The organism is Flavihumibacter sp. ZG627 (assembly GCF_000814325.1).
Classification (GTDB): Bacteria; Bacteroidota; Bacteroidia; order Chitinophagales; family Chitinophagaceae; genus Flavihumibacter.
Window position 1 is genome coordinate 576,715 of record NZ_JPHF01000001.1, and the last position, 115,343, is coordinate 692,057.

101 protein-coding genes and 1 tRNA gene (2 of these 102 only partly in view) are annotated in these 115,343 nt (G+C 42.2%); 54 read left to right on the top strand and 48 right to left on the bottom strand.

Going from position 1 to position 115,343, the window contains the following annotated elements:
• Together HY58_RS02520 and treF are read left to right on the top strand one after the other, a co-directional pair.
• On the top strand, window positions 1–704 hold the final stretch of the coding sequence (locus HY58_RS02520) for a glycoside hydrolase family 65 protein (RefSeq protein WP_156123544.1). It extends 1,342 nt beyond the left edge of the window; the window shows 704 of its 2,046 coding nt (coding positions 1,343–2,046); the start codon falls outside the window, past its left edge; the stop codon is at window positions 702–704.
• Window positions 705–714: 10 nt separating this feature from the next.
• Window positions 715–2,298 carry an alpha,alpha-trehalase TreF gene (treF, locus tag HY58_RS02525; protein ID WP_039127133.1) on the top strand — a complete coding sequence of 528 codons (1,584 nt, stop codon included), beginning with the start codon at window positions 715–717 and terminating at the stop codon, window positions 2,296–2,298.
• 3 nt (window positions 2,299–2,301) lie between these two features.
• Here the strand turns inward: treF and HY58_RS02530 are convergent, their stop codons facing one another.
• Genes HY58_RS02530 through HY58_RS02545 form a run of 4 tightly spaced genes read right to left on the bottom strand, consistent with a single transcriptional unit; the run spans window position 2,302 to window position 7,816 of the window.
• Entirely contained in the window at window positions 2,302–4,383 is a 2,082-nt protein-coding gene (locus tag HY58_RS02530; RefSeq protein WP_039127136.1) for a glycoside hydrolase family 97 protein, read from the bottom strand.
• 15 nt (window positions 4,384–4,398) lie between these two features.
• A complete protein-coding gene (locus tag HY58_RS02535) occupies window positions 4,399–5,277 on the bottom strand; it encodes a carbohydrate kinase family protein (protein ID WP_039127139.1) in 879 nt (292 codons plus the stop codon).
• A gap of 20 nt (window positions 5,278–5,297) precedes the next feature.
• Window positions 5,298–6,476 (bottom strand): glycoside hydrolase 100 family protein, encoded by a 1,179-nt coding sequence (locus HY58_RS02540; protein WP_072037562.1) that lies wholly within the window; start codon window positions 6,474–6,476, stop codon window positions 5,298–5,300.
• An 8-nt stretch (window positions 6,477–6,484) separates the two neighbouring features.
• Complete coding sequence (locus tag HY58_RS02545) at window positions 6,485–7,816, bottom strand: MFS transporter (RefSeq protein WP_039127143.1); 1,332 nt, start codon at window positions 7,814–7,816, stop codon at window positions 6,485–6,487.
• An 80-nt stretch (window positions 7,817–7,896) separates the two neighbouring features.
• Here HY58_RS02545 and HY58_RS02550 point away from each other — a divergent pair, with 80 nt between their 5' ends.
• Window positions 7,897–8,643: a peptidoglycan DD-metalloendopeptidase family protein gene (locus HY58_RS02550; RefSeq protein WP_253271486.1), complete on the top strand. Its 747-nt coding sequence runs from the start codon at window positions 7,897–7,899 to the stop codon at window positions 8,641–8,643.
• A gap of 134 nt (window positions 8,644–8,777) precedes the next feature.
• A complete protein-coding gene (locus tag HY58_RS02555) occupies window positions 8,778–10,010 on the top strand; it encodes an OmpA family protein (RefSeq protein ID WP_039127147.1) in 1,233 nt (410 codons plus the stop codon).
• 75 nt (window positions 10,011–10,085) lie between these two features.
• Here the strand turns inward: HY58_RS02555 and HY58_RS02560 are convergent, their stop codons facing one another.
• Together HY58_RS02560 and HY58_RS02565 are read right to left on the bottom strand one after the other, a co-directional pair.
• Window positions 10,086–10,979 (bottom strand): NmrA family NAD(P)-binding protein, encoded by an 894-nt coding sequence (locus HY58_RS02560; protein WP_039127152.1) that lies wholly within the window; start codon window positions 10,977–10,979, stop codon window positions 10,086–10,088.
• 42 nt (window positions 10,980–11,021) lie between these two features.
• Window positions 11,022–11,447, bottom strand: coding sequence for a MarR family winged helix-turn-helix transcriptional regulator (locus HY58_RS02565; protein ID WP_039127156.1), 426 nt, complete (start codon window positions 11,445–11,447; stop codon window positions 11,022–11,024).
• Between the two features lie 65 nt (window positions 11,448–11,512).
• On the opposite strand from HY58_RS02565, the gene ruvB reads away from it, so the two are divergent.
• Complete coding sequence (gene ruvB, locus HY58_RS02570) at window positions 11,513–12,550, top strand: Holliday junction branch migration DNA helicase RuvB (RefSeq protein WP_052323786.1); 1,038 nt, start codon at window positions 11,513–11,515, stop codon at window positions 12,548–12,550.
• Window positions 12,551–12,607: 57 nt separating this feature from the next.
• On the opposite strand, the gene HY58_RS02575 is transcribed toward ruvB, so the two are convergent.
• Window positions 12,608–13,315 carry a response regulator transcription factor gene (locus tag HY58_RS02575; RefSeq protein WP_039127160.1) on the bottom strand — a complete coding sequence of 236 codons (708 nt, stop codon included), beginning with the start codon at window positions 13,313–13,315 and terminating at the stop codon, window positions 12,608–12,610.
• Window positions 13,316–13,497: 182 nt separating this feature from the next.
• On the opposite strand from HY58_RS02575, the gene HY58_RS02580 reads away from it, so the two are divergent.
• Window positions 13,498–15,078 (top strand): helicase HerA-like domain-containing protein, encoded by a 1,581-nt coding sequence (locus HY58_RS02580; protein WP_039127164.1) that lies wholly within the window; start codon window positions 13,498–13,500, stop codon window positions 15,076–15,078.
• Between the two features lie 37 nt (window positions 15,079–15,115).
• On the opposite strand, the gene HY58_RS02585 is transcribed toward HY58_RS02580, so the two are convergent.
• Both HY58_RS02585 and HY58_RS02590 read right to left on the bottom strand, forming a co-directional pair.
• Entirely contained in the window at window positions 15,116–17,011 is a 1,896-nt protein-coding gene (locus HY58_RS02585; RefSeq protein ID WP_039127167.1) for an ATP-dependent DNA helicase RecQ, read from the bottom strand.
• Between the two features lie 14 nt (window positions 17,012–17,025).
• On the bottom strand, window positions 17,026–19,158 hold the full coding sequence (locus HY58_RS02590) for a cation-translocating P-type ATPase (RefSeq protein ID WP_253271487.1): 2,133 nt from the start codon (window positions 19,156–19,158) through the stop codon (window positions 17,026–17,028).
• A 115-nt stretch (window positions 19,159–19,273) separates the two neighbouring features.
• Between HY58_RS02590 and tsaE the strand changes: the two genes are divergently transcribed.
• Entirely contained in the window at window positions 19,274–19,678 is a 405-nt protein-coding gene (gene tsaE, locus HY58_RS02595) for a tRNA (adenosine(37)-N6)-threonylcarbamoyltransferase complex ATPase subunit type 1 TsaE (RefSeq protein ID WP_039127170.1), read from the top strand.
• A 30-nt stretch (window positions 19,679–19,708) separates the two neighbouring features.
• On the top strand, window positions 19,709–20,923 hold the full coding sequence (locus HY58_RS02600) for an alanine dehydrogenase (RefSeq protein ID WP_039127173.1): 1,215 nt from the start codon (window positions 19,709–19,711) through the stop codon (window positions 20,921–20,923).
• Between the two features lie 20 nt (window positions 20,924–20,943).
• Here HY58_RS02600 and HY58_RS02605 read toward each other — a convergent pair whose 3' ends face one another.
• The 5 genes from HY58_RS02605 to HY58_RS02625 form a co-directional block, all read right to left on the bottom strand.
• Window positions 20,944–21,564 (bottom strand): ABC transporter ATP-binding protein, encoded by a 621-nt coding sequence (locus HY58_RS02605; protein WP_039127176.1) that lies wholly within the window; start codon window positions 21,562–21,564, stop codon window positions 20,944–20,946.
• Window positions 21,545–22,351, bottom strand: a complete 807-nt coding sequence (gene lpxA, locus HY58_RS02610; RefSeq protein WP_039127179.1) for an acyl-ACP--UDP-N-acetylglucosamine O-acyltransferase — start codon at window positions 22,349–22,351, stop codon at window positions 21,545–21,547. The genes HY58_RS02605 and lpxA overlap by 20 nt, the downstream gene beginning before the upstream one ends.
• Before the next feature lie 79 nt (window positions 22,352–22,430).
• Window positions 22,431–23,837 (bottom strand): bifunctional UDP-3-O-[3-hydroxymyristoyl] N-acetylglucosamine deacetylase/3-hydroxyacyl-ACP dehydratase, encoded by a 1,407-nt coding sequence (locus HY58_RS02615; RefSeq protein WP_039127182.1) that lies wholly within the window; start codon window positions 23,835–23,837, stop codon window positions 22,431–22,433.
• A gap of 42 nt (window positions 23,838–23,879) precedes the next feature.
• Window positions 23,880–24,932 (bottom strand): UDP-3-O-(3-hydroxymyristoyl)glucosamine N-acyltransferase, encoded by a 1,053-nt coding sequence (lpxD, locus tag HY58_RS02620; protein WP_039127185.1) that lies wholly within the window; start codon window positions 24,930–24,932, stop codon window positions 23,880–23,882.
• 11 nt (window positions 24,933–24,943) lie between these two features.
• Window positions 24,944–26,194, bottom strand: coding sequence for an HD domain-containing protein (locus HY58_RS02625; protein WP_052323787.1), 1,251 nt, complete (start codon window positions 26,192–26,194; stop codon window positions 24,944–24,946).
• Window positions 26,195–26,275: 81 nt separating this feature from the next.
• Here HY58_RS02625 and HY58_RS02630 point away from each other — a divergent pair, with 81 nt between their 5' ends.
• The 5 genes from HY58_RS02630 (at window position 26,276) to HY58_RS02650 (ending at window position 31,256) form a co-directional block, all read left to right on the top strand.
• Window positions 26,276–27,832 (top strand): bifunctional response regulator/alkaline phosphatase family protein, encoded by a 1,557-nt coding sequence (locus tag HY58_RS02630; protein WP_039127188.1) that lies wholly within the window; start codon window positions 26,276–26,278, stop codon window positions 27,830–27,832.
• 38 nt (window positions 27,833–27,870) lie between these two features.
• Entirely contained in the window at window positions 27,871–28,194 is a 324-nt protein-coding gene (locus HY58_RS02635; RefSeq protein ID WP_039127191.1) for a hypothetical protein, read from the top strand.
• 15 nt (window positions 28,195–28,209) lie between these two features.
• Window positions 28,210–28,980 (top strand): MBL fold metallo-hydrolase, encoded by a 771-nt coding sequence (locus tag HY58_RS02640; RefSeq protein ID WP_253271488.1) that lies wholly within the window; start codon window positions 28,210–28,212, stop codon window positions 28,978–28,980.
• A 73-nt stretch (window positions 28,981–29,053) separates the two neighbouring features.
• A complete protein-coding gene (locus HY58_RS02645; RefSeq protein ID WP_052323789.1) occupies window positions 29,054–30,034 on the top strand; it encodes a helix-hairpin-helix domain-containing protein in 981 nt (326 codons plus the stop codon).
• Between the two features lie 82 nt (window positions 30,035–30,116).
• Window positions 30,117–31,256 carry an acyl-CoA dehydrogenase family protein gene (locus tag HY58_RS02650; protein ID WP_039127194.1) on the top strand — a complete coding sequence of 380 codons (1,140 nt, stop codon included), beginning with the start codon at window positions 30,117–30,119 and terminating at the stop codon, window positions 31,254–31,256.
• A gap of 99 nt (window positions 31,257–31,355) precedes the next feature.
• Here HY58_RS02650 and HY58_RS02655 read toward each other — a convergent pair whose 3' ends face one another.
• From HY58_RS02655 to HY58_RS02695, 9 genes are all read right to left on the bottom strand, one after another.
• Entirely contained in the window at window positions 31,356–31,556 is a 201-nt protein-coding gene (locus tag HY58_RS02655) for a helix-turn-helix transcriptional regulator (protein ID WP_039127197.1), read from the bottom strand.
• Window positions 31,546–32,022 (bottom strand): hypothetical protein, encoded by a 477-nt coding sequence (locus tag HY58_RS02660; RefSeq protein WP_039127200.1) that lies wholly within the window; start codon window positions 32,020–32,022, stop codon window positions 31,546–31,548. The genes HY58_RS02655 and HY58_RS02660 overlap by 11 nt, the downstream gene beginning before the upstream one ends.
• Before the next feature lie 133 nt (window positions 32,023–32,155).
• Window positions 32,156–32,335, bottom strand: a complete 180-nt coding sequence (locus HY58_RS02665; protein ID WP_039127204.1) for a hypothetical protein — start codon at window positions 32,333–32,335, stop codon at window positions 32,156–32,158.
• Window positions 32,336–32,358: 23 nt separating this feature from the next.
• Window positions 32,359–33,594: an ATP-dependent Clp protease ATP-binding subunit ClpX gene (gene clpX, locus HY58_RS02670; protein ID WP_039127206.1), complete on the bottom strand. Its 1,236-nt coding sequence runs from the start codon at window positions 33,592–33,594 to the stop codon at window positions 32,359–32,361.
• Window positions 33,595–33,726: 132 nt separating this feature from the next.
• Window positions 33,727–34,350: a ClpP family protease gene (locus tag HY58_RS02675; protein WP_216593758.1), complete on the bottom strand. Its 624-nt coding sequence runs from the start codon at window positions 34,348–34,350 to the stop codon at window positions 33,727–33,729.
• Between the two features lie 77 nt (window positions 34,351–34,427).
• Entirely contained in the window at window positions 34,428–35,114 is a 687-nt protein-coding gene (locus HY58_RS02680) for a ClpP family protease (RefSeq protein WP_039127208.1), read from the bottom strand.
• A gap of 223 nt (window positions 35,115–35,337) precedes the next feature.
• Window positions 35,338–36,723 carry a trigger factor gene (gene tig, locus HY58_RS02685; protein WP_039127211.1) on the bottom strand — a complete coding sequence of 462 codons (1,386 nt, stop codon included), beginning with the start codon at window positions 36,721–36,723 and terminating at the stop codon, window positions 35,338–35,340.
• Window positions 36,724–36,871: 148 nt separating this feature from the next.
• Window positions 36,872–37,699 (bottom strand): universal stress protein, encoded by an 828-nt coding sequence (locus HY58_RS02690; RefSeq protein ID WP_172644587.1) that lies wholly within the window; start codon window positions 37,697–37,699, stop codon window positions 36,872–36,874.
• A gap of 170 nt (window positions 37,700–37,869) precedes the next feature.
• Window positions 37,870–37,951: transfer RNA gene (locus HY58_RS02695), tRNA-Leu, on the bottom strand.
• Window positions 37,952–38,067: 116 nt separating this feature from the next.
• Between HY58_RS02695 and HY58_RS02700 the strand changes: the two genes are divergently transcribed.
• The 7 genes from HY58_RS02700 (at window position 38,068) to HY58_RS02725 (ending at window position 48,144) form a co-directional block, all read left to right on the top strand.
• The gene (locus tag HY58_RS02700; protein WP_039127217.1) at window positions 38,068–40,332 is read left to right on the top strand and encodes a bifunctional (p)ppGpp synthetase/guanosine-3',5'-bis(diphosphate) 3'-pyrophosphohydrolase; all 2,265 of its coding nucleotides are present in this window, start codon (window positions 38,068–38,070) and stop codon (window positions 40,330–40,332) included.
• An 82-nt stretch (window positions 40,333–40,414) separates the two neighbouring features.
• Complete coding sequence (locus HY58_RS02705; protein WP_039127220.1) at window positions 40,415–43,357, top strand: SusC/RagA family TonB-linked outer membrane protein; 2,943 nt, start codon at window positions 40,415–40,417, stop codon at window positions 43,355–43,357.
• 10 nt (window positions 43,358–43,367) lie between these two features.
• On the top strand, window positions 43,368–44,678 hold the full coding sequence (locus HY58_RS02710) for a RagB/SusD family nutrient uptake outer membrane protein (protein WP_039127961.1): 1,311 nt from the start codon (window positions 43,368–43,370) through the stop codon (window positions 44,676–44,678).
• Window positions 44,679–44,774: 96 nt separating this feature from the next.
• A complete protein-coding gene (locus HY58_RS19400) occupies window positions 44,775–44,918 on the top strand; it encodes a hypothetical protein (RefSeq protein WP_156123545.1) in 144 nt (47 codons plus the stop codon).
• A gap of 145 nt (window positions 44,919–45,063) precedes the next feature.
• Entirely contained in the window at window positions 45,064–46,326 is a 1,263-nt protein-coding gene (locus HY58_RS02715; RefSeq protein ID WP_039127964.1) for an adenylosuccinate synthase, read from the top strand.
• Between the two features lie 85 nt (window positions 46,327–46,411).
• Window positions 46,412–46,843, top strand: coding sequence for a hypothetical protein (locus HY58_RS02720; protein ID WP_039127224.1), 432 nt, complete (start codon window positions 46,412–46,414; stop codon window positions 46,841–46,843).
• Between the two features lie 8 nt (window positions 46,844–46,851).
• Entirely contained in the window at window positions 46,852–48,144 is a 1,293-nt protein-coding gene (locus HY58_RS02725; protein WP_253271489.1) for an anthranilate synthase component I family protein, read from the top strand.
• Window positions 48,145–48,177: 33 nt separating this feature from the next.
• Here HY58_RS02725 and HY58_RS18680 read toward each other — a convergent pair whose 3' ends face one another.
• From HY58_RS18680 to pheT, 8 genes are all read right to left on the bottom strand, one after another.
• On the bottom strand, window positions 48,178–49,278 hold the full coding sequence (locus tag HY58_RS18680; RefSeq protein WP_052323790.1) for a lytic transglycosylase domain-containing protein: 1,101 nt from the start codon (window positions 49,276–49,278) through the stop codon (window positions 48,178–48,180).
• Window positions 49,279–49,348: 70 nt separating this feature from the next.
• A complete protein-coding gene (gene gatA / locus HY58_RS02735) occupies window positions 49,349–50,818 on the bottom strand; it encodes an Asp-tRNA(Asn)/Glu-tRNA(Gln) amidotransferase subunit GatA (RefSeq protein WP_082022042.1) in 1,470 nt (489 codons plus the stop codon).
• A 75-nt stretch (window positions 50,819–50,893) separates the two neighbouring features.
• Complete coding sequence (locus HY58_RS02740; protein ID WP_039127227.1) at window positions 50,894–51,118, bottom strand: twin-arginine translocase TatA/TatE family subunit; 225 nt, start codon at window positions 51,116–51,118, stop codon at window positions 50,894–50,896.
• Window positions 51,119–51,671: 553 nt separating this feature from the next.
• Window positions 51,672–52,034 (bottom strand): 50S ribosomal protein L19, encoded by a 363-nt coding sequence (rplS, locus tag HY58_RS02745; RefSeq protein WP_039127229.1) that lies wholly within the window; start codon window positions 52,032–52,034, stop codon window positions 51,672–51,674.
• 84 nt (window positions 52,035–52,118) lie between these two features.
• Window positions 52,119–53,684 carry a ribonuclease Y gene (gene rny, locus HY58_RS02750; protein ID WP_039127232.1) on the bottom strand — a complete coding sequence of 522 codons (1,566 nt, stop codon included), beginning with the start codon at window positions 53,682–53,684 and terminating at the stop codon, window positions 52,119–52,121.
• Between the two features lie 135 nt (window positions 53,685–53,819).
• On the bottom strand, window positions 53,820–54,110 hold the full coding sequence (locus HY58_RS02755) for a cell division protein ZapA (protein ID WP_039127236.1): 291 nt from the start codon (window positions 54,108–54,110) through the stop codon (window positions 53,820–53,822).
• 2 nt (window positions 54,111–54,112) lie between these two features.
• Window positions 54,113–54,403 carry a hypothetical protein gene (locus tag HY58_RS02760; protein ID WP_039127240.1) on the bottom strand — a complete coding sequence of 97 codons (291 nt, stop codon included), beginning with the start codon at window positions 54,401–54,403 and terminating at the stop codon, window positions 54,113–54,115.
• A 29-nt stretch (window positions 54,404–54,432) separates the two neighbouring features.
• The gene (pheT, locus tag HY58_RS02765; RefSeq protein ID WP_039127243.1) at window positions 54,433–56,856 is read right to left on the bottom strand and encodes a phenylalanine--tRNA ligase subunit beta; all 2,424 of its coding nucleotides are present in this window, start codon (window positions 56,854–56,856) and stop codon (window positions 54,433–54,435) included.
• Window positions 56,857–56,973: 117 nt separating this feature from the next.
• On the opposite strand from pheT, the gene HY58_RS02770 reads away from it, so the two are divergent.
• The 3 genes from HY58_RS02770 (at window position 56,974) to HY58_RS02780 (ending at window position 60,209) form a co-directional block, all read left to right on the top strand.
• Window positions 56,974–57,393, top strand: a complete 420-nt coding sequence (locus HY58_RS02770; RefSeq protein WP_039127247.1) for a hypothetical protein — start codon at window positions 56,974–56,976, stop codon at window positions 57,391–57,393.
• 555 nt (window positions 57,394–57,948) lie between these two features.
• Window positions 57,949–59,505, top strand: coding sequence for a replicative DNA helicase (gene dnaB, locus HY58_RS02775; protein ID WP_039127251.1), 1,557 nt, complete (start codon window positions 57,949–57,951; stop codon window positions 59,503–59,505).
• A 2-nt stretch (window positions 59,506–59,507) separates the two neighbouring features.
• The gene (locus tag HY58_RS02780) at window positions 59,508–60,209 is read left to right on the top strand and encodes a 16S rRNA (uracil(1498)-N(3))-methyltransferase (protein WP_039127254.1); all 702 of its coding nucleotides are present in this window, start codon (window positions 59,508–59,510) and stop codon (window positions 60,207–60,209) included.
• A gap of 9 nt (window positions 60,210–60,218) precedes the next feature.
• On the opposite strand, the gene HY58_RS02785 is transcribed toward HY58_RS02780, so the two are convergent.
• Complete coding sequence (locus tag HY58_RS02785; RefSeq protein ID WP_052323793.1) at window positions 60,219–61,040, bottom strand: TerC family protein; 822 nt, start codon at window positions 61,038–61,040, stop codon at window positions 60,219–60,221.
• A gap of 47 nt (window positions 61,041–61,087) precedes the next feature.
• Complete coding sequence (locus HY58_RS02790; protein ID WP_039127257.1) at window positions 61,088–62,128, bottom strand: quinone-dependent dihydroorotate dehydrogenase; 1,041 nt, start codon at window positions 62,126–62,128, stop codon at window positions 61,088–61,090.
• A gap of 152 nt (window positions 62,129–62,280) precedes the next feature.
• Between HY58_RS02790 and HY58_RS02795 the strand changes: the two genes are divergently transcribed.
• From HY58_RS02795 to HY58_RS02810, 4 genes are all read left to right on the top strand, one after another.
• Window positions 62,281–63,456, top strand: a complete 1,176-nt coding sequence (locus tag HY58_RS02795; protein WP_039127260.1) for an acetyl-CoA C-acyltransferase — start codon at window positions 62,281–62,283, stop codon at window positions 63,454–63,456.
• Between the two features lie 84 nt (window positions 63,457–63,540).
• The gene (locus HY58_RS02800) at window positions 63,541–64,185 is read left to right on the top strand and encodes a response regulator transcription factor (RefSeq protein WP_039127262.1); all 645 of its coding nucleotides are present in this window, start codon (window positions 63,541–63,543) and stop codon (window positions 64,183–64,185) included.
• Window positions 64,182–66,017: a tetratricopeptide repeat protein gene (locus tag HY58_RS02805; RefSeq protein WP_039127265.1), complete on the top strand. Its 1,836-nt coding sequence runs from the start codon at window positions 64,182–64,184 to the stop codon at window positions 66,015–66,017. Before HY58_RS02800 ends, HY58_RS02805 begins: the two co-directional genes overlap by 4 nt.
• 65 nt (window positions 66,018–66,082) lie before the next feature.
• Window positions 66,083–68,452, top strand: coding sequence for a TonB-dependent receptor (locus HY58_RS02810; RefSeq protein WP_052323794.1), 2,370 nt, complete (start codon window positions 66,083–66,085; stop codon window positions 68,450–68,452).
• Here HY58_RS02810 and HY58_RS02815 read toward each other — a convergent pair.
• From HY58_RS02815 to HY58_RS02830, 4 genes are all read right to left on the bottom strand, one after another.
• Window positions 68,447–70,213 carry an ABC transporter ATP-binding protein gene (locus HY58_RS02815; RefSeq protein WP_039127268.1) on the bottom strand — a complete coding sequence of 589 codons (1,767 nt, stop codon included), beginning with the start codon at window positions 70,211–70,213 and terminating at the stop codon, window positions 68,447–68,449. The two genes, HY58_RS02810 and HY58_RS02815, sit on opposite strands and share 6 nt — an antisense overlap.
• A gap of 92 nt (window positions 70,214–70,305) precedes the next feature.
• Entirely contained in the window at window positions 70,306–71,847 is a 1,542-nt protein-coding gene (locus tag HY58_RS02820) for a YifB family Mg chelatase-like AAA ATPase (protein WP_039127270.1), read from the bottom strand.
• A gap of 43 nt (window positions 71,848–71,890) precedes the next feature.
• Window positions 71,891–73,210, bottom strand: coding sequence for a DNA mismatch repair protein MutS (locus tag HY58_RS02825; RefSeq protein ID WP_039127273.1), 1,320 nt, complete (start codon window positions 73,208–73,210; stop codon window positions 71,891–71,893).
• Between the two features lie 18 nt (window positions 73,211–73,228).
• Window positions 73,229–74,569: a dihydroorotase gene (locus HY58_RS02830; RefSeq protein ID WP_039127275.1), complete on the bottom strand. Its 1,341-nt coding sequence runs from the start codon at window positions 74,567–74,569 to the stop codon at window positions 73,229–73,231.
• 35 nt (window positions 74,570–74,604) lie between these two features.
• Here HY58_RS02830 and HY58_RS02835 point away from each other — a divergent pair, with 35 nt between their 5' ends.
• The 8 genes from HY58_RS02835 (at window position 74,605) to HY58_RS02870 (ending at window position 82,537) form a co-directional block, all read left to right on the top strand.
• Entirely contained in the window at window positions 74,605–76,269 is a 1,665-nt protein-coding gene (locus HY58_RS02835; protein WP_052323795.1) for a hypothetical protein, read from the top strand.
• On the top strand, window positions 76,259–77,143 hold the full coding sequence (locus HY58_RS02840; RefSeq protein ID WP_052323796.1) for a UbiA family prenyltransferase: 885 nt from the start codon (window positions 76,259–76,261) through the stop codon (window positions 77,141–77,143). Before HY58_RS02835 ends, HY58_RS02840 begins: the two co-directional genes overlap by 11 nt.
• Entirely contained in the window at window positions 77,136–78,224 is a 1,089-nt protein-coding gene (locus tag HY58_RS02845) for a type III polyketide synthase (protein ID WP_039127278.1), read from the top strand. The genes HY58_RS02840 and HY58_RS02845 overlap by 8 nt, the downstream gene beginning before the upstream one ends.
• Window positions 78,221–78,919, top strand: coding sequence for a methyltransferase domain-containing protein (locus HY58_RS02850; RefSeq protein ID WP_039127281.1), 699 nt, complete (start codon window positions 78,221–78,223; stop codon window positions 78,917–78,919). Before HY58_RS02845 ends, HY58_RS02850 begins: the two co-directional genes overlap by 4 nt.
• Window positions 78,906–80,051 (top strand): NAD(P)/FAD-dependent oxidoreductase, encoded by a 1,146-nt coding sequence (locus HY58_RS02855; protein ID WP_039127987.1) that lies wholly within the window; start codon window positions 78,906–78,908, stop codon window positions 80,049–80,051. Before HY58_RS02850 ends, HY58_RS02855 begins: the two co-directional genes overlap by 14 nt.
• A 3-nt stretch (window positions 80,052–80,054) precedes the next feature.
• Window positions 80,055–81,512 carry a hypothetical protein gene (locus HY58_RS02860; protein WP_039127283.1) on the top strand — a complete coding sequence of 486 codons (1,458 nt, stop codon included), beginning with the start codon at window positions 80,055–80,057 and terminating at the stop codon, window positions 81,510–81,512.
• An 84-nt stretch (window positions 81,513–81,596) separates the two neighbouring features.
• On the top strand, window positions 81,597–81,965 hold the full coding sequence (locus HY58_RS02865; protein ID WP_039127288.1) for a CoA-binding protein: 369 nt from the start codon (window positions 81,597–81,599) through the stop codon (window positions 81,963–81,965).
• A 98-nt stretch (window positions 81,966–82,063) separates the two neighbouring features.
• Window positions 82,064–82,537 carry a ribonuclease H-like YkuK family protein gene (locus HY58_RS02870; RefSeq protein WP_039127291.1) on the top strand — a complete coding sequence of 158 codons (474 nt, stop codon included), beginning with the start codon at window positions 82,064–82,066 and terminating at the stop codon, window positions 82,535–82,537.
• 13 nt (window positions 82,538–82,550) lie between these two features.
• Here HY58_RS02870 and yihA read toward each other — a convergent pair whose 3' ends face one another.
• Window positions 82,551–83,186 carry a ribosome biogenesis GTP-binding protein YihA/YsxC gene (gene yihA / locus HY58_RS02875; RefSeq protein ID WP_039127295.1) on the bottom strand — a complete coding sequence of 212 codons (636 nt, stop codon included), beginning with the start codon at window positions 83,184–83,186 and terminating at the stop codon, window positions 82,551–82,553.
• Between the two features lie 86 nt (window positions 83,187–83,272).
• On the opposite strand from yihA, the gene HY58_RS02880 reads away from it, so the two are divergent.
• The gene (locus HY58_RS02880) at window positions 83,273–84,934 is read left to right on the top strand and encodes a pyruvate dehydrogenase complex dihydrolipoamide acetyltransferase (protein ID WP_039127298.1); all 1,662 of its coding nucleotides are present in this window, start codon (window positions 83,273–83,275) and stop codon (window positions 84,932–84,934) included.
• Window positions 84,935–84,956: 22 nt separating this feature from the next.
• Here HY58_RS02880 and HY58_RS02885 read toward each other — a convergent pair whose 3' ends face one another.
• Window positions 84,957–86,432: a glycosyltransferase gene (locus HY58_RS02885; protein WP_172644588.1), complete on the bottom strand. Its 1,476-nt coding sequence runs from the start codon at window positions 86,430–86,432 to the stop codon at window positions 84,957–84,959.
• Between the two features lie 193 nt (window positions 86,433–86,625).
• On the opposite strand from HY58_RS02885, the gene HY58_RS02890 reads away from it, so the two are divergent.
• Window positions 86,626–87,681: a hypothetical protein gene (locus HY58_RS02890; RefSeq protein ID WP_156123546.1), complete on the top strand. Its 1,056-nt coding sequence runs from the start codon at window positions 86,626–86,628 to the stop codon at window positions 87,679–87,681.
• Here the strand turns inward: HY58_RS02890 and HY58_RS02895 are convergent.
• The 6 genes from HY58_RS02895 to HY58_RS02920 form a co-directional block, all read right to left on the bottom strand.
• Window positions 87,678–88,448 carry a rhomboid family intramembrane serine protease gene (locus tag HY58_RS02895; protein WP_039127305.1) on the bottom strand — a complete coding sequence of 257 codons (771 nt, stop codon included), beginning with the start codon at window positions 88,446–88,448 and terminating at the stop codon, window positions 87,678–87,680. The genes HY58_RS02890 and HY58_RS02895 overlap by 4 nt on opposite strands.
• 152 nt (window positions 88,449–88,600) lie before the next feature.
• Entirely contained in the window at window positions 88,601–89,356 is a 756-nt protein-coding gene (locus HY58_RS02900) for an outer membrane beta-barrel protein (RefSeq protein WP_039127308.1), read from the bottom strand.
• Entirely contained in the window at window positions 89,317–90,075 is a 759-nt protein-coding gene (gene ubiE, locus HY58_RS02905; RefSeq protein ID WP_039127310.1) for a bifunctional demethylmenaquinone methyltransferase/2-methoxy-6-polyprenyl-1,4-benzoquinol methylase UbiE, read from the bottom strand. Before ubiE ends, HY58_RS02900 begins: the two co-directional genes overlap by 40 nt.
• 27 nt (window positions 90,076–90,102) lie before the next feature.
• Window positions 90,103–91,953 carry a DNA polymerase III subunit gamma/tau gene (locus HY58_RS02910; RefSeq protein ID WP_039127312.1) on the bottom strand — a complete coding sequence of 617 codons (1,851 nt, stop codon included), beginning with the start codon at window positions 91,951–91,953 and terminating at the stop codon, window positions 90,103–90,105.
• A gap of 72 nt (window positions 91,954–92,025) precedes the next feature.
• A complete protein-coding gene (locus HY58_RS02915; protein ID WP_253271490.1) occupies window positions 92,026–93,198 on the bottom strand; it encodes a hypothetical protein in 1,173 nt (390 codons plus the stop codon).
• A 26-nt stretch (window positions 93,199–93,224) separates the two neighbouring features.
• On the bottom strand, window positions 93,225–94,322 hold the full coding sequence (locus HY58_RS02920; RefSeq protein WP_039127314.1) for an AI-2E family transporter: 1,098 nt from the start codon (window positions 94,320–94,322) through the stop codon (window positions 93,225–93,227).
• Between the two features lie 70 nt (window positions 94,323–94,392).
• Between HY58_RS02920 and HY58_RS02925 the strand changes: the two genes are divergently transcribed.
• From HY58_RS02925 to HY58_RS02935, 3 genes are read left to right on the top strand one after another with little or no spacing between them, the layout of a single operon-like run.
• Entirely contained in the window at window positions 94,393–94,644 is a 252-nt protein-coding gene (locus tag HY58_RS02925) for a YtxH domain-containing protein (RefSeq protein ID WP_039127315.1), read from the top strand.
• Between the two features lie 9 nt (window positions 94,645–94,653).
• On the top strand, window positions 94,654–95,037 hold the full coding sequence (locus HY58_RS02930) for a phage holin family protein (protein WP_039127317.1): 384 nt from the start codon (window positions 94,654–94,656) through the stop codon (window positions 95,035–95,037).
• Window positions 95,006–95,410, top strand: coding sequence for a hypothetical protein (locus HY58_RS02935; protein ID WP_039127319.1), 405 nt, complete (start codon window positions 95,006–95,008; stop codon window positions 95,408–95,410). The genes HY58_RS02930 and HY58_RS02935 overlap by 32 nt, the downstream gene beginning before the upstream one ends.
• Here the strand turns inward: HY58_RS02935 and HY58_RS02940 are convergent.
• Window positions 95,407–97,002: a murein L,D-transpeptidase gene (locus HY58_RS02940; protein WP_039127322.1), complete on the bottom strand. Its 1,596-nt coding sequence runs from the start codon at window positions 97,000–97,002 to the stop codon at window positions 95,407–95,409. The genes HY58_RS02935 and HY58_RS02940 overlap by 4 nt on opposite strands.
• 147 nt (window positions 97,003–97,149) lie before the next feature.
• On the opposite strand from HY58_RS02940, the gene atpD reads away from it, so the two are divergent.
• On the top strand, window positions 97,150–98,649 hold the full coding sequence (gene atpD / locus HY58_RS02945) for a F0F1 ATP synthase subunit beta (protein WP_039127325.1): 1,500 nt from the start codon (window positions 97,150–97,152) through the stop codon (window positions 98,647–98,649).
• A gap of 43 nt (window positions 98,650–98,692) precedes the next feature.
• Window positions 98,693–98,950: an ATP synthase F1 subunit epsilon gene (atpC, locus tag HY58_RS02950; protein WP_039127329.1), complete on the top strand. Its 258-nt coding sequence runs from the start codon at window positions 98,693–98,695 to the stop codon at window positions 98,948–98,950.
• Window positions 98,951–99,273: 323 nt separating this feature from the next.
• Here the strand turns inward: atpC and HY58_RS02955 are convergent, their stop codons facing one another.
• Entirely contained in the window at window positions 99,274–99,831 is a 558-nt protein-coding gene (locus tag HY58_RS02955) for a YqgE/AlgH family protein (RefSeq protein WP_039127332.1), read from the bottom strand.
• 169 nt (window positions 99,832–100,000) lie between these two features.
• Here HY58_RS02955 and HY58_RS02960 point away from each other — a divergent pair, with 169 nt between their 5' ends.
• Window positions 100,001–101,338 (top strand): sensor histidine kinase KdpD, encoded by a 1,338-nt coding sequence (locus HY58_RS02960; RefSeq protein WP_039127335.1) that lies wholly within the window; start codon window positions 100,001–100,003, stop codon window positions 101,336–101,338.
• Here the strand turns inward: HY58_RS02960 and HY58_RS02965 are convergent, their stop codons facing one another.
• Window positions 101,339–102,580 (bottom strand): S-adenosylmethionine:tRNA ribosyltransferase-isomerase, encoded by a 1,242-nt coding sequence (locus HY58_RS02965; RefSeq protein WP_039127339.1) that lies wholly within the window; start codon window positions 102,578–102,580, stop codon window positions 101,339–101,341.
• Window positions 102,581–102,871: 291 nt separating this feature from the next.
• Here HY58_RS02965 and mraZ point away from each other — a divergent pair, with 291 nt between their 5' ends.
• From mraZ to HY58_RS18685, 11 genes are all read left to right on the top strand, one after another.
• A complete protein-coding gene (mraZ, locus tag HY58_RS02970; RefSeq protein WP_039127342.1) occupies window positions 102,872–103,333 on the top strand; it encodes a division/cell wall cluster transcriptional repressor MraZ in 462 nt (153 codons plus the stop codon).
• Entirely contained in the window at window positions 103,333–104,301 is a 969-nt protein-coding gene (gene rsmH, locus HY58_RS02975) for a 16S rRNA (cytosine(1402)-N(4))-methyltransferase RsmH (protein WP_082022029.1), read from the top strand. The genes mraZ and rsmH overlap by 1 nt, the downstream gene beginning before the upstream one ends.
• Window positions 104,302–104,390: 89 nt before the next feature.
• Window positions 104,391–104,714: an FtsL-like putative cell division protein gene (locus HY58_RS02980; protein ID WP_039127345.1), complete on the top strand. Its 324-nt coding sequence runs from the start codon at window positions 104,391–104,393 to the stop codon at window positions 104,712–104,714.
• Window positions 104,715–104,737: 23 nt separating this feature from the next.
• Window positions 104,738–106,846 (top strand): penicillin-binding protein, encoded by a 2,109-nt coding sequence (locus HY58_RS02985; RefSeq protein WP_039127349.1) that lies wholly within the window; start codon window positions 104,738–104,740, stop codon window positions 106,844–106,846.
• Window positions 106,846–108,312 (top strand): UDP-N-acetylmuramoyl-L-alanyl-D-glutamate--2,6-diaminopimelate ligase, encoded by a 1,467-nt coding sequence (locus HY58_RS02990; RefSeq protein WP_039127351.1) that lies wholly within the window; start codon window positions 106,846–106,848, stop codon window positions 108,310–108,312. The genes HY58_RS02985 and HY58_RS02990 overlap by 1 nt, the downstream gene beginning before the upstream one ends.
• Before the next feature lie 158 nt (window positions 108,313–108,470).
• Window positions 108,471–109,745: a phospho-N-acetylmuramoyl-pentapeptide-transferase gene (gene mraY, locus HY58_RS02995; RefSeq protein ID WP_039128000.1), complete on the top strand. Its 1,275-nt coding sequence runs from the start codon at window positions 108,471–108,473 to the stop codon at window positions 109,743–109,745.
• A 103-nt stretch (window positions 109,746–109,848) separates the two neighbouring features.
• Window positions 109,849–111,189 (top strand): UDP-N-acetylmuramoyl-L-alanine--D-glutamate ligase, encoded by a 1,341-nt coding sequence (gene murD / locus HY58_RS03000; protein WP_039127353.1) that lies wholly within the window; start codon window positions 109,849–109,851, stop codon window positions 111,187–111,189.
• 37 nt (window positions 111,190–111,226) lie between these two features.
• Complete coding sequence (locus tag HY58_RS03005; RefSeq protein ID WP_039127357.1) at window positions 111,227–112,450, top strand: FtsW/RodA/SpoVE family cell cycle protein; 1,224 nt, start codon at window positions 111,227–111,229, stop codon at window positions 112,448–112,450.
• A complete protein-coding gene (gene murG / locus HY58_RS03010) occupies window positions 112,450–113,541 on the top strand; it encodes an undecaprenyldiphospho-muramoylpentapeptide beta-N-acetylglucosaminyltransferase (RefSeq protein WP_039127360.1) in 1,092 nt (363 codons plus the stop codon). The genes HY58_RS03005 and murG overlap by 1 nt, the downstream gene beginning before the upstream one ends.
• Before the next feature lie 15 nt (window positions 113,542–113,556).
• On the top strand, window positions 113,557–114,927 hold the full coding sequence (gene murC / locus HY58_RS03015) for a UDP-N-acetylmuramate--L-alanine ligase (RefSeq protein ID WP_039127363.1): 1,371 nt from the start codon (window positions 113,557–113,559) through the stop codon (window positions 114,925–114,927).
• 1 nt (window position 114,928) lies between these two features.
• On the top strand, window positions 114,929–115,343 hold the 5' end (the start) of the coding sequence (locus HY58_RS18685; RefSeq protein ID WP_052323799.1) for a cell division protein FtsQ/DivIB. 566 nt of this gene lie beyond the right edge of the window; only the first 415 of its 981 coding nucleotides appear in the window; its start codon is at window positions 114,929–114,931; the stop codon falls past the right edge of the window.

Below are 115,343 nucleotides of genomic sequence, written 5' to 3' on the forward strand. Positions count from 1 at the left end.
CCGCCGATTTTTGGGCAAGCAGAGTAGAACGAAACGGAACCGGAAAATATGATATCCGAAACGTTGTTGCTGCTGATGAGTGGGCCGAAAATGTTGACAATAATGCCTTCACTAATGCTGCCGCAAAGGCCAACCTTAACTTCGCTACCGAGGCTGCCATCATCCTGGGTATAACCCCTGATGCCGATTGGAAACATGTTGCCGCAAATATTCCAATCCTGAAATTTGAAGATGGGGTAACACAGGAACACGCTACATATAAAGGTGAGGGTATTAAGCAGGCAGATGTAAATTTGCTTTCCTATCCATTGAAAGAAATTACCAATCCACAGGCAATACGAAAAGACCTTGAATACTATGAAAAGCGTGTTCCCAATGAAGGAACTCCGGCTATGACACAGGCTGTATTCACAACTCTCTATGCACGGTTGGGAGATGGCGAAAAGGCCTATCAATGGTTCCAGGATGCGTATGTTCCCAACCTGAATCCACCATTTCGGGTGATTGCAGAAACCAAGGGTGGAACCAACCCTTATTTTGCTACAGGAGCCGGAGGTATCGTACAAAGTGTTCTTATGGGATTTGGGGGGTTGGAGATAACTTCCAAAGGGCTGGTTCAAATTAAATCTGCACTCCCTAAACATTGGAAGCAGCTAACCCTAAAAGGAGTGGGAACGCAGATGAAAACCTATACTGTCAAATAAACCATCTTCTATGGTACGGAAATTTCTATTGAGTTTTGTGATCATGGCTAATCTTGAATCATTGGGCCAGGATACAATTCCACCTACTCCCGATAGAGTTTATGGGGAACTGTTTAATGATGTGCAGGAAGCGCGAATTTTTCCCGATGGCAAAACTTTCGTTGATTGTGTGCCGCGTCGCGATCCCGCTGAGATTGTCAAAGATTATCTTGCAGCAAAACGTAATCCCGCCATAAAATTTGCCCTGGATTTATTTGTAAAAGAAAATTTTGATCTGCCTGTAAATCCTGCAGGAAATTATAAAAGCGACCCAAATGAAGATATCAGTACCCATATCAAAAGTCTCTGGAAAGTTTTGAGAAGGGAGCCCGACCAACCCGTGAAAGGTTCATCACTTCTACCATTACCCCATGCCTATATCGTACCCGGCGGTCGCTTTAGGGAGATCTATTACTGGGATTCATATTTTACCATGCTCGGTCTTAAAGAGAGTGGCGAAAATGAAATGATAGAAAGTATGGTAAAAAACTTCGCCTGGCTTATTGATACCTACGGACATATTCCAAATGGTAATCGCTCTTATTATCTGAGCAGATCACAACCACCCTTCTTCTCCATGATGGTTGAACTACTCGCATCTGTAAAGGGAGACCAGGTAATGGTAACTTATCTTCCCCAGCTAGAAAAAGAATATCAATACTGGATGGAAGGGGCTGATAAACTAGAACCCGGCAATGCATCAGGAACTGTCGTTAAATTGAAGGACGGCACCATAATGAACAGGTATTGGGATGAAAAATCTATCCCCCGCCAGGAAAGTTACAGGGAAGATCTTGAAACAGCCATCTCGTCAAAACGGAATAAACCGAATGTATACCGTCATTTACGTGCAGGGGCTGCAAGTGGATGGGATTACAGCAGCAGGTGGTTTGCCGATAATAAAAATATAAGCACCATTGAAACAACAGATATTATTCCGGTTGATCTGAACAGTCTGCTTTACAAAACTGAACAGGTCATAGCAAGGGCTATGCTTATTTCAAAGAATGAGAAGGGGGTTGCAATGTTTGAATCCAATGCAGAGAAGAGAAGACAGGCAATTGATCAGTATTGCTGGAACAATGAAATGAAATTTTACACTGATTACAATTTCAGGAAGCAAAAGATGACCAATACTATTACTCCTGCAGGACTTTACCCATTCTGTTTTTTCCCGCAACGCCAGGGCTACCTTAGTGTAGTGGCAAGACAAGCTGCAGAGGTGGTTCAAAAAAAGCTGTTGCAACCGGGTGGATTGCAATGCAGCGAATTCAATACGGGCCAGCAATGGGATGCTCCTAATGGATGGGCTCCCCTGCAATGGATGGCTGTAACTGGTTTGGCCCGCAGTGGACAAATTGGCCTTGCAAAAGAGATCGCGAACAGATGGCTTCAGCTTAATGAAAAAGTGTATAAGGAAACCGGAAAGTTAATGGAGAAATACAATGTTGCAGATCTATCTAAGCCCGCTGGAGGAGGCGAATATAAAGCACAGGACGGCTTTGGTTGGACCAACGGAGTTTATCTTGCTATGAAGGAATGGCTTAAAGAATAATTATTACAGGCGACGTATATGTATGGCTGCACCACCTCCTTTAGCCAGTTTAACAGGCAATACTGATTTGCTGGTTATTTTCTTTTTTTCAATCCGGTATGATGTTGGGTTTGTTTCCCAATGGGCGTCTTCACCATCGCGGTAGATCGTTGCTTCATACCTGATACCGGGCTCCAGGAATTTAAAATTAAATGAAACTGACCGGTTGTTTTCATCCGTAACTGCTGCAGCAAACCATTCCTCTTTATTCCTTGCTTTTCTCGCCATCACTATATAATCACCCGGTTCAGCAGATAATATTTTAGTTTCATCCCAGTCTACAGCAACATCCCGGATAAATTGGAATGCATCAGGATATAATGCATAATTCTCTGGGAGGTCGCCAGCCATCTGGAGAGGGCTGTATATAATTACAAAATTGGCCAATTGTTTGGCGAGTGTGGTTCGAACCCTTGTGGTTCGGGAAGAATCATATTGATTAAGCCTGAACCTGAAAAAACCTGGCGTGTAATCCATTGGTCCACCCATCATCCTAGTAAATGGCAGAATAGTTTCATGCTCCGGATGTAGCCCCAGCGTTGGTGCATTATTGAATTCATTTCCCCTTGCAGCCTCATTTGACAGCCAGTTTGGATAAGTGCGGTGAAGGCCAGTTGGACGTACAGATTCATGGGCTTCGATCATTATTTTATAACGGGCTGCCTTTTCAGCAACCCTTTGAAAATGATTCACCATCCACTGTCCATCATGGTATTCACCTCTTGGGATGATTCTTCCAACATACCCTGTTTTAACGGTATTGATACCATGGGCGAGCATATACCTGAACGCTGTATCCATATGACGCTCATAATTGGTTACAGAACCAGATGTTTCGTGGTGCATTATCAATTTAACTCCCTTTGCTGCCGCATATTCACTTAAACTTTTAATGTCATAATCGGGGTATGGAGTTATAAAATCAAAGACATTCTCCTTCCAATTTCCAAACCAATCTTCCCAACCTTCGTTCCAGCCTTCCACCAGCACACCATCAAATCCGTTTTTCGATGCGAAGTCGATATAGGTTTTTACATTTTCTGTATTGGCTCCATGCTTTCCATCTGCCTTTTGCCAGTTGGCTTTCCCAATATGCATCTCCCACCACATACCCATAAATTTCTGAGGTTTTATCCAGGACGGGTCTTTAATTACAGAGGGTTCATTGCAGTTGATGATCATTCTGGATGAAAGCATCTCTGTGGCTTTGCCGGTGATGATTATAGTGCGCCATGGGGTACGGAAAGGGGTCTTGAGATAGGCTTTATTACCAACAGCATCAGGCACCAGGTGTGTAATAAGTGAATGATCTGTTTTGTTTAGTAGAAGCTGCATTACCGGATAATTGATCAGAGCTGCTTCATGAATGTTTATATATACACCTGCATCAGTTTTTAAGAGGAGTGGGGTTTGTACGGCATTGCTGTCATATACAGTTTTAAGTGCAATATCTTGTTCCTTTGCTGAGGCGGTATAAGCATTAATATCTTCCAGCCTGGTTTTATTATACTGGTATTCATTGCTGTCATAGTCACCGGGTATCCAGAATGCGGTATGATTACCATTCATTTTGAATGTAGTGTTTTCATCCCCCACTATAAAGTGAGCAAACGCCTGCTGCTCGGGAAATTCATATCTAAAAGCCACCCCATCATTATACACCCTGAAATAAAGATTAACCAGTATGCCTGATCCAAGGCGATCACGCATAGAATATTTTATTGCTTTATAACTATTGCGAACAACTTTTTCCTCTCCCCAAACAGTTTCCCAGCTATCTTCTGTTGAAGATGTATCTATACTCAACCTGTCAAATTTTTGAAGTGAAACAGCGGGTTTATTAAGCCTGAATCCTATATGTGAAGGGGCGATTATTTCTTCTCCCATATAATTGATAGTATAATGGAAGTTGCCTTCGCCATCGTTTTGAAGTACAAGTTGTATACTGGCATTTTTCGAATGGATCACAATCTTCTCCAACGAATAAACTGGAAAGGCTAGCACGAAGGTGCTAAAAAATGCTACCAGGTATTTTATTATTCTCATTTTGCAGATTGATCATTATAACTGGCCCTGAAGTCGTTTCGCGGCTGTTGAAATTGCATTATTGATACATTCATTAATGGAGGCATTCTTCAAATAGGCATGGATGAATCCTGCCCAGAAAGAATCTCCCGCTCCTGTACTATCCCTGACCTCAACAGGAGGGGCAGAAGCATGCTGCCAATCCATATTTTGGTTCCTGAACCAAACACCATCCGCGCCGCAAGTGAGGCAGGTAACGCTTGTGTTGAACTGACTCAACCATTCCATCGCAGATTTGGCATCCAGGTCTCGGCCCGTAAAACGGGAAGCGTCATCGAGGCTGAATTTTAGAAGTGGAAGCAGTTCTGTAAGTTGCTGAAAAACGGTGTTGGCATTGTTATGCTTACCCCATATCTTTTCAGCATAGTTCCAGTCTATACTGGTCATCTTACCCATTCCTTTGGCCTTATGCATGGCCCTGAGAATATTTTCGCGTGCTGGCAATTTGCTAAGTGCAAATGCCGTGCTGTGAATTATGCTGCAATCATTTATAAGTTGATCATCAACCATGCCAATATGCATATCAGCATCACGGTAGGCACTGAAATCTGGTGTGCCTTTGCTCTTTCCTACTACAATAAGCGTAGTTGCACGCTCTTTCATCACCTGTATATATTTGGTGTCAATGCCCTTTGACTGCATGTCATCCAATATGATCGTTGAGAACCCATCTTCGCCAATAGCTGCAACCAGTTTAGCAGGTGTTCCTAGCCGTTGGAGAAATCGGCAGAAGTTTGCCGGACTACCACCTGGCTTAATTTCCAACTGTCGGGCAGCAGAGAGATCATCAACAAATTCAGTTGAAACTGCATCTATCAATGCTTCACCGATGGCCAATACAAAGCTGCTTTGCATATCGATTTATTTCTTGGTTTTCAGGAAGACTGCATGATCAATCTTTTGCCTGCCAGGTAATTAGTTGCCAAAATATATCCACCAGCACTCCACGTACATTGGGGTACACCAATTGGTTGGCCTGTTTGCCCATGTATGCATTCATTAAATTCATTATTGTGAAGACTATTGGCGAGCGCTATTTTTTCTGTCACGCTTTTAGCAAGATCCTCCTCCTCCATAATACACAAGGCGGCAGCCAGCCATCCATTCCACACAGCCCATAAGCCACCATTATGGAATTCACCCGGCAGATTCCGAAAGCTATAGGCATAATTGTTTTCCAATTCCTTCATATCGGGATCGCCCTCTGTTATGGTTGGATAAAAGGAGGGAAGCATATTACCGTGCTTTGAATAGAAACCTTTCAACAGGCTTATTAATGTATTATCCTGTTCCTTGTTACCAATGCCTAATAATAAAATCAGCAGATTAGCCTGCAGGTCAAACTGTGCATAAATTCTTGAAGGGTTAAAGCCCAGGAACCAGAAATCCATTGGCGCATGCTCTAACTGATGCTCCAGGTTAGGAGCGTAAAGCGAAGTAGAATGCTGATTATTCCAGAAGTTGTTTTGTACTACTTCTGTTATCTGATCTGCTTTTAGTTGCCAGGAAGGCATATTGAAAACTTTTGCAGCCGATCTTAATGCCCATATTCGTAACAATTGGTTAAAAAGCACATAACCATGCTGGATATATTCATCGGCCCAGTCGCCGCTTTGCGGAACATACATTAAGTGTTTCCCGTTGTACTCCCAGGCATCCATGACCGAAAAACATTTTTCAACCTCCCTCCTGAATCGAATGGCGAGGTTGAAATCATTCTTCAGGAGGCAATATTGGCAGAGACCGATTACAGCCCAACTGGGATTATCAGCCCTGCCTACCGTTCCTCCATAACTCACTCCGCCCGAAGGGGTAACATTAGATGGCATGAATCCATGCGGATGCTGATGTAGAAATATCGTTTCAATTGTTGCCTTCGCCGTTTCTATCAAACCGGCATCTTCGCTGAGCAATGCAGCAAGGCTGTTGATAGTACCATCACGGGTCCAGATCCGGCGATAATTATCGTGTTCCTGAACGCTTGCTACAAATCCGAATGGCGTTGATGCCATCCGGAGAAGGTCTAACGATAAGTTATATGCGCTGTTGTTCATATTTATCTTTAATGTGCGCCTCCTGCGGGAATGATCTTTTCCCCCGCTACATTTTTTGGCTTGATTCGAATTGTGGCCAATGCGGCAAGCAGTAGCAAAGTACCTGCAAAACTTATTGCCTTACCCGGATCGCTGCCCAGGAAGGTTTTATACACCCAGCCAAAAGATAACGTTTGAAGGATCATAGGAATTACAATCATCATATTGATAATGCCCATGTAAACACCATATCGTTCTTTTGGTATACTGCTAACTACCATAATATAGGGTACTCCCATCATACTGGCCCAGGCGATGCCGAAACCCACCATAGGTGCGTATAACAGGTCCTTATCGGTAATATGAGGGAATACAAGTAATGCTATCCCTGCCATCAGCAAACATAGAATATGAACGAGTTTAGCACTGAATCGGTTAGCCAGCCATACAAGTCCAAATGCAGAAATAAATGTGATGATATTATAGAACCCGTTTACTTTTCCGGCTAGTACCACAGCCTCTTCATATAATTCACCCGTTGCGCTGGTATTGAAAACTGATTTGGCAATACTTAAGGAAACGAATTGCCAATAGCAGAACATCGCATACCATTGGAACAGATATATGAGTGCAAGTTGCCACATTACCGGAGGCATATCACGAATAGCATGGATGATCTCTTTCATTGGTTCAAGCACACCCGATTTTCTGGCCTTTAATTCCTGCAGTTCTTCTGCGGTGGGTGGAATCTCGGGTGTTTTTATAACTGACCATAGCACGGAAAGGATGGATGCTATTCCACCCACAAAAAAAGAGCCATACACCCAGTAAGGTATGCCGGCTGCTGATTTGCCATCAATCAATTCACGGAAAAAGCCCAGCGATAAATTTGCCAGGGTAATACCGAGTCCTGTAAAGAAGCTTTGGGTCAGAAACCCCATGGGTTGCTGTTTGGTATCAAGTTTATCGGCAATGAAAGCCCGGTATGGTTCCATGGCAGTATTGTTGGCTGCGTCCAGCACCCAGAGTAATCCCGCCGCCATCCAGAGAGCCCTGCTGAAGGGGAACGCAAAAAGACAAAGACTGCAAAAGATGGCGCCAATCAGGAAATATGGCTTTCGCCTTCCCCACCGTGGATGCCAGGTGCGGTCGCTCAAAGCACCGATGATAGGTTGAATCAGCAATCCGGTCATGGGCCCGGCAAGATTGAGAATAGGAAGCTCTTCGGGTCGGGCATCAAGAAATGTGTATAGGGGATTAATGGCAGTCTGTTGCAGCCCGAAACTGTATTGGATTCCGAAGAATCCCACATTCATATTGATTATCTGCCAGAAGGATAGACGGGGTTTTGGAATGGTCATAAGCAATCGTTGCGTTGGTAATTAAATTTAAGTATTCCATCGAGGCTTTAGATTATTATGGGCATCTTAGTTCTATTTAAATGTCCACAGCAAACCGTTGCGTTATCTTTGCCGATATGGTAACAGCACTTTCTGCATTGTTGAAACGCCATCAGCATGAGTATCATCAGATAATAACCTTTGATCCAAAAAGGCAAGCAATAGCGCCTGTTGATCTTCGAAGTGGTGGAGATCTGCCTGAGGATATAACAGATGATACAGAAACGTTCTGCCGTTTTATGGAAGATCTCCGCAATAAGCGGGAAGCTGCATTCCTGATAGGCGGTTATAATGAGTTGCGGCATATGTACAGCCGGAGCAAGCTATTTACGGAAGGAGATGAACCTCGTCAACTTCACCTGGGAACAGATATCTGGGGAGCGGAGGGAACACCTGTTCATGCCTTCCTTGGGGGTATGGTACATAGTATCGGATACAACGAGGGATTGGGTAATTATGGAGCCACGGTAGTTTTACTCCACCAGCTGGAGGCTCTTCCGTTTTATACACTATATGGGCATGTTTCCCTTTCTGATATTCAGCAATTAACAGCAGGACAATACATCAACCGGGGCCAGGTAGTTGCGCATTTCGGCAACCCTGCTGAAAACGGTGAATGGCCTCCACACCTGCATTTTCAGATCATTGAGGATATCGGTATGCATGTAGGCGATTACCCCGGCGTATGCCGATATTCAGAGCGGGAGGCATGGTTGTTGAACTGTCCAGATCCAGATCTTGTTTTACAACTGAACAGGTTACTGGTATTCGGTCAGGCAAAACCGTAATGAAATATTCTTTTTTCTCTATACATACAATTGAAAATTTCGATAATTTGTGTAGCATCCTGTCAAAGACCTGGCCTGGTTAACCCCTGATCGTTTATGCATTTATTCATTAATCAATCATTAAACTGGAAGCCATGGCATTTAACATTCTTGAGGCGGTTAAGGGATTTCTAACGCCCCACACAGTTGGCAAAGCAGCCTCTTATCTTGGTGAATCAGATTCTTCTATTGAAAGAGCCCTATCGGGTCTTATTCCCACAACACTTTTAGGAATCACCAGTAAGGCAGAAATAGATGGTGGTGACTCCATTATGGACCTTGCCAAGCGTGCTCTTAACACGGGAATCCTTAATAACCTCGGCGATACATTCAGTAGTGCCGGCGGAGGTATACCAGAATCATCACCTGGACTACTTTCGGCTGTACTTGGTGATAAAGTTGGCGGAATCGCCAATGCGATCGCTCAATTTGCGGGTATCAAGGGATCTTCCGCTGCTTCCCTTCTCGGTTCGATCGTTCCGCTGGTTTTGGGGGTGCTGGGAAAACATGCCGGTGATAATGGAATATCCGGTTCAGGATTGTTATCGCTGCTCAGCAGTCAGAAAAGCAGTTTTCAAAATGCCTTGCCCGGGGGATTAAATTTGTCAGGTTTATTTGGGGGACGTGAAACCGAAAGGCATGCTGCGCCTCATGCCCCAACGCATACCCATACGGAAACTGTTCATGCTGAAAAAAAATCAGGCTCATGGCTTATGCCTTTGTTACTAGGCCTCGCAGCCGTTGCACTTTTACTTTATCTTATGAAAGGTTGTAATGGAGCTGATAAAGAGGAGGTCAGAACTGAAACACCTGTTGCTGTGCCCGATACCACAGCCACTATAGTAACGCCTGTTACACCAGCCCGCGAAAGTTTAAAAGTTAAACTTGCAGATAATACGGAGATAGACGCATACCGGGGAGGAATAGAAGATAAATTAGTTAACTGCCTGAACGATGCAGCCTGCACAGCGGGAAAAGACCGGTGGTTTGATTTTGACAATATAAATTTTGAAGTGGGAAGCGCAAGGCTCACAGCTGAAAGCCAGGCACAGGTAAATAATATTGTTGCCATTCTGAAAGCTTACCCCAAAGCAAAGATCAAGATCGGGGGATATACTGATAAAACTGGAGACGATGCTGCCAATAAGAAGCTGAGCCAGGAGAGGGCAGATGCCGTACTTGCTGCAATAAAGGCAGGCGGTGCTAACGCTGCTCAGTTGGAAGGGGCAGAAGGATACGGTGAAGAACTCGCAAAAATCGCAGAAGATGCCACTGATGAAGAAAGAAGGGCAGATAGAAGAATTTCTGTACAACTCAGAGAAAAATAGATGAAAAACCTTGAAACAAAAACTAAGCCGTCTCCGGAAGAGACGGCTTTTTTGTGAACCAGGTTATATTTCAAATCATAAGGCTTCATAAGCTTCTTTGAACTGTCGGGCAAAATCTTCCAGTTTAACCTTTCCGGCATTAGCAGGCCGGTTTAGCTTGAAATCCTCCTGTAGCTTTCCTGAACGGATTGCCGCACCCATTTCAGTATAATTACTTGCAATTTCCCGGGGAAGTCCTGCTGCTAATAACCCATCTAACATTTGATCATCAGTAAACGCAATCCATGGAAGATTTTTATTTCCAATTGCATCCCCTATAACTGCTGCTATTTCAGCTGTTGTTCTTTCATCACTGTAGATGTAACGGTGCGAATGGCCTTTGAAATCAAGGTCAAGGAGTGCTCTCGCAGCTTCTGCTGCAATATCAGCTGTGTCAGAAATTGCAAGACCAAATGTTTCATGGCCAAAATTACTTCCTATGATCTGCATGCCTTTCACCATTGGAATGGAAGAAAGGAAATTGTAATAGAAGTAAGAAGGCCGAAGGTGAAGGATATTTACTCCCTCCAACGAATTTAATGCTTCCTCTACCCTGAATAATCCGGAAACGGGTCCGCATCCATCGCGATTATGTGCCCCAATGCTGCTGAGATTTACAACATTGCTTACCCCGGCTTCACGGATTGCTGCCGCATATTTACTGCCCACTTCGGCAAAATAGGACTTCCAATCTTCCGGTTCCATGGTGGGTGGAACCATCGTATAAACGGCATCAGCTCCCCTGAATGTTTGTACCAGGAAATCCTTATCATTTACTGACCCGATTGCTGCTTTTACACCTTTGCTAACAAGGGTGGACAGGTTTTCAGCATTGCGTCCGATTACAGTTACTTGATGACCATCTGCAAGTAATTGAAGAGCCAGGGGGTTCGATATGTGGCCGGCGCCACCCAGAATAACATATTTCATGGTTTTATGTTTGTATATACAAATGAATAGATAAAAAATATATTATAATTTGTCGGTAATACGGTTAATATTCTGTATCAGTCTTGTGCTTTCTTCCTTTCCAAGTACTGATCCAAAACGTTCATTAAAATCAGCAAGGCACTGTTTCATCTGGGGTAATAATTCCTTTGCCCTGGGGGTTGGATATACATTGGTGAGTTTTCCTTCGGTAGTTCGGATAACCAGTTTTTTCTCTTCAAGTTTTTCAATAAGGCGCGTGATGGTACTGGGACTTAGTTGTAACTCATCTGCCAAGGCTCCTGGTTGCATTCCCGGATCTTCCAGAACCATCAGTAGTAAATATGCATGACTTGGAGAAAGACCGATTTTCTTCCAGCTTTCAATCGCGAGTTTCTCCATTTTTCTTGCAAGGGCACCACTCGAAAAATACATGCATTTGCTAAACCTGCTTTCTGTCGTCTTCATCATTACAAAAATACAATATTTTCATTTGTATATGCAAATAAAATTATTGTATTAATATTGATTTGAACATGAGCAATCCAAATCTCCATCAAGATCCCATGCAACTCAACCCTGTTGAAAAGGAGTTTGAGAATAGTTTAAGGCCAAAAGAAATTGCTGATTTTGCCGGGCAATCCCAAATCATTGATAACCTTAAAATATTCATTAAAGCAGCGAAGATAAGGGGGGAAGCATTGGATCATATTTTGTTCCATGGGCCTCCCGGACTAGGAAAAACCACCCTTTCTCGTATAGTTGCCAATGAGATGGGAGCGCATATCAGGGAAACTTCCGGCCCCGTGATTGAAAAGCCTGCTGATTTGGCCGGACTCCTGACCAACCTGCAACCCAACGATGTATTGTTCATTGATGAGATTCATAGGTTAAGCACTGTTGTGGAAGAATACCTCTATGCAGCTATGGAAGATTATCGGATTGATATCATGATCGACAGCGGCCCAAATGCACGCAGCATCCAGATAAACCTGAATCCCTTTACCCTCATCGGAGCCACTACACGTAGCGGGTTACTTACCGCCCCACTATTATCGAGGTTTGCAATCAAATCAAGGTTAGAATATTATACTGCTTCAACACTGGAAGGGATCATTCTCCGCTCTGCCAGTTTATTGAATGCACCTATCACAGTTGATGCAGCTAAAGAAATTGCGGGTAGATCAAGGGGAACTCCCCGAATTGCAAACGGATTGTTGCGCAGGGTTCGGGATTTTGCCATGGTATTGAATGACAGCCAGATAGATATCGGCATTACAAGGCATGCGCTGAAAGCATTGAATGTTGATGAACACGGACTGGATGAGATGGATAACCGGATCCTTTCAACCATCATAGAGAAATTCAAGGGTGGCCCCGTGGGTATTACCACCATTGCAACTGCTGTTGGTGAGGAGGCAGGAACTCTTGAGGAAGTATATGAACCCTTTCTGATTCAGGAAGGTTTTCTGCAAAGAACACCGAGAGGACGCGAAGCTACTTTCAAGGCTTACGAACATCTTGGCAAGCAGGGAAGTAGGGGCGGGGATGGACCGAACTTATTTAATGTTTGAGGAATAAAAAAACACCAGGCACGCTGGTGTTTTTTATTGAAAATCTTCAGAATACTTTTACTCAACGTCCTGTGGAACCACAAGCCGGAAACCATTTCCATGTATATTCACAATCTCAATATTTGTATCCTCCTTCAGGTATTTGCGAAGTTTAGCGATGTAAACGTCCATACTACGGCCATTAAAATAAGTGTCACTACCCCAGATCTTTTTTAAGGCCTGCTCGCGGGGAAGAAGATCATTCATATGTTCCGCAAGCATTTTTAATAATTCATTCTCTTTCGGTGAAAGCGTCTGCATCTGGCCACCATGGCTGAGTTCACGAAGCTTTGGATTGAAATGAAAGCTGCCAAGGTCGAACTCCCTGTTCTCCTGTTCCTTATTCAACTCCTCATTGCGCTTAAGTATGGCCTTGATCTTCATCAACAGCACTTCACTGTCAAATGGTTTGGTGATATAGTCGTCCGCACCCAACTTATAGCCCTGGATAATGTCTTCTTTCATTGTTTTGGCACTCAAAAAGAATAATGGAATATCAGGATCAATATCGCGAATTTCTTCTGCCAGTGTAAAACCATCCATATTTGGCATCATGACATCCAGCAGGCAAAGGTCAAACTTTTCACGCTGAAATGCGGCCAGTCCTAACCTGCCATCTCTTTCAAGCACAATATCAAAATCATTCAGCTCAAGGTAATTTTTCAAGACCAGTCCAAGGTTCTGATCATCTTCGCACAATAGTATTTTCGCTTTCTTTTCTTCCATAGCAATTATTTTATGGGTGATAAAATAAAATTAAATCATTTCTACCGCTAAACCTATGCGGGATAATCTTTTGTTAAATGGCTTTAATTCGAATTTCACCCGATTTACAATAATACGACCATTATTGTGCTCCGGGGTTTACTGCCATTATTTTATTATTTTGGTAATTAAATTCAACAATCATGGCTGACATTGCAGTTTTTACTGAATCAATAAAAAAGGGATATTCATTCAAAGGTGAGGCCGCGAAAATTGGTATAGGGATGTTAAATGGACTTCCCGTTTCAGATGCAGAGGTATTGCTGCCCCTGAAGACGATGAACCGTCACGGCCTTATAGCAGGCGCTACAGGCACTGGTAAAACAAAAACACTGCAGGTTTTGGCCGAAGTATTAAGCGATAACAGCGTACCTGTGTTACTGATGGATATAAAAGGAGACCTCAGCGGTATTGCTGCCCCCGGAGCTGAAAATGATAAGATCAGGGAACGCTACAAGCACCTGGGCATGATTTACCAGCCAGTTGCTTATCCCGTTGAATTATTGTCATTGAGTGGTGAACCCGGCGTACGCTTAAGGGCTACCGTTAGTGAGTTTGGCCCGGTCCTTTTAAGTAAGATTCTTGGGCTTAATGATACCCAGGCAGGTTTCGTAGCGATGATTTTCAAATGGTGTGATGACAATCAATTGCCCCTACTTGATCTTAAAGATTTCATCAAAGTGCTTCAATATATCAGCAACGAAGGAAAGGCAGAGCTGGAAAAGGATTATGGAAAGATATCTTCAACAAGCACAGGTACCATATTGCGGAAAGTAGTTGAATTACAACAACAGGGTGCTGATACATTTTTTGGCGAGAAAAGTTTTGAAGTAGATGATCTCATGCGGATTTCTGATGATGGGAGGGGAGTGGTCTCTGTGCTTAGGGTGACAGACCTGCAGGACAGGCCTAAATTATTCTCCACCTTCATGCTGCAACTTCTGGCAGAATTGTATGGTTCATGCCCCGAAGAAGGTGATCTGGACAAACCAAAGCTTGTAATCTTTATAGACGAAGCCCACCTCATTTTTGAGGAGGCCAGCGATGCCCTGCTGCAGCAGATAGAAACGATCATTAAACTCATCCGATCCAAAGGCATAGGGATTTTTTTCTGTACGCAGAATCCAATGGATGTACCTAAAGATGTTCTTGGCCAACTAGGCCTGAAGATCCAGCACGCTCTTCGTGCCTTTACCGCGGCAGATCGCAAGGTTATTAAACAGGCTGCCGAGAATTATCCGGAAACAGAATTCTACAAGACAGATGAATTGCTCACTCAACTCGGAATTGGAGAAGCACTTGTTACCATGTTAAATGAAAAAGGCATTCCGACACCCCTGGTGCATGTTCTTCTTATTTCACCCAGGAGCCGCATGGATATTCTTTCTGAAGAGAAAATTGGTAATCTTGTAAACAGCAGCAAGCTGGCAAAGAAGTATAACCAGTCAACAGATAGTGAGAGTGCTTATGAAATGCTTACAGCAAAGCTTGAAGAAGCAGCTGGTGTTGCTGAAAAAGAGGCAGCTGAAAAAGAAGCTGCAAGAACAGAAAAAGCTAAGACCTCTGGCCGTCGTACCAAAGAAGATAAATCAGTTCTTGAAGAAATGCTCGATAGCTCCGCTGCCCGTCAGGTAGGGCGTACCGCTGCAAGTGTTATAACCAGAACTTTACTCGGCGCACTTGGGCTTGGAGGTAAAACCACCAGGAAACGGAGCCTCTGGTGAGCTTGATCAACACCGGAACAACAATAATTGAAGATACTCAGGTCTTTCTGATCATGCCGCTGGTTTCAACTCTTATCAGGGCTTCACTTTCAAGAATTCGGATACAGTCCCATATATTCTTTTCATCGCATGCATAGGGAAGACTCTTCTTTAAGCTTTCATAGGTATGCTCATTTGTACTTAACAGACTAAGCATATCCTTACACACTCTTGCTGCTGGAATAGTGAGCTTTTTCTTAGCAATACAGTTATCACAAATACCACATTCTTTCATTGTTTCATCACCAAAATAATTTCCTATATAAAGGCTTCTGCAGCCATCACCACTGATATATTTTTTGAGGGATGAAATTCTTTCTGTGGCCAGTGCTTTTCTTTTATCTAGTGCCTGCTTGTTGATGACTACATACTCTGCCTTCATCCTTTCTGCCAGTAATAACAATTGCGGCTGATCTTTCTGCGGGTAATAATGTATAAGGCCGTATTGATGTAACTCCACAAGCTGGTTGCATATAACGATCTTGTCCACGCGCAAAATTTTAGCGAGGTACGATTCACTGATAATCGCCGGATAGGAAAATATCCCTTCATAATTTCGAAGCAATGCCTTGATCAACATTTCCTTGTCAGGATGTTGGTTTTCGTATGCTTCGAGCCATTGTCGGTCACAGATGAACTGTACCCGCGGAGGTGTATAAACAGATTCGTTCAGCGCACAATAGCCTTCAGCCTGGAGGGTTTGCAGGGCATTTATGGTAGTGCTACGGTCAAATTGGAAATTGTGGCAAAACATGGTGAGGTCAAAATCAAATGTGTTTCCCTCTCCGGTGCCCGTTGGAAGCTGAAGAAAATTCGCAACAGCCTGGTAAACTTTACGAATAGTTTCCGGCGAGGGATATTTTTTCTCCAGCTGCATTTCCAACTCTTCCAGTTCACGGAGATTATATAGTAGAACAGCATAAGCCTTTTCGCGGTCTCTGCCAGCCCTGCCTGCCTCCTGGTAATAATTCTCCAGGCAATCAGGTACATCATAATGTATCACTGTTCTGACATCTGGTTTGTCGATGCCCATGCCAAACGCATTCGTGCTTACCATCACCCTCACCTGGTTGGTAGTCCATAATCGCTGACGTTCTGAACGTTCCTCCTGGTCTAATCCCGCATGATAATAGGTGGCTGTAATTCCCTTTTCCTGTAAATGCCTGCATACATCAACAGTTCTTTTACGGCTCTTGCAATAAACAATAGCGCAGCCAGGAACATTTTCAATGATATTTGCGAGTCGCTTCAATTTATTATCTTCTTCAAAGCAGCTATAAGAAAGCGCTTCGCGGGCAAAGGAACCTTTAATGATTACCGGATCCCGCAGCTGTAATTGGGTTGCGATATCCTCCTGCACTAAAGGTGTCGCGGAAGCTGTTAAAGCCAGCACGGGAACCTTTGGCAGATACTCCCGCATGGCTGCGATCTGCAGATAACTGGGGCGGAAGTCATAACCCCATTGAGATACGCAATGAGCTTCATCAATTGCCAGCAGTGATATGGGAAGTGAGGGAAGGAATTCGCGAAACAATTTTGTCTGCAGCCTTTCCGGGGAAACATACAGGAGTTTTAGCCTACTGTTATTGGCCATATCCATGGTCTTCATCACCTCTTTATATGACATCCCGGTATGGATGGCAAGGGAGGTTATGCCTTTATTTTGCAACTGTCCCACCTGGTCTTTCATCAATGCTATGAGAGGACTTACAACCAGGCATATTCCTGGCATTTCTAAGGCGGGCACCTGGTAGCAAACCGACTTGCCACTACCTGTTGGAAGAAGGGCTAATGTATCATACCCATTGAGTACCGACCTGATAATGTCTTCCTGTAAAGGCCTGAAATTTTCATAACCCCAGTAGTTTTTTAATATGGTATGGATACTGTCCAAATCCTTTCGTCTGCCTAATATACACGCTTCACAAATAATCGCACGGAATTGATAGCCAATACAACATCACTGAGTCCCATTACCAATGCCCCGAAAGTAGGGGTCAGGTAACCAAAGGCAGCAATAGGAATGGCAATTATATTATAGGCAAAAGCCCATGCAAGATTTTGTTTAATGGTAATTAGTGTATGCTTGCCTAATCCAAGTGCAAGCGGAAGATTTTTCAATCCGTGATTCATCAACACCACATCAGCGGTTTGCATTGCAACCTGTGATGCATCGCTTAATGATACTCCTATTGTTGCCTTTGCAAGGGCGGGTGCGTCATTGATTCCATCACCAATCATGGCTGTTGGGGTTTCTTCATTCAGATTTTCAATGATCTGTAATTTTTCTTCTGGTGTTCGCTCCGCTATCACGGTATCTATGCCTAACGTCTTACCCAGTTCTTCAGATTTTCTTTGCCTGTCTCCACTTAGCAAAATTGTTTTTACATTCTTTGAGTGCAGATAATTGATTACAGTACGTGCTTCTTCTCTTATCTCGTCTTTTACATCGATCCATCCGATAAGCTGGTTATTCCGAATGATATAAACATTATGATGATCTTCATCAGTGTGTTCATTTGCAAGCGCATACGAGGATGCCCAGTATTCATCGCCGTCCTTACTGAATGCATGCATACCTCTGCCTTTTACTTCCTCAATTTTTGCCCAGCGTATCTCAGTGGAACTCTTGAAGGCTTTTGTTACACATTGTGCAATGGGATGGTTTGAATACCGTTCGAGTGAATATGCTATCCGCTTAAATTCTGCTTCATCAATATCCATCGCCTGGAATCCTCCCAATTCAAAATTGCCAGTTGTGAGCGTACCTGTTTTATCAAAAACCACCTGTCTTATTTCCCGGAATGCCTCTAATGATTTAGCATTCCGGAATAATATTCCATTCTTCGCAGCGCGACCTAGTCCCACAGCAATAGCCGCAGGTGTTGCCAATCCCATAGCGCATGGACAGGCCACAACAAGAACTGCAATACTTCGCATGAGCGCAGAAGTGAAATCCTCGAGATAAATATAATTACCCACAAATGTAAATAGTGAAATAACCAGCACAACCGGTACAAAAATGGCACTGATGCGATCCGCAAGTTTCTGAACAGGAGGCTTGTCTCCCTGTGCTTTCTTCACAAGGTTTATTATATTGGCCAGTACAGATTGATCTGCAGCCGAGATCACCTGCGCTTTTACAGTTCCATCGATAATAAGGCTGCCCCCTATCAGCTTGTCCTTCGCTTTTTTTTCAACCGGTAGACTTTCTCCGGTAACGATGGCCTCACTTACACTAGCCTGTCCCCAAAGGATCTTTGCATCCGCCGGTACCTGTTCACCATTTTTAACCAATATCAGGTCGCCGCTCTTTAGTTGTGTATTCTCTATCGGAAAAATAATTTCCTGGTGCCTGTCATCAAACGCAATCATATTAGCCATCACCTTCTGGCTTTTTGCAAGTTTATTTAATTCGCGCTGGGTACTTTGTATGGATACATCTTCCATGTAGTTGCCAAGAAAAACAAGGGTGATGATGCTTGCTGAGGTCTCATAGAAAAGGTATTGATCTCCCTGGCCCATAAGTGTTCCGATAAGGCTGTATACAAATGCAGCTGTGGCACCAATTGCGATCAGAACATTCATATTTGGACTTCCGCTCGCCAGGCTCTTTATAGCACTCCGTCCGAAGAAAGACATCCCGACTATATATACCGGTAAACAAAGTGCAAATTGAACCCAGGGCTTCATCAGCCCGTGAATATGGAGCCCAGGTATCATATGCAGCATAAGTACGATGGTGAACGGCAGGCAGATCAAAAGATACCGCAGGTATTTATTCATTGGTGGCCTTGAAGTAGCGGAACTGGTGGCAAGCTTTTCATCCACAACTTTATAGCCCAGTGATTCAATGCCCCGGGTAAGCGATTTGGCAACACCTTCATCTAGTTCAACAATCTCAAAATGCACATCACCATCAATCGGGTTTACTTTTACATTCTTCATGCCCTCTTTCTCCAGGTACTTAGAAACACTTAATGCACAGTTTGCACATGACATCCCCTCTACCTTCCAATTAACCGATTCCATCTCTTTCATCTTAAATTCTTTATGATTGCACCTGCAAATTTACGGAAGAGAACATGGCAACCTTGTACATCACCGTAATAAAAAAGATACCCTGTTGCAGCTTCTCAATAATTAACTTTGTTTAATGCATTTGAAGTTTTCGTTAGGCGAATTGCCCGGTATTGTTTTGAAGCTTATTTCGGAAGCCGGTTCTAAAAGAACAATAGCCCTCCGGGGATCAATGGGAGCAGGAAAAACTACTCTTGTTCACGCATTCTGTGATGTCCTAGGTGTAAAAGATGCAGTGGGTAGCCCCACCTTTTCAATCATCAATGAATATGGCACCACGGCTGGTCCGGTATACCATATCGATTGCTACCGTCTTCGTGATGAGCAGGAGGCTATTGATGCAGGTGTTGAAGACTGCCTTTATAGCGGAAACTGGTGCTTTGTTGAATGGCCAGAAAAAATACCCCACCTTTTGCCACAGGAGACAATGAAGATATTCCTGGAACGGCAGGAAGACGGTAGTCGGTTGCTAACGTTTTAATTTGTAATTTCCCATCCCTTTAACCATTACATGGCGCAGCAGAAACCTTTTATCAGCCCATCTTTCAGTTATGAAACGCTGGAAGAAACACTTGATGTTAAGCCCCGAGGGGCTCAACTGCATATTGGTATTCCAAAGGAAATCGCTTTCCAGGAAAACCGTGTTGCCCTTACCCCGGATGCAGTGGGGGTGCTTGTCAGCAATGGTCACCAGGTAGTAATTGAGCACAATGCAGGCGATGCTGCGCATTATCGCGACAAGGATTATAGTGAAGCAGGGGCCAGGATCGTTTATGATAAGGCAGAAGTTTACAAGGCTCCGATTTTGGTAAAAAGTGCTCCTGTAATTGAAGAGGATATTTGTCATCTTCAGCCCAATCATATCATTATAAGCCCTATGCATATAGGCTTGCTGAAAGCAGAGTTGTTGGAGAAGATGATGGAGAAACGTATAACCGCACTCTCTTTTGAAAATCTTAAAGATGAGAACGGTACATTCCCGATTGTTCGGAGTATGAGTGAGATTGCAGGAAGTGCTGTTATGCTGATTGCGGGACAGTACTTGGGATCTGCCAATCACGGTAAGGGTGTTTTATTGGGAGGCATAACCGGTATTCCACCTACCAAAGTTATAATTCTTGGTGCCGGAATTGTGGGAGAGTATGCTGCCCGGGCCGCTATGGCGCTTGGCGCATCAGTAAAGGTGTTCGACAATAGTGTCTATCGCCTCAAGCAATTACAGGATAATATAGGTCACAGGCTCTGGACCTCTGTGCTGGAACCTAAAATACTGGCTAAACAACTAAAGACATGCGAAGTAGCTGTTGGAACGCTGCGTAGCAATAGTGGAAGAGCTCCGGTGGTGGTAACGGAAGAAATGGTCAGCAATATGCGACCGGGCAGTGTGATCATTGACGTTAGCATTGATAGTGGTGGATGTTTTGAAACTTCTGAGATTACAAGCCACGAACAGCCCATCTTCATGAAGTATGGAGTAATTCATTATTGTGTTCCGAATATCCCTTCGGGTTTTGCCAGAACGGCCTCCCATGCCATCAGTAATGTTCTTATGCCGCTTTTACTTGAAGCCTCGGAAGAAGGGGGGATAGAAAACCTCATTTGGCATAAAGTTCATCTCAGAAGCGGAATATATCTGTTCAAAGGGGCACTTACTCATTTCCATTTGAGCCAGCGTTTTAATTTAAAGTATACTGATTTGAATTTATTGATTGCCAGCAGAAGATGAAGAGGGGTATCTTTTAGTACTTACTTTTTATAATCGCTGATCTTTATTTCTTCCCCGCAAAAGCCATATTCCTGTGGGTCATTGCTGCTAACTATTACCAGCCTGTTCTTACAATATTCTGAGATCAATCGCTGATAAAGGGCAATGCCATTTGCATCTAGATTGGTGCAGGGCTCATCAAGAAGCAAAACCGGTGTTTGTGAAAAGATTGCCTGGGCGAGTTTGATGCGTTGCTTCATGCCCGAGGAATAATACCTTATTTGTTTATGCGCCGCTGTTTCAAGTCCTACAATTTCCAACACAGAGGAAATGGAATGTGTGGGAAGGAGTGGTTTGAAGCCATGATGGAAATACAATAGTTCGGTTGCGGTCATTTCTTCAATAAGTTCGAGATAAGGGGCCGCAATTGAGAGGTGTAGATAGGCGTGCTCGGCATCTATGTCTTTGGATGATGAGCGATAGGTAACTGTTCCCGCTGAGGGAGCAACAGCACCGGCGATAACCTGTAATAATGTTGATTTTCCTGAGCCATTTGGTCCGGTGATAGCGTAAGACCTGCCGGATTCAAAACGATGGCTGAGTCCCCGGAAGATCCATTCACGGTTGAAGCGTTTACCTGCCTCAGATAGAGATATCGTCATCACTGCTGCCTTTGGTGAAGCGCTTGATGATGCCACGGCCACTCTCCCGAACAAAGGTCACGATCTCATCCCGCTCATCTGTGGCGCTGAACTCTTCTTCGATATATTCCAGGGCCTGGGAGGTATTCATACCCTTATTATAAAGTATCCGGTAGATATCAAGAATATGATTGATGCGGTCAATATTGAAACCACGACGCTTAAGGCCCACTGAATTTACTCCCGCATAAGATAGGGGAGTGCGGGCGGCTTTTATATATGGTGGAACATCTTTACTTACAAGTGATCCCCCGCTAACAAATGCATGTTGGCCAATGGAAACAAACTGGTGCACTGCGCTTACACCTCCAATAATTGCCCAATCGCCAACAGTTACGTGACCTGCCATCTGCACATTATTACTCATGATAACATTATTCCCAACCATACAATCATGAGCCAGGTGGCTATAGGCCATAATAAGGCAATTCTTGCCTACGGATGTCTTTCCCCTGTCTTTGGTTCCCCGGTTGATGGTAACAAATTCGCGGATGGTGGTTCCATCACCGATCTCGATATTGGAATATTCACCTTCGAACTTAAGATCCTGGGGAGTGGCAGCTAATACCGCACCAGGAAAGATGCGGCAATTTTTGCCAATACGTGCCCCTTCCATGATCGTAACGTTGCTCCCAATCCAGGTGCCTTCCCCAATTTCAACATCCTGGTGGATCACGGTAAAGGGATCTACCTTGACGTTGGTGGCGAGGCGTGCATTCGGATGTATATAAGTATGAGGATGAATCATATTAAAAAAAACGTCAGATTTTTAATCTGACGTGCAAAAATAGGGTAAATAAGGTATTTATCGCTTTTGGCTCCTTCCACTAATCCCTTTTGACGACTTGTGCTACCATATCGGCTTCAGCACAAAGCTTGTTACCAACATATACCGTTCCGCGCATTTCACAGATACCCCTGCGAATAGGAGCAGTTAGTTCCATTTTCAGCAGCATGGTATCACCAGGCACGATTTTCTGCTTGAATTTACAGTTGTCGATCTTTAGGAAATATGTATCGTATTGACCACCCGGCATAGAATTTATAGCCAGAATCCCTCCGGTTTGGGCAAGTGCCTCACAGAGCAGAACGCCCGGCATCACGGGGTTATTAGGAAAATGACCCTGGAAAAAAGGCTCATTAAACGTTACGTTTTTTACTCCCACTATAACCTTGTCTGTTAACTCGATGATCTTATCAACCAGCAGGAAAGGATAACGATGGGGGAGAGTCTGTTCTATTTGCTGTGCAGTGAAGATAGGGGGCTGGGTGCAGTCATAAACCGGAACATCTTTCAGATGACGGTTCTTCTTTATGTATTGTTTGATTTTACGGGCAAACTCTACATTGGTGCTGTGCCCGGGACGATTTGCAATGATGCGTGCCTTTACAGGATAACCGATCAAAGCAAGATCACCCACTACATCAAGCAGTTTATGGCGTGCCGGTTCATTGGGAAAGCGAAGTGTCAGGTTATTCAGGTAGCCTTCATGTTTAACCTCCATTTTATCGCGACCAAATGATTTCGCAAGCCTTTGCATTTCCTGTTCGGTGACTGGTTTGTCAACCACCACAATTGCATTGTTTATGTCGCCTCCTTTAATAAGGTTGTTATCCAGCAACATTTCCAGTTCATGAAGAAATACAAAAGTGCGGCAGGGACTAATTTCCTTTACAAACTCACGCATATTCTTGAGGCCAGCATGCTGGGTACCCAATACAGGTGAATTAAAATCGATGAGCGTGGTGATCTGGTAGTCCATGGAAGGCATGGCCACCATTTCCACCCTTTTCTGCTCGTCGTAAAAATAAATATTCTCATCAATGCTGTACCATGCTTTGGCGGCGGGTTGTTCCTGCACACCAACTTCCTGCAAGAGTTCCACGAAAGGCTGGCTGCTACCATCCATAATGGGGGTTTCAGGACCGTTAATTTCGATCAGGCAGTTATCAACGCCCATGCCTACCAATGCTGCCAGTACATGCTCTACGGTACTGACTTTTGTTCCATTGTCTTCGATTGTAGTTCCTCTTGAAGTGTCTGTAACTAAGTCACAATCAGCTTTTATAATTGGTTGTCCCGGAAGATCAATACGTTGGAATTGTAGCCCGAAGCCCGGTGCTGCGGGACGAAAAGTCATATCCACTTTTACACCGGTATGGAGGCCGGTTCCTGATATACTGATTTCTGCGCCTACCGTATGTTGTTTATCGGGATTGAAATTTGCTTGCATGCTGTGATGTGGTTCTTGTATAATTTATTGTTTCCAACTCTTCTATATTGCTGTTCTTTCAGCTAAAATCTGCTTTATCATTTGTTCCAGTTCTTTGAGTCTTTTCTCCATTTCGGGAAGATTCCGGCTTAGTGCCTGGCTACGGAGGGCACTTGTATAGTCATATGCAGGGGAACCGGTTACTGAGGTATTAGGTTCCTTGATAGACTTACTTACTCCACTTTGTCCATTGATTTTGGAACCATCTGCTATTGATATATGTCCAACTATGCCTGCCTGCCCGCCTATCATGACGTTCTTGCCGATTTTTGTACTTCCGCTAACTCCCACCTGCGCGGCAATTACGGTATTGTTTCCCACTTCAACATTATGTGCAATCTGTAAAAGATTATCCAGCTTCGCCCCTGATCGAATGATGGTACTACCGATCGTTGCCCGGTCGATGGTAGCATTGGCGCCGATCTCTACACGGTCTTCAATTACAACATTACCTATCTGTGGTACTTTTTTGAAGCTGCCATCTGGCTGGGGAGCAAAACCAAAACCGTCGCTACCAATTACTGTTCCGGCATGAATCGTAACCTGGTGGCCTATTTTACAATCGAAATATATTTTTACACCTGGATGAATAATACTGCGATCCCCAATGCTTACATTATTTCCAATATATGTGTTGGGATAGATTTTCGCCTGGTTGCCAATAGTCACATTCTCCCCGATATAGGTAAAGGCACCAATGAAAACACCTTCGCCAATTGAAGCGGAGGGGGAAACATAGCAGGGTTCCTGCCTGCCTACCAACTGCATGGTCTTCATCTCCTGGTACTTGGAGAGAAGGGTGGCGAAAGCAGAATAGGCATCTGATACCCTAATAAGTGTGGTAGTTACCGGTTGGCGTAATTGAAGACTTTCATTCACGATAATGATGGAAGCCGATGTGCTATATAAATAGTCTTCGTATTTTGGATTGGCCAAAAACGAAAGTTGCCCTTCAGCTGCCTCTTCAATTTTACCGAATGACCCAACCTGGGTGTCGGCATTTCCTTCAACTCTTCCATTGATCAGGACAGCGATCTGCGCGGCACTGAATTGCATATAATATTAATTTAATGCGGCATGCTATCAAATAAACCGGATGCCGTTTCCGGATTAAGGAAACAAAAGTAATATTTTTTAACAGGGCGGGATAAATTGTGCTGAATGAGCGCATTATCTACCTGTGAAATATCCCTGACATTACCTTTTTTAAAAAGAATATTTATCCTTTCTTCAGAAGGGTCATAGGTTGTATTGCTGGCTTCCCCGCTAAATACAAGGTAAGAAGCGTCCTCTACAGAAATACCGGCATATGCAGCAATGGCATTGCGTTTCTCATGAATTATCGAGTCTGAAACAGGATCGGCCTGTAAGCGGACCTTTAGCAATCTGCGGTCCACGATCATCCGGCATAGAGCAGCCAAAACTTTGTCGGGATGGTTAGTCCAGCTTTTAATAGCCCCCATAACATCGAAATCATCCAATTGGCAAAAGCGGTCAAGTTGTTCACATAGGTCGGGGGTCGACTTCTTTTGAAGGAAAAAATCCAGGACATCCGAAGGAGCTGTTACAGCGGTGCCGTTATTGATGAGGTAACGCGCACGACGGATAATATTTACCAGCATTTTCTCTGCGCAAAGTACCGTCTTATGCAAGTAAACCTGCCAGTACATCAGCCGGCGTGATACCAGGAATTTCTCAATTGTATAAATAGCTTTTTCCTCCACCACCAACTCACCTTCATGTACTGCCAGCATCTTGAGGATGCGGTCATATCCAATCACACCCTCTGAAACACCGGTGAAAAAACTGTCGCGGGTAAGGTAGTCCATCCGGTCCACATCGAGCTGACCCGATATTAGCTGTTGAAGAAATGGTTTATGGTAATTACCCCTGAAGATGCAAATGGCAAGTGAAAGGGCTCCATCCATTTCAATATTCAAAGCTTCCATGATAAGGACTGAAAGCTGCTCATGGTGAATTCCTTCTATAAGCGTTTGTTCGAGTGCGTGAGAGTAGGGACCATGACCCACATCATGAAGAAGAATAGCGATCCTGGCAGCAGTTTCTTCTTCAGCAGTTATCTCTACGCCTTTGCTGCGAAGTTCGGCCAGTGCATTTCCCATCAAATGATAAGCCCCAAGTGAGTGATGAAGGCGGGTGTGCACTGCCCCCGGGTATACGAGCTGGGCGAAAGCCATCTGCTGGATGCGCCTTAACCGCTGGTAATACCTGTGGCTGATGACCCTGAAAACAAGCGGATCATTGATGGTTATGAAACCATACACGGGGTCATTCACAATTTTCCTGCCTGTCTGCATCACCTTCCATGTTTTGTTAAATTCGTTAAATAGTAGCCGGCAAAAGTACGAAGCCGCAATAGATAAATTACATTTGGATTCATGCCATTAGCAACTATACTCTGGGTAGACGACGAAATGGAAAGCCTTCAAAGCCAGAAGCTTTTCCTGGAAACAAAAGGTTATGTAGTGCATACCCTTACCAATGGCTTCGATGCCATTGACTTTGTAAAAGCCAATCCGGTTGACCTTGTCCTCATGGATGAAACCATGCCCGGGATGACCGGACTGGAAACACTGGCGCAGATAAAAGAGATCAGCCAGCAGATACCAGTAGTGCTCATCACCAAGAATGAAACGGAGAACCTGATGGATGATGCCATTGGTTCGCAAATAAGTGATTACCTGATCAAACCTGTGAATCCCAACCAGGTATTACTTAGCCTGAAAAAAATTCTTGATAATAAAAGACTGGTTGCAGAGAAGACCACATTCGCCTACCAGCAACAGTTCAGGAACCTTTTTATGGCACTCAATTCCAATCCTGATTATAATGACTGGATGGATATCTATAAAAAACTGGTCTATTGGGAACTTGAAATGGAGAAAAGCGATTCACCTGAAATGCAGGAAGTTCTGCAAAGTCAGAAGCAGGAAGCCAATACAGAGTTCTGCAAATTCGTATCAAAAAACTATCTGAGCTGGGTAAATCCCAAATCCAGTGAGTCACCCATTATGTCCAATACAGTTTTTCGGTTTAAAGTATTGCCGCATATAGAACCTGGCATACCTACATTCTTTGTGTTGATAGATAATCTACGGTTCGACCAATGGAAGGCCATCCAGCCTATTTTTTCCGAATACTTCCGCATTCTGGAAGAGGATTGTTTTTACAGTATACTACCAACTGCCACCCAGTATGCGCGTAATGCAATATTTGCGGGATTGATGCCCGTTGAAATAGAAAAGCAATTTCCCCAGTTATGGAGGAATGATGAAGATGAAGGTGGGAAAAATTTGCAGGAGGAGAGTTTTTTTCATGCTCAGCTCAAACGTCTGAAAAGAGAGGATATTAAGTTCTCCTACATAAAGGTTGTGAATCACCAGGCAGGAAACGAACTGGTTAACAACATGCATAATCTCCTGAGTAATGACCTCAATATTATTGTTTACAATTTTGTTGACATGTTGAGCCATGCGCGCACGGAAATGGAAGTTTTGAAAGAGCTGGCCAGTGATGAAATCAGTTATAGAAGCATTACTGCCAGCTGGTTTGAGCATTCACCACTTTTCCAGGCACTAAAGAAAATTGCAGACAAAAAGTTCAATCTCATACTGGCCACAGACCATGGATCGGTGCGGGTGAATACACCACATAAAGTTTTGGGCGACAAGCAAACTACCACTAACCTGAGGTACAAGCATGGACGTAACCTCAATTATGAGGCCCGGGATGTGATGGCAATTAGGGATCCCCGTGAGGCGGGCCTACCTGTACCCACGGTGAATTCCTCGTATATTTTTGCAAAAGAAGATGGGTATCTCTGTTACCCAAACAATTATAATCATTACGTTAATTATTATCGCAATACGTTTCAGCATGGAGGAATCAGCCTGGAAGAAATGATCGTGCCTGTTATTAAGATGTCGAGTAAGTAATATGTGACAGTCCATTATCTTTGATCATCATTTTGACCATGAAATATACGCAGGCAACCATCAATAAACTTGAGCAAATACTTGATGAAGCATCATATATAGTGCGCTATGAAAGGGGAACCTTTCAAAGTGGATATTGTATCCTGGAGCAAAAAAAAGTGGTGGTGTTGAACAAGTTTCTTCAGCTAGAAGGGAAGATCAATACAATGTTAGATATTATACCACAACTCCGCATATCAAAGGAAGAATTGAGTGCCGAAGTGAGAAAAACATATGAAGAAGTATTGGAACGAGCCCGTGTAGCTGCAGAAGAGTCAGGTAACAAACCTACTGACAATAGTGAAAATCCCGCAGAACAATAATCAAATCAAACATTTTTGTCGCCACTTAAAATAACATTCCTCGGTTCCGGCACCAGCAGCGGGGTGCCTATGATCGCATGTGAATGTGAGGTGTGTACATCTCAGGATAAGCGCGACAACCGACTTCGTTCCAGCATACTTGTTCAATCGGCTACCACTACAATTGTGGTAGATTCAACACCCGATTTCCGTTACCAGATGTTGCGGGCAAAGGTTAAACATCTTGATGCCATCATATTTACACACCCTCATAAGGATCATATAGCGGGGCTTGACGATGTTCGAGCCTATAATTTTTTTTCGCATAAACCCATGAATATTTATGCAAACGAAATGACGCAAATGGCTATCATTCGAGAGTTTCCTTATGCATTTGCGGAAAGTAAATATCCAGGTGTTCCTGACATACAGATACATGCCATCGACCTTGAGCCTTTCAGCGTTGGAGATATTGATATAATCCCCATCCTGGTGTGGCATATGCAAATGCCCGTACTTGGATTCAGATTTGGAAATTTTACTTATATCACTGATGCTAATCGAATTGATTTGGCAGAACAGGAGAAAATAAAAGGAAGTAAATATATAGTTCTGAATGCTCTCCGGCATGAAAAACATATTTCCCACTTCACCCTCGGAGAAGCTGTATCGATGGTGAAATCGCTTAATGTGCCCATTGCTTATTTTACACATATCAGTCACCAATTAGGCCTGCATGCAGTAATTAACCAGGAACTTCCAGCCGGAATGCAACTTGCGTATGACGGATTAATGGTAGAGTGCTGATAATCTTTTTATCAAAAGGAAATACCGTTAAATGACGGTTGACAGGCCTCTTGAAATCCTCTAGATTGTGCTGATGAAGAAGCCTGAAATAAAGGAATTAATTATTGCATACTTAACTTTTTCTGCAAGGGAAAGAATTGGGGTATTAGTTTTGGTTTCACTGATACTAATACTTTTTATAGCTCCGGATTTTCTTCCCAAGCCAAAAACTCCGATAAGTATTGATGATAGTTCTGTGGTGGCATTAATTGACAGATGGAGGGTTGATAGTACAAGTAGTTTTGAGTACTCGTCCAGATCACCACGAAAAAAGCTTTCTGACCTTTCAACCGGCGTGCCTATCGGTGACCGGGAGAATCATACAGGAAAATTATTCCTTTTTGATCCCAATACTGCAAGTCATGCTGATTGGGTTGCCTTAGGTGTTCGCGACAAAACAGCTTCCACTATCATCCGGTACCGTGAAAAGGGAGGTCGATTTCGAAAACCTGAAGATATATCCCGGATTTTTGGTCTGTCACCTTCTCTTGCCATGCGGCTTCAACCGTTTGTTAGGATAAAACCATTGCCTGTTGATCAATCCAATGAATCTGCTGCAATAAAGACAGGCAAGGTTTGGAACAATAATAATTTTCCGGTTCCACCTTCTGCGACTCTTAAGGTTGATATTAATTCAGCGGATAGCTTGCAATGGTTAGCCCTGCCTGGTATCGGGCCGAAGTTGACGAGCCGGATATTAAACTTCCGGCAGCGTTTAGGCGGGTTCAATTCTGTACATCAGATTGCAGAAGTATATGGACTTGCAGATTCAGTTTTCCAGATCATAAAACCTTTGCTTGTAGCAGGGGAAGGACAAATAAAACAAATTTCAATCAACTTGGCGGGTAAAGCTGAACTGGCAGAACATCCCTATATACGTCAGCAATTAGCAAGTACCATTGTTCAATACCGGGAAGCTCATGGCCCTTTCACGCAGCTTGAAGATCTCATGCGGATACACCTTATTTCGGAGAAAGTGTTTGAGAAGATAAGACCATACCTGAAAATTCCCTAACTAACACTTGTTAGTGAACTAAAAAAGACCTTATATTGCATTTGCAAAGAGGATCCTTTGCGGGAAATCAGTAGAACAGAGTATGAATTTTGAACAATCGGAGCTGACAGAGCAAGTAGCACAAACGGCCAGGGAATTTGCAAAGCAACACATTTTACCACATGTTATGGAATGGGATGAAAGCCAGCATTTTCCGGTTGATGTTTTTAAAGCCATGGGCAAACTGGGACTTATGGGTGTACTTGTACCCGAAGCCTATGGTGGAACTGGTTTGAGCTATTTTGAATATGTCGCTATTATCCAGGAGATTGCAAAGGTATGTGGGTCAGTTGGCCTAAGCCTTGCCGCTCATAATTCATTATGTACAGGTCATATTCTTGCTTTTGGAAATGAAGAGCAGAAGAAAAAATATCTACCTAAACTGGCCTCGGCAGAATGGATAGGAGCCTGGGGATTAACAGAAGCAAATACTGGCAGTGATGCTGGCAATATGAAGACTACCGCCGTTCGTGACGGCGAAGATTGGCTGCTTAACGGCACCAAGAATTGGATCACACATGGGAAAAGCGGTGATATAGCAGTGGTAATTGCGCGTACGGGTGAACCTCGTACTAAAGACAATGCCACTGCGTTCATCGTTGAAAAGGGCACACCGGGTTTCAGTGGTGGGAAAAAGGAAAATAAGCTGGGCATGCGTGCAAGTGAAACAGCTGAGATGGTATTTGATAATTGCAGGATTCCTGACGCCAACCGCCTTGGAGAAATCGGGGCCGGGTTCAAGCAGTCAATGAAAGTACTTGATGGTGGTCGTATCTCTATAGCGGCCCTTTCATTAGGCATTGCAAAAGGTGCTTTGGATGCGGCGCTCAAATATTCCAAAGAAAGGCACCAGTTTGATCAGCCAATCTCTAATTTCCAGGGAATTTCATTTAAACTTGCCGATATGGCAACAGAGATCATGGCAGCCGAACTATTGACTAATCAGGCTGCTGATATGAAGGACAAGGGAATGAAAATGACCAGGGAAGCTGCAATGGCTAAATATTATGCCAGTGAAGTTGCTGTTCGTGCGGCCAATGAGGCAGTACAGATCTTTGGGGGATATGGTTATACAAAAGATTTTCCTGTGGAAAAATTTTATCGCGACGCTAAATTATGTACCATCGGAGAAGGAACTTCTGAGATTCAGAAAATCGTAATTGCCCGGGAAGTACTTCACTAATTGTCTCTTTCGTTTGCTTGCTATAAATGAAGCCGCATCATTCCTGGTGCGGCATTTTTTTTATGATAGATAACGATCAAATAAGTAAGGGAGTCCTGCCTATTCGTTTTCCTCTAAAAAGAATATGCTCTCTACAGGCTTTTTAAACACCCTTGCAATTTTTAATGCAAGCACTGTTGACGGCACATACTTGTTGGCTTCCATCGCGTTAATGGTTTGGCGGCTCACAGATACTTTTATAGCCAGTTCCTCCTGTGTTAACCCGAGCATAGCTCTTTCTACCTTGATATTATTTTTCATCGGCCAGGGCTTTAGATGTTCTGTAAATAAGATAGTTGAATCGTATTATGAAAAGTATCAGAATCGTAAACATGTTATATATCATCACATTCATGAAAGGCATTCCATAAACGAAAATAAAAGCTAGTATCAATAAGATATAATTGACAAGAACAGCCCACATCCAACTCGATAATCTGAGTTTCGCAATAAATTCATCTTCCTGTTTTTCACTCGAAAATGCTACAAGCATACCACCTACAATAAAAACAGTACCTATGATGGTATTGCTTATATCAGTTGTTATAAAGGCGAATACCTGGTCTTTGGTAAACAATTCTTTGTTCCAAATGGCAAAGACGCGGGCCGTAATCCATTTGGCGTCAAATCCAAGGGAAGCCAGAATAATACCGCATATGGTCGCTGGGATCAAGACGAACCAACCAAGAATCTTATATTGGTTGGGAAGGAGTTTAGGGGTAAGCATTTGAGTTATATTTGAATAAAAGTAAAAAATATTTTACAATATGTAAAGTATAATATACATTTTGTAATAAATATTTTACATTCATAACCAAAAGAAACCCCGCTATGCGGGGTTTATATATTTTTTATGCATATCAATCCAGGAAGTCGTCGGCTTCCTTATCGCGGGTATTATATTTGTCGAAAAGGCGGTCGATAGCTCCTCCAAAAATGGGAAACTTCTCTTTCGCGAAATTCTTTATTATCTCAACTACCTTATAAGCCTGGTCTTCAGTGATTCCCTCTGCTTTTAATTGTTCTATTAGCTCCTTCATAACTTTCTGTTTGAAATTATTGGCTATGCTACTTTCAACAGGCTCATCTTACTTTTATCAAATTTCTTTTCTGCATATTCCAAAGTAAGATGGAATTTTGTTTCCTTACTTGAAGGGAGCTCAAACATTGCATCCGTAAGAATACTTTCGCAGATAGATCTTAATCCCCTTGCACCGAGCTTATACTCCATTGCTTTTGATACCATGAAATCAAGCACATCATTATCGATTTTTAACTCAATACCTTCTATCTCAAATAGTTTTTTGTATTGTTTGATCAATGCATTCTTTGGTTCTGTGAGTATCGAACGTAGCGTTTCGGTATCAAGCGGATTTAAATATGTCACAACAGGAAGTCGGCCGAGTAATTCTGGTATCAGACCAAAATGTTTCAGATCCTGTGCGTTTACATATTGCAACAAATTCTTTTTTGCTGCCTCCTGTTGTTCCTTATTTACATTAAACCCAATAGCATTGGTGTTCACTCTACGTGCTATAAGTTTATCAACTCCATCAAAAGCACCGCCACAGATAAAAAGAATATTCTGGGTGTTGATCTTTATAAGCTTTTGTTCCGGATGTTTCCGTCCCCCCTGTGGTGGAACAAGAACATCAGTACCTTCCAGGAGTTTTAAAAGACCTTGCTGTACACCTTCTCCGCTTACATCACGGGTGATAGAAGGATTGTCACCCTTACGAGCTATTTTATCGAGCTCGTCAATATAGACGATCCCTCTTTCCGCAGCAGTAACATCATAATTACATACCTGAAGAAGACGTGTGAGTATACTTTCTACATCTTCACCAACGTAACCTGCTTCTGTAAAAACGGTCGCATCCACAATTGCAAAAGGAACATTCAGCAGTTTTGCAATGGTTTTTGCTAAAAGGGTTTTACCCGTGCCGGTTTCACCTACCATTACAATATTGCTCTTCTCGATCTCAATATCTCCTTCAACCGCGGGCTTTTGTTGTAAACGCTTATAGTGATTATAAACTGCCACTGCAAGAACCTTCTTCGCATCATCCTGTCCTATTACATATTCATCGAGAAAACGTTTGAGTTCAATAGGCTTTTTTACAGTGAGTTTAAACCCTGTACCTGTAGTTTCATTACGGGTCAATAATTCCTGTTCGATGATCTCACGAGCGTGATCAACACAGTTCTCGCAAATATGTCCATCCTGCCCGGCAATAAGGATTTTCACCTCATCACGGCTTCGGCCGCAGAAAGAACAATGTAAAGTATTTTTTGCCATACGCGCTGTTGCTAGAGTGCAAAGTTATCTATTCCATTAGATTGTAAAAGATTAAAAAACCGTTCCGACTGAAGGAACGGTTTTTTACTATATAGTTTTACGGGTTTTACCGTATAATTTCTGTTAAAACAACTAGACTTTCTCCATAATACCATCAATAATACCATATTCAATTGCTTCTTTGGCATCCATCCAGTAGTCTCGATCGAAATCCTTCATAATCTGTGCCATTGTTTTACCGCAGTTTTCAGCGAGGATCTTTGCGCCTAGTTCTTTTACTCTTCTTGTTTGTTTGGCCTGGATTTCCAAATCAGCACTTACTCCCTGCATATAACCACCAAGGCTGGGTTGATGTATCATGACCTCTCCGTGTGGGTAAATGAACCTTCTGCCTTTTACGCCGCCACTCAGTAATATAGATCCCATGGATGCTGCCAGTCCCATACAAATTGTACTAACCGGGCTTTTTAGCATTTTCATAGTGTCATATATGACCATCCCACTTGTTACTACGCCTCCCGGACTATTGATATAAAACTTTATTTCATTGTTATTATCTGCATCTAGTAACAGCATTTTTGTAACAACTTCACGGGCCGATTTGTCATCAACAGGGCCCCACAGATATACAGCACGCTGGTCAAAGAAATATTTCTCCAGACGCTTATTTAGCATCATGAGTTCATCTCGCTTATCATCCCTTTGTTTTTCTTCTTCTTCTTCCATTCGGAAGTGATTGTATTGGGCGTTATACATGATCAGGTTTGAAATTTGATTTTTAAGTTTTGATGTTCATGCATTTTATGCACTTCTCAATTCCTGGACTGAATTAATTAGTCGCGGTGTTCTTTCCTGGGATTCACCAACAGCACTTCATCAACAAGTCCATATTCTTTAGCTTCGGTGGAAGTTAGCCAGTAATCACGATCGCAATCTTTCTCCACTTGCTTCAGTGGTTTTCCAGTATGATGGGCTATGATTTCATATAATTCCTTTTTCAGCTTTCGGATCTCATTAACCGTAATTTCTATATCCGATGCCTGACCGCCAATAGCGCCGCTTGGCTGGTGCATCATGATTCTGCTATGTTTTAATGCTGTCCGTTTGCCTTTGGTTCCCGCACACATCAGCACAGCGCCCATTGAAGCCGCCATACCAGTGCAGATAGTTGCCACATCAGGTGTAATGTATTGGAGTGTATCATACATTCCGAGGCCGGCATATACACTTCCCCCCGGGCAATTTATATACATCTGTATATCTCTCGTGCGGTCAGTACTTTCAAGAAACAACAATTGTGCTGTAACGATATTTGCCACTTCATCATTAATTGGGTATCCCAGAAAAATGATCCGATCCATCATGAGCCTGCTATATACATCCATAACAGCAATATTCATTGGACGTTCCTCGATGATATTGGGAGTAAGATTAGTGACCTGGTGTTTCTGGTAATCGTGCAGTGTGAGGCTCGATATACCCCGATGCTTGACAGCGTATTTTTCAAATTCTGAACTCATAATTCCGGGTTATTTTGATAAAAATAAGGTACAACTGCGGTGCAAATACCTTTCCAATTGAAAATCATGACAAAAATGCCAGGAAAATATGACAAAAGAGGACTTGGTGGCAATGTAGGCAGTCGAAAGCCTGATAAATTCAAAACCATATTAAAATAGAGTGTCAGTAATGACACTCTATTAATATTTAGAATAATATATAAGAGGGGCTCCCTCCTTCATGTTAGTGATGATGCTGGTGTTGAGCCTGCAACTTCTGGAAATCTTCCAGTAAGATTGGCTTCTCATCTTTCTGCACAAGACTTTCTGCTACTGCAAAAAGTTTGTCAGTTTGAATGCGGTGGAAGCTGTCATCAATGAATTTACGATCCTTCATCATACGTTCAACATAATCATTGACCCATGGTTGTTCAATATCTAATTGTCCCATATTCATATTCCCCATGTAGCTGAAGAGTTGCGCCTTGGCAAACTCCCTGATATCTTCGGGCTTTACCTCGATATTATTTTCCTTTACCAATTGATCAACAATGAGGGTCCATTTAAGTGAACTGGAGAAGGATGGATATTCTTTTTCGGCCTCTTCTTCAGTCTTTGGTTTATCTCCGCCATTTTGCATCCAGCGTTTCAAGAAAGATTCCGGGAAACTTATCTGAGTTTGATCGATCAGGTGATGGTAGATGGCATCAAAAAGCTGGTTTCTGCTTTGAGCATCAAACTGAAGCTGGATATCTTCTTTTAAAGCTGAGCGAAAAGCAGCTTCGTCAGTAATATCTTTCCCAGGGAAAACGGTTTTGAATAAATTTTCGTCCAGCGGTGCTTTTTCAACCAGTCCTACTTTTGTGATCAGCAGGTTGAAATATTTATCAGCAGCGGCTGGGTCATCTTTTGAAAGTCCCAAATCTCCCAGAATCCACTCTCTTTCTTTAGCATCAAAAGCTTGGCTTAACTGTCCATTTACCTGATCATCTTTCTTTTTCCCAATCAGGCTGGAGCGGAAGCTTTCTGAGAAATATTTAACAAGGACCGAGTTCTCTTTAGTTGCTCCACCTTCCAAAACATTACCCTCTGAATCGGTTTCAGTAAAAGTAATATTCAATACATTATCATCACCGGTTACAGTTTCTGGTTCGGTCATATTGCCATTGCGCAACTGCAGGCGCTCGAGTTCCTCATTGACCATTTCATCAGTAATAATGATCTTGTGGAAAGGCAGTTTTGCAGATGCCAGATCGGCAACTTTGAAATCAGGCTTAAGACCAACTTCAAAAGCAAAGGCATATTCATTCGGATTGTTGAAATCCAGCTGACGGCTGTCATTTTCAGGCAGTGGTAAGGGCTGGGCGAAAATCTCTAGCTTCTCATTCACCATGTAATCGCTAAGCTGTTTTTCAACTGAGCGCAAAACCTCGTCTGTGAAAACGGACTGTCCATGCATCTTCCGGATCATACTGGTTGGAACCATGCCCTTGCGGAAGCCGGGTATATTTGCTTGTTTGCTATAATTCTTCAATGCTTTTTCGAAGGATGGCAGATAATCTTCTTTTGCCACTTTCACGGTGATCTTGTCATTCAAGAGACCAATATTTTCCCTCGTAACGGTTGCCATGCTTTGCAATTTTAATTTGATACAATACGGCCAACGGTTATGCCGCTGCCTTTATTTTTGGGGGGCAAAGGTACGGATTTGTTTGAAGGTACGGCATGGAAATTGGCAATCTCGAAGGGAAATTTGGCGGGCACTAAGGTCGATATTATCAATCCTTGTCTTGTAAAACCAATAGTGGGATATCAGAACGATAGGCCATTTCACGTGTATGACTTCCGCTTACAAGGCGCTCCCACCAGCTATGTTTATGGGCAACCATTACCAGCAGCTGGCTCGGGTATTGTTCAAGAAATGACTCCAATCCCGCTTCCACACTGCTGTGTTCAACCGTATGATATTGATGTTGAAGATGTTCCAGTATAGGTTCAAGCCGAACTTTTCCACTGATCTGTTCAGGCGACATGATCTCAGCCGGGCGCTGGATATTTACCATATTCAATTTTGCACCAGGATGTTTTTTGACAAGTTCGGCCAGCATATTCAGGCATCGGAGATTCATGGTATAGCTGAAATCCGTAGCATACACAACTGATGTCCATTCTGAATAGCTTGCTCCTTCCGGCACTACCAGAACTGGTATATGTGATTTCCTGATAACCGCCGCAGTTGTACTTCCTATAAGTTTATCAATGGCCTTGTTTTCTCCACGCATACCGATAACAACTAATTCTGCACCTATTTCCTTTGACTGGTAAACCACTTCGTCTGCGGGTAACCCAATATTAACCATCACTCTGGGCGTTAAACCGGTTTTTTCCTGGATGCTGCCGGCAAGTTCGCTTGCCATCCGCTCATTATCTTTCTGAAGTTCTTCAACAGAAACCATCACATAAGGAACTTCGCTCACAGGTGTGGGAAGCAGGTAAGCATGAAGAAGTGTTAATTCAGCTCCCAGTGTCTTTGCCAATTGTGCCGCATAAAGGGCCGCATCTTTTGCAGGGGCAGAAAAATCTGAAGCAACCAGGATTGATTTCATATTAGCATTTTTATATGGCATGAAATTACATCATCCCGCCGGTTGTCAAAATGATAAATGTCAGTATATCAACTGATGCATTCCCGAATTAGATGCGGATGCGATAAAAAAAACGGAAGCCAGTTCTGATCAGGGATGTCCTTCTCTTTGCTGTCTTCCGTTTCTAAGTGTGCGGGCGATAGGAATCGAACCTACATGCCTTGCGGCGCCAGATCCTAAGTCTGGTGCGTCTGCCAGTTTCGCCACGCCCGCCTTAATTCCCCAATCAAAACCTTTGGGGTTTGCAAATGTAGGGGTTTTGATGAAAAAACTAAAAACACCTTCTTTTCTGTAAATTCGTATACTGTCTTAGACGATAACAGAAAAGAATGGAAACAGTAGCCGCGATCCCGAAATACAACCTTACCGATGACCAGGAAAAGAAACTTATCCTGCGGGAATACCGTGCCCTGCTGAGGTGCCTGAAACCCAAACTGAAGACCAGGGATAAAGAATTGGTTCGCACAGCTTTCGCAATGTCGGCCGATGCGCATAAGACCATGCGCCGGAAAAGCGGGGAGCCTTATATCCTTCACCCACTGGCAGTAGCGAGAATTTGCGTGGAGGAGATCGGTTTGGGTGTCCGTTCTACAATTTGCGCTCTTTTACATGATACAGTTGAAGATACTGACATAACCCTCGATGATATAGAAAGAACATTTGGCCAGGAGATTGCTCGTATTGTGGATGGACTTACCAAAATTGCCAATGTAATTGATGTTAATGCCTCCCAGCAGGCGGAGAATTTCAAGAAGATACTTCTAACCCTCACAGATGATCCTCGTGTTATCCTGATCAAACTCTCTGACCGCCTTCATAATATGCGGACCCTGGAGAGTATGAAAAGGGAGAAGCAACTCAAGATATCCTCGGAAACAGTTTATGTTTATGCTCCCCTGGCACACCGGATGGGGCTCTACAATATCAAGACCGAGATGGAAGACCTGGCCATGAAATACATGGAGCCGGACACCTATAAGGAAATTGCCAAAAAACTTGCAGAAACCAGGAGGGAGCGTACCCGCTATATAAATGAATTCATACGGCCTCTGAGAGAGAAAATGGAAAAATCAGGATTTGATTTTGAGATCCATGGCAGACCCAAAAGTATTCATTCTATCTGGAATAAGATGAAGAAAAAGGGTGTGAGCTTCGATGAGGTTTATGATCTCTTTGCCATTCGTGTGATCCTGAATTCGCCTCCGGAACGCGAAAAGGAGGAATGCTGGAAAGTATATTCCATGGTAACAGATGAATATACTCCCTCTCCTGAACGTCTTCGTGATTGGCTTTCCAATCCAAAAAGTAATGGATATGAAGCACTTCATACAACAGTGATGGGACCCCAGGGAAAATGGGTGGAAGTTCAGATCCGGACCAAGCGGATGAATGAGATCGCAGAAAAAGGACTTGCAGCACATTGGAAATATAAAGAAGGACAGGCCGATGAAAGCCGCTTTGAAAAATGGTTTCACCAGATAAGAGAAGTTTTGCAGTCTCCCGATAATGATTCTGTTGATTTTCTGCAGGATTTCAAAACTAGTTTCCTCGCAGAAGAGATTTATGTGTATACCCCAAAAGGGGATGTAAAAATGTTACCGGTAGGTTCTACTGCACTGGATTTTGCCTTTTCAATCCACTCGGCGGTTGGAGCTAAATGTATAGGCGCCAAAGTGAACCATAAACTGGTGCCTTTAAGTCATAAGCTTCGTAGCGGAGACCAGATAGAGATCATCACTTCCAATAAACAAAAACCTTCCGAAGACTGGTTGAATTTTGTTGTTACGGCTAAGGCCCGCACCAAAATAAAAGATGCTCTCAAGGAGGAGAAACGTAAAATTGCTGAGGATGGAAAATATTATGTGCAACGCAAGGTAGAAGGCATGGGAGCTGGTTATAACAGCCACAATATTGATATACTGGTAGACTTCTATAAACAACCATCCACACTAGATTTCTTTTACCAGGTAGCAACTAAAACAATAGATCTTAAGGAGCTGAAAGATTTCCATGTTCTGGGCGATAAACTGGAAGCACCCAAACCACAGCGCCCGGTAATGGAGTTGAAACCGGAGTACACGGGTGCATCGGAGTATGGTAAAAAGGATGCTGAACTGATAATATTTGGTGAGAGTAGTGATAAGATAATGTATCATCTTGCCAATTGCTGTAAGCCTATTCCCGGTGATGATGTATTTGGCTTTGTTACAACCGGTAAAGGCCTGACAATCCATCGCACCAATTGCCCTAATGCTTCCAAACTGCTGGCCAATTATGGCCACAGGGTGGTAAAGACAAAATGGGCGAAGAACAAAGAGATTTCTTTCCTCACAGGCCTTAATATTATTGGATTGGATGATGTAGGTGTGGTTAATAAGATCACTAACCTGATTTCAGGTGAGATGAAGATTAATATAAGTGCATTGTCTATTGAAGCAAAGGAAGGCATCTTCAGGGGCGCCATTAAAGTTTTTGTTCATGACAAGGAAGAACTGGATGAGCTGGTTAAAAGCCTAAAGGCGCTTACCGGAATTCATACAGTTGACCGATTTGATGCAGAACTCCCGCTCAACTCATCAGGTTCAAGCCATTAGTTTAAATAATAAAATAATTTGAAGCATCAAACTCACTGGTTTCGGTGCCTTTACATATATTTATTATTCAAAATTGCTTGCTATGAGAAAATTGCTTGGTCATTTTTTGCCAATGCTTTTGGCATTGGTTTGCCCTGTTTTGCTTTGGGCCCAGGTAACCGTCAGCGGTACTGTTACCGATGGCAAAAATAGCCCGGTAGTGGGTGCCTCAGTTAAATTAAGGAATGTTCCAGGTGGTACGGCTACCGATGCCAGTGGCCGCTTTAGTTTTACCATTCCTTCATCATCAGGTGTATTGGAAATTTCATCTGTAGGGTTTAGAACGCAAACATTAACCCTTAATGAATCAAATCTCACCAATATTTCTATTCAGCTTACCGAAGACGTCGGTAAACTGGATGAGGTAGTTGTTACAGGTCTGGCCACCAGTGTAAAACGGAGAAACCTTGCGAATGCCATAGCAACAGTCAGTAGCAAAGAGCTCTCTGGTACTGCTCCGGCACAAACCCTTGATGCTGCCCTGAATGGTAAGATCCCAGGGGCTTATATCAACTCCAACACCGGGGCTCCCGGGGGAGGAATTTCTGTGAAGCTAAGGGGGGTCACTTCCATTTTTGGTAATACCCAGCCGCTTTATGTGGTGGATGGCGTTTTCGTAGATAATAGTTCTACACCGGGGGGATTGAATGTTGTGACCGAAGCTTCCGGTGCAGGAAATACCTCCAACCAGGATAACCCATCAAATCGTATTGCGGATCTCAGGCCTGAAGACATTGAGAATATTGAGATTCTAAAAGGAGCATCTGCCGCAGCCATATATGGATCAAAGGCTGCTGCGGGTGTTGTGCTGATTTCTACTAAAAGAGGAAAACAAGGTAAGACCAAGTTCAATGTATCGCAGGACATTGGCTTAGTAAAAGCAAGAAGGCTTCTTGGCGCCCGAACACTTACTGAGGAACGTGTTGAGGATATGGGCTGGAACCTGGAAGAATACCAGGCCGCAGTTGCAGCTGGAAAAATATATGATTATGAAAAAGAGATCTATGGTGAAACCGGCCTTACCCGTAATACGGCATTAAGCATGACCGGAGGTAGCGATAAGACCAGTTTCTACTTTTCAGCTGCACAAAAAGATGAAGAAGGAATTATCAAAAGAACGGGCTATCGCAATAATAGTATCCGTCTCAACCTCGATCATCGTATAACAGAAAATATAAAAGTGGGAATTAGTTCCAATTATGTTAACTCTTCCTCTGACCGTGGACTTACCCAGAACGATAATGCCGGGGTTACTTTTGGAGTTGCATTATCTTCAACACCTGGCTTTACTTATCTGTTCCCGGATGCAAATGGTAACTATCCGAGAAATCCCTATGGAGCATCCAATCCAATAGAAACACGTGACCTCATTACCAATAATGAAAAGGTCAGTCGTTTTGTAACAGGCGTTAATCTTGACGCATTATTGCATAAATCAGATAAATCCAACACAAGGATGATTGCCAGGGGTGGTGTTGATTATTATAGTCTCAAAACAAATGCCCTTTTCCCTTCATCCATGCAATTCCAACAAGTTCCTAAAGGAACTTCAATACAGGGTTTTGCGAATAACCTGAATACAAACTATATTTTGTCGCTGGTGAATAGTTTTATGCCCAATGATAACCTGGGTTTCACCACTTCAGTGGGTATAACACAGGAGAAAAGGGAATTTGATAACCTCCTGAACATTGCCAGGCAGGTGATTTCCGGGCAGTCTAATGTTGATCAGGCTGGTTCACTTTCAGCCACGCAATTCCGCACCAAAAATAAAGATGACGGTTTCTTCATTCAGGAAGAAGTGAGCCTGTTTGATGCTATTACCCTGAATGCCGGTGTGAGGATGGATAAATCCACCAATAATGGTGACCCTGATAAATATTACGCTTATCCGAAAGCAAGCTTATCGTGGAATATTACCCGACTTGGACTGACTAACAGCAGTTTTTTTGATAACCTTAAGATCAGGGCAGCATATGGTGAAGCAGGAAACTTCCCGGCTTTTGGTTCCAAATTCTCTTCACTTCTGGTAAGCAATATAGATGGCCTGCCTGGCTCGCTTGTTAGCACACAAAGGGGTAATTCACTTATTGAACCCGAGCGGCAAACTGAATTTGAAGCTGGCCTTGATTTCACCATATTGGACAACAGGCTTAGCGTGGAATTCAGTGTTTATAATAAAATTGTAAAAGATTTCCTGTTGCAAAGAACTATCCAGCCTTCTTCTGGTTTCAGCACGGAATGGGTAAATGCAGGTGATCTCCGCAACCGTGGTCTTGAACTAGGACTCAATGCTTTGGTGGTAAATAAAGCAAACCTTAGGTGGAATTCCACAGTCAATTTCTGGAAGAATCGCTCTAAGGTTACCCGCCTCGATATCCCCACGACAGTTTTGGGTGCCTTCGGAAATACCCTGGGAACATTCAGAATTGAAGAAGGTGCATCTGCAACCCAAATCGTGGGCATTGATAATGGTCCCGCCCGAAAGTTAGGTGACCAGGAGCCTGATTTTCAGATGAACTTCTGGAATGAGCTGACGATGTTCAAAAACCTGAGCCTACGTTTCCTGCTCCACTGGAAACAGGGGGGTGATAATATAAATCTTACTGAACTACTAACTGATTTGGGCGGAACAAGTCCGGATTATGATGATGATGTAACAGGAGGAGATGATGGCAAACCCAATGGTGTACCTGATGCGCTTGACCGAATTGGTGCCTTGGGAAGTACTGCAAGAGTTTTTGTTCAGGATGCATCCTACCTGCGATTAAGGGAAATTGCACTCTATTATAATATACCTGTTCCAGCTAGTTTTATAAAAGGAATGCGCGTTGGTGTTTCCGCCAACAATTTCTGGACCCGCACAAGGTATAAGAGTTATGATCCTGAAACATCCAATTTTGGTTCCGGATTCTCAACTGGTGTTGAGGTAATGCCATTCCCGGCATCAAAACGTGCAACTCTTCACTTATCCATTGATTTCTAAAAAAATGACCATGAAAAAGAACCTAATAATATTATGTTTCATCCTGGTTGCAAGCTGGGTACTGCCAGGATGTAAAAAGGAAATCGGTAACCTGAATAATCCGACAATTGAAGATTTCCTTGAAAATGCCAGCAAACCGGAATTAAATAACCTTGTAACAGGTATCGAGGCAGGAATGCGAAACAATACCGTCATGTACCTTGATGTTGTTGGACTGATCGGCAGGGAGATGTATCGGTTCACTGCTGCGGATCCAAGATATCTGTCGGATCTGCTCGGGGCAGGTGATGCGCAACTCGATAATAACACCTTTTACCTGACAAACCCTTGGGGTTCAAGGTACAGAGTAGTGAAAAATTGTAACATACTCATCGAAGCAGCTACCAATTCTTCTTTACTTACTGAGGAGGAACGCAGAGGTTACTTAGGGTTTGCAAAGACCATTAAGGCCTACCAGTTATTGCTGAATCTTAACCTGACCTATACTAATGGCATTCGGGTGGATGTTGCGGATCCGGATAATCTGGGACCAATTCTTGGATATGATGAGTCGCTTGCCGCCATTGCCGCTCTTCTTGATGAAGGCAAGGCTGATATTGAGGCAGGCGTGGAAGCATATGAGCTAACATCCGGATATAATATCAATGATTTCCCTGTAAGCATGCTTGAACTGAATCGCGCATTTGCTGCCCGGGTAGCTGCTTATGCTGAAGAATGGGGAACTGTACTTTCTGCACTTGAGGATTCCTTTTTGGATCTGAATGGTGATTTCTATGGGGGTGCCTATCATGTATATTCCACTTCATCGGGTGATGTACTTAACCCGGCTTTTGTGAGACAGAATGAGGGTGGAGAACTAAGACTTGCGCATCCTGCCTACGATAACGATTTGCAGCCAGGTGATGACAGGATAGGAAAGGCAACTGAACGAATAAACCCCGCCAGTTCCAGTGACCTAACTGGTGACCGCGATGTTTGGGTGTATACCAGTTCTACAGCACCCATTCCAATGATAAGAAATGAAGAGCTTATACTTTTATACGCAGAGGCAAAAGTACAATCTGGTGCTGCTGGCTTTGAAGATGCGGTAGAAGCCATTAACATCATAAGGCAGGGTCATAATCTTCCTGTTTATGCAGGAGCGCTTAACCAGGCAGCTCTAATCAACGAGATCCTTTACCACCGCCGCTATTCCCTTTTCTTTGAGGGCCATAGGTGGGTTGATATGAGAAGGTATGACAGGCTCTCAGAGTTGCCAATTGATCGTACCGGTGATGATGTATGGACAGCCTTTCCATTACCATTAACCGAAGTGGATTAAAATTTAAAAAACTCGCATATCAGAAAAGGGACTTCCGGAGGAGTCCCTTTTTTTTATTCTTATCAAGTGAATAGATTGTAGCGCAAACTGATGTACATGGAAGGCCATCGTTGGTTTGATATGAGAAGGTATGAGAAACTGGCAAAATTGCCCCTTGATAAAGCAAGCCATTCAGTATATACACAATTTGCCATACCAAAAGCAGAATCCGACTGGGATAGTGTATATCCATGTGAATAAAATTTAAGATTGGAGTTTAGGTTTAATAGGGGTGTCTCCAATGAGGCGCCCCTTTTTATAGCCCATGCATTATTGAGTTTTTTATTTGCTTACGTTACGCCTATTTTTGCAGCCTGATTATCAGCAAGCATTCAAAAATCAATACATGGTAGACGCAATTTTAGGCCTCCAGTGGGGCGACGAGGGAAAGGGTAAGATAGTAGATTATTTTGCCCCCCAATATGATATCATTGCACGTTTCCAGGGAGGGCCCAATGCGGGGCATACACTCTATGTAGAAGGCAAAAAAGTTGTACTGCACCAGATTCCATCAGGCGTCTTTCATCCACATACCGTTAACCTGATAGGCAATGGAGTTGTTCTTGACCCCGTTACGCTAAAACGCGAATGTGAAACGGTTGCCGGCTTTGGAGTAGATGTTCGCAAGAACATGTTTATTTCTCATCGCACACATTTAATCCTTCCTACGCATCGTGCCCTTGATAAAGCATCGGAATTGCAGAAGGGAAATGATAAGATCGGTTCCACCCTCAAAGGTATTGGTCCCGCTTACATGGATAAAACTGGTCGTAACGGATTAAGAGTAGGAGACCTTCTTGATAAAAACTTTACCACTTCTTATATCCGTCTTCGTCTCAAGCACCAGCGGATGCTTGACAGCATGGGTTTCCAGGAAGATATCACGCCTTGGGAAGAAGAATTTTTTGATGCGATTGAATTCCTCCGTAGCCTCAATGTTGTAAATGGAGAATATTTCATCAATGAAAGTATCGTTGCCGGTAAGAAAGTTCTTGCAGAAGGCGCACAGGGAAGTATGCTGGATATTGATTTTGGTACTTTTCCTTTTGTAACTTCTTCCAATACAACTACTTCAGGCGTATGTAACGGGCTAGGTGTGGCACCACAGAAAATAAGGGATGTTATGGGCGTTACAAAAGCCTATTGTACCCGTGTTGGCAGTGGCCCATTCCCCACAGAATTGCATGATGCGGTGGGTGAAGAATTAAGGAAACTGGGCAATGAATTCGGAGCTACAACCGGTCGCCCACGCCGCTGTGGCTGGATCGATCTGATTGCACTGAAATATGCCTGCATGATCAATGGTGTCACGAAGGTGATCATGACAAAAGCTGATGTGCTCGATAAATTTGAAACACTGGAAGTATGTACTGCATATAAGGTTGACGGAAAGGAATCCGAATGTGTACCTTTCCAGATGACAAGGCATCAGATAGAACCAGTTTTGCGTTCCTTCCAGGGTTGGAGTACTGATACTACTGAAGTAAAAAAACATGCTGACTTACCTGTAAAAATGAAGGAATACGTAGATTACATAAACAAGTTTATTGGTGTGGATGTATCACATATTTCTAACGGACCTGGTCGCGACCAGATTGTAATTGTATAAGGGCCAACTGTTTTAAAAATATTTTTTAAAAATTTGGTCATTTAAAAAGAACCTTGAAATTTTACACCGTAATCCATTATGAGTTATGGCTGCTAAACCTGATAATAAAAAGACTACCCGCACGCCTGCTGAAAAAGCAGACGAGCCAGTGAAGAAAGCATCTTCGAAATCTAAAAAGAAAGAAGAGGATGAGGATGATGACCTTGAAGATGATGAGGAAACTCCGAAAGCATCTGCCAGGAAATCAGCTAAAGCTTCAAAATCTAAAACCGATGAGGATGAGGAAGATGAAGATGAGGCCATCGAAGAAGATGATGATTGGGAGAAGGTAGAAGAAGAAGATACCTGGGATCCGGATTTTGAAGAATTCGATCTTCCCAAATCAAAAACCAAGAAAGGTCCTGCTCCCGGCAAGAAAGGGGGTAAGGATGAAGAGGATCTTGGTATCGATGATGAATTCAAAGAACTGGACCTGTTTAATGATTCCGGCTTTGATGATGACGATGATGATTTTTAATTATTATTATGAGTAATGCTGCCGGGCGGTCGTTTAAGTCTTATGCCCTGACCGTAACTCCAGCTTTAAAATTGCAGATGTTGAATTGGGTCAGCCAGTTCAACATTTGTTGTTTTATGGATAGCCATCAGTACGGCGGCATACAGAGCAGTTTTGAATGTTTAGTAGCTGGTGGTGCCTGGAAATGGATCAAACTTTCTGCCGGCAATGCTTTTGGCATGTTACAAGCCTTCAGCAAGCAGCAAAGTGACTGGCTTTTTGGTCATTTCGGATTTGATCTTAAACAGGAAACCTGCAACTCTCCTTCATTATTATACGACCCTCTTGGTTTCCCGGATTGCTATTTTTTTGTTCCCGAACATCTGCTTCTTGTTTCCGGGAACGAGGTAAAGATCAGCAGTTATTCATTAGATGAAGACGGCCTGTTTCGTGATATCCTTAATACAAAAATAAAAACGGGTAACCATTCTAAAATCATTCTTTCTCCTGCCATGAGTCGTGAAGATTATATCAGCAGGGTAGAAATCTTAAAAGCACATATACATAGGGGTGATTGTTATGAGATCAATTTTTGCCAGGAGTTTTTTGCGGAAAATGTAATGGTTGATCCCGTATTACTTTTCAGAAAATTGGCAGAAGTTTCACCTAATCCCTTTTCAGCTTATTATAAGATTGATAGTCTTCATTTGCTTTGTGCCAGTCCGGAAAGATACCTGCGTGTAAAAGATGGAAGGGTGATTTCCCAACCCATCAAAGGAACTGCAGTGCGAGATCACCTGAATGAAAAACATGACATGGATCTGGCAGAAGAACTTAGCGCCAATCCCAAAGAACGATCTGAAAATGTAATGGTTGTTGATCTTGTTCGTAATGATCTCTCCCGGGTTTGTGATGCGGGCTCCGTACAGGTTGATGAACTATTCGGCGTTTACAGTTTTCCGCAGGTTCACCAGATGATATCTACTATCAGCGGAAAACTTGCATCGGGTAAGAATTGGATTGATGCTGTTGAAGCCAGTTTTCCGATGGGTTCCATGACCGGCGCTCCCAAGAGTAAAGTTCTTGAACTTATTGAGCGATATGAGTTGGTGCGTCGGGGACTATTTTCAGGTGCCCTTGGTTATTGCAGTCCTGCGGGCGATGCTGATTTTAATGTTGTTATAAGGAGTATTCTCTATAATGATCAAAATCAATACCTCTCCTGTCTTTTTGGTTCCGGCATCACCTGGTACGCAGACCCTGAAAAGGAATATGAAGAATGCCTGCTAAAAGCAATGGCAATAAAAAAAGTGCTGGAATGATACCAGCACTTTTAAGCTTAAAATTCAGGATAACTATTTAAGAATACCAGTTTGCTTTCTGTTAGTGGCCGATCCATCATTCATTACAGCTGCGCTGCTCAGTAGAACCTGTACTGATTCCTGAAGAATATTATACTTGCTTGCATTGAACATCTCCATCTTTTCAACCGGAAGTTTCATTTCATAGCTGTTGGTAGTGCTTGACATTACCTTATCAAAGTCGGGATTGAAACGGTTGAAATCACCCAGGTCCATAACGATGTGTTTAGCGATAACGGCAGATTGATACTTGCCGGAAACCTGTTGGTTCTTAGACCCATCTTCTTCTTCTTTTGTTATTTTCCGATGGAACGCATAAAGGTGAGGGCCATAATGCGCCTTGGTTTCTGCTTTCGTAAGAGTGGTTAACCCTCCCTGCCCTTCAAAAATATAGTGCGTACCGATAAATTTTTTAACGTGGTTACGCGTTTCAGCGGGAAGGTAATACTGAAGATCCCAGAAATTTCGGCTGCCGCTTCTAGCGATAGCTTTCTGAACATTACCCGGACCGGCATTATATGCTGCAATTACCAGGAGCCAGTCGCCATAAATTTTGTACAGGTCTTTCAGGTAGAGAGCGGCAGCATTTGTGCTCTTTAAATAATTTTTTCTTTCATCTACCTTGCCATTTACTTTCAGACCCATTGTAATAGCTGTTGGTTTCATAAACTGCCAGGGGCCTACCGCCCCCATATGGGATACAGCTCCTGATTTCAATTTAGATTCGATAACAGCCAGGTACTTTAATTCGCGCGGGAGACCATGCTTACGAAAAACCCCATCCATCATATTAAAATAAGGACGAGCCCATGATTTGAGATCCTGTAATGACTTGGTGTTTTTTTCAATGTAATCTTCCACAAAATTTACTGCCCTGGGATTTAGCCTGGGAGCATTGGAAGTATTTGTTCCATCTTCTTCAAAAAGATCAGAGATCTTTTGGGTAGGAGTTGCTGCCTTCAAAGTATTGTCAGCAGCGTTTTCAACGGTGGTATCAGCTATTGCCGGACCACTGGTAGGATTCGTTGTTTCCTGGGCAACGGAGAAGCCAAGTGACACCACAAGGATGGCACCTAACATGAGAAATTTTTTCATGTTCCAGATTTTCGTTCACAATTAATGAAAGCTTCTCAAAGGAGACTTTGGCCGGTTTTCAACGGAAGGATTAATTCTTGTAATGCACCAGTAACTCTGAAACCTTAAGTAAAGATAATTCTTCAAATCGGTTTGTCATAGCCTGGAGGCCGTATGGCATACCATTACTGTGCCAAAAAATGGGGAGAGAAATGGCCGGAATGCCCGTTAAATTGGCAAAAACTGTGTAAATATCTCCAAGATACATTTCGATAGGATCGTCAGTTTTTTCGCCGAAACGGAAAGCTGTAGTGGGAGCAGTTGGACTAAGAATTACGTCGAAGTCCTTGAAAATCAATTGTGTTTGTTTGTATAGCTCCCGCCTTACCTGTTGGGCCTTGGTGAAGTAAGCATCATAATATCCGGCACTCAGAACGAAGCTTCCCAGCATGATTCTTCGCTTTACTTCGGAGCCGAAACCGGCAGACCTATTATGTGCATAAAATTCTGATAAATCGGCTACTTTAACATCTTCACGCCGACCATATCGAACACCATCAAAGCGGGAGAGGTTGGAAGATGCTTCTGCGGTTGTTAGAATATAGTAAGTTGGAACGATATAATCAAGGTAGCTAAAATCGACTGCTGTAACCGTATGGCCCTCCCTTCGGAGCCGTTCAAAGTAATTTAGCAGGCTGGTTTTGATCTCGGGATCAAGGGATGGATGCTCAACAGCCTCTTTGAAGTATGCGAACTTTAGCGGTTCCAGGGATTTGCCACCATTATTTGAAATGTCAGCATCAAATCCTGACAAATTGGAGAAATAGGATGGGACCGGTCTGTCAGCAACGGTGCTATCGAATTCGTCAGCCCCTGCGATAGTTTCCAGTACGAGGCCAATATCAGGCAGATTGTTGGCTAAAATGCCTATCTGATCAAAAGAAGATGCATAAGCAATCAGACCGTATCGTGAAATACGACCATATGTTGGTTTGAGTCCAAAGATCCCACAGAAGTCGGCTGGCTGCCTTACTGAGCCTCCTGTATCTGTACCAAGGGTAACCATACAGAGCTTTGCCTGAACGGCTACAGCAGACCCCCCTGAAGAGCCCCCCGGAACACGATTGTTGTCCAGCGCATTTAAAACAGGACCATAACAGGAGTTTTCATTTGAGGATCCCATGGCGAATTCATCACAATTAAGTGTTCCAATTATGATTGCACCGGCATCCAAAAGTTTCTGCACGGCACTGGCCGTATAGGGAGCTATAAAGTTTTCCAGCATCCGGGAGGAGGCACTGGTGCGAAAACCCTTGTAGCATAGAACATCCTTAATACCAATCACTACTCCATGGAGGGGTAACAAATGGCCCGTGGCTGCGATTTCTTTATCAAGCCGGCTTGCTTCCTCCCTGGCAGATAGTTCAAACACTTCAACGAAGGCATTCAGGTGTCTGTTTCGGGTGATTTGCTGCAAATAAAACTCCACTACCGCAGAGCAGGTAGTGGAGCCATTTTTCAATTCTTTATGATATGCTGCTATTGATTCGTATTCAAACAAGACCATTGCGTTTCTAATGTTCAACTAAAGGGTAGATCCGGATTAATACCTTAGGACAACAGGCATCGAATTGAATTAAGGTTGAGAGGAAGGAGTTTTTTCTTTTTCCTTGATCCCTTCTTCAATCTCTTGCTTCACATTGTTTTTTGCGTCCTGGAATTCACGGATACCACGACCCAGACCGCGCATCAGTTCAGGAATTTTCCTGCCACCGAACAAAAGTAATACAACCAGACCGATCAGGATCAGCTCGCTTCCGCCCGGCATTGAGATCAGTAAAAATGGATTAGCTTGTACCATGCCAAATGATTTAAGTTGTTTGTAAAGATACGATATTAATAAGGCAATAGTTTCAATAACAATTCATAAATGTGCAAACGATTTCGTTGATTTAAAATAATGCGGGCTGTCTGAAAATTAATCTCTGGTCACATTGTTCAGGATGCCCCGCAATCAATAAATCTGCGCTACGGTCCTGAGTCCATTTCTCTTCCATTATTAACCAAAATACCCCAATAGTGTTACCACTGTGCTATTCCCTGGATTTACCAGGATTGGTTGAAACATGCCTAAAAAAATTATTATGGTTGGGTTATCCCTGGGTTATGGTAGGGTTATCCCAGGGTATTTGTAGGCTTAAAACCCTAGGATAACCCTAGGATAACCCTAGGATAGAGGATTGGATATAGTAGGTTAATACAGCTGAAAAATACCCAAACGACATATCAATTCCGGGAAAAACGGGAAAGTGTATTTCTATCCTGGTGTATGAAAAAGAGTTGGAAACACAGAAAAAAGAAAGAGGCCGCCTCAATAATTTGAGACGGCCTCTTAGGTATAACCCGAAGGTTAATTATTTCGCAATAACTGCTCTTTTCTTTTCTTTAATACGTGCACTCTTACCGCTACGCTCACGAAGGAAGTAAAGTTTGGCGCGTCGAACCTTTCCTGCTTTATTAAGCACAATGGTGTCAATATTTGGTGAGAAGAGTGGGAAGGTTCTTTCCACACCTACACCGTCAGAGATCTTACGGACAGTAAAAGTTTGGGTTGTGCCCTGGCCCTGGCGCTTGATCACATCGCCCTTAAAGCTCTGGATACGCTCTTTGTTTCCTTCAACGATCTTATAGTTAACGGTAACGTTGTCACCGGCTTTGAACTTCGGGAATTCTCTTTTCGGTGTTAACTGCTCGTGAACAAATGCTACTGCGTTCATGATTCTTAATTTTATCGGACGGCAAAGGTAGGAGGAAACATCGAATATCCAAAAGAATTTTCTGTCTTCTCTTACTGATTTATATTACCTGGCAACGTTCACAGCCCTTTTCTCCCGGATTACCGTAACCCTGATCTGGCCTGGGAAAGTCATTTCCGTCTGGATCTTCTGTGCTATTTCAAAGCTAAGCCTGTCGCTATCACTGTCGGTTACCTTATCGGCCTCTACAATTACACGCAACTCGCGACCAGCCTGGATGGCATATGCTTTTTCCACCCCGGGATATGCCATCGCCATATTTTCAAGATCTTTAATGCGCTGCAGGTACTGCTGCATGATTTCCCTGCGGGCACCCGGACGAGCACCGCTTATGGCATCACAGGCCTGGATGATCGGGCTGATAACATACTGCATTTCCATTTCGTCGTGGTGGGCTCCGATGGCATTCACAACAGCCGGGTTTTCACCATATTTTTCGGCCAGCTTTGCACCAAGTAAAGCATGGCTCAATTCTGATTCTTCATCAGGCACCTTGCCAATATCGTGTAATAATCCTGCCCGTTTAGCCAGTTTGGGATTCATTCCCAATTCTGAAGCCATGATGCCACATAAATTGGCAACCTCCCGGCTGTGCATGAGCAGGTTCTGACCATAGGAAGAGCGGAATCGCATCTTTCCCACGATCCTCACAAGCTCTTTATGCAAACCATGGATACCGAGTTCAATTACTGTACGCTCACCGATCTCCATCACCTGGTCTTCGATCTGGCGACGTGTTTTTTCAACTACCTCCTCAATACGGGCGGGATGGATCCTACCATCAGTAACCAGCCGCTGCAAGCTCAATCGGGCGATTTCACGGCGAAGTGGGTCAAAAGATGAAAGGATAATTGCTTCGGGAGTATCATCAACAACAAGGTCAACGCCTGTTGCAGCTTCAATTGCACGGATATTGCGTCCTTCACGGCCAATGATCTGACCCTTGATTTCATCACTTTCGAGATTGAATACTGTTATAGAGTTTTCAATGGCCTGTTCTGCAGCAGTACGCTGGATGGTCTGGATAATGATTTTCCTGGCCTCTTTATTGGCTTTTTGCTTGGCATCATCAATTATTTCCTGTTGTACACCCAGGGCCTGGGTATGGGCTTCCTGCTTCAGGCTCTCCACTAATTGGGTCTTCGCTTCTTCGGCCGTTAATCCCGCGATTTTTTCCAGCCTCCGGATATGCTCCTCCTGGTGTTTTTCCAGCTCAGTTCGTTTGAAATTTACCAACTCAATCTGACGATTCAGGTTTTCTTTGATGGCTTCGTTCTCCTTGATTTGTTTGTCGAGGTTGGTTTCTTTCTGATTTATTGACTGCTCTTTTTGCTTGATCCTGTTTTCTGTGTCCCCCAGTTTGCGGTTGCGATCCAGAACCTCCCTGTCATGATCAGCTTTTAACTGTACGAATTTTTCTTTGGCCTCTAATAATTTTTCCTTTTTTAGTGTTTCCGCATGCGACTGGGCGTCTTTCAGGATTTTCTGAGCCTGTTGCTCCGCTTCATTAATCTTCTGTTCTGTGTTCGCTTTAAAAATGAATTTGCCTGCCACTATGCCCACAATCAGGGCAACAAGGGCAGCGATCAATATCATTATGGTGTCGTTCATTTAGTTGTTTTTTAATGCTTTTGACAATCGTATATATATTCTGCACATACCTCATAAGTGATTGAGTAAGATGCTAATTCGCGAAAATACGAATTCATTGGAGAAAAGCGAATGGCATTTCGCAGTACCATCGGGTCAGGTACCAGTACGGTCAATCATCCCTTCGAGGTGGGTGAGTTTGTCAATGATGGATTGTTTCTCCAGCGTGCTTTTAGTGAGCTGGCTTTGTTCGGTGGCATACCATACCAGCACCATGGCAATATAGTCCTGCATGTCTTTCGCCGAGAATTGGGTTTTGAACTCAATAACCTTATCGTTAATGATCTTAATGGTATTACGTACCGCTTCTTCGTCCTGGGCCCTGATTTTGATGCGATAGGTCCTGTCACCAATTACAATATTTAGCGGTATAAGCTGGTCAGACATGGTTATTCATTAAGCAGGGCGATACATTTATCGATCTCCCTGAGGTATTGATTGATTCTTTTCTCCAGCGCCTGCTTATCAACTTCGTTGGAACCTGCACCGCGGGTAGCCTTTAACAGGTCAAGTTGCTGTTGCAATTCCTCCAGGCGATGTTGCTGTAAACGGTCTTTCTCAACAAAGCTCTGGTGTTGTTGAAGGAGCCTTTCATTTTCGCGTTGAATTTGCAGGAACTGTTTCTGCAAAACTCCCAGTTTATCCTGGATTCTGGCGATATGGTCAAGCAATTCCTGCATATATTAAAGGTAAGGAAATGAACCAAGGCTCATTTCCGGATCTCAGCGCCAATCTCTTTTTCAATTGCTCCTATGATCTTTTGCATCATGGAGTCGATCTCCTTATCCGTCATGGTCTTTTCTTCGTCCAGAAAAGTAAACCGAACAGCCAATGATTTTTTCCCGGCTCCAAGTTTATCGCTTTCAAAGAGATCAAAGAGTTCCAGTTTTTTAAGCTTCGCGATTCTTTGTGAGTGAATCACAGTATCTATAGCGCCATAAGCAGTTTGTTTTGGAACCACGAGGGCCAGGTCGCGCTGTACAGGCTGTTGTTTTGGTAATTCACGAAAGCTGATCTTCTGGCGCAAAACCAACGTCATAAGTTCCTGCCAGTAAAGGTCTGCAAAAAATACAGGTTGCTTTATATCAAACTGGTTCGACTTCTTTTTGGATACCTGTCCGGCTATTCCGATAAGTTGATTTCCTGAATAGATATGAAGGGGGGCTGACAAACCTTCTGCTTCTCCGGGTTCAAATCGGATGGAAGGAACTCCTGCCATAAGGGTAATCTTCTCAACAATTCCTTTAAGCGTAAAGATGTCTGCGGCAGAACCCATACTACGCCAGGAGGTTGGAGTAAAATTGCCGGTCAGGTAAATACAGCAATGGGGCGTTTCAATATATTTTCCTTCGTTCTCAGTTCTATATGTTTTGCCCCACTCAAAAAAACTGATATCCGTATTCTTCCTGTTATGGTTATGCGCAATAACCTCCAGACCAGTTTCAAGCATTGCGGGTCGGAGTACATCCAGTTCAATGCTTAGGTTGTTAAGCATTTTGACCGCAGCTCTCATTTGTTGTTCAGTAAAATATGCGCTGTTGGAAATGGAGTTGGTCAGTATTTCACGGAATCCGGCACCCGCCAGGTATTGGGCGATCTTCTCTCTCAGCTTTCCATCAATATCATCTTCAACCGAGGGGGTAATTGTAATAGCCTGTGGTATTTCTACATTGTCGAGGCCATCGATCCTGAGTATCTCCTCAACAATATCGGCTGGAATACTAATATCAGGTTTGCTGAATGGTACGGAAACCCTCATTTCGTCAATGCCATCTTTTAATAATTCAAAGCCCAGCGCCTCAAGGATTTTCTTAACCGTATCGGGATGGTAGTTTTTGCCACTCAGTTTTTTAAGGTAATGGTATTTTATCGCGACTTCATTCTTTACTGCCGGTTCGGGGTAAACATCTGTTATATCAGATGAAATGGTTCCTCCGGCGATCTCCTTTATCAACAGGGCTGCGCGCTTCAATGCCTGAACTGTTTGTGAAATATCCACACCCTTTTCAAAACGTGTAGCCGCATCGGTTCGAAGTGAATGCCGGAAAGAGGTTTTCCTGATGGAAGCAGGATTGAACCAGGCACTTTCGAGGAAAATATTCTGGGTTTTGTTTGTTACACCACTTTTAATACCACCGAATACCCCCGCAATACACATGGGTTCGTCTTCATTGCAAATCATCAGGTCTGTGGCGTGCAGCTTTCTTTCCTTTTCATCAAGGGTAACAAAATGGGTTTGATCGGGAAGGGTTTTGACGATCACTTTATTGCCCCTGATAGCATCCGCATCGAAGGCATGAAGGGGTTGGCCCATTTCATGAAGAACATAATTGGTGATATCTACAATGTTGCTGATGGGCCGCACGTCAATGGCCTGCAGTTTATCTTTAAGCCACTGGGGCGATTCAGCTATTTTTACCCCTGTGATACTAACACCGGCATAGCGCCTACAAGCCAACTTATCTTCAATTGTGACTGCAATAGGTAATGATTTATTCTGCGCTTTGAAAGTGTTAACGGATGGTTGTTTTACACGAAGCTCTTTTTTATCGTGGTGGGTAAGATAGGCACAAACATCTTTTGCCACACCCAGGTGACTCATGGCATCCATCCTGTTTGGGGTAAGGCCGATTTCAAATATAATATCCTGGTATGTGTGGAAATGTGTTGCGGCAGCTGTGCCGGTTTTAAGAGTTGATGGTAAAACAATAATGCCGCCATGGTCTGTACCCAGACCAATTTCATCTTCGGCGCAAATCATACCATGGCTTTCAACTCCCCTGATTTTGGCAATCTTCATTGTTACCGGATCACCTGAGCTTGGATAGATGGTTGTGCCCACGGGTGCCACCACAACCATTTGTCCGGCTTCCACATTGGGTGCTCCGCATACGATCTGAAGTGGTGCACTTCCCCCTATATCTACTGTCGTTAATTTGAGTTTATCCGCATTAGGATGTGGTTCACTTGTAAGTACCTTACCTATCACCAGACCCTTCAATCCCCCCTTTACGGATTCATATTGCTCCATGCTCTCTACTTCCAATCCAATTGCCGTAAGTATTCTGCTCATGCGCTCCGGGTCTACCGTTACCGGGATATATTCAGCCAGCCAATTATAAGAAATTGTCATGAATCGTATAAATATTAGGCAGCAAATATAACTGTTTACCCAGGCTTGTGTTGTTTATGCATTTCAGCATAATAAATTTACCTGGTACTCGATTAATTTTATAGTAAAATGCCGTCAATGAAAGTATTGGTGATGGGAACAATTGTCATAGTGATGATGCTGGCAGATGGTTGCCAGGCTGAAAAACCTATTGGCGAGCCTTTCAAGGACCTGAGTGAGCAGATGGATGTATTGGCAATACTGCAGGGTTCAATTGGTACCGATCTGCAAAAAAATGATTGGGAAGGAGCCGGCTATATGACAAGAAGTATGGACAGCGTTTTAAAGATATGTAGCAAGGATTTCATAAAACACCAGCGTTTGAAGGAGCCTTTCCGGGAATTCTATGAAAGAAAAATGGAAAGGTCTATTGGAAGCCTGTTAAGAAGCATCCGCCGCCGCGATAGTGTTGCAGCAAAAAAGAGTTATGAATTCCTGGTTAAGCGATGTAACAGCTGCCATAATGAGAATGAAGTGGCGGAAAGAGCCCACTTATAGAAAAAATCATGCCGTGAAACTATAGTGAAACAGACTCCTCAGGAAGAATGGGTGTTTTAACGGTATGATTTTAAGAGGCTATTAGTAGCCATCATACAGTATTCTGCCTTATTCACTGATTATGCACAAATTCTGAAAGGTAAGCTGACACTATGTTTCATGCGAAAAATAGAAATAGAATTCTATGTCATTTGACCTGAAAGCCCATCATGGTGATAGATTATTACAGCCAAGTATAGGTGGCAAATTCTTTATGCACAACCCCTGTGTATTTCGTAAAAGAATGCTGGGAAAACTTATTTAAATTGTGGATAGCCTGGAGATGATGGTGAATAAGCGTCAAAAAGCTGTGGATAACCACCTTAATTACTATAGAATAAATTAACGCTGCAAATAATTTTTTTAAAAGCTATGGTTGGAGATATATTCGCCCTCCTGAATAGGTGTTAACACCCGCGTCATAATTAATTAATCTTTTGGTAATGTCGTTTTGTGGATTATTTTCTCCATTTCAGGGAAATATTTTATAACGTTTTTCACCCATGTTTACTATAAATGGATCTAACTAATATCAATAAAGACCGGAAAAACCGCAGGAAAGGATCAATTGATCTGAGTACAATGATGTACGGCAAAGTACCTCCGCAGGCAAAAGATCTTGAGGAAGCTGTACTCGGAGCAATTATGTTGGAGAAGAGTGCTTTTGACACGGTGGTTGAGGTACTGAAGGCAGAATGCTTTTATGTGGATGCTAATCAGCGCATATTTAAAGCCATGCAGGCACTTTCACAGAAAACACAACCCATTGATATTCTAACTGTTGTGGAAGAGCTTCGGAAACGCGAAGAACTGGATATGGTGGGAGGTCCTTATTATGTTACCAAACTCACGAATACAGTTGTTTCTTCTGCCAATATTGATGCACATGCGCGTATCATTTTACAGAAATTTATCCAGCGGGAACTTATCCGTATCAGTGGGGAAGTGATCAGTGATGCCTATGAGGATTCTACTGATGTATTTGATCTACTCGATTCTGCAGAGAGCAAGCTTTTCGAGATTACGAATAATCACCTTCGTAAAGATTATAATTCTATTGACTCGGTGCTTGTTAAAGCAGTAAAGCGAATTGAGGATCTCCGCAACCAGAAGGAAGATATTTCGGGTGTGCCATCCGGCTTCCCAAGCATAGATAAGGTTACATACGGTTGGCAAAAGACTGATTTGATCATCCTCGCAGCACGCCCTGCTGTGGGTAAAACCGCCTTCGCACTTAACTTAGCGCGTAATGCGGCTTTGCACCCCGTCCGTCCCACAGCAGTGGCCGTGTTTAGCCTTGAGATGAGTGCTGGTCAATTGGTGCAGCGTATTCTTTCGGCCGAATCAGAAATATGGCTGGAAAAGATTAGCAGGGGAAAGCTGGAAGAGTATGAAATGAAGCAGCTCTATGCCAAAGGGATCCAACGGCTTTCTGAGGCGAAGATTTTTATTGACGACACGGCAGCGCTTAATATTTTTGAACTAAGGGCAAAATGCCGGAGGTTAAAGAACAAACATGACCTTGGCCTGATCATAATAGATTATCTGCAGCTAATGAGTGGTGCGGGAGGAAATACCAACCGCGAACAAGAGATCAGTCAGATTTCCCGTTCTTTAAAGCAACTAGCCAAAGAACTGGAGGTTCCTATTATTGCACTTTCACAGTTGAGCAGGGCAGTAGAAACCCGAAAAGAAGGTAATAAAATGCCTCAGTTAAGTGATCTCCGTGAATCGGGGGCTATTGAACAGGATGCTGATATGGTTATGTTCATTTATCGCCCTGAATATTATGATGTGAATGCCAATGAACATGGAGAAAGCGTAAAAGGTGAAACCCATGTGAGGATAGCAAAACACCGGAACGGATCTCTCGAAACAATTAAACTCAGGGCCCAGCTTCATATTCAGAAATTTGTAGATGAGGGAGTAGAAGGTGGTGAAGGTGCTGCGGGTAGCGGCCCTTCCTGGAAGCCGATAGGGCCTGCAGGAGCTCCGGCAGACAACAGCGGATACCGTCAGATCGGCAGCCGAATGAATGATGTGCCATTTGAAGATGATGAAACTCCGTTCTGATTATGGCCTTACCCTTCTTTTATTTATCAGCTTATGATGGTGGCAGCCTGATTGATCTGGATGAGCCTACTTCCAGGCATATCGTTTCTGTTTTAAGAATGCAGGAAGGGGAGCAGTTGCATCTTACTGATGGCAAGGGTTTGCTTCTAACAGCTTCTGTTGCGGAAGCTCATAAGAAAAGAGCATCAGTTAAAGTGGAAAAACAGACCTTTTTTGAAAGGCGGACTGCAATTGTAAGTATTGCCATCTCACTGGTAAAGAATAATACAAGATTCGAATGGTTTCTTGAAAAAGCAACAGAAACCGGCGTGGCAAACATTTATCCAATTATTTGCCAGAGAACGGAGAAGCAAAATTTTCGTTACGACCGATTGCACCAGATTCTTGTGAGTGCTATGTTGCAGAGTCAGCAGGTTTGGTTACCGGAATTATCAGCCCCCGTTCCATTTAATATGATAGTAAAGGGAAGTGATCATAATAAAAAATGGATTGCCCACTGCATAGAAACTAATAAAGAATCCCTTCGGAAACAAGGCCCTGCTAAGGGTAAAGAGATACTGTTAATTGGTCCGGAAGGTGATTTCACGGAAGCTGAAATTGCCCTTGCCCTCGCACATGGATTCTCACCCGTGGCTCTTGGTGAAACCAGATTGCGAACCGAAACCGCCGGTATGGTAGGCGCTACTCTCTTACTCGTGAATTAATGATATTCTTTAACGGGCCATATCATTATAATGATCGGGATGCGATGAAGCGATGTTTGGATCTTCCAGTACAGGCTCCCTTAATACAACAGGTTTTGCTACAGCATTTTTGCGCATGAACATATTCAGCATTTCTACAGCGAAACTGAATGCCATACCGAAATAAATATAATTCTTCATTCCCAGGTTATGTGCCGCTTCGCTATCCCATCCTTCAATTACCAGGCTTAATCCGATCATTACAAGGAACGAAAGCGCCAGCATTTTCAGGGTTGGATGTTTATGTATAAATCCGGAAATTTTTGGACTGAAAAGAAACATGACTGTCATTGCAATAACTACGGCTGCAATCATAATTTCAACATGTTTGGCTGTTCCCCCTGCAGTGATGATACTATCAAAAGAGAAAACTGCATCGATCAATAAAATTTGCCCTAGGGCCTGTCCGAAGCTGAGATTTGGTTGTTGGTTACCGGCTGCATTTGGATCATCACCTTCCAATTTGTGATGGATCTCCTTAACCGATTTATAGATGAGGAACAATCCCCCTGCAAGCATTACAATACTGGCAAGATCAAAGCCTTTGCCTGCAATGGTGAAAACCGCTTTCCCTTTTTGTGCGAGTAGCCAGCCCAACCCTAATAATAAAAGGCTCCTCATAATGATACCTGAGATCATCCAGAACCTTCTGGCTTTTTTATGGTCTTTCGCCTCCTTGAGCCGATTCATGATAATGCTTACGAAAATCACGTTATCTATGCCCAGCACCACTTCCAGCACTACCAGGATAAGAAAACTAATCAGGCTTTCGGTCGTGAATAAATGTTCCATTTAAAGAAACTGGGGTTTATTAGTAAAGTGGTTAAGGTTTGTATATTTTATATATGTTCACTGATCTCTTTTGCAATTGATGGACCAACATAAATGAAACCTGTCCAAACTTGTACCAAACAGGCACCCGCATCCAGCTTTTCCTTTGCATCCTGCGCTGTAAAGATGCCACCGCTGGCAATAACGGGGATGCGGGAATCCGAGCGCTGGTGGATATAACGGACCATTTCGGTTGCTCTTTCCCGTAGTGGTGCGCCACTTAGTCCACCTGCTCCTATCGTTTCAAGCTCTGCGTCAGTTGTGCGAAGGCCATCCCTTCTTATGGTGGTATTTGCTGCTACAAGTCCTCCCAATTGTAGCTCTATAGCCAGGGCAATCACATCATCCACCTGGCCTATTGTGAGATCGGGGGCTATTTTTAGCAATAATGGTTTGGGGCGAGGGTATTGGTTGTTTATGGTTTGCAAGTGGGAAAGAATTTTATGTAAGGCGTCCTTTTCCTGGAGTTCCCTCAGTCCGGGTGTATTAGGCGAACTTACGTTTACTACAAAATAGTCTACAACATCAAACAGTTCGCGAAAGCAGATTTCATAGTCTTTCCATGCATCTTCATTTGGTGTCAGTTTATTCTTTCCGATATTACCCCCTATAATCAGTTTTGGGTGAAGGTTGGCGGGATGCGCCAGCTTCCAACTTTTCAGCCTTTCAGCAATAACTTTCACCCCTTCGTTATTAAATCCCATCCTGTTGATAAGCGCCTCATCTTTAGGTAAACGGAATAAGCGGGGACGATCATTTCCTACCTGGGGTTGGGGTGTTACGGTACCGATTTCAATAAATCCGAAGCCTAGTGATTCAAGCTCCCGCAGGTACCTTGCATTTTTGTCAAATCCTGCGGCAAGGCCCACACCGTTTTTAAAAGATAATCCGAATGCCTCAATTGTTCTGGCACCCGGGGCTGTAAAACGTCGGGTGATGTATTTGCGGATATAGGGAAGCGAACAAGCCAGCTGGAGCATGTTCATGGAAAAATAGTGGGCTGTTTCAGCAGATAACCTGAAAAGTATATTTCGGATGATTGAGTACATAATTGTCAAAAAAAAACCTTTGGAGGGGCTTTTCAAAAAATTATTTTTCATGGAAAGTGAGAACCACTTAAATTTGAATAATAAGGTTGTCTATGCAACTATTAGGGCAAAGCTCTGATGCAGCTTATTTCTAGTCATATAAAATATTTTTCATGCAGGAAGCATATATAGTAGCCGGATTCAGGACTGCCGTCACCAAGGCAAAGCGTGGTGGATTCAGGTTCGTAAGGCCCGACGATCTTGCGGTGGATGTGATAAAAGGCCTTTTGGCAACTATACCACAGCTTGATCCACAGCGGGTAGATGATTTAATTGTTGGCAATGCGGTTCCGGAGGCTGAGCAGGGGTTGCAGATTGGAAGGATGATATCGGTTAGGGCACTTGGTATTGAAGTTCCGGGAATGACTGTTAACCGCTATTGCGCCAGTGGTCTTGAAACAATCGCCATTGCTACCGCCAAAATCCGGACTGGGCAGGCAGAGTGCATAGTTGCAGGTGGAACGGAAAGTATGAGTCTTGTACCAACCGCAGGTTGGAAGACTGTTCCTGCTTTTAGTGTTGCCAGTGAAACGCCTGATTATTATCTCAGTATGGGATTAACCGCAGAGGCTGTCGCAAAGGAATATGGCATCAGCCGCGAGGCGCAGGATGAATTCTCCTACCAGAGCCATCAAAAAGCCATTCGTGCTATACAGGAAGGTCATTTCAAGCCAGGTATTTTACCCATGAAAGTGGAACAGGTTTATCTTGATAATAAGGGCAAGAAGCAGAAGAAAGATTTTATAGTAGATACCGATGAAGGTCCACGGGCCGATACCAGCATAGATGCCCTGGCTAAACTTAAGCCTGCTTTTGCAGCCGGTGGCGTTGTAACTGCTGGTAATTCATCACAAACCAGTGATGGGGCTGCTTTCGTTGTAGTAATGAGTGAGCGGATGGTTACAGAACTGGGCCTGAAACCTATCGCCCGTTTGGTAGCATGTACTAGTGCAGGAGTCCATCCCCGCATAATGGGTATTGGTCCGGTTGCTGCCATCCCTAAGGTATTAAAGCTAGCGGGTATAAATTTGTCTCAGGTAGACCTTGTAGAATTAAATGAAGCCTTTGCGTCGCAGGCATTAGCAGTGATACGTGAAGCAGGTCTTGATCCATCCTTTGTTAATATAAACGGGGGAGCCATTGCTCTGGGTCATCCCTTAGGATGTACAGGTGCTAAACTGACAATCCAGATAACCCAGGATATGAAAAGGTTAAACAAAAAATATGGTATGGTTACAGCGTGCGTAGGAGGAGGACAGGGGATTGCAGGTATAATTGAAAACCTTTGAAAAGTATAGAACATAGCAGGCCGGGTTAATCCCGGTTTTTTTATGATGATCGGATCATATTAAAATATAGTTTCTTTGTATCCTATGAACAGGGTATTCATTACAGACGATCATGAAATGTATTTGGAAGGCCTCTCGCTACTATTGCAAAAGCAACCTTCCGTGGAAGTTACCGGCATCAGTCGTTCAGGATCAGGTTTACTGGATAAGCTTAATCACCTTACAGCAGAAGATATCCTCCTTCTTGATGTTAATCTTCCTGATATGGATGAAGAAGAATTGATAAAAAAGATAAGGGAGATTAGGCCTAAACAAAAGGTAATATATCTAACACTTATGCGAGGTACGCGCTACGTACACAAGTTAATCAAATATAGCGTTCAGGGCTATGTGCTGAAGACTGCATCAGTGGAAGAACTCGTTAGAGCAATTAAAAATGTGGCTGAAGGCGGAACTTGGTTCAGCAAGGAAATTGACGTGATGAGCGATGACGATTTTAGAAATACCCTGACTATTGAAGATAAAAAAGTTGATGAGATACTTTCCAGGCGCGAAATTGAAGTGTTAAAGCTGGTTTGCAAGGAATACAGCAATGCCGAGATAGCACAACGGTTATTCCTTAGCGTGAGTACTGTAGAAACCCACCGTAAAAACCTTATTGCGAAATTAGGAGTTCATAATACGGTGGGTCTTGTAAAATTTGCCCTAAGGAACAACCTGATAGATTGAGATATATTTTACTGATATCGGTTTTGTTTTGCTTCTTTAATTGGGCATATTCACAGATTGCAGATACTAATACCATAAAGCAATTGTATGATAAATCGCTCGGTATCTCAGAAGACAGAGTAGATTCAATACTGGCCAATTCCGCGTTCATTGAAGAGCAATCGGAAAAGTTGCAATATAGTAAGGGACAAATACTTGCAAAACGATTGAGGGGCCTCGCCAGCGAGTATTCAGGTAATTATCAGGAAGCCATCAATTACTATTTGGTAACTCTCGACCTGGCAAGAGTGGAGAAAAGCCGCGAATATGAGATCGCCGCTCTGAGTGATATCGCCATTGTTTATTCTGAAATCAAACAACCGCAAAAAGCACGTGAGGTTTACTTGCAATGCCTGAAAATTGCTTTTGAACAGGGGGAAATTAATACTACAATATCCAGTTATACAAATATCGGAGCAATTTATAACCAGCTGGATCAGCCCGATAGTGCATTGTTTTTTCTTAATAATGCATTGGAATTAAGCAAACGGTATAATCTTAAACAAACACTTCCTGTGATTTATAATAATACTGGCAATGTTTATTTCCGTAAAAAGAACTTTACCCGTGCGATAGAATACTTTCGTCTGAATAAACAGTTTCATGATTCCACTGGTAATAAATCTGATCTCTGGTATGATAACCTGAATATTGCTGATTGTCATCTGGAAGCCGGATTATATGATTCTGCAACCCATTATTTAGATATGGCTCTCGAAATTTCCCGGCAACTTAAGAGCCGTCAAAAGGAGGCAGACAGTTATTCACTTTATACCAAACTTTATGAAAAATTGGGACGGTATAAACAGGCCTATATTTTCCAGAAAAAGTGGTATACGCTGGATACTGCTTTAGTGAATGAAACTTCAAGTAAGACGATCGCTGAAATGCAGGAACGCTTCAATGCCCGCGACAGGGAAAAAAAAAATAAATTACTTGTATCGGAAGTAGACCGGGAGAAATTAAAAAATAAAAACCTTAGCCTTCTGGTTTTGGCGGCATTCATTATTGCGCTACTGGTGGGTATCTCTTTATTGATCTATAGAAGGGCTAATTTAAGATTGCAGGAAGTAAATATCCAGATCCAGAAACAAAAAGAAAAAATGGCAATACTCAATAAGGAAAAGAACACACTTATCGGTATAGTCTCTCACGATCTCGGTTCACCCTTGGCCAGCATTGGTATGTGGAGTAACCTGCTTGCTAAAGAAGATAATCTGACAACTGACCAACAAAAAGCCTTGGAAAGAATTCGCGCATCGGCCCAGGATGGTGAGAAACTTATTCGTAATATCCTGGAGGTGGAGAAGGAAGGTTCTAAAAGAGAGAGAATTGAATTGGAGGAGACAGATATTGCGTCCTATCTCAACTGGATGGTTGGTGAATTCCGGGATATGGCGGATGCTAAAGGGATAAAACTGGAATTTCCTCAGATTGTTTCGGGAGTGTTCCTGCTAACAGACCAGGCAATATTTCGCAGGATCATCGAGAACCTGGTATCGAATGCTATAAAATATACTGAACCTGGGAAATCTGTTTATGTTAAGCTGGTAAATGCAGATGATCATGTGGAGCTAATTGTTGAAGATGAGGGAGTAGGGATTCCGGAAGCGAAGCAAAATCTTCTTTTCACCCCTTATGCAAATATTGGCAACCGTACTACTGATGGCGAGGCTTCCAGTGGATTGGGACTATCAATAGTAAAGAGGTTGGTGAATGAACTGAATGGAACCATTCAATATCAACGGGCAAATCAGGGTGGAAGTGTTTTTAAAGTTTGGTTTGGAAAATAAAAGCATCGCGGTTGCAAAAATGTAAAATCCCCTTATATTTGCAACGCAGTTTCAAAATTATTATTATGCCAAGGCTCGTGTTGCTTACTATTTCCATTTTCCTGATTATAAGTACTGTTAGATCACAACTGCGGAATTCAGTATCAGGCAAGGTAACGGACGCAATCAGCGGTAAACCCCTGGCCGGTGCATCTATTATTATTTCAGATCTCAGAACCGGCGTGGTAACTGATGAAAATGGCGTTTTTTCATTTAGGAATGTGGCTGCTGGCAGGCATCTCTTTGAGGTTTCATATGTTGGCTATGCTTCTTTTTCAGAGTATATTTTTATTTCCCCCGGTACAATAAGGGATTTTTTGCTGAGTCCATCGGTGGTAGAAAATGATGAAGTAGTAGTTACAGGAATAAGTGCTGCAACGCAGGCAAGAAGGAATCCCGTGCCAGTAAATATTGTCAAAAAAGTTGATCTTAATCGCACAGTATCCACGAACCTGATAGATGCGCTGAGTAATAAACCCGGGATTTCACAGATAAGCACTGGACCGGCAGTTTCAAAGCCAGTAATCCGTGGGTTGGGGTATAACAGGGTTATCGTGCTCAATGATGGTACCAGGCAGGAGGGGCAGCAGTGGGGGGATGAACACGGTATTGAGATCGATGAGTACAGTGTTCAAAAGGTTGAAATCTTAAAGGGTCCCGCTTCACTCATGTATGGAAGTGATGCCATGGCGGGAGTGATCAATATACTGACCAATGTTCCGGTTCAGGAAGGGGTGTTTAAAGGTTCTGTGACTTCCGCTTACCAAACCAACAACAGGCTACGCGGATTAAATATTAATCTGGGGTCAAATAAAAACGGATTCAGCTGGAATGCATATGGATCATTAAAAGCTGCGGCGGATTATGAAAACAAGTATGATGGTAAGGTCTATAACTCCAAATTCAATGAAAAGAACTTTGGCGGGTACATCGGGTATAATGGTAACTGGGGGTATAGCCATTTAATGATCAGTAAATTCAACCAGAAGCTCGGAATGGTAGAAGGGGAGCGGGATGAAAAAGGAAATTTTCTAAAATTAATGCCAGGAGGAGTGGCGGCTGTTGCAAGACCATCGGACTTCAAAAGTACTGATCCACAGGTGCCAATGCAGCAGATCAGACATTTCAGGATCACATCAGATAATAGCATTCAGGTGAGGCAGAACAGGCTTGCTTTTAAACTAGGATATCAAAGAAACCAGCGTATGGAATTCGGCAATCCAGATAATCCAACCGATAAAGAATTATATTTTGATCTTAATACACTAACCTATTCTGCCATCGTTCATGTGAAGCAGTTTAGTGGGTGGAATGCAAGTGTTGGAGTAAATGGTATGTTCCAGGAGAATAAGAATAAAGGTGAAGAAGTTCTTATACCGGAATACAATACTATAGATGCTGGAGTATTTGCTTTTGTGCAGAGGAATCTGGATAAATTCAGCTTCAGCGGGGGGCTACGCTTTGATAACAGGAATACCAACTCAAAGGCTTACCAGGATGGGAATGATTTAAAGTTTGAATCATTTACAAGGAGTTTTTCAAACGTTTCGGGTAGTGCCGGACTAAGTTATCTTCCAACATCTGCATTTACATTCAAGTTCAATTTATCGCGCGGTTTCAGGACTCCCAGCATTCCTGAACTCTCCTCGAATGGTAGTCATGAAGGTACCAATCGATATGAGTATGGAAATCTTAGCCTGGTTTCGGAAACAAGTTTACAAACAGATTTAGGTACAGAGTTTAGTTCTGAACATATATCAGTTTCTGCAAGTTTATTTAATAATAGTATAAATAACTACATTTTTTATCGAAAGCTTGAAGCTGTGGGAGGATCCGATTCGCTAGTGGATGATAATATGGCATTTAAGTTTGACCAGCGCGATGCAGCATTAACCGGATTTGAGGCAGTAATAGACATACATCCACACCCCCTGGACTGGTTACATTTTGAAAATACTATTTCCTTTGTGAGAGGCAGATTTCGTGAAGGCATTGATGGTAACCGTAATATTCCATTTATGCCAGCAGCGCATTGGATATCTGAAATACGTGCAGACTTTGAAGGTGAATCAAAACTCATCGGGAACCTTTCCCTTAAATTACAATTTGACAATACATTCTGTCAGACGGAAGTATTTAGCGTTTACAACACGGAAACAGTTACCGGAGGCTATTCACTGTTGAATGCAGGGTTCAGCACATCCATCCTTTCAAAGAAAAAAAGTATCGCCAATATTTATTTCAATATTATGAACCTGACAGATAGAGCATACCAGCATCACTTAAACAGGTTAAAATATACGGCTGAAAATCCATTAACCGGACGTACTGGTGTATTCAATATGGGAAGAAATTTCAGTATCAAACTGGAAATACCTTTTTCAGGATCTCTATAATGCTGACATCTCAGTTCCGATAGCCTTTCTTTCCCCAATTTGCTGGCGCCACATGGCGTAGTAAAGTCCCTTGTCTGAAACCAGTTTATTGTGGGTTCCTGTTTCTACAATTTCTCCTCTTTCCAAAACATAAATTTGATCAGCATGCATGATAGTAGATAAACGGTGAGCGATCATCAGGGTGATCTGATTTCTTTGTGCTGATATATTTCGGATTGTACGTGTGATTTCTTCTTCAGTGATTGAATCAAGTGCTGAAGTGGCTTCATCAAAAATCAGCAGGTCAGGTTGGCGAAGAAGGGAGCGTGCGATACTAAGTCGTTGTTTTTCGCCACCACTAAGTTTTAGTCCTCCTTCTCCTATCATAGTATTAATGCCATTTTCGGCTCTCAATAAAAGATTCTGGCAACTTGCTTTATCCAACGCATCCTGTACATCTTCATCGCTTGCGCCAGGTTTTACAAAAAGAATGTTTTCTTTTATGGTGCCGGCAAATAGCTGTGTATCCTGGGTAACGAAACCTATTTGTTTTCTCAACTCTTCAAAGTCAATTTCGTTTTCATTGATACCATTGTATTCAATAGATCCTCCCTGCGGACGATACAGTCCTACCAATAATTTAACAAGTGTTGTTTTACCAGCACCTGACGGACCAACAAAAGCAATTGTTTGTCCTTTAGCTACCTCAAAACTGATATCCTGTATGGCATGGTGTTGTGCAGTTTTATGTTTGAAGCTTACATTCCTGAAAGCGAGAGTAGCTATGGCATCGAGCGCTTTGGGATGTTCCGGGCGAGCTTCAGGTTTCTTTTGCATCAGGGTCTTAAAGTTATTAAGTGATGCTTCCGCCTCCCGGTAAGAAAGGATTATATTTCCTATTTCCTGTAAGGGACCAAAAACGAAAAAGGAAAATATTTGCATGGTAACCAGCTCTTCGGGATTCATTTTTTCCCGATAAATCAACCACATCAGAAGGAAAAGGATTACCTGCCTTAAAGTATTAACAAATGTACCCTGAACAAAGCTGAGGCTTCTGACTCTTTTCACCTTGGTAAGTTCAAGTCCCAGGATCTTATACGTATTGCGATTAAGACGTGCTACTTCCTGTGTGGTTAATCCAAGGCTCTTAATAAGTTCAATATTCCTGAGTGATTCTGTAGTAGTACCTGCCAGAGAAGTGGTTTGGGAAACGATATTTTTCTGGATGGTTTTTATTTTTCGGCTAAGAATATTTGTCAGAAATGTAAGCAGCAGAATACCACTGAAATAAACAAGGGGCAATGACCAGTGAATTGTAAAAGAATAGGCTGCAACAAATAAAACTCCTATAATGACGCCAAAGAGAATATTTATGAAATTGGAAATAAACTTTTCAGTATCTGTTTCCACTTTCTGAAGAATGCTTAAAGTTTCGCCGCTGCGCTGATCTTCAAATTCATGGAATGGCAGTTTCATTGCATGCTGCAGTCCATCGGTGAATACTTTAGCACCAAATTTCTGCGTAATTACATTAAAGAAATAATCCTGGAATGCTTTGGCAATTCGACTGATCATGGCTACCGAAATCGACAATAGTAGCAGCCATCCTACTGCCTTGCCGAATTCTGGCCAGGTGTAATTTTTATAATCAAAAGCGATCTTGGTCATCTTCCCAAAAATGATCGGATCAATAAGAGAGAAACCTGTATTGATGCCCGCAAGTAAAAGGGTAAGCAATACAAGCCATTTATATGGTTTGAGGTATTGAAGCAGAATTTTCATAATGTGGTGGCTAAAACTAAAATTAGATAAAACCTTGCAATGTCAACCTTAGCAGTATCGAAGTTCTCCTAACGCAATGAGAGCGGTTTTGTTTAACGACCCCATGTTTCTCTGTCAAGGCTCCGGTATTGTATGGCTTCTGCAAGATGCTCGGGATAGATTTTTTCTTTTCCCTCCAGGTCTGCAATAGTCCTGCTTACCTTCAGAATCCTTTCATATGCCCTGGCAGATAGGCTAAGTGTTTCCATGGCTTTTTTCACTAGTTGAAGGCTTAAATTATCAAGTTCGCAAACCTCTTTTAAAAGCTGGTTTGTCATTTGTGCATTGCAATAAATACCATTAAACGAAGAAAACCTTTTTGCCTGGAGTTGCCGGGCTGCTATTACCCTCTGCCTGACGGTTCCCGAGCTCTCCTGTTGTTTTGCAGTTTGTAGATCGCCGAAGGCAACCGGCGTAACTTCTACATGCAGGTCGATCCTGTCCATCAATGGTCCGGATATCTTATTAAGGTACTTAAGTACTGCACCGGGCGGGCAGCAACATGATTTAAGGGGATGATTAAAATATCCACAAGGGCATGGGTTCATGGAAGCAATCAGCATAAAACTTGCCGGAAATTCAAGCGACATCCGCGCGCGAGAGATGGTTAAGCGCCTCTCTTCCATAGGTTGTCGCATCACCTCCAGTACCGTTCTGTTAAATTCGGGAAGTTCATCAAGAAATAAAACGCCGTTGTGTGCGAGCGAAATTTCACCCGGTTGCGGCATACTGCCACCACCTGCCATGGCCATATGAGAAATGGTATGGTGAGGGTTTCTGAAAGGTCGTTTACTCACGAGAGAGGAATGGTCAGGTAATTTTCCGGCAACGCTATGGACCCTTGTAGTTTCAAGAGCTTCCTCGAGGGAAAGTGGGGGGAGAATTGAAGGGAGTCTTTTAGCAAGCATGGTTTTTCCTGAACCTGGAGGGCCAATAAGGATTGCATTATGTCCGCCGGCAGCTGCAATCTCGAGGGCTCTTTTAATATGTTCCTGTCCTTTTACATCCTGGAAATCGGGAACATTCTCCTGCTGTGCATTCAAAAAAACATCAAGTGTGCTGAGGTGGATGGGCGTGGATTCGGATGGCTTTTCCAATAAACGTACAACCTCATTCAAATGATTGACGCCAAAAACATCAAGCCCGTTCACAACTGCTGCCTCATTAGCATTAGTTTCTGGAAGAACCAAGCCCCGGAATGATTCACGGAGAGTGGTTAGGGCAATGGGTAATGCGCCACGGATAGGCTGAATTGAGCCCGTAAGTCCCAACTCACCCATTAGTACATAATGATTAAGTGATGCAATATTAACCAACTGGTCGGTGGCTGCCAGAATACCAATAGCGATAGGCAGGTCAAATGCTGATCCCGATTTTCGGATATCAGCCGGTGCGAGGCTGATGATCACTTTGGTTCGGGGCATGAAGTATCCATTGGATTTAATGGCGCTTTCAACGCGAAGCATGCTCTCCCTTACTGCATTATCAGGAAGGCCCACCATGAAGGTGTTGGTTCCTAATGTAACATTAACTTCAATTGAAATAGTTATAGCTTCTATGCCATAAACCGCACTGCCAAAAGTCTTCACTAACATGATGGAAATTTACAGTCAGTCATTGAACTGTAAAACGGTGATTTCACGGAATCCTGTCGAGCATTTCCACAACCTTTTCCCGTTTAAGGATTAAATATCCCAACCTGTCGTTGCTGATTCCTTCACGTAGTTGGTAGCTGAAATAAAGTTGGTCATCGAGGACCTCAGTCTCAAAAAATCGGAAGAGAATATTTGGATATTGTTTTAGTTCTTCCCCGATCTCATACAAGTGGGTAGATAGAATGAAAAGTGAATTAGGAATTCTTATTAGCCCCCTAACTACCGTAAGAGAACATTTCATGGCATCCTGTACATTAGTACCTTTAAAGAGTTCATCAATAAGCACGAGCCATTTTCTGCCATCATTTATTTTAATAATGGTGTTTTTGATTCTTTGTACTTCATTAAAGAAATAGCTTTCTCCTTTTATAATATTGTCCGTTACATTGATATTGCTGAGAATTCCTTCAAACAATGAAAGCGACATTTTTTGTGCTGGTACGCCCATTCCAAGATGAGCAAGATAAACTGAGGCACCTACTGATTTTATGAAGGTGCTTTTCCCTGCCATGTTTGCCCCTGTGAGAAAAAGGAAATTGTGTTTAACATCAAGGGTAAGATCATAGGAAACTGGCTGTGGTAACAATATATGATAAAGACCTTTTGCTTCTATATATGGCTGTTCGCTGAGATTTATTTCCGGAAAATGGAGATCCAGATGTTTCATGGCTGTTGCCATGCTATACCAGGCATCAATCCGGCTGTAAATTTCGATAAGCTCTTCTGACTGGTTCTTAAAACGATACCGGAGGTAAGAACCAAAACGGATTGTTTCTCTTGAATCATATTTTTTACCAGGGGTGAGTTGCGATAGTTCCTGCAGGGTCTCATTTTTCAGCAAATAAGCAGCTCTGTCGAGCAGTGCACGGAGTTTTGCAGGGCTTTCAGGGGAATCCAGTAATGCAGTAAGTTCCTGAAAACCACGAATGAAATCAGCAAAGTGGCCAACACTGTAACGGACAATGGCGAAATCCGGACTATGGAATAGCTTATAGCTTATACCGTTAATGAGGCTATGGTCACCGGGTATTGTATCGATGGGTGATTCATAAAATTTGCCTATCACCATGATAGTACCATTACTGATACTCTGGGGCCAGATTTCTAATTTTTGGCCGATGATGGTCAATATATTTTGGGTTTCCCGAATTTGATTAATATCATGGAAGGGTTCGCGGAACATTTTACGAAGCCACTCCTTACCATCAAGTGTACGCGTAAAGTTCAACCGGTGAAAAATCGAGGACTCCTCATCCGGGTGGAATATATTGAGGTCGAGTAAGGAAGTCTTGTCTATTTCCATAGATTTCTAAGATAGCAATTAGCGGTCAAACCTGAGTCGCATACCTTTAGAGGATTCATCAAACTTCCCATTTCCATATACAAGATGCCCGTTAACAAAAGTATTTGTAATAACAGAAGAAAATGTCATGCCTTCTAATGGGCTCCATCCGCATTTGTAGAGGATATTTTCTTTATTTATCGTATGGGATTGGTTCCGGTCAACCAGAACTAAATCTGCGTAATAACCTTCCCTTATAAATCCTCTGTCTTGTACATTGAAGCATTTAGCGGGAGCGTGACTCATTTTATTCACAACCTGTTCAATGGTGATCCGGCCTTCTGCAACATAGGATAGCATTAACTGTAATGAGTGCTGTACCAATGGCAAACCAGCATGAGCATGCAGGTAGTTTTCCTGTTTTTCAGCCCATGTATGAGGGGCATGATCAGTAGCAATGATATCAAGGCGGCCATCCAGAAGGGCCTTCCATAAGGCAGACCGGTTATGAGGTGCTTTTATAGCCGGATTGCATTTGATTAGGTTTCCAAGTTGCGCATAATCATCACTGCTAAAATGGAGATGATGAACACAAACTTCTGCCGTAATAAGTTTGTCTTCCAGGGGAAGCATATTGGAGAACAGCTGTAGTTCCTTTTCAGTAGTAATGTGCAGTATGTGTAATCTGGTATTAAATTTTTTGGCAATCTGCACTGCATAAAATGAGGATTCGAAGCAAGCCTCTTCACTTCTTATAAGAGGGTGGTCAGCTGCAGTAAGTTCTCTTCCATTATTCATGAAAGAATCCAGATTTCTTTTAATTATTCTTTCGTCCTCGCAGTGAGTAGCTATCAGCAATTCAGATTCGGAAAAGATCTTTTCGAGTGACAATGGGTTATCAACCAGCAAACCTCCGGTAGAAGAACCCATGAAAATCTTAACACCACATACATCTTCCTTCTTTTCATTGGTTCGTAATATCTCTTCAATATTATCATTAGAAGTGCCCATGAAAAAGGAATAGTTGGCCAGTGAATTTGCTGCGGCAATAATATATTTCTGTTCCAGTAACTCCTGGGTGAAAACCGGGGGTTGTGTATTTGGCATTTCCATGAAACTGGTAACGCCACCGGCCACAGCAGCTTTTGCCTCGGTGTAGATTGTGGCTTTGTGGGTGAGTCCGGGTTCACGGAAATGTACCTGGTCGTCGATTACGCCTGGTAGTAAGAATTGGTTCTCCCCATTGATCTCGGTAATTACACCAGGACTGCTGAGTTGGGCACCTATCTTCTCGATACGTCCGCCACTAATTAATACATCTCCTGAATAAACGACCCCCTCATTTACTATTTGCGTATTCTTAATAAGGTATTTTTGCATAATTTGTTAATTATCCTATTAAAACAGACTAACCAATGCAAGTTATAAAAAGACTGCTTTACACTACCTGCTTATTGATGCCCTCGATGTTGATGGCCCAGTCGACCCTCTTACCACAGGGTCACAAACATCAGCAATTGATGGATCGCCTTGAGATTCGTTTCCGTGATAGCGCCCTAAGTTTTCAGCATCTGAAACCTTTTGACAGGAGAGGGTGGGTCGCAGCGTTGGAAAGTGTAGATACCACCGCACTTGGCGCTGTGGATGCTTTCAATTTACAGAATGCCCTGATGAATAATCAGGAATGGGTGACAGGTTCTAAGGATGGGTTTGTGAGTAGAAGACCATGGTTTAATACATTCTATAAAACCCGGGCTGATTTTGCCCTGGTTGATGAAAAAGATTTTTTTCTGAGTATCAACCCTGTCATACAGCAGCAGCAATCTAAAGAGTCAGATACAGAGGATAGAGTTTTTTTGAATAGTAAAGGACTTCGTGGCCGTGGACTTATAGCGAGAAAAATCGGCTTGGATTTTTACCTGACCGATAACCAGGAAAGACCGCCCTATTTCGTTCGTCAGTTTGAAGATAGTTTCCGTGCTGTGCCGGGTGCTGGTTTTTACAAACCCTTTAAAACAAGTGCATATGATTATTTTGATGCCAGGGGTTCTGTTTTTTTTGGGGTCACTAAATATATAAACGTACAGTTTGGGTACGATAAAAATTTTATTGGGAACGGTTATCGTAGTATGTTTCTCAGTGACTTTGGGAATAATGCCCTTTTCCTGAAACTGAACACCCGAATCTGGAAGCTTAATTACCAGAATATCTTCATGGAACTTACACCTACCAATCCCGCACGAAGTGGAGATCAGTTGTTGGATAAGAAATATGCGGCCATGCATCATCTCAGTTGGCAGGCAACAAAATGGCTGAATGTTGGTTTGTTTGAGTCGGTTATTTTCGGTAGGGCAAACCGTTTCGACTTCACCTATCTGAATCCGATTATTTTCCTGCGCTCAATTGAGCAACAGAATGGAAGTCCGGACAATGCCAATATAGGTTTTGATTTCAAGGCCAATGTGGCAAAAAAATTCCAGTTCTATGGTCAGGTGTTGTTTGATGAATTTAAACTAAGCGAGATTAAGGGTGGCAACGGCTGGTGGGCAAATAAATTCGGGCTTCAACTTGGTGGAAAGTATATTGATGTTTTGGGAGTCAAAAACCTTGATATACAAGGTGAGGTCAATGTTGCACGGCCTTTCACTTATACATTCCGTGATTCTGTTGCCAGTTATACGCATTATAATCAACCTCTTGCACATCCAAGGGGTGCCAATTTTATTGAATTTGTGGGAGTGGCCCGTTACCAGCCCTATCCAAGGTTGCATTTGCAGGCTAAGCTGATTGCCTGGAAACAGGGGATAGATTCTGCCGGTATAAATTTCGGTAACAACCTCAATAGCCTATATATAACCAGGCCTCGCGATTATGGATGGTCTATTGGCGAGGGACGAAAATTTACCGGTGTGAATGCTTCGTTGTGGCTAGGTTATGAATTATTGGAAAACCTCTTCGTTGACGCATCCCTGATGTTAAGGAAGGTAGACGTTCCGGATGATGCCAGGTTGACAAGAAACAGTAGTATGTTCACGGTGGGTTTAAGGTTAAATATGTTCCGAAGGGAGTATGACTATTAATATGGATAGTATGTTGCAACCATCCACGATACAGTTGTTGCGCTTGCCGTTTTCATTTTTTCTTCTCCCTGTATCCCTGTTTGCCTTAAGCCAGCCACTGGAAACAAATTGGTTGAAGGCGGGATTGCTTCTTATTATCCTTCATTTACTTGTATTTCCTGCAAGTAATGGTTATAATAGTTATATGGATCGCGATGAAGGTCCGGTTGGTGGTATAGAGAAACCTTTGCAACCAACACGCCAACTTCTCATTATCGTGTTTGCAATGGATACACTGGCATTGCTTCTTTCTTTGTTTGTAAGTGGTTGGGTATTTGCGGTATTGTTAGTCTATATCCTAGCATCAAGAGCTTACAGCAGCAGGAATGTAAGGCTTAAGCGATATCCGATATTAGGATTTCTGGTTGTGATTTTATGCCAGGGAGCGCTGGTGTTCTGGATGGTTTATCATGGGTCACATGCGAGTCAATCATTGAATGTGCCATTTACCGCATGTTTAGCCTCCACCCTGCTCATGGGAGGGGCCTACCCACTCACCCAGGTTTACCAACATGATGCTGATGGACTTGATGGAGTATACACAATCAGCATGCTTGCAGGAATAAAAGGAACTTTTATACTATCCGGTTTGTTATTTACTTTGGCTTTCCTGGTTCTGGGATTGCATTTTGCACTTCAGTTGGAGGCAGATCGTTTCCTTGTGTTGCTGGTTTGTTTTCTTCCAGTGCAGATAAACTTCTTTTCCTGGGCAAAAAAAGTATGGCGAAATCAGAACGAAGCCAACTATGAAAACCTGATGAAAATGAACCGGGTAGCTGCTTTTGGCGGCAATTCAGGTTTCTTAATTATACTAATCTGGAAAATAATTGGCTAAAATCATCTCTATTGGAACAGCGGTACCCCAACACCGTCATCCTCAGGCAGACATTCTTAAATTCATGCAGCGCATATATGCACTGGATGCATCAGAAGAAAGAAAGCTCAGATTTCTTTATGGACAAAGTGGGATAGAAGCGCGTTACAGTATCCTTCCTGATTATGGACGGCAGCCTGGGGGGTGGGAGTTTTATAGTCCCGAAGAAGCACTGGAACCTTTTCCTTCCCTGGAATTGCGGATGAAGTGGTATCAAAAGTATGCACCTGAGCTGTCGATTGCTGCTATTGAAAATTGTTTATCTCAAACTGACATTGAGAGTTCAGGGATCACACATTTAATTACAGTAAGCTGTACAGGCATGAGTGCCCCGGGTCTTGATCTCCAGATTGCTGAATTGCTTGAACTGCCTTCATGGATTAACCGAACATCAATCAATTTTATGGGTTGTTATGCGGCATTGCAGGGGCTTCGCCAGGCTAACCTGATTTGTAATGCCGACTCTACGGCGAATGTTCTTTTAGTATGCACAGAATTATGTACCCTTCATTTTCAAAAGCTTCCCACTCCCGATAATATTTCATCCGCCTTACTTTTTGGAGATGGAGCAGCAGCAGTTCTGATAAGTGGTGCCACAAACATGAAGGGAACAACAATACGCGATTTTTACTCTGAATATATTCCAAAAGGAAAACGTGATATGAGTTGGGAGCTTTCATCCACAGGGTTTCTTATGACACTTAGTGGTTATGTTCCCGATCTTATATCAACTGATATAGCACCTTTTATGCATCGTGCATTGGATAAGTATGGAATTTCGCGGGATGATGTTAATGCATGGTGTATTCATCCTGGTGGTAAACGCATATTGCAGTCGGTTAGTAAAAGTCTTGGCCTGCCAAATGAATCTCTTGATGCAGGATACCAGGTATTACAATCATATGGAAATATGTCATCCCCTACAATACTTTTTGTACTTAAAGAAATGCTTGCAAAAGGGGTTAATGGAAATATTATTGGTACCGCATTTGGCCCGGGCATCACAATTGAAAGTTGCTTGCTGGAGGCGGGTGTATCGTGAACATACGCAACCGATCCTTTCAACCGGAAATGCTTGATGGCGTTGATATCCCCTTTGAGGATATTCGGCAAAACATGGTTGAACTTGAAACAGTTAATAAATTACTAGGAGGTCATTCAATCAATAAAAAGGCTATCAGGTATTTAATGGGGAAGAAAAATGAATTGGTGATTTATGAAATAGGCTCGGGAGGTGGCGATAACCTTGCAGCTATCAACAACTGGGCTAAACAGAGAGGGATTAAGGTTTTCTGTACAGGAATAGATGTTAATATTTCATGTATAAGATTTGCCTGTGACCGGTATCCTGAGATAAGGTTCATATGTAATGATTATCGGGATCATTTTTTCGATCAGAAGCCGGATATTATTTTTTCCTCCTTATTTTGTCATCACTTCAAAAGTGAAGATTTGGTTGAACAGCTTCATTGGATGCGGCATAATTGCAGTCTTGGTTTTTTTATCAATGATCTGCATCGCAATATTGTGGCATACTACTCAATAAGGTTGCTAAGTTTATTATTCTCGAAATCCTATCTTTTGAAAAATGATGCCCCGTTATCAGTTGCCAGGGGTTTCCTTAGAGAAGAATGGGAAAACCTTTTGAAATGTGCAGGTATTTATTCGGCCGAGATAAGTTGGCAATGGGCCTTCCGCTGGTTAGTCACATTCAAACATGATAATGAACCCAACTAAGCATACATATTTTGATGTGGCTGTAGCGGGAGGTGGACTTGCCGGCTTATCAACTGCTATTCAACTGGCCAGGGCAGGACATTCAGTTGTTCTGGTGGAGAAAAATTATTATCCATTTCATAGGGTATGTGGTGAATATATCAGTGAGGAAAGCAGACCCTTTTTACAACAGCTTGGTGTTCCTTTTAAATCGCTTCAATTACCTGAGATCCGCAAATTGATTGTAAGCTCCCCGAATGGCAAAATCGTGAATATTCCGCTTAATCCAGGTGGATTTGGAATAAGTCGACATCTCCTAGATGGTATTCTGGCAGGTTTCGCGAAATCAGCAGGAGTAATGTTATTGGAAGGCTCACGTGTACAGGATGTATGGTACGATAACGGTAATATGTACCTGCAAACTTCCGGACAACTGATCAGTAGTCAGGTTGTGGTGGGAAGTTTTGGAAAAAGAAGCAGGCTCGACCTTAAATGGAAAAGACCTTTTACTCAGGATAGACAAGGGAAATCGAGCAATTATATTGGAGTAAAATATCATATTCGAATTACTCAACCACAGGATACTATCGCCCTGCATAATTTCAATGACGGTTATTGTGGGGTATCGGCCATTGAGGAGGGTAATTACTGTTTATGTTACCTGACAAATGCTAATAACCTCGGCCTTAGTAATAATTCGATTCGCCAGATGGAGGAAAGAATTCTCTGCCGCAATCCATTGATCCTCAAGCTTTTTGATTCGGCTGAAATGATCTGGAAAGAACCCCTGAGTATTTCAAATATTTCATTTGCAGCTAAAACTCAGGTTGAGCAACATGTTATGCTAGCTGGTGACGCAGCAGGTATGATAACACCTTTATGTGGTAATGGCATGAGCATGGCCTTGCATGGCAGCAAACTATTATTTCAACAGGTGGATGCTTTTTTAAACGGGAAAATCAGTCGGCAGGTGATGGAACAGCAATATTCAAAACAATGGCGGCACGCTTTTGGCATCAGGCTGAAGGCCGGAAGAATTATACAGGAGTTTTTTGGTGATCCCGTGCTTTCTCGGCTTTTGGTAGGGTTATCTGACAAATTACCTGGTTTGGCAGCTTACCTGGTTAAGCAAACGCATGGGAAGCAATTTTAAAAAATGAGAGGAATCAGTTTATCGCGGATAAAATTCATGGTTTTTGTTTGGTTTGCATTTAATCATGCCGCATTGGGCCAGGATTACCATGCAGTCCAGGGTTCCAACTATTCAGGCGCTCTTAGCGTTCACAACAACCCTGCTTCGATTGTAAATGTTCCCTATCCATGGGATATAACGGTGATCGGTATCCAATCAAAGTATAGTACGAATGCTATTAAGATAATCGATTATTCGCTGTTGGGGAGTCCGGTAAATTCTAAATTCCAGATTCTCGGCGGCAATTACAGGCGTTTTGCTCATCAACAAACTAATATTAACCTGGTGAATACGCGGATAGCAATTGATCAGAGAAAAGCTGTGGCGTTTGGAGTTAATTTTAAGACTTTCGGCAACAGCTCCACCAGTGTATATAATTTTCGGGATAGTATTCAGACCTTCAACAGCTTTTTATCCATTAATGAAGAATCTGAGTCATTTAATGTTGAATTACGCGGCAGCAGTATTATAGAATTTTACGGGTCATATGCGCAAACGGTAATTGAAAATACAGACATGCGTGTCAATGCAGGCTTGACTCTTAAGTTGAACAGAGGTGTTGCAGGAGGGCGGGCCGATATCATTGACATTAAGCACCGGCGTCGCGATACAGGCGGGTATGAAGTTGCAGGGGGGGACTTCCTGTATGGTTATTCATCAAACCTTAATGAATGGGCCGAAAACGGGGAAGGCAGTACTAGCCCGGGCAAGCTGTTAGAAAATACGAGGACCGGTTTTTCTTTTGACGCGGGATTTGAAATTGTTTTGAAGCCGGGAGGCGATCCCGGTGTTATGGATGATGAGGAGTCATATTACGACTATGACTGGAAGTTAGGCGCATCCCTTATAGATGCTGGATGGGCAAAATATAATTATGGTTCCCAGAGTAAAATTGGAAAAATGCCTTCTGAAGGGGTTACAGGTAGCATACTTGATTCTAAACTCAATACGGCGTTTAGTAGCCTTACCCAGTTAAATGATTCTATATCAACATTTACAACTTTAAATCCCCTGGGTGGTGATTTTCATGTTTTTCACCCCGGGCGACTAGTATTGAATGCAGATCGCTATCTATTTGATGCATTTTACCTGAATGGAGAAATTAGCCTGAATGTTGGGGGTGTTCTGGGAAAGGAGAGACTTTACCTTAGGAATATGAATGTATTTCGAATAACACCACGTTGGGAAACCCGGAGGTGGGGTATTTACCTGCCTCTGCTGCTGAATAATGAAAATCAATTTTGGGTTGGGGCAGGTTTTAAGGCTGGTCCATTACTGATAGGTTTCCATAACCTTGGCAATATCTTTTCAAAGGACAAAATGGCCAATGGTGGGGGATATATAACATTAAATATCAGGCCCGGTAAAAAGGTGACTGGCTCAAAAGGAAGCAAATTTCTGGATTGTCCACCACCACCATAAGTGGTAAAAAAGAAGTGAATGTTGCTTGTTTTACAGCATATATAAGGATCCTGTAATACATTTAGGATTAAACCAAGTTGATCTATGTCGCACACAAAAAAAACACTGGTTCTTGGTGCTTCGGATAATCCATCCCGTTATAGTTACCTTGCAATAAAAAAGCTCAGAGCATATAACCACCCTGTTGAAGCCATTGGCCGTAAAGCTGTTACAGTAGGTGATGTGGTGATCCATAAGGATAAGCAGGATTTTGATGGCATTGACACGGTCACTTTATATTTATCGCCCACTAATCAACAGGAATACTACGATTACATTCTTTCATTAAAGCCCCGGAGAATCATTTTTAATCCGGGTACGGAAAATGAGGAATTGTATGAATTGGCGATGGCGAATAAGATATATCCGCAGGAGGGATGTACACTGGTGATGTTAAGTTCAGGCCAGTATTAGTAAAAGTTGTTCACTTTTGTGAGAAATTAATTTAACCATAACAGGCGCAAAGAAAGGTATTAAGGGGGTTTTTCATTAAATTAGTAAAACCCATTTTTATGTTATGGAGAAAATTTAATGGCGATCCGATCGATATTCCGATCCGTGACGCCGTAGAAAAAGCCATCAGGCGTGAAACCGAAAATGGTTATCATCTAAAAGTTTGTATTGGAACAGACTCGCAGGTGAAAGGCGCCGAAACCGAATTCGCAACCGTGATTGTATTCCTACGCGAAGGCCATGGTGGATTCATGTTCATTCACAACGAGAAAACCAGGCAGAAGTATTCTATTAAGGAACGAATGCTGGTTGAAGTGGCCAGGAGTATAGAGATTGCCTATGAGCTATGCAACCTGTTCACCGAATACAATGTTGACATGGAAGTGCATGCGGATATAAATACAAATCCAAATTTCAAGAGTAATGATGCCCTGAAGGAAGCGATGGGTTATATTCTGGGAATGGGATTTGCTTTCAAGGCCAAGCCCGAAGCTTTTGCAAGTAGCAGTTGCGCAAACAAAGTTGTGAATTGATCAATTTGCTTAATTATTCACCAGATACCTGTTGATTTGTTTGCTCAATCATTGAAAGGATTTTGTCTCTGCCCATTTGCTTTATAGCACTAGTAACTACGTTTGCTGGCAGAAATTGCCATGTTTTTCGCATCTCCTCCAGAAAGGATTTTACATTTTTTGATACTGTTCTTTGGTTTTCCTTATCTGCTTTGGTGAACACCAGGGTAAATGGGATTTCCCATTCTCCGAGCTGATTAACAAAATCAAGATCAAGCTTTTGGGGTTCATGCCTGCTATCAATAAGTATGAAGACCATTAACAGGTTTTCACGTTTACGCAGGTAATTTTCTATCATTTGCTCCCATTTACGGCGGTTAGATTGTGACACTTTAGCAAAACCATAACCTGGAAGGTCAACCAGATACCAATGGCTAAAGTCCTTTGCTCCTTCCTTTGAAACACTGGTTATCTCAAAATGATTGATAAGTTGTGTTTTCCCTGGGGTGCCGGAAGTTTTTGCTAGTTTCTGGTTTTTGCAGAGCATATTAATCAGTGATGATTTACCCACATTTGACCTGCCAATAAATGCGTATTCGGGTTTATCGGGAGGCGGGCATTGCGCCACTTCTGGACTGCTGATCAGGTAAACGGCTTTTGTGATATGCATTTGGCAAAGATAGGGAGATGGGGGAAGCGTCTTTTTCCTTAATTTCGGCCTCTTAAAAGCAATCGAAAACTAAACTCATAAGTCAAATGGCAGAAGTGATATTGATGCCCCGATTGAGCGATACTATGACCGAAGGCGTTATCGCAGCCTGGCATAAGAATATTGGTGATTCCGTGAAGAAAGGTGAATTGCTGGCTGAGGTTGAAACCGATAAGGCAACTATGGACCTTGAGAGTTACAAAGATGGAACCCTGTTACATATTGGGATTCAGAAAGGCGGGAAGTTACAGGTCAATGATTTGCTGGCTATTATTGGTAATCCCGGTGAAGATATTTCGAGCCTCGTTGCTGCCAATGGCGGCGGGTCTGAATCTGCCCCTGCTGCATCTCCTGTAACCGAAAAAACAACACCTGCTCCTGCTAAGGAAGTGCCCGCCCCGACTGCCCAAGACGTTTCCTCTGCTTCAGTAGCACTAGATCTTAGTAAGATTGAGGAAGTCATTCTTATGCCAAGGCTTAGTGATACCATGACAGAGGGCGTAATTGCTGAATGGCATAAGAAAGTGGGAGATACGGTAAAGAAAGGAGAACTCCTTGCAGAAGTAGAGACAGATAAGGCAACAATGGAACTCGAGAGTTATAAGAACGGCACTATGCTCTATATCGGAGCTGAAAAGGGTGCAAAGGTTCCGGTCAATTCCTTGTTATGTGTAATAGGAGAGGAAGGAAAGGTTGATCTGGAGGCTATTAAGGCTGCAGCCAGTGGCGGACAGGTATCTGCGCCCGCTTCCAATAATGCTCCGGAAGCTTCCTCAACAGCAGCTGCGTCACCTGTGGCAAATTCTAATGAGGCAGCTCCATCAACAACTAATGGACGTGTTAAGGCCTCACCACTTGCAAAAAAACTTGCTGCAGATAAAGGCATAAGCCTGAATGAGATTCAGGGTTCAGGAGATGGTGGCAGGATTGTAAGATCTGATATAGAATCGTATAAGCCGTCCTCTCAAAAAAGTTCAGCTCCTGCTGAGGCACCGAAATCCATGCCGGCTGCGGCAGGTGGGGGAGAAGTAAGTTTTGAAGATCGACCCGTTTCACAAATGCGAAAGGTGATTGCCCGACGCCTGGCAGAAAGCAAATTTTCTGCTCCCCATTTTTATCTTACCATGTCCATTAATATGGATAAGGCTGTAGCAAGCCGGGCCCAGATAAATGAGGTTGCACCTGTAAAGATTTCATTTAATGACATGGTATTAAAGGCCGTTGCCCTGGCGCTGAAACAACATCCTGTGGTAAATAGCAGTTGGCTTGGAGATAATATACGCACCAATCATCATGTAAATGTAGGGGTGGCTGTTGCTGTTGAAGAAGGCCTTCTTGTTCCGGTTGTTCGTTTTGCAGATACAAAAGGGTTGGCGCAGATCGCCACAGAAGTGAAAGATTTTGCCACTCGTGCAAAAGGCAAAAAACTACAGCCTTCAGATTGGGAGGGAAGCACTTTTACTATAAGTAATCTTGGAATGTTTGGAATCGATGAATTCACGGCCATAATCAATCCACCGGATAGTTGCATATTAGCTATTGGTGCCATTCAGCAGGTTCCCATTGTAAAAGATGGAAATGTTGTTCCGGGTAACGTGATGAAAGTTACCCTTAGTTGTGATCACCGGGTAGTTGATGGGGCAAGTGGTTCTGCGTTTCTCCAGACAGTAAAGTCCTTACTCGAAGAACCACTTCGCATGTTGGTTTAATGGACGTGAGCCATAAAGTATATCAACCCGCTTGCAATGGCGGGTTTTTTTTATTCTTTTGGAGGAATGTATAATAAGTAAACACAGACACCGCAGTTAAAACCAGCATTGGTAATACATATTGAGAAGGCTTTTGTCGCCGAAAAGAGGAGAGCCCAAACCTCGTATTATTCTTTTTGCCTGGTGCATGGTGAAGCATGGACAGAATATCGGAACCATCGAAAAAGTATCCAATACTCGCCAATTCAAGACATTCCTGATCATTCTTATCTGCTGTTACATATATAACATTGGCGCGTATTGGTTCGAGGCGTTTATGGATATGGGAAAACATTGATGATTTGTGGTAAGAGCTTTTATTATCGAGAGCAGTAAAAAAGGGAGCTATAACCACTTCACCAGTTATCAAACCATGTTCTAATTTCATCTGGTTACTAAGTACAAAATCAAATCCCAAAGTGTTCTTTAAATGATTTGCAACAAATGAAAATTGTTCTGATACCAATCCACAGGAGTAGCCACGTTTTTTTAATTCTCGAAGTAGTTCACGGATGCCTGGTACCAGAGGCATTGAATCAACTATTTCGAGCAGGCAGGGTAAACTTTTGTCTCTAAACAGTGCTGCAGTAGCCCGAATCCTTTCTTCAGGCTCACTATATAAAAGCCGTACAGTTCCCAGTCCTTCAGATAATCCTTTTCGGGAAGCTGCCGTATCAGTAAAATTATCCCTTAAGACTACATGATCCATTTCAAACAGGACTATCTTCTCCATCTTTTCGATAGATTCAAGAACCGCAGATTCCATTTGCCTGTTAATTAAATCTATCTGGCCAATCTTTTCGAGGATATGATCCCCAAGGGCGTTTGCTTTATTTAAGATAGTGCGGCTGACCTCTTTCGACATTTTACCAAGTTGTTCAAGATTCTGCATAGCATTTTGAACTTTCCCAATATTCACCTCCACGATTCTAGCACCCATTCGATGCATATCAATTAACAAACCAATATCGACCCCGTAATCTTTCTCAAAATGCACCTGGTCGAGGTAGGATTTTTTTCCGGCGATCATCCCGCTGAGAGGCTGCTCCAGGTGACTTAGTTCGGGGAATAAAATACTCAATAGGGGCTTGGCAACTAGTTGGGTAACCCGGCCTGCCTGACGTTTGAATGTGCTTTTTACAAAATCAGCTTCATTGCGAAGTATTGGTCCGGCCAGGAGATCTACAATATCAGAGGGGTATGTGGTAATGTCGCCGTCGAGATAAACAATTACATCATGCCGTGCTGCAAGTAAGCCTTCCCGCATAGATAATCCTTTTCCCCGCCTGCTGCTGGTAACAATTCTTACAGATTCTTTCATGGCTTCCGCAATCGTATTGTCAGATGAATTATCATCCACTACAATTATTTCTATTGGTAGGGTTGTCTGCCGAATAATTCGGATCACCTTTCGGATTGTGGATCCTTCGTTCAGGACAGGAATAATTATTGAAACCATGGTATTCATTTAACTGCCAGAAAGAGCAGTCTTTAAAGATAAAACCTAATCGAAAAATCTGTGCCATCATTTTATTATATTGTATAGGAAAAATTATCATCATATGAAACCGATTGCCTTTCTATGTTTTATAACGTCAATGATGTTTATAATAGCCTGTGGATCTAATCGTAAGATTTCCAAAAGGTATACTATGGAAGATAAAACAGTTTTTGATCTGATTGAAAGGCTTACAAACAATCCGGCTGATAAAGATGCTGCGGAATTGTTGCCAGCTGCGTATGAGGCGGCAAGGATTAAAAGAAAATCTATCACGGATAACCTTGTTCAGAAGGGAGCACCGGGCGACAAGTATATTGAAATGGCAAAAGAATGGATGGTGCTAAAACAAATGTATGACAAGATAAAATCGTCACCCGGGGCAAATGCAGCTTTACCGGATCCATGGGATCCCAGTCTGATGATCCAGGGGGCCAATAAACTTGCAGCGGAAGATTATTATAATGCGGGTATGACCTTCCTTGGATACAATACCAGACAGTATGCGCAGAAAGCCTATGATAATTTCCAAAAAGCATCAAAAGCCTCACCAGGATATAAAGATGTTGACAACATGCTATTAATAGCTGCAGAAAAAGCTACTACCAGGGTTCTTGTAAATCCCGTGAACTACAATCGTTACACCTATGGTTATTTTGGATTCCAGAATGATTGGATGCAGCAGCAAATGGTTCGCGATCTAAATGCCCGTTCTTATGCAAATACAAGGTTCTTTACTGAATATGATTTACGCGCACAGCAATTGGTGCCAGACAAAATAGTGGACTTGAACTTTACAGATCTTTTCATCGATAATGTACATACAGATTCCAGGTCGTACCAGCGTTCAAAAGAGATTGTTACCGGACAAACCAAAACAAACCCTCCACGACAGCTTACACAAACCGTTTATGCAACCGTTACGGTTAGTCGGAGATATATGTCAAGTTATGCTACCCTGGAATGCCGGATTTATGATAGAGAAACCAATAATAATTCTTTGTATGATCGTTTTTCTGATCGAATAGAGTGGGTTCAGGAAAGGGCTACCTACACTGGCGACCGGCGGGCCTTAACCCCACAGGATATTGCCTTAATAAGTAATAGGTGGGATGATTATCCACCCAATAGGGAACAGCTTGCTGAAACCCTTGTTCGGAAAACTTACCAGCAGCTGCTTAGCAGGATAAGCAGCGGTGTGAACTTTTAGCGAAACCCTCCTCTATTCTGCTTCGGAACTATTGATTTTGGTTTGCCCTTATCAAAAATTTTGACCAGAATAAAACCAGCTACGAATCCCCCGATATGGGCCATATAAGCTACACCATCTCCATGACCTCCAATTGTTCCAAAGCCACTAACTACCTGCAATAATATCCATAAGCCAAGTGCCACCCAACTAGGTATGGCAATTATGATCCATCCCAATAGCGCATTTACTTTGCGCTTAGGATATAACAAAAGATATCCTCCCATAATGCCAGAAATGGCGCCTGATGCACCCAGACTGGGAATTAAGGGGTCGGCACCCGTGAATTGTATAAAAAAAACATGAGCAAGCGATGCAATAATTCCGGTCAGGAGGTAAAAAACGAGGTAGCGTAAATGTCCCATTCTGTTTTCAAGATTATCGCCGAAAACCCAGAGATATAACATATTTCCACCAATGTGTGTAAGGCTGCCATGCATGAACATTGAAGTTATCAAGGTGAGATATACTGGAATAGGTGTTATCTGCAACCCAGGCATTTCAAAGCTTTTGCCAGAAGCTACATCTCTTATTATTTTCGATTCAGTAACCCAATCGCGGTTGGTCAGTATTTCAGCAGGAACAGTTGAAAAGGCATACGTGAATCCCAGATCGGATCCAAATGCCTGCCAGTAGATAAATACAAAAATGTTAATGGCGATTAAAGCCCAGGTTATATATGGCGTAATATGGCGATCGTGGTTATCGTCGCTGATAGGTAATAGCATAATATTTAAAATTTACATCAGAAAGGAAAACCGTTGGAATTTGCCAACGGTCATATTCCCTGGTGGTATTCAATTGCTATACCAGTATATTTGATATCATCAAATTATGTAATTAGGATGATAACTTGAAAACTATTTCTATAGGTTTGATATCAGCCTTCAAAAATGAGAGAAAAAATTATCTGACGACTTTGGATCCGATCAATTACATTGGAAAATTTAAGATTTGCATCACGGGCATGAACATCGCTTATGCCATTACTGATCTTTATTTCCGGGGAAAGGATGAACATTTTATTGTAAAAATTGAAGCCAATTCCTGCTTCAATACCATAATCAGATTTTTTAAGCTTTACAAAGTTTTCTGCATTGCGTGCATTTGCTTTGGAACTGAGATCAGTTTCAAACTTTAATCCCCCCATCATATAAACCCTGAAGTTTCCTATCCTGTCTGACTTAAGTTTAAGTTGCACAGGTACGCCCAGAAGGATTGATTCAACATTCTGGTTCATTACCTCTGTTTCCTGGTTTGAAGATTCAGGATATCTGAGATGGTAGTTAATTGATTTATTGACGAAGAGAAGCTGTGGAAATACTACTCTTGCTTCGAATCTGTTACTAACACGAAATGTATGCATTCCGCCTATACCAAAACCGAAATTATTATTGGGATTTGTTACCAGAACGCTGTCGCTTTCCAGAAAGCGGGGATGCTGGCTGATTTGAAACCTGTTAGATGTTCCCATGATTACAATACCTATATGGTACCATTTATCATCATTATCGGGAAGATTTAATGAATTCCGTAGTTGTGCCGTTGATGTGTTGGCAAAAAAACAAGTACTGATCAAAAAGACCAGGAGTATGTTTATATTTCTGATGATCTTGTTCCGCAATAAATTGTACATATTCCTAAGCTCAGCGTTTTAAGATAGGTATTTGTAAAACCTGTCTCCTGTAAAATTTTCAAAAAATCATTTCCCTCGGGGAAAGCTTGCACGGAATCATTAAGATATTGGTATGCAACCCTGTTTTTTGATACCATTTTTCCAATGCCTGGAGCAACGAGGTTCATGTAGATTTTATATAATCCTTTGAATCCTTTTGATTTAGGCCTAGAAAATTCGAGTACAACCAGTTTGCCACCTGGCTTCAAAACGCGAAGCATTTCTGAAATCCCCTTATGAAGATGTTCAAAATTGCGGACGCCAAATGCCACAGTTACGGCATCAAACGTGTTGTCGGGAAAGTTTATTGTTTCACTATCTCCTTCCAACAGCTCAATCCGATCGTTTAACAGTGCTTTAGCAATTTTTTTCCTACCGAGTTCGAGCATTCCAGTAGAAATATCTATGCCAATTATTTTTTCGGGTGTTAAATATTTCATAGTCATGAGTGCAACATCTGCAGTACCAGTTGCTACATCAAGTACTTTTTTGGGTTTAAGAGTACGTAATTCACTGATTGCTTTCTTTCTCCAGTATATGTCAATCCCGCCGCTAAGAAAACGATTTAGGAAATCATACCGGAATGCGATCTGATTGAACATATCTGCCACCTGGTCTTTCTTACTCCTGTTTTTATCACCATATGGCAGGATTGTATCATGCGGAAGCGAGTTACTCATGGGGGGTAAAGATAATTCCTTTAATACTTAATAATCAAGTTCCAGTTTAAGCCTGTCCTTGAGCTCCTTTACTAATGGATAGTGAGCTGCCATTTGCGTAAACCTTTCCCTGGAGTTTGGTGGGATTTCTATTTTTATTAATAGATCCTCCCGTTGTTCTACAATTAGTTGATATGTAAGGTTGCGATTATGGAATCTGGTTTGTAAAAATTCAGAAAGTGGGATCCTTTCGCCATCAATAAATTTCTGCTGTAGATTATTTGGCACTACTACCGTAAAACTGGAGGTATCATTCAGTCGCAGCTCAGCCAGTTCAAAACTCTGCACTGCCGGATTTCTAAGAGTTTTAAGTTGTTCAATATATTCCTGCCAGGCAAGTGTTAATAATTCATCCGTAAGAGTGATGGATTTGATTGCTGTACCACCCTGATTTGTGTTACTAACCTGTTGGCGCAGTCTCGCCAGCGAGCCAAGTTTCCCGGTTGAAGGCTTTGAAACTGGCTCTTGCAGCGCAGGCCTGGATGCAAGGGTTGGGTCAGGAATTTTATGTTCGCCATCTTTTACAGCAATATTTAATGTGCTATTTTGGGTTTTTGAAATAATGTCTTCATCAATGATTAATCGGGCCCCCGAATTTGTATTCCCTTTCTCACCTACTGTAGTAACTGTTTCTGATTTTTTATTTGGTTGAACTTCCTTCCGTACAACAGGTTGCAGTAACCGAAAATTAAGTGGTTTTGATTCTGTCAATTTTTTCCGGGATCCATCGTTTACCACTTCAATGGCTTGTTTAAGGTAGCAAAGCCTTATGAGCAACATCTCAACATGTAACCTTTTATTCCTTGCACCTTTGTAATGTATTTCCGCTTCATTTAACAGGTTGAGGGCAGTTACAAGAAAACCTGCTTCGAGATTTGAGGCAATATCTATATAACGATTTCGGAATGTTTCAACAACTTCAACCAATGAGGCAACTTTTGAATCTTTACTGAGTAAAAGATTACGTATAAACTCAGCGAAACCGCTTAATACCATGTCTCCCTCAAAACCTTTTCGATTTATATCATCAAACAAAAGCATAGCGCCTGAGAGATCCTGAGCCAACATGTAGTCCATCATTCGAAAATAATATTCGGCGTCAAGGATATTCAGGTGTTCCAGGGTGTTCTTATAGGTGAGCTCCCCATTTGTGAAGCTGACGATTTTATCAAGGATGCTAAGCGAATCACGCATGCAACCCTCACTTTTCTGGGCAATTACCTGAAGTGCTGCAGGTTCTGCCTGGATGGCTTCCTTATCACAGATCTCCTGCAGGTGTTCAACTGTATCATTTATAGTGATTCTTTTGAAATCGAAAATCTGGCAGCGTGACAGAATGGTAGGTAGTATTTTATGTTTTTCTGTGGTGGCCAGAATAAAGATTGCGTAGGGAGGTGGTTCTTCCAGTGTTTTAAGAAATGCATTAAAAGCACTTGTACTCAACATATGGACCTCATCCACTATGTATACTTTGTATTTTCCGGCTTGTGGGGCAAACCTAACTTGCTCCACAAGAGAACGGATATCATCAACAGAGTTATTGCTGGCGGCATCGAGCTCATGGATATTCAAAGAACTTCCCTCATTAAATGAACTGCAGGACGAGCAGGTATTACATGCTTCCCCATCATTTGAATGATTTTCGCAATTGATGGTTTTAGCCAGTATCCGGGCGCAGGTGGTTTTACCAACACCTCTTGGTCCACAGAACAAAAAAGCATGCGCTAGTTGTTGGTTGCGGATAGCATTTTTTAATGTAGTTGTAATATGCTGCTGTCCCACAACGGTTGAAAAGTTCTGGGGACGGTATTTTCGGGCAGATACTATAAACTGATCCATAGGAGGCTAAATTAGGCAAATGTTTTGACCCTGCTTTCACTCTATGTGGGAGGAAGGCAGGAATAAATCTGATTAAAGTAAAGGATGTCGCCTGAATTCCTTATTCCTGTCAAATAGGTAACGATATGTGATGAGGATGCGACTTTTCACCGGTGTAATCGATTCGGCAACGGCAATCATTTTAGGGTTAAAATCACCGATCCACTGCATCTCATATTCTTCATAATCAAGGTCGTGCTGAATTATTTTTGCGGCTTCTACAACAATATAACTATCAACACCTTTCCCATGCCATTCCGGAACTACACCAAATGCCAGTCCGGCAAATCTTTTATTCTTAACCGTTGCGCGCAGAACCAGGAATTTGATCTTATGCAGGAAGTCGAACTTTCCATTAAGGTATCTGAACCACTGGTTAAGATCAGGAAGGTTTATGAACATGGCAATAGGCGTGTCATTATAATAGGCGAACCATATTACCTTTTCGTCCATGACTGGTTTCATCTGTCGAAAAAGCATTTTACATTGTTCCAGGCTTAACTCTTTATTGCCGCCATGTCCGGCCCAGGCCTTATTGTAAACTGTATGGAAGTCGGCGGCAAATTTATCAAGTCTTTTCTTATCAGCATGATGTGCACTTAAACCCCTGTCAGTTGTCAATGCTGCATGCCTATCAAAGAATTTTTTGGCGAGTGTTTCTTTAGGATGCATGCCATAGCAATACTGGTAGAAGAATGGTTGGAATCCATAATGCTCGAACAGGGATTGATAATAAGGAGGATTATAATTCATGCAATATAGCGGTGATTGAAACCCCTGGATAACCAGTCCCCACCATTTATCTCTTTCACCAAAATTAATAGGTCCGTCCATAGCCTCCATGCCTTTGTCTGACAGCCATTTTTTTGCTGTATCGAACAATTGATTGGCAGCATCCTGGTTATTGATACATTCAAAGAACCCGCAGCCTCCCACTGGAACATCATCCCCCCTTGTTTTATATTTCCTATTTACAAATGCTGCGATACGTCCAATGGCTTCTCCCGAATTGTTGAAAAGTACCCACCTGATCACTTCTCCAAACCTGAATGCCTTATTTCTGGAAGGGTCAAATACGGCTTCAATATCCTTATCAAGGGGTCTGATATAATTAGGATTGCCTTTATATAATAGAGCAGGCATCTCAAGGAAAAGACGACGAAGTTGGGGTGAATCTACGGGCTTGATCTGCATATTCTGGATCATACTGCCGCAAAAATAGTGTATCAATTCTATGATCGATAGCGATCTTTCTTTTCTGGCCCCAGAAAAGGAAGATTAAAACGTAATGGCCTGGCCTTCTTTCGTTTCACTACAGGAGAAATAGTTTGATATTCCCAATAATATATTTTGAGGAGAATGATGAAATAAGATATTAGCAAAGGACCAAATATAAGTCCTGGTATCTGGAAATATTTAAGTCCCATTATTACTCCGAGTACAGTTACAATGGGATGAGTATCAGCCATTTTCTTTGCCAGAAGAAACCTTACAACATTATCTGCACTTCCCAGAATGATTGCGCCCCAACCTATGATGAATATGCCTTCCCATGCATGGCTTGTGGCCAACTGGTAAATGGCTGCAGGCACCCAAACAAGTGCAGTACCGACAATAGGAATAATAGAGGCAAAACCTGTTACCACTGCCCAGAAACCTGCTTCCGGCAGGCCGGTAATTTTGTAAGCTGCAAATCCACAGAGTCCCTGAACTACAGCTATAAGTGGAACGCCCACGGCATTAGAGAAAGTTTGCGCCACCAATTCTCTTCCAAACAATTCGATCTTGCTGCGTGGAAATGGAAGGTAAAAAACTACTGCTGCTTCCATGCGGTTTACATTCATCAGCATGAAGTAGAGGAAGAAATACATCATCGATATGGTGGTGAAAAAATTGAGGCTATTATTTAGCACCTCACTCATCAGATTGGTGGATGTGGTTTGAATCTTAGCCATGTTGGTATTTGAAAGCAAGCGAATACCAAACCTGGAGCTTAACTGCTGGTCAAAACTTTTAAGTGTGTTTAATATTATATCCGGATTATTTACAAAAACAGATATTTTATTATACACCATGGAGGCAAACAACGTAAGCGGGGCTAATATGATAATCACACTGATCGTAATAATCAGAACGGCGGCCCATGTTTTGCTCCAGCCTTTCCTTTTAACAAGATATTCGAGGGCGGGCTTGCTGAGTACATATAACATCACGGAGGCCAGAAAAGCAGTGAAAAACTCAATCATGCTATAAAGCAGGAAAAAAGCAAAAATCAGTATGATTCCGAGAAAAAAGTATTTGTTGATCTTATGATCAGATTTGATTTCCATGGTATAGGTGCCTGTTTTCCGTTAGTTAGCTGTAATTTTAGGAACAAGTTAACCCGTAAAATATTATGCCATGAATGATCAGTCAAAATTTATAGCCGGTTTATTGCTTGGAGCTGCCGCGGGTGCGGCATTAGGCTATTTCCTCACAACGGATAAAGGTAAGGAGATCGTGGATGAAATTAAATCTGCTGCTGCTAATGCAGGTGAGGATGTTAAGGAAAAAGTTAAGCAATTTGAGTCGGAGATTGAGTCGGCAGTGGAAAAAGGAAAGAAATGGGCTAATGATTTTGGAAAGGAAACAGATACCTCTACTACAACCTGATACTTTTTTATGGAAAAGGAAACCGGATACTTTGAAAAGACCGAACAACTTGTTCAGGATTATCTGCAAAACAGGTTATTATTGTTAAAGTTACAAGGAACTGAGAAGGCTTCCAGGTTAGCTTCCGCCATGGTGATATTCCTGGTTGTTTTAATGCTATGCTTCTTAATACTCATATTTATCAGTATTATGGGGGGCTATTATTTTGCTGATCTAACCGGAAGTTTGTTTTATGGTTTTGGAATCGTGACGGGCATTTATGTGATATTGTTAGTTATAGTCATTGCTATTCGTAAGAAATTTCTGGACCCTTTCATTGCTAATACTGTGGTGAAAATTCTATTCGATAAACATTCCAACCATGAACAAGTTGATACAGAACACACAGCGTAATCTTGGAGGTATAAATAATCTTCAGGATCTAAGAGCTGCTGAGAAGGTGCTCCGCGACAGAATCAAAGTTCAGGAATATGAAATAAGGCAAAACCTGAAGTCACTTCCTTCAGAGGCAGTGAAGGCTGGGGCAGGGGCTGTTATGCCCTCGTTACTCACTGGAAAAACCGCCGCACTTGCATTAAGCGCTGGTGCAGCTATTGCCGGTGGCTTTCTGGCGCGAAAGAAAACATCTAAACTTGCCAGTGTGGCTGCAGCAGCTACAGGAGTTGCAGGGGGATGGAAGGTTGCAGGTGTTACTGCCCTCGCCCAGCTGGCTTTTAAATTACTATCCAATAGAAAGAACAAGAAACTGACTGAAAGAAAATCTTAATCAAACATTTTTTTGATCATTTTCTTATCATGCCCATATATGTCATCCCGAAAATTCAACCTTCCATCAGCATCAACCCAGGCTGTGAAATAACCAATGAAAACAGGTACGCTCTGTTTCAGGGTTACATATTTTTCTTTTCCTGAATGCATAGCCGAGAATATTCGTTCCGTAGTCCATATACTGTCAGCTCTCAGCAACCATTCGGCCAAGCGAACAGGTTCGGAAATCCTAATGCAACCATGACTAAATGCCCTTTTGGTTTGTTTAAAAAGGGTTTTAGACGGTGTGTCATGTAAATAGATGTTATAGTTATTGGGAAATAAGAATTTGACGAGACCCAGAGGATTTTTTTCTCCGGGCCTTTGCCGGATACCACCATTATACCATTCCATATCGTTTCGTTCGAGATAGGAGGGATTTCTCCGGATTGCAGGCAATACTTCGTTTTTCAGGATTCCCGGGGGAATATTCCAGTAAGGACTAAATACAACATATTTAAGGTTTCCGGTAAAAATTACTGTATTGTTACTAGTGGTACCCACCACTACTTCCATGTCAAATATCTTTTTTCCTGCTTCATAAACATGCGCTTTAAATTCGGGGATATTCACCAGAATATAATCACCCCTAGGTTGTTCCGGAACCCAACGCATTCGTTCCATATTTACCAGAATCTGTCTGATTCGGTCGTTAATTGGTTTGTTAAGTTCTCTCAGCGTACTTGCACCTAAAATTCCGTCAGCTGCTAATCCATAACGGCTTTGAAATCTTTTTACTGCCAGAAGGAGAGTATCGTCAAATAAGGTAATGGTGTCAGAATAATACAGGTCTCCAGTAAGAAGTAAGCGTCTGCGAATTTTATTGATAATCAATCCACTATCACCAATCTTGATTTTTTTTTGGGTGATTTGAATGGGGTTCCAGGCACTGTCTCTCTCTATATCATAGTATCTTTTCAATTGATTCCTGAGCAATTGATATTGCTGATTAACTGGTTCATAACGACTAATTTCCTTTCCTTTTTCTTTTACCAGGGTATCAAGCATAGAGAGGAGGTTCGCTTTTTTGCGGGGGATAAACCACTCAAGATCGGTCGCGCTCAGACTACGTCGCCCGCTGTAAGCTCGGTTGGCGTAACGGAAAAACTGAAAAGTGAGTCCCCATTCTACGCCTAATCGGGTAGAATCAGGCAATGAGTTAACGCCATTGCTACTAATTGAATCCATCCAACGGTTCAGGTAAACATTATAAATAGCACTGTCACCGCTATAGTCTATATAATTTGATTGAAGGCTCCAGAAATTCTGAGCTTGTTCAGCAAGTCCAGAACTGTCAAACCAGGCATACTGGAAGTTTCTTTGAATATAGAAATTTCGAAAAAGTTGTTTGGCTGTATCAGGAACTGCGCGCTGTTTCAGGTAGTTTTCCATTCTCAGGCTATCAAAAAAGAGACCTGAAAAAGCATTTTTTATGGTAATTGCTGTATCCCTGGAGGTTTTTTCAGGTTGCTGGGAATTGCCATTCCTACATCCGGAAATAAATAAAAAATGGACATATATAAAAGCTAATACAGATAATATCCGCTTCATTATCAATAGTTCTCATTCAAAAATAACCAATTGATGGGGAGAAGGTTTTTCTTTCGCCCAATTTCCTTTCTGATTTGATGGATTTTACCTGCCATACCTTACCTTTGCGGCAAAATTCGAAAACCTCACCTAAAAAGGTCTTCATATATGTCAACTAAAGGAAAGATCAAACAAATCATCGGAGCCGTACTGGACGTGCAGTTCGATGGTAAATTGCCCGAAATTCTGAATGCACTGGAAATTAAGCGTCCGAATGCAGAACCGCTGGTTCTGGAAGTCCAGCAGCATCTTGGAGAGGATAGCGTTCGCTGTATTGCCATGGATGGTACAGAAGGATTGGTACGTGGCATGGAAGTAGTTGACACCGGTAAACCGATCGCTATGCCAATCGGTGAAGGTATCTATGGGCGTCTCTTCAATGTAACCGGAGATCCCATTGATGGGTTACCCCCGATTGATAAAAGTAATGGACGGCCCATCCACAATAAGCCACCCTTGTTTGAAAATCTCAGTACGTCTACTGAAATACTTTTTACCGGCATCAAGGTAATTGACCTTATTGAGCCATATGCCAAGGGCGGTAAAATTGGTTTATTTGGAGGTGCGGGTGTAGGTAAGACGGTGTTGATCCAGGAGCTGATCAACAACATAGCAAAAGGTCATGGAGGTCTCTCTGTTTTCGCTGGTGTAGGTGAGCGTACCCGGGAAGGAAATGACCTGATGCGCGAAATGATTGAGGCCGGTATTATGAAATATGGTGATGCATTTAAGCATAGCATGGAAGAGGGTGGATGGGATCTTGAGAAAGTAAATATGGATGATCTAAAGGATTCCAAAGCAACTTTTGTATTCGGTCAAATGAATGAGCCTCCAGGAGCACGTGCACGCGTTGCGCTGAGTGGATTAACCATAGCTGAGTATTTCCGTGATGGAGATGGTACAGGAAAAGGAAAGGATATCTTATTCTTCGTAGATAATATCTTCCGTTTTACCCAGGCGGGTTCTGAAGTATCGGCACTTTTAGGTCGTATGCCTTCAGCTGTGGGGTACCAACCAACGCTTGCAACGGAAATGGGTCTAATGCAGGAAAGGATTACATCAACAAAAAATGGTTCTATTACTTCGGTACAGGCTGTTTATGTGCCTGCTGATGATCTTACCGATCCCGCCCCGGCAACTACTTTTGCTCACCTGGATGCAACAACGGTATTGAGTCGTAAGATTGCAGATCTTGGTATCTATCCCGCTGTTGATCCGTTGGATTCAACTTCCCGAATTCTTACCCCACTGGTGGTTGGTGAATCACATTATGATACAGCCAACAGGGTTAAATTGATACTTCAGCGCTATAAGGAATTACAGGATATCATTGCTATCCTTGGTATGGATGAACTTAGTGATGAAGATAAAATGACAGTGCAGCGCGCCCGGAAAGTTCAAAGGTTTTTGAGTCAGCCCTTCTTTGTTGCTGAACAATTTACGGGACTTAAAGGTGTATTTGTAAGTATTGAGGATACAATCCGGGGATTCAATATGATAATGGACGGTGAAGTTGATGAATATCCGGAAGCAGCATTTAACCTTGTAGGAACCATTGAAGATGCTATTGAGAAAGGAAAGAAACTGATGGCACAGGCACAAGGATAATATTATTTGAAGGCCACTCAAATAGAAAACGACAAATTGATTTATGAATCTTGAAATATTAACACCTGAGCGTAAGCTATATTCCGGGGATGTATACGGGGTACAATTGCCAGGTGTGGATGGTTTATTTGAAGTGCTGGAAAAGCATGCGCCAATGGTGAGTGCGCTGAAACCTGGTAAGCTGAAAGTGCTGAAGGATAAAGGCCAATCAGATATTGCTGTATTTTTAATCCAGGGTGGCTTTGTGGAAGTATTCCATAATAAGGTTACAGTATTGGTTGAAGGTGCAGTGCCAAGCTAGTAGTCCCCTATAAAATAACTGATCCTCCTATCCACAGGAAGCTATTCCAGGATCTTTAGAAATTACCAGACCCGCTGTCCAAACGCAGCGGGTTTTTAATTACTTGAAGGTTGATACCGTGATTTGACAATTTAAAAACCGTGAAAAAACGGTTTTTTTCATTTGTAAATGTTCTTAAAATTGTATCACGAACAAGGGTCAACTGAAAGGCAGAGGAATTGAATCAGAAGAGGTAAAAGCCAGTGTTGATCTGAAGTTGGTAGGGTATAGTAAGAGGAACAAAAAACCGGGCTCCATTGGATGTCCTGGTTTTTTGTTTTTAGTTAATTCAGTTGGGGATCAAGCGGATAATTGATTAATTGTTCATAATCTCCTCCCAGATCAATAAGGGCATCTTTCCATATCTCATTCATGTCTTTATGGAAGATCAACTTTCTGGTGCCCTTTGAAGTAATCCATGATTTTTCTTTAAGCTCTCCCTGTAATTGACCCTCAGACCATCCGGAATATCCTATAAAAAAACGGATGCTCGAAGATTCTATATCACCAGTTTTAAGAAGTGAGATCGCAGTTTCAAAATCACCTCCCCAATATGTTCCATCCGTTACCTCAAAACCACCTGGGATTTTATCGGGGTACTGGTGGAGAAAATGTATGGTATCAGGTTGAACAGGACCGCCATAATATACTGTTAGCGGCATGCCGTCTGCACTTGCCATGAGTTGATCAAGCGTGTAAGAATAGGTCCGGTTGAGTACAAACCCAAAACTGCCTTCATCCTGGTGTTCACAAAGAAGAATTACCGTCCTCTTAAAATTCGGGTCTTTTAAGAATGGATCAGCAATTAGCAGCACCCCCGGCGCTGGTAAAATTTGTGTCATGGCATTAATTTATAGAATATTGTGGAATAAGACAAGAAATGTTTACTCTTACAATCAGGTACCCTGATCAAAGAGTAAGTTGCTTAAATGCTTATAAACTCCTGTTAATTCAGAAGTTTAGAGGCAGCAGGCAATACATTAAATATTTACCAAAGCTATTTTTGCTGTAATGAAGCGGATCTTTCCCCTTATCATCTTATTGGTTACCCTTTCTTTGGTAGGTATCATAGTGATACAGCTATCCTGGTTTCGTTCTATGCTTGTCATAAAGGAAGACCAGCTTTCCGAAAGAGTTGTAAAGGCCATGTATGCAACTGGCCAGGAATTAATGGAACAAAAAGGCACATTGCCTTCCTTAAAGAACCGGAGGATGCGACCAAATATAACATGGCCATCCGATCAACTTATGATGGAGTTGATGAAGCCATCAACCATATCGGAGAAATTTACAACTTTTGAGGTGGAGGAGAAGTTGCGTAAAAATTTTGACGCTTTCGGGCTCCAGGACACACAGTTTGAATTCGTAATTACCTCCGATGCCGGATTTCTAACATATGATGAACTTCGCTCCCGAAATTTTGATGCCGTGGTGGATGACACTGTTAGAAACTTAAGATTTATAAATCCATTACAAATACCCGGGGGTAGTAATTTGGAGGGATTAGTGCCTGAGGAAGTAATGATGGTAGTGGTGCCCAATGTGAAGCATATTGTTTTCCGGGAATTAAGGTGGATGTTGGCGGGAGCCATTCTTTTCACCCTCATATTGCTTGCCGCCTTTTATGTTACTGTTAGTGCTCTCCTCCGTCAGAAAAAACTCAGTGAAATCAAAAATGATTTCATCAATAATATGACTCATGAGTTTAAAACACCATTAGCTACCATTTCATTAGCCGTTGATGCTTTGAGAACAGAAAAAGTGTCGAACGATAAGGATAAAATGCAATATTTCACCGGAATTATTAAAGAAGAAAACAAGAGAATGAATAAGCAGGTGGAAACCATTCTCCAGGCTGCATTAATGGATAGACAGGAAATTCAATTAAGCCGAAGGCCGGTGAAGGTTCATTCTATCATAGAACAAGTTTTGGAGAATTTCGATTTACAAATGCAAAGCCGGAATGGGCAGGTAGATGTACAATTAAATGCAAAAAAGGACGAGATCATAGCTGACGAAGTTCATTTTACCAACCTTATCAATAATCTGGTTGATAATGCTGTTAAATACTCAAAGGATAATCTATTACTTAAAATCCAGACCAGTAGCAATAACAAGGGAGTGCAGATTCGAATTGAAGATAACGGTATTGGCATGTCTAAGGAGAGTCTCAAGAGGATCTTCGAAAAGTTTTACCGGGTACATACCGGTAATTTGCATAATGTTAAAGGATTCGGCCTGGGATTGAGTTACGTAAAAAATATTGTAGATGCACATAATGGAAAAATAAAGGTGGAAAGCACCCTTGGGAAAGGAACTACATTCATTATCGATATGCCATTTTCATAATTAGTTACCCCAAAGAAGAGAACCATCCCCGTAGCTAAGAAATCTATATCTATTTTCAAGTGCATAATCATAAACCTTTCTCCAATCTTCACCTATAAGTGCTGCCACCAAGAGTAAGAGCGTTGATTGAGGCTGGTGGAAATTAGTGATAAGTGCGTTCACCATTTTTACTTTATACCCAGGTGCAATAAATATCTGTGTTTTACAAATTATACGGGTTAGGTTATTACGATCCATCCAGCGTAAAAGATGAAGAATTGCTTCAGTTGGAGGAATGTGATTTTCCAGTTGTTGTATATAGGGATCCCATTGTTTTACAGATATATCTTCCAGGTGTGCCTCAGGGCAAACAGCAACTTTAACACCCATCCAATATAAGCTCTCCAGTGTTCTCATAGATGTTGTACCGGCTGCAATAATATTCCCATCAAACCGAAGTAGCTCTTCAAGGATTTGCCTTTGAACATCAATAAATTCCGCATGCATTTCATGGTCGCCGATTATTTCCGACTTCACAGGTTTGAAAGTACCCGCCCCAACATGTAAAGTAACAAAGGTTGAAGTGATTCCCTTTTCTCTGAGACTTTCAAAAACATGATCCGTAAAATGTAATCCAGCAGTGGGTGCAGCAACAGAACCTTCCTTATTCGCAAAGATAGTCTGGTAACGTGTTGTATCAGAATCTTCACTTTTTCGGTGCAAATAAGGGGGGATAGGCATCTTCCCTGCTATATTCAGGATTTCGGCGAAAGTTATTTCGACCGGGCTCCAGCAGAAATGGATGGTAAAACTGTTATTATTCCTGGAATGAATAGATGCGGATAATAGCACAGGAATTCCATCATGTTCCAATTTCATTTCCAGAGTCATTCCCTGTTTCCACTTGCTGGCACCTCCAACCAAACAATTCCAGTACACCTCACCAGAAACTGCCATGGCGGAGCTGATATCAGTATAACGTTGATCAGGTTCAAGGCAGAATATCTCAATATCGCGACCATTATTTTTCTTAAAGACAAGTCTTGCTCTTACCACCCGGGTATCGTTAAACACCAACAGGCTTCCTGCGGGAATTTCGTCGGCTAAATCGCGATATACTGATTCAGTTATTTCACCCTTACGATAAACAAGAAGACGTGAAGCATCTCGCTCTTCCAAAGGAAATTTCGCGATACGGTCATCTATTAGTTCATAACTGAAGTCGGCAATTTGAAGTGTATATGGGTTTTTGATATTCTTCATGAGTTGCAAAGTTGCATCAAATAATGATTAAAAAGAGGAGGAACAGTTTAGTAAGACCTCTACCATACAAGGGTTTCAAAGCCTATCCACAGGTTATGAACATCAATCCACATTTAACTCACAAATAATTCTGAGAATTTAACAGCAAAATTGGCTACAACGTGCAACTACTAAGGGTTTGAACGTAGTTTTCCCATGTGGAAAAAATTAAAATTCCAAAACTTGTATGGTAAGTGGGAAAAAGTGTTATTTTGTGGTAATAAATGTCAGAAAGGTGTTATAAACGTATAAATGAAAGGTTTTCTTGGTGAATACGAAGCTACATTGGACGCCAAAGGGCGTTTCCTCCTCCCGGCAGGCCTTAAAAAGCAAATGCCTGATGGAGAGATGAAGTTCGTCATCAACAGGGGGTTTGAGAAGTGTCTGACTTTATACCCCATACAAAGTTGGGAGCCTATATATGCGGAGATAAGCAAGTTGAACGATTTTGACCCGAAAGTACGTGAATTCAGGAGGTATTTCATGAACGGTGCAACAGATGTAGAACCGGATACAGCAGGAAGAATCTTATTACCACCAAACCTGAAGGAGCACGCAGCATTAGATAAAGATATAGTTCTGGTTTCTGCATTTAACAAAATTGAAATTTGGGATGCGGGTCAGTATAAAAAGTTCTTTGAATCCTTCTCTTCTGAAACTTTTAGTAACCTGGCACAACAGGTAATGGGAAAGGCTAATGAAGCGGGAATGTAATGGCAAAAAAAAATCACATACCTGATGAAGGTCTGTCTGCTGGTGACCATTTTCCACATCGTGGTAATGATTATCATGTGCCGGTATTGCTTAAAGAATGTATAAATGCATTGTCCATACAGCGTGAAGGTGTATATGTTGATTGCACTTTTGGTGGTGGCGGACATTCCTCCGAAATACTTAGGAATCTGGGACCCACTGGAAAACTTTTCGCATTTGACCAGGATGCTGACGCACAGCGCAACTTGCCTGATGATGACCGGGTGGTATTCGTACCCCACAACTTCAGGCACCTGCAAAGGTTCCTTCGCCTTCACAGGCAAGATGCAGTGCATGGTGTGTTAGCGGATCTTGGTGTTAGTAGTTTCCAGTTTGATGAGCCTCAACGGGGGTTCTCTATAAGATTCGATTCGGAGCTTGATATGAGGATGGACCAGCGTGGTACACTTAAAGCCTCGGATGTGCTTGCCAGTTATACTGAACAGAAATTGCATAAAATTTTTGAGCAGTATGGTGAAGTCACAAATTCGAAGACGCTGGCACGCACTATTGTTGAATTGAGAGGGAAGGTTCCTTTGAATACGATTGGTCAGTTCAAAGCCGCGTTGCAGCCTGTAGTTAAGGGTAATCCAAATAAATATTTGGCCCAGGTGTTTCAGGCATTGCGTATTGAAGTTAATGATGAATTAGGTTCACTTAAAGACCTTCTGCAACAGCTGCCATTAGTTTTAAGACCAGGCGGAAGAGCGGTAATAATAACCTTCCATTCCCTGGAGGACAGGCTTGTGAAAAATTATTTCCGTGATGGAATCTTTGAACCTGAAGAAGATGATAATCCCTTTGAAAACAAGAAGAAACATTCAATGTGGAAAGTGATTACGAAGAAACCAATCTTGCCTTCTGATGCTGAAATGAAGCGAAATCCAAGGGCACGGAGTGCTAAACTCAGGGTTGCAGAAAGGATCTAAATGAGTTGAAATAGAAAATTATAGTATAAAAATAAGGGTTTTGGTGAAATGTTAATGTCCTAATGAACAACCATCCATAATTATTAGATATGGAAAAAGAGAAAAACCAAAGAGAAAAAAGGTTTGGTATAAACTACCAATTCATTATCCGGAACCTGCCCTTTTTCCTTTTTCTGAGTATGCTTGCAGTTGTTTATATATATAATGGTCATTATTCCGATAAGTTGATAAAGGATATAAACAAAACGGGGAAGGAGTTGAAAGAATTGCAATATGAGTACAAGACCATGAAAAGTGAAGTAATGTTTAGGAGCAAACAGTCAGAGCTCGCAAAGGTTGTGGAGCCCATGGGCTTGAAGGAATTGATCACCCCGCCGGTTGTTATAATTGATAGTACAGACAATGAAAATTAAATAATCATAAATCAGCTGCCGCATTGGAAGTTAAACGCGACATACTGTGGAGAGTTTACCTGTGTTTCATTGGTATGGTGGTTTTGTCAGCAGCTGTTCTGGGAAGGGCTCTTTACATACAAAATGCTGAAGGTGAATACTGGCGAAGTAAAAGTGATAGTCTGCATACCCGGATCATTAACCTGGAAGCAGACAGGGGTACTATTTTTAGTTCCGATGGCAGCATGCTAAGTACCTCTATCCCGTATTTCAATATATATATTGATTTTGGTGCAGAAGGACTTCGTGAAAAAAATGGAAAGCGATTCAGGGAAAACATTGATTCACTGAGTCTCTCTTTATCAGGTCTGTTTGCAGACCGATCAACTTCAGAGTATAAGAAATTGCTACAGGCGGGTTTCCGGAAAAAAGACCGATACTTCTTATTGAAGAAGAACATTGATTTTAGTCAATATAAGCAATTACGTCAATTCCCCCTTGTAAGGCAGGGTCGAAATAAGAGTGGGGTTATTGCAGAAGTAAAGAGTAAGCGCTTAAATCCTTTTGGACTTTTGGCAAACAGGACGATTGGCCTGGCAAGAGAAAATGCACAGAATGTTGGATTAGAGCGTACCTACGATAGCCTATTAAGAGGAGCTACTGGAAAAAAGTTGGTAAGGTTTATTGCTGGTGGAGTGGCTGTTCCAGTTGAGGGATATGAAATAGAACCCGAAAATGGAAGGGATCTGGTAACAACCCTGGATGTAAACATTCAGGACATAGCTGAAAACGCACTCATGAAAATGATGGTGCAGAATGAGGCAGTGAATGGTACATGTATTGTCATGGAAGTAGCAACAGGTAAAATAAAAGCTATTGCTAATCTTGGGAAAAGAAAGGAAGGCGAATATTGGGAAGACCTGAATTATGCAATACGAGCTTCAGAACCAGGGTCTACGTTCAAGCTTGCAACAATGTTAGCAGTTCTTGAAGACAAGAAAGCCCATATTGGAAATCATGTTAATCTTGAAAATGGGGTTTGGAAAGTTGGAAGGAGAACGGTTTACGATAGCGAGAGACATAAAAGAACAGAGGTTACTTTGCAACAGGCTTTCGAACTAAGTAGTAATGTGGGAATGGCGAAACTGGCAATGAACTATTACGCGAAAAATCCCATGCAATATATTAATCATCTTCGGAAATTGAAATTGCATGAGGGATCTGGTATAGATCTCGTTGGTGAAACTCGACCAGTAATAAAAACTCCAAAATCAAAAACATGGAGCGCCACTTCATTACCCTGGATGTCTTTTGGTTATGAAGTATTGGTAAGTCCGCTTCAGACATTGATGTTATACAATGCTGTTGCAAATAATGGAACGATGATGCAGCCCTATCTGGTAGAAGAAATCCAGAAGGATGGATTGAAGCTCATTGAAAATCAGCCGAAAATTATGGTGGAAAAGATTGCAAGTGAATCAACCCTAAGCCAATTGCGCACATGTCTGGAAGGAGTGGTAAAGAATGGTACCGGGAAAAGTTTGCAGTCTCCTTTTTATAGTATAGCAGGAAAAACAGGTACTGCTCTGGTAGCAAATGGTAACAGGGGATACTCTGACCATATCTATCAGTCATCATTTGCCGGATATTTTCCAGCAGAAAATCCAAAGTACAGCTGTATAGTAGTTATTGTAAATAAGCCCCATGCACCTGTGTACTATGGTGGCTCGGTAGCAGGACCAGTTTTTAGAGAGGTAGCAGATAAACTTTTTGCATTGCAAGCACAGCAAATTCCGGTAAAAACTGCATTGCTGCCGCCCCAGGATAGTACATCATTTTATTTTTCCGGTAATAGCAGTGAATTACGGACGATCCTTGGAAAGATGAAATTGCCATATCGGGATAGCGTTGGAAACGCAGATTGGGCATCAGTTCAGATGGATACGAATTTTAGGACTGTACTTCATCATAAACCGATTGCTGGTAAAATTATACCTGATTTAAGAGGTATGGGTTTAAGAGATGCCCTTTATGTACTTGAAGAAATGAAAATTAAAGTAGTGGCTAAAGGAACTGGAAAAGTAAAGGTACAATCTATAGATGCGGGAAAACCTGTAACTAAAGATCTTTCCATAACACTCGAACTGAACTAATGGCCATACTACAAGACATATTGTACCAGGTTAAACTTCGTTCCGTGAATGGTGATTTGCAGACTGAAATCAATTCACTTCAAATCGATTCCAGAAAAGTAGTGAATGGAGCTTGTTTTATTGCTTTAAAGGGAACCGAATCGGATGGGCATAATTTTATCCGGAATGCTGTAGATAATGGAGCTATTGCAATTGTTTGCGAATATTTACCGGAAGAACTGCATCCTGATGTTACATACGTGGAGGTTAATAATAGTAGCGAGGCGGTAGGATGGATGGCTCATCATTTTTATGATCAGCCGTCACGCAAATTGAAACTGATTGGTGTAACAGGCACTAATGGAAAAACTACAGTTGCAACCTTGTTATATAAGCTCTTTACAGCGCTGGGATATGATTGTGGACTTATAAGTACTGTGAATAATTTGATAGGGGGGGAAGCGGTCGCCTCAACTCATACAACACCTGATGCAATCAGAATAAATGAGATCTTGTTTAAAATGACTAAGGTAGGATGCAGCTTCGCTTTTATGGAAGTTAGCTCACATTCTGTCCACCAATATAGAATTGCAGGATTGCAGTTTGCAGGTGGAATATTTACCAATATCTCACATGATCACCTTGATTACCATAACACCTTTGATGAGTATATAAGGGTAAAGAAAAAGTTTTTTGACAATTTGCCTGTTACAGCATTTGCTATTTCAAATCTTGATGATAAAAGAGGTGAAGTGATGTTGCAGAATACCCTGGCAACAAAATTTTACTATAGCCTTCGGACTATTGCAGATTTTAAAGGGAAAATCTTGGAGAATAGTCTGACGGGGTTAAACATGATGGTTAATGATCAGGAAGTTCATTTCAGGATGATTGGTGAGTTTAATGCCTATAACCTGCTTGCAGTATATGGGACTGCAATTTGCCTGAACGAAGATAAAAATGAAGTACTGCGATGTCTTAGTGTATTGAGTGGTGCAGAAGGGAGATTTGAGTACGTTATATCGTCTATAGATAAAATAATAGGAATAGTTGATTATGCACATACTCCGGATGCTCTGGAGAATGTACTAAAGGCTATTAATCAATTGCGAAGTGGAAATGAAAGGGTTATAACAGTTGTGGGGTGCGGAGGTAACAGAGACCGGACAAAAAGACCTCTGATGGGCCAGGTAGCATGCGATTATAGTAACAAGGCAATCTTTACTTCTGATAATCCTCGGAATGAAGATCCGAGGTTAATTCTCAAAGACATGGAAAGTGGATTGAATACAGCTGCAAAGAGAAAATTTATTTCCATTGAAGATAGATATGAAGCGATTAAAGCCGCATTTAGTATGGCTGCTCCTGGTGATATAATTCTGATTGCTGGTAAAGGTCATGAGAAATACCAGGAAGTCAAGGGAGTAAGAAATCATTTTGATGACAGGGAAGTAATGTTGAAGGTGATGGAGGAATTAGAAAAGTAAATTGAATAGGTTTAAAATATTGAGGGCTGTGAACAGAGAAACGAAGGATCATTGGATCGTTCAAGATTTTGTTCCTCCTTCAGAAATTCTTAGGACGGTTACAAACAAAACGCTGCACGGCTGGACACCGCGCGGCAGCCAGTAAACAAACAACCATCATGCTGTACCACTTAATTGATTGGTTAAAGGAAATGGGTTTCAAATTCCCGGGAAGTGCACTGTTTCAGTTCATCACTTCCCGGGTATTACTGGCCGTGATTTTATCTTTAATTATCACAACAGTTTTTGGAAAAAAGCTAATAAACTATTTATTACATAAGCAGGTGGGGGAGAGTGTACGTGATTTGGGGCTCCAGGGTGAACAACAAAAGAAAGGCACTCCAACAATGGGTGGTCTTATCATTATACTGGCCATACTATTACCAACTCTATTATTGGCAGATTTAAATAAAGCTTATGTAAGACTCATGATTTTCAGTACTATCTGGCTGGGGATCGTTGGATTTATTGATGATTACCTTAAACTAAGGGCAAAGCGGATAGCTCAACAACAAGGTGTGGCATATAGAAAAGGAGATAAAGATGGATTAGCTGGATGGTTTAAGATATTAGGTCAGGTTGGTTTGGGTCTTATCATCGGATTGACATTACTTTTTAATGAAAACACAAAAGCATGGCGGGAATATAAAGGGATACCCGGAAGTAATGAAGCTGTTAAAACGGTGAAGTTCCAGGAAAAGGAACGCTATTTTGTTGAAGCTGATGAACCCATTTCAACAATTCCTTTTGTTGCCGGACATGAATTCAATTATGCAAAACTGCTTCCCGAAGCACTGCGTGGATTTACTCCTGTTCTGTATATACTAATTGTGATTTTTATTGTAACTGCAGTGTCAAATGGAGCAAATATCACTGATGGGCTTGACGGTTTAGCTACAGGGGTGAGTGCATTGATCGGGATTTGCCTGGGAGTATTCGCATATGCAAGCGGCAACCTGCTTCTTGCTGACTACTTGAATATCATGTATATACCCAATCTTGGGGAGCTGTCTATTTTCATCGGTGCCATGATAGGAGCATGTGTTGGCTTTCTCTGGTACAATGCTTATCCAGCCCAGGTATTTATGGGTGATACCGGAAGTCTTACACTTGGCGGAATCATTGCCGCTCTTGCGATCATTGTGAGAAAAGAATTACTGATCCCCATTTTTTGTGGTGTTTTTCTTGTAGAGAATTTAAGTGTTATGGCGCAGGTAAGTTATTTCAAATATACCCGCCGTAAATATGGAGAAGGTCGAAGAATATTTCTTATGAGTCCCCTTCATCACCATTACCAGAAGTTGGGTTATCATGAAAGTAAAATCGTTACAAGATTTTGGATCGTTACCATATTATGTGTGATTTTTTCGATAGTAACATTGAAGATCCGTTAAGGTAGTATTGAAAAACCGACCGTTGCTGTTAATAGAATTTGTGGTGCAGTTGATCCTATGCTTTTGAAAAACCCCCAATCCGTGGAAAACCATTATTTTATTAATGAGTAAAGAAATTATCATATTAGGGGGAGGCGAAAGTGGCGTAGGGGCCGCTTTATTAGCAAAGCAAAATGGGTTACCCTGTTTTGTGAGTGATGGTGGCAAGTTAAGAGAGGAACACCGGAAGGAACTTTCTGCAGCAATTATCGAGTTTGAGGAAGGATCACATAGTGAAGAAAGAATTCTGAATGCTCACGTAGTCATTAAGAGTCCTGGTATTCCTGAAAAGAATGAACTGGTTAAAAAGATCCGGTTGAAGGGTATAGAGGTGATCAGTGAAATTGAATGGGCAAGCAGATTTATCGGAGATAGTAAAGTGATCGCTATCACTGGAAGTAATGGCAAAACAACTACAACCGCTTTGACTTTTCATATATGCCGGCATGCGGATTTGGATTGTGCGTTGGTTGGAAATATAGGAACATCATTCGCAAGACAAGTGGCCACAGACCCCAAGCCCTGGTATGTAGCGGAGATCAGCAGTTTTCAATTAGATGATATTGTTCATTTTCGCCCGCATGTAGCGATACTTACAAATATAACAGAAGACCATTTAGACAGGTACGATTACATCTTCAATAATTATATCAGGAGTAAATTCCGGATAACGATGAACCAGCAAGCAACTGACCATTTTATTTATTGTGAAGATGATGAAGTTACCAGTAAACATATAAAGGAATTTTCGATCCTATCTAACCCATTACCATTCAGTATGAGAAAAGAAGTACTCCAGGGAGCTTTTATTAAAGACCAGGAAATGACCGTAGTTACAGGCGATGAAAAATTGCAGATGAGCATTTATGATTTTGCTCTTAAGGGGAAACACAATCAATACAACACCATGGCAGCAGGGCTAGCAGCCTCCGTGATAGGACTGCGGAAAAACAAGATTCGGGAGGCGATTCAGTCTTTTGAGGCATTGGAACACCGGATGGAACATGTTGCATCAGTAAGGGGTGTTGAATTTATTAACGACAGTAAAGCAACCAATGTTAACAGTACCTGGTATGCTTTGGAAAGCATGACAGCTCCGGTAATCCTGATTCTTGGGGGCGTGGATAAGGGCAATGATTATTCGCTTATTCTTGAATTAGTGAAAGAAAAAGTAAAAGGCATTGTTTGTATGGGAACTGATAACACTAAGATCCATCAGGCATTCCAGAATGATGTTGCTGTAATAGTCAATACAACGAGTGCAGCTGAAGCAGTCCATTCCGCTTTTCAACTTGCTGACAAAGGCGATGTTGTTTTGTTAAGTCCGGCCTGTGCCAGTTTTGACCTGTTTAAAAATTATGAGGATCGGGGTAATCAGTTCAAGGAAGCTGTGAAAGCATTATAATGCTTTTAATGACCTTGTCAATTTGAAATAAGTAAGAATGAACCATCTGCTTAATAAAACACGTGGCGATAAAGTAATCTGGACACTGGTTGTGCTCCTGGCCATGATGTCATTACTGGTGGTATACAGTTCTACTGGCTCATTGGCATATAAAATGTATCGGGGTAATACTGAGGTTTATTTATTTAAGCAGGTTGTATTTATTGCAATTGGACTGATGTTGATTTATTTTGCTCACCTTATAAATTATACGCTGTTTTCAAGAATAGCACAGGTGCTTTTTTGGATCACGGTACCACTACTTTTATATACATTGTTCTTCGGAGTTAAACTTAATGAAGGGAGTCGTTGGATCAGGCTGCCTATAATTAACCTGACCTTCCAGACCTCTGACCTTGCAAAGCTTGCATTGTTTATGTATCTCAGCAGGATGCTCAGTAAAAAGCAGAACATTATAAAGGATTTCAAAACAGGTTTTGTGCCAGTGATTATCCCAATAGTAATCACATGCCTGTTGATAGCGCCAGCCAATCTTTCGACCGCTCTTCTAACAGGCGCTACCAGCATGATGTTATTGTTTATTGGAAGAGTAAGAATGAAGCATCTTTTTCTGACAGGGTTGGTTGCAATGATTCCTGTTCTCCTGTTGATCCTATCAGCAGTCATCCAACATAACAGTAATGGTATAAAAGCAAAAGCAGAGAACCGGTCAAGGCTAACAGCAAGAGTCAATACTTGGGTGAACAGAGTTGAAACTTTTATGTACGGTGGCAACTCTCAGGATGATGAAGATAATTATCAGGTTAACCAGGCTAAGATTGCAATTGCAAAGGGAGGAATTGTTGGACTAGGCCCCGGAAATAGCGAACAAAGAAATTTCCTTCCCCATCCTTATTCTGATTTTATTTATGCGATTATAATTGAAGAATATGGGATTGTAGGTGGGGCTGTTGTAATGTTTGTATATCTGATATTCCTTTTCAGGAGTATACAGTTATTTAGGAAATGTCCATATGCCTTCGGAGCATTTCTCGCATTGGCGTTAAGTTTTACCCTCGTTATTCAGGCAATGGCGAATATGGCTGTGAATGTTAATTTATTCCCGGTTACCGGCGTCACTCTCCCTTTATTAAGTATGGGCGGAAGTTCTTTCCTGTTTACCTGTGTGGCAATAGGCTTGATTTTAAGCGTGTCGAGGTATGTTGAAAAAAGTGAACTTAAACCAGCTGTGCAATCTTCACCCGAAAATGAATTAAGCTGATGGGTAAGAGGATAATTATAGCAGGTGGAGGTACCGGGGGACATATATTTCCCGCAATTGCCATTGCGAATGCCCTGAAGAAACAGGATCCCTCAGTAGAGATACTTTTTATTGGAGCAAAGGGTAAGATGGAAATGGAAAAAGTGCCTCAGTCCGGCTATGAGATAAAGGGCTTGGATATTGCGGGCTTTAACAGGAGTTCAGTGATAAAAAATATAAGCTTACCATTTAAGCTGATTAGAAGTTTTTTCCAGGTTCGAAGCATATTCAGGTATTTTATTCCCGATGCTGTTTTTGGAGTAGGTGGATATTCAAGCTTCCCGGTTTTGCGTTACGCCCAACAAAAAAGGATTCCAACATTTTTACACGAGGCTAATGCATTTGCAGGGAAATCTAACCAGATATTAGGCAGGAAAGCCACACGGGTTTTTGTTGCAACAGGTGGGATGGATAAATTTTTTCCGGCAAACAAGATCAAGGTGACTGGAAATCCCGTAAGGGCTTCCATAGTTCATGCTGCGATCAAACGTGATGATGCATTACGTTTCTTTGGACTTGATCCTGAAAGAAAAACTATTTTATCAATAGGGGGGAGTCTTGGGGCGAAAAGTATAAATGAAGCTATTGATGCAGGCCTTTCCGAATTTGAAAAAAATGATCTCCAGCTAATTTGGCAAACAGGTAAGCCTTATGCCCAAAGGGGAAAGGAAGCTGCAACAGGTCATACAGGCATTTGGGTGGATGAGTTTATTTCACGTATGGAGAACGCCTATGCGGCTGCCGATCTGATTATTTCAAGAGCAGGCGCAATGGCTATCGCTGAAATATGTGTAGTAAATAAACCTGTTATACTGGTACCCTACCCACATGCAGCAGAAGATCACCAGACCGTGAATGCCAGGAATTTAGTGAGTAATAATGCAGCTCTCATGATTACTGATAAAGAAGCTGCACAAAAGTTAGTGCCAACAGTAATCGCACTTGCTAAAGACCAGGCATTGCAGAATAAGCTTATTGAAAATATCACACCTTTGGGTATAATGGATGCAGACGATGTGATAGCAAAAGAAGTTCTGAGTTTAATTGTTTAAAACATAAAATTCATCTTGATCAATTTAAATGACATAAAAGAAGTTTACTTCCTTGGAATAGGTGGAATCGGGATGAGTGCCCTTGCCCGTTATTTTCATGCACTTGGTAAAAAGGTTAGTGGGTATGATAAAACAGCTACTCCTCTTACGGCTGAATTAGAGAACGAAGGTGTCAACATTCATTTCCAGGAAGATATTGCAGCATTACCTGCAAGTCCTGACCTCGTTATTTACACTCCAGCAGTACCATCAGAACATATTGAATATGTTCACTTCCAGCAGATGGGTACGTTAATGATGAAAAGGAGTGAAGTGCTGGGACTTATCAGTAATAATACATTTAATATATGTATAGCCGGAACGCATGGCAAAACCACCACCTCAAGTATGACAGCTCATTTGTTACGTCACACGGGATATGGATGTAATGCTTTTCTAGGAGGTATTACCGTCAATTATAATACTAATTTCTGGAGTCATCCACGCCATGTTGCGGTTATAGAAGCAGATGAGTATGACAGAAGTTTCCTGAGATTAAGTCCTGATATCGCCGTGATCACATCTATGGATGCTGACCACCTGGATATTTATGGAACAGAGGAATCGGTGCAGGAAGCGTTCATTGAATTCGGCAGGAAGCTGAAACCTGGGGGTATTTTGTTTAGTAAATACGGGTTATCAAGATCCGAATCACTGTCTGCCACCAAACATTATACCTACAGCTTAAATGATCCGTCAGCAGATATTTATGCAAAGAATATCATCATGCAGGAAGGGGGCTATCGTTTCTCGGTGGTTTTTCCTGATGGAGTTATTGACGAGATCATCCTGAATATGGGTGGCCTTCATAATGTTGAAAATGCAGTTGTTTCGATTGCAATTGCGAGAAACCTTGAGATTGAGCAAGTAAAGATCAAAGATGCAATAGAGGCATTCAGAGGGGTAAAAAGGCGATTCGAGTATATATTAAAGACTAAGGATATGGTATTCGTGGATGATTATGCACATCATCCGGAAGAACTCAAAGTACTTATCAGTGGAGCGAAATCCTTATTCCCGGACAGGAAGTGTACCGTGATCTTTCAGCCACATCTTTATTCAAGAACCAGGGATCTTGCTGAAGCATTTTCTGCAAGCCTTGATCTGGCAGATGAAGTAATATTGCTACCCATATACCCTGCCAGGGAGATGCCGATCGAGGGTGTTAGTAGTGAAATAATTAGCCGTAATATCAGTAGTGAAAAAGTTAAACTCTTAAATAAGGAGCAACTACTAAACCATTTAGCCGGCAATTATTTGCATGATGATATTAATAGATTAATTATCACCGCCGGTGCAGGTGATATTGACACGCTTGTAAAACCTATAAAAGAATTATTCAATTGAAATGAATAAATCCAGGATCAATATCAAAAAAATTATTGCTGCCTTTCTCTGGCTGGTAGCCACCATTTCTTTGGTGGTGGTGCTGGTGGCAGCAATCAATACGAGTAATGATGCTACTTGTGCAGGAATAGAAGTAGAGATCCGGAACGATGAAAATTTCCTTTTCCTTGATCGTAAACAAGTTCTCAATCTTCTTATTGATTCGAGGAATGGGACAATCAAAGGAAGGCCTGTCGCAGAAATAGATTTACGAAAGCTCGAGGCAATTCTCAGGAAAAATATATGGGTGAAAGATGCCCAGCTTTTTTTTGATAAAGACCGGGTACTGCAGGTACTTGTAAAGCAGAAGGAACCAATTGCCCGGATATTTACTCAGGCGGGAAACTCTTATTACCTCGATACGAGTGGTACATACC

What these genes read in the sequence shown, in the direction of transcription:
- HY58_RS02705 (WP_039127220.1), top strand. Translation starts at nt 40,415, where the DNA reads ATGAGAAAATTGCTTGGTCATTTTTTGCCAATGCTTTTGGCATTGGTT.
- HY58_RS02830 (WP_039127275.1), bottom strand. Translation starts at nt 74,569, where the DNA reads ATGCAAAAATACCTTATTAAGAATACGCAAATAGTAAATGAGGGGGTC.
- HY58_RS02755 (WP_039127236.1), bottom strand. Translation starts at nt 54,110, where the DNA reads ATGTCTGACCAGCTTATACCGCTAAATATTGTAATTGGTGACAGGACC.
- HY58_RS02840 (WP_052323796.1), top strand. Translation starts at nt 76,259, where the DNA reads ATGACTATTAATATGGATAGTATGTTGCAACCATCCACGATACAGTTG.
- rsmH (WP_082022029.1), top strand. Translation starts at nt 103,333, where the DNA reads ATGGCAAAAAAAAATCACATACCTGATGAAGGTCTGTCTGCTGGTGAC.
- HY58_RS02715 (WP_039127964.1), top strand. Translation starts at nt 45,064, where the DNA reads ATGGTAGACGCAATTTTAGGCCTCCAGTGGGGCGACGAGGGAAAGGGT.
- HY58_RS02915 (WP_253271490.1), bottom strand. Translation starts at nt 93,198, where the DNA reads ATGATCCAGAATATGCAGATCAAGCCCGTAGATTCACCCCAACTTCGT.
- HY58_RS02710 (WP_039127961.1), top strand. Translation starts at nt 43,368, where the DNA reads ATGAAAAAGAACCTAATAATATTATGTTTCATCCTGGTTGCAAGCTGG.
- HY58_RS02910 (WP_039127312.1), bottom strand. Translation starts at nt 91,953, where the DNA reads ATGGATCAGTTTATAGTATCTGCCCGAAAATACCGTCCCCAGAACTTT.
- HY58_RS02885 (WP_172644588.1), bottom strand. Translation starts at nt 86,432, where the DNA reads ATGGTTTCAATAATTATTCCTGTCCTGAACGAAGGATCCACAATCCGA.
- HY58_RS02825 (WP_039127273.1), bottom strand. Translation starts at nt 73,210, where the DNA reads ATGGAAATAGACAAGACTTCCTTACTCGACCTCAATATATTCCACCCG.
- HY58_RS02605 (WP_039127176.1), bottom strand. Translation starts at nt 21,564, where the DNA reads ATGACGATATCTCTATCTGAGGCAGGTAAACGCTTCAACCGTGAATGG.
- HY58_RS02630 (WP_039127188.1), top strand. Translation starts at nt 26,276, where the DNA reads ATGCCATTAGCAACTATACTCTGGGTAGACGACGAAATGGAAAGCCTT.
- HY58_RS02600 (WP_039127173.1), top strand. Translation starts at nt 19,709, where the DNA reads ATGGCGCAGCAGAAACCTTTTATCAGCCCATCTTTCAGTTATGAAACG.
- clpX (WP_039127206.1), bottom strand. Translation starts at nt 33,594, where the DNA reads ATGGCAAAAAATACTTTACATTGTTCTTTCTGCGGCCGAAGCCGTGAT.
- atpC (WP_039127329.1), top strand. Translation starts at nt 98,693, where the DNA reads ATGAATCTTGAAATATTAACACCTGAGCGTAAGCTATATTCCGGGGAT.
- HY58_RS02740 (WP_039127227.1), bottom strand. Translation starts at nt 51,118, where the DNA reads ATGGTACAAGCTAATCCATTTTTACTGATCTCAATGCCGGGCGGAAGC.
- HY58_RS02625 (WP_052323787.1), bottom strand. Translation starts at nt 26,194, where the DNA reads ATGCAGACAGGCAGGAAAATTGTGAATGACCCCGTGTATGGTTTCATA.
- HY58_RS02530 (WP_039127136.1), bottom strand. Translation starts at nt 4,383, where the DNA reads ATGAGAATAATAAAATACCTGGTAGCATTTTTTAGCACCTTCGTGCTA.
- HY58_RS02785 (WP_052323793.1), bottom strand. Translation starts at nt 61,040, where the DNA reads ATGGAACATTTATTCACGACCGAAAGCCTGATTAGTTTTCTTATCCTG.
- HY58_RS02650 (WP_039127194.1), top strand. Translation starts at nt 30,117, where the DNA reads ATGAATTTTGAACAATCGGAGCTGACAGAGCAAGTAGCACAAACGGCC.
- HY58_RS02870 (WP_039127291.1), top strand. Translation starts at nt 82,064, where the DNA reads ATGTTATGGAGAAAATTTAATGGCGATCCGATCGATATTCCGATCCGT.
- HY58_RS02935 (WP_039127319.1), top strand. Translation starts at nt 95,006, where the DNA reads ATGAACAAGTTGATACAGAACACACAGCGTAATCTTGGAGGTATAAAT.
- HY58_RS02835 (WP_052323795.1), top strand. Translation starts at nt 74,605, where the DNA reads ATGCAAGTTATAAAAAGACTGCTTTACACTACCTGCTTATTGATGCCC.
- ubiE (WP_039127310.1), bottom strand. Translation starts at nt 90,075, where the DNA reads ATGAGTAACTCGCTTCCGCATGATACAATCCTGCCATATGGTGATAAA.
- lpxD (WP_039127185.1), bottom strand. Translation starts at nt 24,932, where the DNA reads ATGCAATTCAGTGCCGCGCAGATCGCTGTCCTGATCAATGGAAGAGTT.
- mraZ (WP_039127342.1), top strand. Translation starts at nt 102,872, where the DNA reads ATGAAAGGTTTTCTTGGTGAATACGAAGCTACATTGGACGCCAAAGGG.
- HY58_RS02770 (WP_039127247.1), top strand. Translation starts at nt 56,974, where the DNA reads ATGAAAGTATTGGTGATGGGAACAATTGTCATAGTGATGATGCTGGCA.
- HY58_RS02760 (WP_039127240.1), bottom strand. Translation starts at nt 54,403, where the DNA reads ATGCAGGAATTGCTTGACCATATCGCCAGAATCCAGGATAAACTGGGA.
- HY58_RS02545 (WP_039127143.1), bottom strand. Translation starts at nt 7,816, where the DNA reads ATGACCATTCCAAAACCCCGTCTATCCTTCTGGCAGATAATCAATATG.
- yihA (WP_039127295.1), bottom strand. Translation starts at nt 83,186, where the DNA reads ATGCATATCACAAAAGCCGTTTACCTGATCAGCAGTCCAGAAGTGGCG.
- HY58_RS02920 (WP_039127314.1), bottom strand. Translation starts at nt 94,322, where the DNA reads ATGGAAATCAAATCTGATCATAAGATCAACAAATACTTTTTTCTCGGA.
- HY58_RS02820 (WP_039127270.1), bottom strand. Translation starts at nt 71,847, where the DNA reads ATGTTAGTGAAGACTTTTGGCAGTGCGGTTTATGGCATAGAAGCTATA.
- murD (WP_039127353.1), top strand. Translation starts at nt 109,849, where the DNA reads ATGAGTAAAGAAATTATCATATTAGGGGGAGGCGAAAGTGGCGTAGGG.
- HY58_RS02675 (WP_216593758.1), bottom strand. Translation starts at nt 34,350, where the DNA reads ATGTATAACGCCCAATACAATCACTTCCGAATGGAAGAAGAAGAAGAA.
- HY58_RS02925 (WP_039127315.1), top strand. Translation starts at nt 94,393, where the DNA reads ATGAATGATCAGTCAAAATTTATAGCCGGTTTATTGCTTGGAGCTGCC.
- HY58_RS02615 (WP_039127182.1), bottom strand. Translation starts at nt 23,837, where the DNA reads ATGCAAGCAAATTTCAATCCCGATAAACAACATACGGTAGGCGCAGAA.
- HY58_RS02590 (WP_253271487.1), bottom strand. Translation starts at nt 19,158, where the DNA reads ATGAAAGAGATGGAATCGGTTAATTGGAAGGTAGAGGGGATGTCATGT.
- HY58_RS02645 (WP_052323789.1), top strand. Translation starts at nt 29,054, where the DNA reads ATGAAGAAGCCTGAAATAAAGGAATTAATTATTGCATACTTAACTTTT.
- HY58_RS02680 (WP_039127208.1), bottom strand. Translation starts at nt 35,114, where the DNA reads ATGAGTTCAGAATTTGAAAAATACGCTGTCAAGCATCGGGGTATATCG.
- tsaE (WP_039127170.1), top strand. Translation starts at nt 19,274, where the DNA reads ATGCATTTGAAGTTTTCGTTAGGCGAATTGCCCGGTATTGTTTTGAAG.
- HY58_RS02575 (WP_039127160.1), bottom strand. Translation starts at nt 13,315, where the DNA reads ATGGAAGAAAAGAAAGCGAAAATACTATTGTGCGAAGATGATCAGAAC.
- rplS (WP_039127229.1), bottom strand. Translation starts at nt 52,034, where the DNA reads ATGAACGCAGTAGCATTTGTTCACGAGCAGTTAACACCGAAAAGAGAA.
- HY58_RS03005 (WP_039127357.1), top strand. Translation starts at nt 111,227, where the DNA reads ATGAACCATCTGCTTAATAAAACACGTGGCGATAAAGTAATCTGGACA.
- HY58_RS19400 (WP_156123545.1), top strand. Translation starts at nt 44,775, where the DNA reads ATGGAAGGCCATCGTTGGTTTGATATGAGAAGGTATGAGAAACTGGCA.
- HY58_RS02980 (WP_039127345.1), top strand. Translation starts at nt 104,391, where the DNA reads ATGGAAAAAGAGAAAAACCAAAGAGAAAAAAGGTTTGGTATAAACTAC.
- HY58_RS02535 (WP_039127139.1), bottom strand. Translation starts at nt 5,277, where the DNA reads ATGCAAAGCAGCTTTGTATTGGCCATCGGTGAAGCATTGATAGATGCA.
- HY58_RS02960 (WP_039127335.1), top strand. Translation starts at nt 100,001, where the DNA reads ATGAAGCGGATCTTTCCCCTTATCATCTTATTGGTTACCCTTTCTTTG.
- HY58_RS02890 (WP_156123546.1), top strand. Translation starts at nt 86,626, where the DNA reads ATGGAAGATAAAACAGTTTTTGATCTGATTGAAAGGCTTACAAACAAT.
- HY58_RS02700 (WP_039127217.1), top strand. Translation starts at nt 38,068, where the DNA reads ATGGAAACAGTAGCCGCGATCCCGAAATACAACCTTACCGATGACCAG.
- ruvB (WP_052323786.1), top strand. Translation starts at nt 11,513, where the DNA reads ATGAGCAATCCAAATCTCCATCAAGATCCCATGCAACTCAACCCTGTT.
- HY58_RS02865 (WP_039127288.1), top strand. Translation starts at nt 81,597, where the DNA reads ATGTCGCACACAAAAAAAACACTGGTTCTTGGTGCTTCGGATAATCCA.
- HY58_RS02555 (WP_039127147.1), top strand. Translation starts at nt 8,778, where the DNA reads ATGGCATTTAACATTCTTGAGGCGGTTAAGGGATTTCTAACGCCCCAC.
- HY58_RS02930 (WP_039127317.1), top strand. Translation starts at nt 94,654, where the DNA reads ATGGAAAAGGAAACCGGATACTTTGAAAAGACCGAACAACTTGTTCAG.
- HY58_RS02690 (WP_172644587.1), bottom strand. Translation starts at nt 37,699, where the DNA reads ATGAAATCAATCCTGGTTGCTTCAGATTTTTCTGCCCCTGCAAAAGAT.
- HY58_RS02725 (WP_253271489.1), top strand. Translation starts at nt 46,852, where the DNA reads ATGAGTAATGCTGCCGGGCGGTCGTTTAAGTCTTATGCCCTGACCGTA.
- HY58_RS18680 (WP_052323790.1), bottom strand. Translation starts at nt 49,278, where the DNA reads ATGAAAAAATTTCTCATGTTAGGTGCCATCCTTGTGGTGTCACTTGGC.
- HY58_RS02955 (WP_039127332.1), bottom strand. Translation starts at nt 99,831, where the DNA reads ATGACACAAATTTTACCAGCGCCGGGGGTGCTGCTAATTGCTGATCCA.
- HY58_RS02565 (WP_039127156.1), bottom strand. Translation starts at nt 11,447, where the DNA reads ATGATGAAGACGACAGAAAGCAGGTTTAGCAAATGCATGTATTTTTCG.
- HY58_RS02990 (WP_039127351.1), top strand. Translation starts at nt 106,846, where the DNA reads ATGGCCATACTACAAGACATATTGTACCAGGTTAAACTTCGTTCCGTG.
- HY58_RS02815 (WP_039127268.1), bottom strand. Translation starts at nt 70,213, where the DNA reads ATGAAAATTCTGCTTCAATACCTCAAACCATATAAATGGCTTGTATTG.
- HY58_RS02800 (WP_039127262.1), top strand. Translation starts at nt 63,541, where the DNA reads ATGAACAGGGTATTCATTACAGACGATCATGAAATGTATTTGGAAGGC.
- HY58_RS02580 (WP_039127164.1), top strand. Translation starts at nt 13,498, where the DNA reads ATGGCTGACATTGCAGTTTTTACTGAATCAATAAAAAAGGGATATTCA.
- treF (WP_039127133.1), top strand. Translation starts at nt 715, where the DNA reads ATGGTACGGAAATTTCTATTGAGTTTTGTGATCATGGCTAATCTTGAA.
- HY58_RS02660 (WP_039127200.1), bottom strand. Translation starts at nt 32,022, where the DNA reads ATGCTTACCCCTAAACTCCTTCCCAACCAATATAAGATTCTTGGTTGG.
- HY58_RS02880 (WP_039127298.1), top strand. Translation starts at nt 83,273, where the DNA reads ATGGCAGAAGTGATATTGATGCCCCGATTGAGCGATACTATGACCGAA.
- HY58_RS02795 (WP_039127260.1), top strand. Translation starts at nt 62,281, where the DNA reads ATGCAGGAAGCATATATAGTAGCCGGATTCAGGACTGCCGTCACCAAG.
- pheT (WP_039127243.1), bottom strand. Translation starts at nt 56,856, where the DNA reads ATGACAATTTCTTATAATTGGCTGGCTGAATATATCCCGGTAACGGTA.
- HY58_RS02655 (WP_039127197.1), bottom strand. Translation starts at nt 31,556, where the DNA reads ATGAAAAATAATATCAAGGTAGAAAGAGCTATGCTCGGGTTAACACAG.
- HY58_RS02940 (WP_039127322.1), bottom strand. Translation starts at nt 97,002, where the DNA reads ATGAAGCGGATATTATCTGTATTAGCTTTTATATATGTCCATTTTTTA.
- HY58_RS02665 (WP_039127204.1), bottom strand. Translation starts at nt 32,335, where the DNA reads ATGAAGGAGCTAATAGAACAATTAAAAGCAGAGGGAATCACTGAAGAC.
- HY58_RS02560 (WP_039127152.1), bottom strand. Translation starts at nt 10,979, where the DNA reads ATGAAATATGTTATTCTGGGTGGCGCCGGCCACATATCGAACCCCCTG.
- murG (WP_039127360.1), top strand. Translation starts at nt 112,450, where the DNA reads ATGGGTAAGAGGATAATTATAGCAGGTGGAGGTACCGGGGGACATATA.
- dnaB (WP_039127251.1), top strand. Translation starts at nt 57,949, where the DNA reads ATGGATCTAACTAATATCAATAAAGACCGGAAAAACCGCAGGAAAGGA.
- HY58_RS02790 (WP_039127257.1), bottom strand. Translation starts at nt 62,128, where the DNA reads ATGTACTCAATCATCCGAAATATACTTTTCAGGTTATCTGCTGAAACA.
- HY58_RS02965 (WP_039127339.1), bottom strand. Translation starts at nt 102,580, where the DNA reads ATGAAGAATATCAAAAACCCATATACACTTCAAATTGCCGACTTCAGT.
- HY58_RS02900 (WP_039127308.1), bottom strand. Translation starts at nt 89,356, where the DNA reads ATGTACAATTTATTGCGGAACAAGATCATCAGAAATATAAACATACTC.
- HY58_RS02635 (WP_039127191.1), top strand. Translation starts at nt 27,871, where the DNA reads ATGAAATATACGCAGGCAACCATCAATAAACTTGAGCAAATACTTGAT.
- HY58_RS02780 (WP_039127254.1), top strand. Translation starts at nt 59,508, where the DNA reads ATGGCCTTACCCTTCTTTTATTTATCAGCTTATGATGGTGGCAGCCTG.
- HY58_RS02720 (WP_039127224.1), top strand. Translation starts at nt 46,412, where the DNA reads ATGGCTGCTAAACCTGATAATAAAAAGACTACCCGCACGCCTGCTGAA.
- mraY (WP_039128000.1), top strand. Translation starts at nt 108,471, where the DNA reads ATGCTGTACCACTTAATTGATTGGTTAAAGGAAATGGGTTTCAAATTC.
- HY58_RS02540 (WP_072037562.1), bottom strand. Translation starts at nt 6,476, where the DNA reads ATGAACAACAGCGCATATAACTTATCGTTAGACCTTCTCCGGATGGCA.
- HY58_RS02860 (WP_039127283.1), top strand. Translation starts at nt 80,055, where the DNA reads ATGAGAGGAATCAGTTTATCGCGGATAAAATTCATGGTTTTTGTTTGG.
- HY58_RS02810 (WP_052323794.1), top strand. Translation starts at nt 66,083, where the DNA reads ATGCCAAGGCTCGTGTTGCTTACTATTTCCATTTTCCTGATTATAAGT.
- HY58_RS02550 (WP_253271486.1), top strand. Translation starts at nt 7,897, where the DNA reads ATGTCCACAGCAAACCGTTGCGTTATCTTTGCCGATATGGTAACAGCA.
- HY58_RS02855 (WP_039127987.1), top strand. Translation starts at nt 78,906, where the DNA reads ATGAACCCAACTAAGCATACATATTTTGATGTGGCTGTAGCGGGAGGT.
- HY58_RS02895 (WP_039127305.1), bottom strand. Translation starts at nt 88,448, where the DNA reads ATGCTATTACCTATCAGCGACGATAACCACGATCGCCATATTACGCCA.
- atpD (WP_039127325.1), top strand. Translation starts at nt 97,150, where the DNA reads ATGTCAACTAAAGGAAAGATCAAACAAATCATCGGAGCCGTACTGGAC.
- lpxA (WP_039127179.1), bottom strand. Translation starts at nt 22,351, where the DNA reads ATGATTCATCCTCATACTTATATACATCCGAATGCACGCCTCGCCACC.
- tig (WP_039127211.1), bottom strand. Translation starts at nt 36,723, where the DNA reads ATGGCAACCGTTACGAGGGAAAATATTGGTCTCTTGAATGACAAGATC.
- rny (WP_039127232.1), bottom strand. Translation starts at nt 53,684, where the DNA reads ATGAACGACACCATAATGATATTGATCGCTGCCCTTGTTGCCCTGATT.